This window comes from Pseudomonas sp. MN1F, from assembly GCF_009391885.1.
Lineage (GTDB): Bacteria > Pseudomonadota > Gammaproteobacteria > Pseudomonadales > Pseudomonadaceae > Aquipseudomonas.
Genome location: NZ_VZII01000047.1, coordinates 1 through 113,760 on the forward strand (window position 1 = coordinate 1; position 113,760 = coordinate 113,760).

Annotated in this window: 100 protein-coding genes and 1 pseudogene; 54 read left to right on the forward strand and 47 right to left on the reverse strand. The window is 63.7% G+C overall.

Annotated elements, in window-relative coordinates; genetic code table 11:
- Together F6X59_RS22295 and F6X59_RS22300 are read right to left on the reverse strand one after the other, a co-directional pair.
- Window positions 1-316: pseudogene (locus F6X59_RS22295) on the reverse strand (electron transfer flavoprotein subunit beta/FixA family protein); the annotation flags it as partial.
- 103 nt (window positions 317-419) lie between these two features.
- Window positions 420-1,334 carry a LysR family transcriptional regulator gene (locus tag F6X59_RS22300; protein ID WP_372240487.1) on the reverse strand — a complete coding sequence of 305 codons (915 nt, stop codon included), beginning with the start codon at window positions 1,332-1,334 and terminating at the stop codon, window positions 420-422.
- 268 nt (window positions 1,335-1,602) lie between these two features.
- Here F6X59_RS22300 and speB point away from each other — a divergent pair, with 268 nt between their 5' ends.
- The 11 genes from speB to lipA all read left to right on the forward strand — a co-directional run bounded on the left by speB (window position 1,603) and on the right by lipA (window position 16,773).
- Window positions 1,603-2,574: an agmatinase gene (gene speB, locus F6X59_RS22305; RefSeq protein WP_152958159.1), complete on the forward strand. Its 972-nt coding sequence runs from the start codon at window positions 1,603-1,605 to the stop codon at window positions 2,572-2,574.
- A 15-nt stretch (window positions 2,575-2,589) separates the two neighbouring features.
- Window positions 2,590-4,098, forward strand: a complete 1,509-nt coding sequence (locus tag F6X59_RS22310) for an aldehyde dehydrogenase (protein ID WP_372240488.1) — start codon at window positions 2,590-2,592, stop codon at window positions 4,096-4,098.
- A 98-nt stretch (window positions 4,099-4,196) separates the two neighbouring features.
- Entirely contained in the window at window positions 4,197-4,376 is a 180-nt protein-coding gene (locus tag F6X59_RS22315; RefSeq protein WP_152958160.1) for a hypothetical protein, read from the forward strand.
- Window positions 4,373-5,842 (forward strand): cytosine permease, encoded by a 1,470-nt coding sequence (locus tag F6X59_RS22320; RefSeq protein ID WP_152958161.1) that lies wholly within the window; start codon window positions 4,373-4,375, stop codon window positions 5,840-5,842. Before F6X59_RS22315 ends, F6X59_RS22320 begins: the two co-directional genes overlap by 4 nt.
- Window positions 5,843-5,846: 4 nt before the next feature.
- Window positions 5,847-7,535, forward strand: a complete 1,689-nt coding sequence (gene betA / locus F6X59_RS22325) for a choline dehydrogenase (RefSeq protein WP_152958162.1) — start codon at window positions 5,847-5,849, stop codon at window positions 7,533-7,535.
- A gap of 315 nt (window positions 7,536-7,850) precedes the next feature.
- Window positions 7,851-9,275: a D-serine/D-alanine/glycine transporter gene (gene cycA / locus F6X59_RS22330; RefSeq protein ID WP_152958163.1), complete on the forward strand. Its 1,425-nt coding sequence runs from the start codon at window positions 7,851-7,853 to the stop codon at window positions 9,273-9,275.
- 81 nt (window positions 9,276-9,356) lie between these two features.
- Window positions 9,357-10,889: a sigma-54-dependent transcriptional regulator gene (locus F6X59_RS22335; RefSeq protein WP_152958164.1), complete on the forward strand. Its 1,533-nt coding sequence runs from the start codon at window positions 9,357-9,359 to the stop codon at window positions 10,887-10,889.
- 259 nt (window positions 10,890-11,148) lie between these two features.
- A complete protein-coding gene (gene gcvH, locus F6X59_RS22340) occupies window positions 11,149-11,526 on the forward strand; it encodes a glycine cleavage system protein GcvH (protein WP_152958165.1) in 378 nt (125 codons plus the stop codon).
- 14 nt (window positions 11,527-11,540) lie between these two features.
- Window positions 11,541-14,411, forward strand: coding sequence for an aminomethyl-transferring glycine dehydrogenase (gene gcvP, locus F6X59_RS22345; RefSeq protein ID WP_152958166.1), 2,871 nt, complete (start codon window positions 11,541-11,543; stop codon window positions 14,409-14,411).
- A gap of 62 nt (window positions 14,412-14,473) precedes the next feature.
- On the forward strand, window positions 14,474-15,727 hold the full coding sequence (gene glyA / locus F6X59_RS22350; RefSeq protein WP_152958167.1) for a serine hydroxymethyltransferase: 1,254 nt from the start codon (window positions 14,474-14,476) through the stop codon (window positions 15,725-15,727).
- A gap of 71 nt (window positions 15,728-15,798) precedes the next feature.
- Window positions 15,799-16,773, forward strand: a complete 975-nt coding sequence (gene lipA / locus F6X59_RS22355; protein ID WP_152958168.1) for a lipoyl synthase — start codon at window positions 15,799-15,801, stop codon at window positions 16,771-16,773.
- Window positions 16,774-16,853: 80 nt separating this feature from the next.
- On the opposite strand, the gene F6X59_RS22360 is transcribed toward lipA, so the two are convergent.
- The 4 genes from F6X59_RS22360 to F6X59_RS22375 form a co-directional block, all read right to left on the reverse strand.
- Window positions 16,854-17,987 carry an aminotransferase class V-fold PLP-dependent enzyme gene (locus F6X59_RS22360; RefSeq protein WP_152958169.1) on the reverse strand — a complete coding sequence of 378 codons (1,134 nt, stop codon included), beginning with the start codon at window positions 17,985-17,987 and terminating at the stop codon, window positions 16,854-16,856.
- An 89-nt stretch (window positions 17,988-18,076) separates the two neighbouring features.
- Window positions 18,077-19,042: an FAD:protein FMN transferase gene (locus tag F6X59_RS22365; protein ID WP_152958286.1), complete on the reverse strand. Its 966-nt coding sequence runs from the start codon at window positions 19,040-19,042 to the stop codon at window positions 18,077-18,079.
- Window positions 19,032-21,212, reverse strand: a complete 2,181-nt coding sequence (locus F6X59_RS22370; protein WP_152958170.1) for a PepSY domain-containing protein — start codon at window positions 21,210-21,212, stop codon at window positions 19,032-19,034. The genes F6X59_RS22365 and F6X59_RS22370 overlap by 11 nt, the downstream gene beginning before the upstream one ends.
- Window positions 21,213-21,237: 25 nt before the next feature.
- Complete coding sequence (locus F6X59_RS22375) at window positions 21,238-21,708, reverse strand: DUF2271 domain-containing protein (protein WP_152958171.1); 471 nt, start codon at window positions 21,706-21,708, stop codon at window positions 21,238-21,240.
- Between the two features lie 139 nt (window positions 21,709-21,847).
- Between F6X59_RS22375 and F6X59_RS22380 the strand changes: the two genes are divergently transcribed.
- The 3 genes from F6X59_RS22380 to arsH all read left to right on the forward strand — a co-directional run bounded on the left by F6X59_RS22380 (window position 21,848) and on the right by arsH (window position 23,508).
- Entirely contained in the window at window positions 21,848-22,198 is a 351-nt protein-coding gene (locus F6X59_RS22380) for a metalloregulator ArsR/SmtB family transcription factor (protein ID WP_152958172.1), read from the forward strand.
- A 105-nt stretch (window positions 22,199-22,303) separates the two neighbouring features.
- A complete protein-coding gene (locus F6X59_RS22385; RefSeq protein WP_372240489.1) occupies window positions 22,304-22,774 on the forward strand; it encodes an arsenate reductase ArsC in 471 nt (156 codons plus the stop codon).
- Window positions 22,774-23,508, forward strand: a complete 735-nt coding sequence (gene arsH / locus F6X59_RS22390; RefSeq protein WP_152958173.1) for an arsenical resistance protein ArsH — start codon at window positions 22,774-22,776, stop codon at window positions 23,506-23,508. Before F6X59_RS22385 ends, arsH begins: the two co-directional genes overlap by 1 nt.
- 36 nt (window positions 23,509-23,544) lie before the next feature.
- Here arsH and F6X59_RS22395 read toward each other — a convergent pair whose 3' ends face one another.
- Window positions 23,545-23,928, reverse strand: coding sequence for a MerR family transcriptional regulator (locus tag F6X59_RS22395; protein ID WP_372240490.1), 384 nt, complete (start codon window positions 23,926-23,928; stop codon window positions 23,545-23,547).
- A gap of 72 nt (window positions 23,929-24,000) precedes the next feature.
- Between F6X59_RS22395 and F6X59_RS22400 the strand changes: the two genes are divergently transcribed.
- Window positions 24,001-25,065, forward strand: coding sequence for an SDR family oxidoreductase (locus F6X59_RS22400; protein WP_152958174.1), 1,065 nt, complete (start codon window positions 24,001-24,003; stop codon window positions 25,063-25,065).
- A 26-nt stretch (window positions 25,066-25,091) separates the two neighbouring features.
- A complete protein-coding gene (locus F6X59_RS22405) occupies window positions 25,092-25,991 on the forward strand; it encodes a DMT family transporter (protein ID WP_152958175.1) in 900 nt (299 codons plus the stop codon).
- Between the two features lie 18 nt (window positions 25,992-26,009).
- Here F6X59_RS22405 and F6X59_RS22410 read toward each other — a convergent pair whose 3' ends face one another.
- Both F6X59_RS22410 and F6X59_RS22415 read right to left on the reverse strand, forming a co-directional pair.
- Window positions 26,010-26,942 carry a transporter gene (locus F6X59_RS22410; protein WP_152958176.1) on the reverse strand — a complete coding sequence of 311 codons (933 nt, stop codon included), beginning with the start codon at window positions 26,940-26,942 and terminating at the stop codon, window positions 26,010-26,012.
- Between the two features lie 76 nt (window positions 26,943-27,018).
- Window positions 27,019-27,351 (reverse strand): potassium channel family protein, encoded by a 333-nt coding sequence (locus F6X59_RS22415; protein ID WP_256669395.1) that lies wholly within the window; start codon window positions 27,349-27,351, stop codon window positions 27,019-27,021.
- Window positions 27,352-27,545: 194 nt separating this feature from the next.
- Between F6X59_RS22415 and potE the strand changes: the two genes are divergently transcribed.
- Window positions 27,546-28,877: a putrescine-ornithine antiporter gene (gene potE / locus F6X59_RS22420; protein ID WP_346652127.1), complete on the forward strand. Its 1,332-nt coding sequence runs from the start codon at window positions 27,546-27,548 to the stop codon at window positions 28,875-28,877.
- The gene (locus F6X59_RS22425; RefSeq protein WP_152958177.1) at window positions 28,874-29,788 is read left to right on the forward strand and encodes a transporter substrate-binding domain-containing protein; all 915 of its coding nucleotides are present in this window, start codon (window positions 28,874-28,876) and stop codon (window positions 29,786-29,788) included. Before potE ends, F6X59_RS22425 begins: the two co-directional genes overlap by 4 nt.
- Window positions 29,789-29,804: 16 nt before the next feature.
- On the opposite strand, the gene F6X59_RS22430 is transcribed toward F6X59_RS22425, so the two are convergent.
- The 11 genes from F6X59_RS22430 to F6X59_RS22480 all read right to left on the reverse strand — a co-directional run bounded on the left by F6X59_RS22430 (window position 29,805) and on the right by F6X59_RS22480 (window position 39,516).
- Window positions 29,805-30,290, reverse strand: a complete 486-nt coding sequence (locus F6X59_RS22430) for a DUF2878 family protein (protein WP_152958178.1) — start codon at window positions 30,288-30,290, stop codon at window positions 29,805-29,807.
- Between the two features lie 2 nt (window positions 30,291-30,292).
- Window positions 30,293-31,552, reverse strand: coding sequence for a cyclopropane-fatty-acyl-phospholipid synthase family protein (locus tag F6X59_RS22435; RefSeq protein WP_152958179.1), 1,260 nt, complete (start codon window positions 31,550-31,552; stop codon window positions 30,293-30,295).
- Entirely contained in the window at window positions 31,527-32,339 is an 813-nt protein-coding gene (locus F6X59_RS22440) for a DUF1365 domain-containing protein (RefSeq protein ID WP_372240491.1), read from the reverse strand. Before F6X59_RS22440 ends, F6X59_RS22435 begins: the two co-directional genes overlap by 26 nt.
- A complete protein-coding gene (locus tag F6X59_RS22445) occupies window positions 32,336-33,583 on the reverse strand; it encodes an NAD(P)/FAD-dependent oxidoreductase (protein WP_152958180.1) in 1,248 nt (415 codons plus the stop codon). Before F6X59_RS22445 ends, F6X59_RS22440 begins: the two co-directional genes overlap by 4 nt.
- A gap of 3 nt (window positions 33,584-33,586) precedes the next feature.
- The gene (locus tag F6X59_RS22450; protein WP_152958181.1) at window positions 33,587-34,339 is read right to left on the reverse strand and encodes an SDR family oxidoreductase; all 753 of its coding nucleotides are present in this window, start codon (window positions 34,337-34,339) and stop codon (window positions 33,587-33,589) included.
- Window positions 34,336-34,758, reverse strand: coding sequence for a nuclear transport factor 2 family protein (locus F6X59_RS22455; protein ID WP_152958182.1), 423 nt, complete (start codon window positions 34,756-34,758; stop codon window positions 34,336-34,338). Before F6X59_RS22455 ends, F6X59_RS22450 begins: the two co-directional genes overlap by 4 nt.
- Before the next feature lie 114 nt (window positions 34,759-34,872).
- Window positions 34,873-35,595, reverse strand: coding sequence for a proteasome-type protease (locus tag F6X59_RS22460; protein WP_152958183.1), 723 nt, complete (start codon window positions 35,593-35,595; stop codon window positions 34,873-34,875).
- Window positions 35,596-35,635: 40 nt separating this feature from the next.
- Window positions 35,636-36,415, reverse strand: a complete 780-nt coding sequence (locus F6X59_RS22465) for a transglutaminase family protein (RefSeq protein WP_152958184.1) — start codon at window positions 36,413-36,415, stop codon at window positions 35,636-35,638.
- Window positions 36,412-37,362, reverse strand: coding sequence for an alpha-E domain-containing protein (locus F6X59_RS22470; RefSeq protein WP_152958185.1), 951 nt, complete (start codon window positions 37,360-37,362; stop codon window positions 36,412-36,414). Before F6X59_RS22470 ends, F6X59_RS22465 begins: the two co-directional genes overlap by 4 nt.
- Before the next feature lie 3 nt (window positions 37,363-37,365).
- Complete coding sequence (locus tag F6X59_RS22475) at window positions 37,366-38,775, reverse strand: circularly permuted type 2 ATP-grasp protein (RefSeq protein WP_152958186.1); 1,410 nt, start codon at window positions 38,773-38,775, stop codon at window positions 37,366-37,368.
- Window positions 38,776-39,045: 270 nt separating this feature from the next.
- Entirely contained in the window at window positions 39,046-39,516 is a 471-nt protein-coding gene (locus F6X59_RS22480; RefSeq protein ID WP_103447709.1) for a MarR family winged helix-turn-helix transcriptional regulator, read from the reverse strand.
- 197 nt (window positions 39,517-39,713) lie between these two features.
- Between F6X59_RS22480 and F6X59_RS22485 the strand changes: the two genes are divergently transcribed.
- From F6X59_RS22485 to F6X59_RS22505, 5 genes are all read left to right on the forward strand, one after another.
- Complete coding sequence (locus F6X59_RS22485; RefSeq protein ID WP_152958187.1) at window positions 39,714-40,544, forward strand: p-hydroxycinnamoyl CoA hydratase/lyase; 831 nt, start codon at window positions 39,714-39,716, stop codon at window positions 40,542-40,544.
- 75 nt (window positions 40,545-40,619) lie between these two features.
- Window positions 40,620-42,068 (forward strand): aldehyde dehydrogenase, encoded by a 1,449-nt coding sequence (locus F6X59_RS22490; RefSeq protein WP_152958188.1) that lies wholly within the window; start codon window positions 40,620-40,622, stop codon window positions 42,066-42,068.
- A 90-nt stretch (window positions 42,069-42,158) separates the two neighbouring features.
- Complete coding sequence (locus F6X59_RS22495; RefSeq protein WP_346652133.1) at window positions 42,159-44,042, forward strand: feruloyl-CoA synthase; 1,884 nt, start codon at window positions 42,159-42,161, stop codon at window positions 44,040-44,042.
- Complete coding sequence (locus tag F6X59_RS22500) at window positions 44,039-45,280, forward strand: thiolase family protein (RefSeq protein ID WP_152958190.1); 1,242 nt, start codon at window positions 44,039-44,041, stop codon at window positions 45,278-45,280. The genes F6X59_RS22495 and F6X59_RS22500 overlap by 4 nt, the downstream gene beginning before the upstream one ends.
- 14 nt (window positions 45,281-45,294) lie before the next feature.
- The gene (locus tag F6X59_RS22505; protein ID WP_152958191.1) at window positions 45,295-47,037 is read left to right on the forward strand and encodes an acyl-CoA dehydrogenase family protein; all 1,743 of its coding nucleotides are present in this window, start codon (window positions 45,295-45,297) and stop codon (window positions 47,035-47,037) included.
- On the opposite strand, the gene F6X59_RS22510 is transcribed toward F6X59_RS22505, so the two are convergent.
- Both F6X59_RS22510 and F6X59_RS22515 read right to left on the reverse strand, forming a co-directional pair.
- Window positions 47,018-48,043, reverse strand: a complete 1,026-nt coding sequence (locus F6X59_RS22510) for a formylglycine-generating enzyme family protein (protein ID WP_152958192.1) — start codon at window positions 48,041-48,043, stop codon at window positions 47,018-47,020. The genes F6X59_RS22505 and F6X59_RS22510 overlap by 20 nt on opposite strands.
- Entirely contained in the window at window positions 48,040-49,713 is a 1,674-nt protein-coding gene (locus F6X59_RS22515; protein ID WP_152958193.1) for an arylsulfatase, read from the reverse strand. The genes F6X59_RS22510 and F6X59_RS22515 overlap by 4 nt, the downstream gene beginning before the upstream one ends.
- Before the next feature lie 259 nt (window positions 49,714-49,972).
- Here F6X59_RS22515 and F6X59_RS22520 point away from each other — a divergent pair, with 259 nt between their 5' ends.
- Entirely contained in the window at window positions 49,973-51,364 is a 1,392-nt protein-coding gene (locus tag F6X59_RS22520; protein WP_152958194.1) for an alginate export family protein, read from the forward strand.
- Between the two features lie 33 nt (window positions 51,365-51,397).
- Window positions 51,398-52,627 carry a 3-(3-hydroxy-phenyl)propionate transporter MhpT gene (mhpT, locus tag F6X59_RS22525; RefSeq protein ID WP_152958195.1) on the forward strand — a complete coding sequence of 410 codons (1,230 nt, stop codon included), beginning with the start codon at window positions 51,398-51,400 and terminating at the stop codon, window positions 52,625-52,627.
- A gap of 12 nt (window positions 52,628-52,639) precedes the next feature.
- Here the strand turns inward: mhpT and F6X59_RS22530 are convergent, their stop codons facing one another.
- Complete coding sequence (locus F6X59_RS22530) at window positions 52,640-53,911, reverse strand: diguanylate cyclase domain-containing protein (RefSeq protein WP_152958196.1); 1,272 nt, start codon at window positions 53,909-53,911, stop codon at window positions 52,640-52,642.
- 79 nt (window positions 53,912-53,990) lie between these two features.
- Window positions 53,991-54,227: a hypothetical protein gene (locus F6X59_RS22535; RefSeq protein ID WP_152958197.1), complete on the reverse strand. Its 237-nt coding sequence runs from the start codon at window positions 54,225-54,227 to the stop codon at window positions 53,991-53,993.
- 23 nt (window positions 54,228-54,250) lie between these two features.
- Here F6X59_RS22535 and F6X59_RS22540 point away from each other — a divergent pair, with 23 nt between their 5' ends.
- The 8 genes from F6X59_RS22540 (at window position 54,251) to F6X59_RS22575 (ending at window position 70,692) form a co-directional block, all read left to right on the forward strand.
- Window positions 54,251-55,015, forward strand: coding sequence for an efflux RND transporter periplasmic adaptor subunit (locus F6X59_RS22540; protein ID WP_152958198.1), 765 nt, complete (start codon window positions 54,251-54,253; stop codon window positions 55,013-55,015).
- Window positions 55,012-56,331: an efflux RND transporter periplasmic adaptor subunit gene (locus tag F6X59_RS22545; protein WP_152958199.1), complete on the forward strand. Its 1,320-nt coding sequence runs from the start codon at window positions 55,012-55,014 to the stop codon at window positions 56,329-56,331. Before F6X59_RS22540 ends, F6X59_RS22545 begins: the two co-directional genes overlap by 4 nt.
- Window positions 56,328-58,427, forward strand: a complete 2,100-nt coding sequence (locus F6X59_RS22550) for a biotin/lipoyl-binding protein (protein WP_372240492.1) — start codon at window positions 56,328-56,330, stop codon at window positions 58,425-58,427. The genes F6X59_RS22545 and F6X59_RS22550 overlap by 4 nt, the downstream gene beginning before the upstream one ends.
- Window positions 58,428-58,542: 115 nt before the next feature.
- Window positions 58,543-59,040: a GNAT family N-acetyltransferase gene (locus F6X59_RS22555; protein ID WP_152958292.1), complete on the forward strand. Its 498-nt coding sequence runs from the start codon at window positions 58,543-58,545 to the stop codon at window positions 59,038-59,040.
- Window positions 59,037-59,378, forward strand: coding sequence for a hypothetical protein (locus tag F6X59_RS22560; protein ID WP_152958201.1), 342 nt, complete (start codon window positions 59,037-59,039; stop codon window positions 59,376-59,378). The genes F6X59_RS22555 and F6X59_RS22560 overlap by 4 nt, the downstream gene beginning before the upstream one ends.
- 40 nt (window positions 59,379-59,418) lie before the next feature.
- Window positions 59,419-59,949, forward strand: coding sequence for a phage tail protein (locus F6X59_RS22565; RefSeq protein ID WP_152958202.1), 531 nt, complete (start codon window positions 59,419-59,421; stop codon window positions 59,947-59,949).
- Window positions 59,950-60,043: 94 nt separating this feature from the next.
- Entirely contained in the window at window positions 60,044-69,166 is a 9,123-nt protein-coding gene (locus tag F6X59_RS22570) for a DUF4347 domain-containing protein (RefSeq protein WP_152958203.1), read from the forward strand.
- 50 nt (window positions 69,167-69,216) lie between these two features.
- The gene (locus F6X59_RS22575; RefSeq protein WP_152958204.1) at window positions 69,217-70,692 is read left to right on the forward strand and encodes a TolC family protein; all 1,476 of its coding nucleotides are present in this window, start codon (window positions 69,217-69,219) and stop codon (window positions 70,690-70,692) included.
- Between the two features lie 113 nt (window positions 70,693-70,805).
- Here F6X59_RS22575 and leuS read toward each other — a convergent pair whose 3' ends face one another.
- The 4 genes from leuS to F6X59_RS22595 all read right to left on the reverse strand — a co-directional run bounded on the left by leuS (window position 70,806) and on the right by F6X59_RS22595 (window position 76,400).
- Window positions 70,806-73,400, reverse strand: coding sequence for a leucine--tRNA ligase (leuS, locus tag F6X59_RS22580; RefSeq protein ID WP_152958205.1), 2,595 nt, complete (start codon window positions 73,398-73,400; stop codon window positions 70,806-70,808).
- Between the two features lie 684 nt (window positions 73,401-74,084).
- Window positions 74,085-74,237: a hypothetical protein gene (locus F6X59_RS22585; protein ID WP_152958206.1), complete on the reverse strand. Its 153-nt coding sequence runs from the start codon at window positions 74,235-74,237 to the stop codon at window positions 74,085-74,087.
- Window positions 74,238-74,439: 202 nt separating this feature from the next.
- Window positions 74,440-75,447 carry a zinc-binding alcohol dehydrogenase family protein gene (locus tag F6X59_RS22590; RefSeq protein ID WP_152958207.1) on the reverse strand — a complete coding sequence of 336 codons (1,008 nt, stop codon included), beginning with the start codon at window positions 75,445-75,447 and terminating at the stop codon, window positions 74,440-74,442.
- Window positions 75,448-75,602: 155 nt separating this feature from the next.
- Window positions 75,603-76,400, reverse strand: a complete 798-nt coding sequence (locus tag F6X59_RS22595; RefSeq protein ID WP_152958208.1) for an SDR family oxidoreductase — start codon at window positions 76,398-76,400, stop codon at window positions 75,603-75,605.
- Between the two features lie 106 nt (window positions 76,401-76,506).
- On the opposite strand from F6X59_RS22595, the gene F6X59_RS22600 reads away from it, so the two are divergent.
- Window positions 76,507-77,451, forward strand: coding sequence for a GlxA family transcriptional regulator (locus F6X59_RS22600; RefSeq protein WP_152958209.1), 945 nt, complete (start codon window positions 76,507-76,509; stop codon window positions 77,449-77,451).
- 22 nt (window positions 77,452-77,473) lie between these two features.
- Here the strand turns inward: F6X59_RS22600 and F6X59_RS22605 are convergent, their stop codons facing one another.
- Together F6X59_RS22605 and F6X59_RS22610 are read right to left on the reverse strand one after the other, a co-directional pair.
- Window positions 77,474-78,154 carry a carboxymuconolactone decarboxylase family protein gene (locus tag F6X59_RS22605; protein ID WP_152958210.1) on the reverse strand — a complete coding sequence of 227 codons (681 nt, stop codon included), beginning with the start codon at window positions 78,152-78,154 and terminating at the stop codon, window positions 77,474-77,476.
- 5 nt (window positions 78,155-78,159) lie between these two features.
- Window positions 78,160-78,603 carry a cupin domain-containing protein gene (locus F6X59_RS22610; RefSeq protein WP_152958211.1) on the reverse strand — a complete coding sequence of 148 codons (444 nt, stop codon included), beginning with the start codon at window positions 78,601-78,603 and terminating at the stop codon, window positions 78,160-78,162.
- Between the two features lie 104 nt (window positions 78,604-78,707).
- On the opposite strand from F6X59_RS22610, the gene F6X59_RS22615 reads away from it, so the two are divergent.
- Window positions 78,708-79,616: a LysR family transcriptional regulator gene (locus F6X59_RS22615; RefSeq protein WP_152958212.1), complete on the forward strand. Its 909-nt coding sequence runs from the start codon at window positions 78,708-78,710 to the stop codon at window positions 79,614-79,616.
- Window positions 79,617-79,919: 303 nt separating this feature from the next.
- Complete coding sequence (locus tag F6X59_RS22620) at window positions 79,920-80,216, forward strand: hypothetical protein (RefSeq protein ID WP_152958213.1); 297 nt, start codon at window positions 79,920-79,922, stop codon at window positions 80,214-80,216.
- A gap of 62 nt (window positions 80,217-80,278) precedes the next feature.
- Here the strand turns inward: F6X59_RS22620 and F6X59_RS22625 are convergent, their stop codons facing one another.
- From F6X59_RS22625 to F6X59_RS22655, 7 genes are all read right to left on the reverse strand, one after another.
- The gene (locus tag F6X59_RS22625) at window positions 80,279-80,743 is read right to left on the reverse strand and encodes a hemerythrin domain-containing protein (RefSeq protein WP_152958214.1); all 465 of its coding nucleotides are present in this window, start codon (window positions 80,741-80,743) and stop codon (window positions 80,279-80,281) included.
- Window positions 80,744-80,913: 170 nt separating this feature from the next.
- The gene (locus F6X59_RS22630; RefSeq protein WP_152958215.1) at window positions 80,914-81,771 is read right to left on the reverse strand and encodes a glucose 1-dehydrogenase; all 858 of its coding nucleotides are present in this window, start codon (window positions 81,769-81,771) and stop codon (window positions 80,914-80,916) included.
- 227 nt (window positions 81,772-81,998) lie between these two features.
- Window positions 81,999-82,538 (reverse strand): type 1 glutamine amidotransferase domain-containing protein, encoded by a 540-nt coding sequence (locus F6X59_RS22635; protein ID WP_152958216.1) that lies wholly within the window; start codon window positions 82,536-82,538, stop codon window positions 81,999-82,001.
- Between the two features lie 46 nt (window positions 82,539-82,584).
- Complete coding sequence (locus F6X59_RS22640; RefSeq protein WP_152958217.1) at window positions 82,585-83,913, reverse strand: SDR family oxidoreductase; 1,329 nt, start codon at window positions 83,911-83,913, stop codon at window positions 82,585-82,587.
- Window positions 83,914-83,933: 20 nt separating this feature from the next.
- The gene (locus F6X59_RS22645; RefSeq protein WP_152958218.1) at window positions 83,934-85,136 is read right to left on the reverse strand and encodes a zinc-dependent alcohol dehydrogenase; all 1,203 of its coding nucleotides are present in this window, start codon (window positions 85,134-85,136) and stop codon (window positions 83,934-83,936) included.
- Between the two features lie 195 nt (window positions 85,137-85,331).
- The gene (locus F6X59_RS22650) at window positions 85,332-86,153 is read right to left on the reverse strand and encodes a helix-turn-helix domain-containing protein (RefSeq protein ID WP_152958219.1); all 822 of its coding nucleotides are present in this window, start codon (window positions 86,151-86,153) and stop codon (window positions 85,332-85,334) included.
- Between the two features lie 2 nt (window positions 86,154-86,155).
- Window positions 86,156-86,365, reverse strand: coding sequence for a hypothetical protein (locus tag F6X59_RS22655; protein WP_152958220.1), 210 nt, complete (start codon window positions 86,363-86,365; stop codon window positions 86,156-86,158).
- A 356-nt stretch (window positions 86,366-86,721) separates the two neighbouring features.
- Between F6X59_RS22655 and F6X59_RS22660 the strand changes: the two genes are divergently transcribed.
- Entirely contained in the window at window positions 86,722-87,648 is a 927-nt protein-coding gene (locus tag F6X59_RS22660; RefSeq protein ID WP_152958221.1) for a universal stress protein, read from the forward strand.
- 29 nt (window positions 87,649-87,677) lie between these two features.
- Here the strand turns inward: F6X59_RS22660 and F6X59_RS22665 are convergent, their stop codons facing one another.
- Entirely contained in the window at window positions 87,678-88,226 is a 549-nt protein-coding gene (locus F6X59_RS22665) for a GNAT family N-acetyltransferase (protein ID WP_114942180.1), read from the reverse strand.
- Window positions 88,227-88,410: 184 nt separating this feature from the next.
- On the opposite strand from F6X59_RS22665, the gene F6X59_RS22670 reads away from it, so the two are divergent.
- From F6X59_RS22670 to F6X59_RS22685, 4 genes are all read left to right on the forward strand, one after another.
- Window positions 88,411-89,325, forward strand: a complete 915-nt coding sequence (locus F6X59_RS22670; protein WP_152958222.1) for a universal stress protein — start codon at window positions 88,411-88,413, stop codon at window positions 89,323-89,325.
- 2 nt (window positions 89,326-89,327) lie between these two features.
- Window positions 89,328-90,695, forward strand: coding sequence for an MBL fold metallo-hydrolase RNA specificity domain-containing protein (locus tag F6X59_RS22675; protein WP_152958223.1), 1,368 nt, complete (start codon window positions 89,328-89,330; stop codon window positions 90,693-90,695).
- Between the two features lie 158 nt (window positions 90,696-90,853).
- The gene (locus F6X59_RS22680) at window positions 90,854-91,360 is read left to right on the forward strand and encodes a hypothetical protein (protein WP_152958293.1); all 507 of its coding nucleotides are present in this window, start codon (window positions 90,854-90,856) and stop codon (window positions 91,358-91,360) included.
- A 64-nt stretch (window positions 91,361-91,424) separates the two neighbouring features.
- A complete protein-coding gene (locus tag F6X59_RS22685) occupies window positions 91,425-92,120 on the forward strand; it encodes a phosphoribosyltransferase (protein WP_152958224.1) in 696 nt (231 codons plus the stop codon).
- Here F6X59_RS22685 and F6X59_RS22690 read toward each other — a convergent pair.
- Both F6X59_RS22690 and F6X59_RS22695 read right to left on the reverse strand, forming a co-directional pair.
- On the reverse strand, window positions 92,102-93,469 hold the full coding sequence (locus tag F6X59_RS22690) for an erythromycin esterase family protein (RefSeq protein ID WP_152958225.1): 1,368 nt from the start codon (window positions 93,467-93,469) through the stop codon (window positions 92,102-92,104). The genes F6X59_RS22685 and F6X59_RS22690 overlap by 19 nt on opposite strands.
- Before the next feature lie 60 nt (window positions 93,470-93,529).
- Complete coding sequence (locus F6X59_RS22695; protein ID WP_152958226.1) at window positions 93,530-94,099, reverse strand: GNAT family N-acetyltransferase; 570 nt, start codon at window positions 94,097-94,099, stop codon at window positions 93,530-93,532.
- A 181-nt stretch (window positions 94,100-94,280) separates the two neighbouring features.
- Between F6X59_RS22695 and fnrB the strand changes: the two genes are divergently transcribed.
- Entirely contained in the window at window positions 94,281-95,012 is a 732-nt protein-coding gene (gene fnrB / locus F6X59_RS22700; RefSeq protein ID WP_152958227.1) for a Crp/Fnr family transcriptional regulator FnrB, read from the forward strand.
- On the opposite strand, the gene F6X59_RS22705 is transcribed toward fnrB, so the two are convergent.
- A complete protein-coding gene (locus F6X59_RS22705) occupies window positions 94,981-95,715 on the reverse strand; it encodes a hypothetical protein (protein ID WP_152958228.1) in 735 nt (244 codons plus the stop codon). The two genes, fnrB and F6X59_RS22705, sit on opposite strands and share 32 nt — an antisense overlap.
- Window positions 95,716-95,905: 190 nt before the next feature.
- Here F6X59_RS22705 and F6X59_RS22710 point away from each other — a divergent pair, with 190 nt between their 5' ends.
- Together F6X59_RS22710 and F6X59_RS22715 are read left to right on the forward strand one after the other, a co-directional pair.
- The gene (locus tag F6X59_RS22710; RefSeq protein ID WP_152958229.1) at window positions 95,906-96,466 is read left to right on the forward strand and encodes an Hsp20/alpha crystallin family protein; all 561 of its coding nucleotides are present in this window, start codon (window positions 95,906-95,908) and stop codon (window positions 96,464-96,466) included.
- 57 nt (window positions 96,467-96,523) lie between these two features.
- Window positions 96,524-96,988: a CBS domain-containing protein gene (locus tag F6X59_RS22715; RefSeq protein ID WP_152958230.1), complete on the forward strand. Its 465-nt coding sequence runs from the start codon at window positions 96,524-96,526 to the stop codon at window positions 96,986-96,988.
- A gap of 36 nt (window positions 96,989-97,024) precedes the next feature.
- Here the strand turns inward: F6X59_RS22715 and F6X59_RS22720 are convergent, their stop codons facing one another.
- From F6X59_RS22720 to F6X59_RS22730, 3 genes are read right to left on the reverse strand one after another with little or no spacing between them, the layout of a single operon-like run.
- Entirely contained in the window at window positions 97,025-97,450 is a 426-nt protein-coding gene (locus F6X59_RS22720; RefSeq protein ID WP_152958231.1) for a potassium channel family protein, read from the reverse strand.
- A 28-nt stretch (window positions 97,451-97,478) separates the two neighbouring features.
- Complete coding sequence (gene ftsH / locus F6X59_RS22725; RefSeq protein WP_152958232.1) at window positions 97,479-99,320, reverse strand: ATP-dependent zinc metalloprotease FtsH; 1,842 nt, start codon at window positions 99,318-99,320, stop codon at window positions 97,479-97,481.
- Window positions 99,321-99,346: 26 nt separating this feature from the next.
- On the reverse strand, window positions 99,347-99,994 hold the full coding sequence (locus F6X59_RS22730; protein ID WP_027917283.1) for a BON domain-containing protein: 648 nt from the start codon (window positions 99,992-99,994) through the stop codon (window positions 99,347-99,349).
- A gap of 152 nt (window positions 99,995-100,146) precedes the next feature.
- Here F6X59_RS22730 and F6X59_RS22735 point away from each other — a divergent pair, with 152 nt between their 5' ends.
- The 3 genes from F6X59_RS22735 to F6X59_RS22745 all read left to right on the forward strand — a co-directional run bounded on the left by F6X59_RS22735 (window position 100,147) and on the right by F6X59_RS22745 (window position 103,744).
- On the forward strand, window positions 100,147-100,401 hold the full coding sequence (locus tag F6X59_RS22735; RefSeq protein WP_110634624.1) for an outer membrane lipoprotein OprI: 255 nt from the start codon (window positions 100,147-100,149) through the stop codon (window positions 100,399-100,401).
- Window positions 100,402-100,407: 6 nt separating this feature from the next.
- Window positions 100,408-102,690 (forward strand): heavy metal translocating P-type ATPase, encoded by a 2,283-nt coding sequence (locus F6X59_RS22740; RefSeq protein ID WP_152958233.1) that lies wholly within the window; start codon window positions 100,408-100,410, stop codon window positions 102,688-102,690.
- Window positions 102,691-102,853: 163 nt separating this feature from the next.
- A complete protein-coding gene (locus F6X59_RS22745; protein ID WP_152958234.1) occupies window positions 102,854-103,744 on the forward strand; it encodes a universal stress protein in 891 nt (296 codons plus the stop codon).
- Between the two features lie 14 nt (window positions 103,745-103,758).
- Here F6X59_RS22745 and F6X59_RS22750 read toward each other — a convergent pair whose 3' ends face one another.
- On the reverse strand, window positions 103,759-104,706 hold the full coding sequence (locus F6X59_RS22750) for a ribose-phosphate pyrophosphokinase (protein WP_152958235.1): 948 nt from the start codon (window positions 104,704-104,706) through the stop codon (window positions 103,759-103,761).
- Between the two features lie 155 nt (window positions 104,707-104,861).
- Between F6X59_RS22750 and F6X59_RS22755 the strand changes: the two genes are divergently transcribed.
- A complete protein-coding gene (locus F6X59_RS22755) occupies window positions 104,862-105,353 on the forward strand; it encodes a BCAM0308 family protein (protein WP_152958236.1) in 492 nt (163 codons plus the stop codon).
- A 50-nt stretch (window positions 105,354-105,403) separates the two neighbouring features.
- Here F6X59_RS22755 and F6X59_RS22760 read toward each other — a convergent pair whose 3' ends face one another.
- Window positions 105,404-106,300: a universal stress protein gene (locus tag F6X59_RS22760; protein ID WP_152958237.1), complete on the reverse strand. Its 897-nt coding sequence runs from the start codon at window positions 106,298-106,300 to the stop codon at window positions 105,404-105,406.
- A gap of 162 nt (window positions 106,301-106,462) precedes the next feature.
- On the opposite strand from F6X59_RS22760, the gene F6X59_RS22765 reads away from it, so the two are divergent.
- Window positions 106,463-107,341: a universal stress protein gene (locus F6X59_RS22765; RefSeq protein WP_059394887.1), complete on the forward strand. Its 879-nt coding sequence runs from the start codon at window positions 106,463-106,465 to the stop codon at window positions 107,339-107,341.
- Window position 107,342: 1 nt separating this feature from the next.
- Here F6X59_RS22765 and F6X59_RS22770 read toward each other — a convergent pair whose 3' ends face one another.
- Entirely contained in the window at window positions 107,343-107,915 is a 573-nt protein-coding gene (locus tag F6X59_RS22770) for a bifunctional pyr operon transcriptional regulator/uracil phosphoribosyltransferase (protein ID WP_152958238.1), read from the reverse strand.
- A 263-nt stretch (window positions 107,916-108,178) separates the two neighbouring features.
- Between F6X59_RS22770 and F6X59_RS22775 the strand changes: the two genes are divergently transcribed.
- The 5 genes from F6X59_RS22775 (at window position 108,179) to F6X59_RS22795 (ending at window position 113,688) form a co-directional block, all read left to right on the forward strand.
- Entirely contained in the window at window positions 108,179-108,844 is a 666-nt protein-coding gene (locus tag F6X59_RS22775; RefSeq protein ID WP_256669397.1) for an ABC transporter ATP-binding protein, read from the forward strand.
- A complete protein-coding gene (locus tag F6X59_RS22780) occupies window positions 108,841-109,734 on the forward strand; it encodes a biotin/lipoyl-binding protein (RefSeq protein ID WP_372240494.1) in 894 nt (297 codons plus the stop codon). The genes F6X59_RS22775 and F6X59_RS22780 overlap by 4 nt, the downstream gene beginning before the upstream one ends.
- Window positions 109,731-111,209, forward strand: a complete 1,479-nt coding sequence (locus F6X59_RS22785) for an efflux transporter outer membrane subunit (RefSeq protein WP_152958240.1) — start codon at window positions 109,731-109,733, stop codon at window positions 111,207-111,209. The genes F6X59_RS22780 and F6X59_RS22785 overlap by 4 nt, the downstream gene beginning before the upstream one ends.
- Window positions 111,206-112,348, forward strand: a complete 1,143-nt coding sequence (locus F6X59_RS22790) for an ABC transporter permease (RefSeq protein ID WP_152958241.1) — start codon at window positions 111,206-111,208, stop codon at window positions 112,346-112,348. Before F6X59_RS22785 ends, F6X59_RS22790 begins: the two co-directional genes overlap by 4 nt.
- Before the next feature lie 146 nt (window positions 112,349-112,494).
- On the forward strand, window positions 112,495-113,688 hold the full coding sequence (locus tag F6X59_RS22795) for a cation:proton antiporter (protein WP_152958242.1): 1,194 nt from the start codon (window positions 112,495-112,497) through the stop codon (window positions 113,686-113,688).
- Window positions 113,689-113,760 lie beyond the last annotated feature (72 nt).

Below are 113,760 nucleotides of genomic sequence, written 5' to 3' on the forward strand. Positions count from 1 at the left end.
CGACAACGGCTTTCAGTGCCTTGGCCACGGCCAGGGAATTCAGCTCGTCAGCGGCTTCGACCAGGATGGCGCGGTCGGCACCGAGGGCCAGGGCAGTACGCAACTGCTCCTGAGCGGTGGTCGGGCCGACGGAGACCACCACGATCTCGCTGGCGATACCCTGTTCCTTCATGCGCACGGCTTGCTCCACGGCAATTTCGCAGAAGGGGTTCATGGACATCTTGGCATTTGCCAGGTCGACACCGCTGTTGTCCGCCTTGACGCGAACCTTGACGTTGTAGTCGACCACTCGCTTGACGCTTACCAGTACCCTCATAGGTTCTCCAGTCATTGATGGTGGGGCGGCGGGTAGGGGGTTGGCAACGACGGTAGCGCAGTGTTGGCGGGCGGGGATCGTCCGTTTCGAGTAGCGGGGCGAATCAGGGCGAGCCAGGCTGCGCTGCGCAGGCATCGAGGTCTTCGAGGAACGCCTGCAGGATGGGCGGGCGCGATACGCCACGGCGGGTGACCACATCGAACGGCGAGCACAGGTCCAGCAGGCTGGGGCCCAGGCGGCGCATGTCGCCGGTCTTGAGCCATTGCTCGGCGAAGTGCACCGGCAAGAAGCCGATATAGGCGCCGGAAATGATCAGGATCGCCGCTGCCTCGATGTTCTCCACGGTGGCATCGGCCTTGGTGATGCCCAATTGCTCCAGGTCGTACTGCTGCATGTAGCCGCGCACCACGATCCGGCTCTGGCGCACGTCCTCCATCAGCCGGCCATTGCTCGCGTTGCTGGCGAACAGCGGGTGGCGCCGGCCACAGTAAAGCCCCAGGGCCTCGTCATACAGCGGCTGGTAGGACAACCCCGCGACCCGCAACGGGAAGTGGCCGATGGCCAGGTGCAGCCTGCCGTCGAGCACCCGCTCTTCGAGTTCCGCCGGGGCACCGATGTAGATGTGCAGATGGGCATCGTGCCCTCGCGAAACGAAGCGCTGGGTGGTGCGCGGCAGGGGCGACACGGGGTCGGTCAGGGTGGAGTCGATGATGCCCAGGTTGAGCTTGCCGCTGATGTGCTGCTTGAGCACGTCGGCATCCATGCAGAAGCTCTCCACGGCACTGAGCAGGCGCAGGGTCGCTTCATGGATGGCCACCCCTTGCTCGGTCAGGCGAAAGCCACTGCGCCCGCGCTGGCAGAGCTTGACCCCCAGGCGGGTCTCCAGGTGCGACATCTGTTCGCTGATGGTCGACTGGCCGGCATTGAGCGCAGCCTGTGCCGCAGAAAAGCCGCCGCACCTGACGATCGTGGTGAAAACCCTGAGCAGCTTCAGGTCGACATCGTGCAGTTGGATCACCGTAGCCTCCCGGCCGGGTGTCACATCGCCAGTGCTGATATGAACACCCGTGCATTGTTCTTGTCGCGCAAGCTAACCATGAGTACCTGGCCACTGCAATGCCGGGTATCGCCGGGTTTGAACTGCGGCAGATACTTCGGCCACGGCGATGTATGTATCTGCACTTGCGCATTTTTCCCCGCCGGCACGGTTGCCATAGTGGACCGCAACGGTGGTCGAGCAGTCGCCCCGTCTCCTGAAACAGAACAAGAACTGGAGAAACCAGAACATGGCAAAGCACGGTTACGAGTCCGGCCGCCTGAACCTGCCCTTCGTGGGCCATTGCACGTTCGCCAAGGCCCCGGTGTGCACCGACTGGGCGGCGATCGACGCCGATGTGGCAATCCTCGGCGCACCGAATGACATGGGCACCCAGTGGCGTTCGGGGGCACGCTTCGGACCTCGCGGCATTCGCGAGGCATCGACCCTGTTCTCGTTCGGCCATGCCGGCGCCTACGACTTCGAGGATGACGCCACCTACCTGACTGAAGACCAGGTCCGTATGGTCGACGTCGGCGATGCCGATATCGTGCACACCGACATGGCCAGCAGCAACGCCAACATCGAGCTGGCGGTGCGGCAGATCCTTGCAGCGGGGGCCATGCCGGTGGTGCTGGGCGGTGACCATTCGGTGCATGCCCCGGTGATCAAGGCGTTCGAAGGCCATGGGCCGATCCATATCGTGCACTTCGATGCCCACCTGGACTTCGTCGACGAGCGCCATGGCGTGCGCTATGGGCACGGCAGCCCGCTGCGCCGCGCTTCGGAACTGGAGCACATCGTCGGCATGACCCAGATGGGCATCCGCAACGTGTCATCCTCCAACCGTGATGACTACGATGCCGCCCGTGAGGCCGGCTCGCAGATCCTCTCGGTACGTGACGTGCGCCGCCTGGGCTGCGCGGGTGTGCTGGCGAAAATCCCCGAAGGCCGCAACTACTACATCACCATCGACATCGACGGCTTCGACCCGTCCATCGCCCCGGGCACCGGCACGCCGAGCCATGGCGGCTTCTTGTACTACGAAGTGCTGGAGATCATCCAGGCGCTGGCGCAGCGCAGCCACGGCCGCATTGTCGGCATGGACCTGGTCGAAGTGGCCCCGGCCTACGACCCCACCGGCATGACCTCGATCCTCGCCGCGCAACTGCTGATGAACAGCATCGGCTTCATCTTCCACGCGCGCGCCAAAGCCCGCTGACCCGGAGACTGTCCTGTGGACCACAAGGTAAAAGACTACTTGCAGGCCTTTGGTGTATCCGAGGCGACCCAGCACTTTCTCAGCAAGGCGCAGCGCATGTTCATTGCCGGCGCCTGGCTCGAGGCCAGCGACGGCGGCAGCGCCGAGGTGATCGAGCCGTCCACCGAGGGTGTGCTGACGCGCATCCCCATGGCCACTGCGGATGACCTCGACCGCGCCGTGCGCGCAGCGCGTGCGCAGTTCGATGGCGGTGCCTGGAGCCAGCTCAAGCCACTGGAGCGCGAGCGCCTGATCCATCGCCTGGCCGACCTGATCGAGGCCCACGGCGACGAGCTGGCACAGATCGAAGCCATCGACATGGGCAAGTCGGTCGCCCAGGCGCGGGCGGTGGATATCCAGGGCACGGTCGATACCCTGCGCTATTTTGCCGGCTGGGCCAGCAAGATCCACGGCCGCACGGTCGAGCCATCGCTGCCCGGCAACTACCTGGCGTACACGCGCAAGGAGGCGGTGGGGGTGGTCGGTGCCATCGTGCCGTGGAACTTCCCGCTACAGACCATGGCCTGGAAACTCGGCGCGGCGCTGGCGACCGGTTGCACCGTGGTGGTCAAGCCGGCGGAGCTGACTTCGCTGTCGGCATTGCGCTTTGCCGAGCTGGTGCAGGCCTCGGGCATTCCCGACGGGGTGGTGAACATCGTGACCGGGCGCGGCAGCGTGGTCGGCGAGGCGATGTCCCGCCACCCAGGCATCGACAAGCTGAGTTTTACCGGTTCGACACCGGTCGGCTGCTCGGTGGGCAAGACGGCGATGGACCAGATGAAACGCCTGACCCTGGAACTGGGCGGCAAGTCGCCGGTGATCGTGTTCGCCGATGCGGACATCGAGGCAGCGGCGCAAGCGGTGGCCAACGGGGTGTTCTTCAACTCCGGGCAGGTGTGCGACGCCGGTACCCGGGCGTATGTCGAGCGCAGTGTCTACCCCGCATTCCTCGAAGCGCTGGCCAGGTACACCGCCACCCTGAAGATTGCCCCGGGCCTGGACCCGGACTGCTTCATCAGCCCCATGGTGTCGCGCCAGCAACAGCAGCGGGTGCTGGACTACATCGCCCTGGGCAAGGCCGAAGGCGCGCAGGTGTACTACGGCGGCGAGCCGCTCGGCGGCCCGGGCTTCTTCGTGCAGCCCACGATCTTCGCCAACTGCAACAACGACATGCGCGTGGTTCGCGAGGAAATCTTCGGCCCGGTGCTGGTGACCCAGCCGTTCGACACCCAGGAACAGGCACTGGCCCTGGCTAACGACTCGGAGTTTGGCCTGGCGGCAGCAATCTACTCCAACGACCTGGGCAAGGTCCACGGGCTGATTCCGCGCCTGCGTGCGGGCACGGTGTACGTCAATGCCCACAGCACCCTGGACCCGTCCATGCCGTTCGGTGGCTACAAGCAATCGGGCTATGGCAAGGACATGGGCGCCGAACAACTGGAGTTCCTGCTGGAGACCAAGGCGGTCTGGATCACCTTGCCCTGAGGTAGCAGGGCCGTCCTGCGCCGCCGAAGGTTGGCCGGCGGCGCAGGTTTATCGAATGCATCGAATTTCAATAACAAGAACCTGTCGAGGTGATGCCGATGAACAGCCAAGTGGATAGCGAGCGTGCGCAAGACCTGGAAAGGCGCCTGCGCGCCTATGAAGAACTGGAGCACAGCGCCCGCTGGCCGGGCGCCCTGAGCGCGGCCGACGTGGTGGCGCTGGCCCTGCTGACGCTGGTGATGGTGGCCGGCGCGTACTACCTGGGAGGCCAGCCATGAGTGCTTCGCGCGAGCAAGAATTTCGCCTGAGCGCGGAACGTGGCGACACCCCCTTGCTGCCCAATGAGCGGGTGTGGGGGTTCTGGGGGTTTGCCTACGCCAACTCGGCGCTGGCGGTGGCCACCTGGGTGTTCCTGATCGGCGGCGCCACCGCGCTGTTCGTCGGGCCGCTGCAAGGGATTGCCGCGATCATCATCGGCAACATCATCGGCGTGGTCCTCGCCGCATCGTCCACCTGCCTGCCGTGTGGCAAGTACGGCGTCGAGCAGTTCACTTTCCTGCGCAGCATGTTCGGCCTCAACGGCAGCCGCCTGGTGTACTTCCTCTCGGTGGTGGTGCTGACCATGGGCTGGCTGGCGGTGCTGGGGCTGATGTGCGGGCGGGCGCTGGACAACCTGCAAACCCTGGTGCAGCAGCGCCAGCCCAACGGTGACGACTGGCTGGTGACCGCCGGCGGCTTGCTGGCCATCGTGCTGGCGGCACTGGTGGCCATGCGCGGGCCGGACATGATCCGCCGGCTGAGCGCGGTGATCGCGCCGAGCCTGATCCTGATCATGCTGGCGCTGATGTACTTCATTTCCCGCCGCTACAGCCTCGACCAACTGCTGGCCATGCCGCCTTTGCAGCCACCGTTCGAGAACCCCCACGTCAACTTCATGGTGGCGGTGGAGATCAACATCGCCGCGGGCTTCTCCTGGTGGCCCTACATCGGCAACCTGTCGCGCCTGTGCAGCAACCAGCGCACGGCCTTCTGGCCCAACCTGGTGGGCATCTTCGCGGCGGCGTCGCTGGGCGAGTCGGTCAGCCTGTTCGCCGCCACCACCCTGGGCAGCAGCGACCCTACCACCTGGATGCGCCTGGCAGGCGGCATGGGCTTTGGCGTCATCGCCCTGAGCTTCCTGGCACTGGCCAACCTGACCGGTATGGTCAACATCCTCTACACCGCGGTGATCGGCTTGCGTCAGTTGGCCGGCGAGCGCCTGCGCAGCGTGGGCTGGGGGGTACTGATCGGGCTGTTCTGCATCATCCCGGTGGTGATCGTGGTGTTCCTGCCGGGGATCTACGACGGCTTTTTCATCTTCCTGGTATGGACATCCGCGCTCAACAGCGCCCTGGCCGGCATCGGCATCGCCGATTACTTCTTCCTGCGCAAGCAGCGCCTGAACCTGCGCCAGCTCTACGCCGAACAGAGCGTGTCGGCGTTGCGCTACTGCAAAGGCTTCAACCCCATCGCGCTGTTGGCGCTGGTGGCCGGTTTCGCGATCTACGTGGTGGTGTTCAACCCGCAGACCCTGGCCCATACCGACTTCTTCACCTTCGCCACCGCCTCGCTGCCGTCCTGCCTGCTGGCCGGGCTGGTGCACTACGGCCTGACCCGGCTGCTGGCGGCACGCCTGGGCTGGGGCGGCTACCCAACGCGCAATGAACACAACATCCAGGCTGCCGGCCTTCGTGTACAGGACTAGAACCATGACCAAGCGATACGACTACATCATCATCGGCGCAGGCTCTGCTGGCTGTGTGCTGGCCAACCGCCTGAGCGAAGACGCCGGCACCTCGGTGCTGGTCCTGGAGTTCGGCGGCAGCGACCGCAGTGTGCTGATCCAGATGCCCAGTGCCTTCTCGTTGCCGATGAACACCAAGAAGTACAACTGGCGCTACGAGACCGTCGCCGAGCCGCACCTGGACAACCGCCGCCTGCACTGCCCACGGGGCAAGGTACTGGGGGGCTCGTCCTCGATCAACGGCTTGGTCTACATCCGTGGCCATGCCTGCGACTTCGATGAGTGGGAAAGCCTGGGGGCGAAGAACTGGAGCTACCGCAACTGCCTGCCGTACTTCAAGCGTGCCGAGCAGTACAAGTTCGGCGGCGATGACTACCGCGGCGGCATGGGGCCGCTGGCCACCAACAACGGCAACAACATGCAGAACCCGCTGTACGGCGCCTGGGTCGAGGCCGGTGCCGAAGCCGGCTACATCAAGACCGACGACTGCAACGGCTACATGCAGGAAGGCTTTGGTGCCATGCACATGACGGTCAAGGATGGCGTGCGCTGGTCCACGGCCAACGCCTACCTGCGCCCGGCCATGAGCCGGCCGAACCTGACCGTGATCACCCATGCCATGACCCGGCGCATCCTGCTCGATGGCAAGCGGGCGGTGGGCGTGGAATATGACCATGGCGGCCAGACCCACAAGGTCCTGTGCAACCGCGAGGTGCTGGTAGCGTCTGGCCCGATCGGTTCGCCGCACTTGTTGCAGCGCTCCGGCATCGGCCCCGCGGCCGTGCTGAAGAAGGCCGGCATCGAGGTGCGCCATGCCCTGCCTGGGGTGGGTGAGAACCTGCAGGACCATTCGGAAATCTACATCCAGTATGCGTGCAAGGAGCCAGTGACCCTCAATGGCAAGATGAACCTGCTGGGCAAGGCGATGATCGGCCTGCGCTGGTTGCTGTTCAAGGACGGCCTGGGCGCCAGCAACCACTTCGAAGCGGGCGGCTTCATCCGCTCGTCCAAGGGCCTGCGCTGGCCGGACATCCAGTTCCACTTCCTGCCGGCGGCCATGCGCTATGACGGCGACAAACCGTTCAAGGGCCATGGCTTCATGGTGCTGACCGGGCCCAACAAGCCCAAGAGCCGCGGCCATGTGCGGGCGCTGTCGGCCGACCCGTACCAACATCCGCAAATCCGCTTCAACTACCTCGAAAGCGAGGAGGACCGCGAGGGTTTCCGCCGCTGTGTGCGGCTGACCCGCGAGATCATCGCGCAGCCGGCCATGGACCGCTTCCGCGGCGAGGAACTGGCGCCCGGGCCACAGGTGCAGACCGATGAGCAGATCGACGCGTTCGTGCGCGCCAACATGGAAAGCACCATGCACCCGTGCGGCTCGTGCCGGATGGGCGAGGATGACATGGCCGTGGTCGATTCGACATTGCGTGTGCATGGCCTGCAGGGGCTGCGGGTGATCGACTCCTCGGTGTTCCCGAGCGAACCCAATGGCAACCTCAACGCTCCGACCATCATGCTGGCCGAACGCGCTGCTGACCTGGTGCGCGGGCGCCAGCCGTTGGCACCGAGCGATGTGCCGGTTGGCCTGGTGGGGAGCTGGGAGGAACAGCAACGCAGCCGTGCACCGCTGCGCGAGATGCCTGTGCGCTAGGGATGCCGGGGCGCCAGGCGGCACCCTGCGGACCGAATGCGCTCCATTGGAGCGCTTTCGCTACAGGTGGCGCTGGCGCAAGGCTCACGACGCCTGGCGGTGTTCTACCGGCGGATTGGCGCCGGTTTTGTGGAGCGACTTCTTTACAGCCAAACCGGCAACATTCAATGGGAACCCTGTAATCCGGGCGTTTTCCGCCTGGCACAGAGCTTGCTCTCTACCTTGCACGCGAGCGGATTTGAAAGTTGTTCGTCCGGTCTCGAGGTTTGAACTTGTGACGTTATAAAAACAATTAGACTAGCAAGGTAGAAAACAATGAATAACTTGCCCCACGGTCACCGCCCGCCTGACGGTGACGCACACGAACTCAAGCGCAACCTGTCCAACCGCCATATCCAGTTGATCGCCATTGGCGGTGCCATCGGCACCGGCCTGTTCATGGGTTCTGGCAAGACCATCAGCCTGGCGGGGCCCTCCATCATCTTTGTCTACATGATCATCGGCTTCATGCTGTTCTTTGTCATGCGGGCCATGGGCGAACTGCTGTTGTCCAACTTGCAGTACAAGTCGTTCATCGATTTCTCGGCGGACCTGCTCGGCCCCTGGGCGGGGTTCTTCACCGGCTGGACCTACTGGTTCTGCTGGATTGTCACCGGTATCGCCGACGTGATCGCGATCTCGGCCTATGCGCAGTTCTGGTTCCCCGACATCCCCTTGTGGATGCCGGCGTTGTCCTGTGTTGGCCTGTTGCTCACGTTGAACCTGATGACGGTGAAGATGTTCGGCGAAATGGAGTTCTGGTTCGCCATGATCAAGATCGTCGCCATCTGCGCGCTGGTCTGCACCGGGTTCTACATGGTGGCGGCGGCTTACCAGTCGCCGGCCGGGCATGCTGCCTCGCTGGCCAACCTGTGGAATGACGGCGGCATGTTCCCCCATGGCGCCATGGGCTTCTTTGCCGGCTTCCAGATTGCGGTGTTTGCCTTCGTCGGCATCGAGCTGGTGGGGACTACCGCCGCCGAAACCAAGAATCCGGAACGCAACCTGCCACGGGCGATCAACTCGATTCCCTTGCGCATCATCGTCTTCTACGTGCTTGCCCTGATCGCTATCATGGCCGTCACACCCTGGCGTGAAGTGGTGGCCAACAAGAGCCCCTTCGTCGAGCTGTTCGTGCTGGCCGGCCTGCCGGCTGCGGCCGGCATCATCAACTTCGTGGTGCTGACCTCGGCCATGTCGTCTGCCAACAGCGGCGTGTTCTCGACCAGCCGCATGCTCTACGGCCTGGCGGTGGATGGCGATGCGCCTGGCAAGTTCGCTGCGCTGTCCAGCCGCGCGGTACCTTCCAACGGCCTGATCTTTTCCTGTGTGTGCCTGACGGGCGGGGCGCTGGTCATCTACCTGGTGCCGAACATGCTCGAAGCCTTCACCCTGATCACCACGGTGTCGGCACTGCTGTTCATGTTCGTCTGGTCGATCATCCTGCTGTCGTACCTGGCGTACCGCAAGCAGCGTGACCCGCTGCACCAGGCGTCGAAGTACAAGATGCCGGGCGGCACGTTGATGTGCTGGGTGTGCCTGGTGTTCTTCGCCTTCATCCTGGCCTTGCTGGCGTTGCAGGCCGACACCCGCAGCGCGCTGTACCTGATGCCGGTCTGGTTTGCCGTACTGGGCCTGACCTATCGATCGAACCGGCGCAAAAGGCAGCAGGCCGTGCAGCTGTCATTCGATGCCGATTGACCGCCACCTTCACCGACTACCCAAGGGGGACAGCGCCGTGCGCTGTCCCCCTGTCGTCTTTCTATCCAGCAGGGAATTTTTATGAGAATCCACGTCAACTTTCTCGACCGTGTCGGTATCACTCAGGAAATCCTCTCGCTGCTTGGGGCACGCAACCTTAACCTGGACGCTGTGGAGATGATTCCACCCAACGTCTATATCGACGCCCCGACCCTGTCGCCCAGGGTGCTGGACGAACTCTACGCAGCCCTGTTGGGGGTGGACGGGGTGCTGGACGTGGCGCTGGTCGACTTCCTTCCCGGCCACCGCCGCCGCCTGCAGTTGGAGGCGTTGCTGGCGGCGATGAGCGACCCGGTGCTGGCGGTGGACCCTGGCGGCCATGTGCTGCTGGCGAACCCGACCCTGGTCGCCCTGGTTGGGCGTGAGCCGGCCGGTGAGCCGTTGAACCGCTTGTTTGCCGAACCGGACCTGGCCCAGACCCTGATCGACAAGGGCTTTCGCTTACCGATGTGCGAGGTGGGCTTTCAGGGCCAGGCCCTGCTGCTGGAGGCCACACCGATCAGTGGCGGCGCCGATGGCCTGGTGGGTGGCCTGCTGACCTTGTACCCACCCAGCCGCATCGGCGAGCGCCTGGCCTCGCTGCTGCATGACAACAGCGAAGGCCTGGGGGCGTTGCTGGGCGAGTCGGCGGCGCTGCAGGCGCTCAAGGCCCGCTTGCACAAGGTGGCGAGCCTGGAAGCGCCGGTCTTGATCCAGGGCGAGACCGGCACGGGCAAGGAACTGGTGGCCCGTGCCTGCCACGCGCTGAGTGCCCGGCGCGATGCCTCGTTCCTGGCACTGAACTGCGCGGCGTTACCCGAAAGCCTGGCCGAAAGCGAGCTGTTCGGCTACGCCGCAGGTGCGTTTACCGGCGCCCAGCGGGGCGGCAAGCCGGGCCTGCTGGAACTGGCCGATGGCGGTACGGTGTTTCTCGATGAAGTGGGCGAGATGTCGCCGTACCTGCAGGCCAAGCTGCTGCGTTTTCTCAATGACGGCAGCTTTCGCCGGGTGGGCGGTGGCAGCGAGGTGCAGGTAAATGTGCGGGTGGTCTGCGCCACCCACCGCAACCTGGAAAGCATGGTGCTCGAAGGTGACTTTCGCGAAGACCTTTACTATCGCCTCAACGTGCTCAACCTGCAGGTGCCGCCGCTGCGTGAGCGGGGCAGGGACATCCTGCTGCTGGCCGAGCATTTCCTGCGCCAGGCCTGTGCGCAGATCCAGCGTACCCCGTGCCGCTTGGCGCTGGCCACCCATCCGCTGCTGCTGGGCAATCGCTGGTCCGGCAATGTGCGCCAGTTGCAGAACGTGATCTTCCGCGCGGCAGCCATCAGCGAAGGGGAGGTGATCGACTGTGATGACCTGGAGCTGGCTGGCACCGCCTTGAGCAGCCAGCAAGCCGAGGGGCAGGAGATCGTCAGCCTGGAAGCGGCCGTGCAGGCCTTTGAAAAATCCTTGCTGGAAAAACTCTACGCGAGCTACCCCTCGACCCGGCAACTGGCGGTGCGCTTGCAGACTTCGCACACGGCGATCGGCCAGCGTTTGCGCAAGTACGGCATCGCCAGCCGGGCCTCATAGTCGACCCGGTGCGAATCCGCTCCGCTGGAGTGATTGTGCTCCGGGCTGGCGGGGTGGCGGGTTCATTGGCCCGTGCTGTCAGGGGTGGTTGTCGGGCCTGCGCCACGGAGCGAATCCGCTCCATCTCGCAGGCTCGGAATTGATCGAAATAAAACAGTAAAGTATTGATATATATAGGTTTTAGTGAGTTGGCATCACCCTTGCTCTGTATCTGTCAGTCCTGCATCGGGACTCACCTGATAACAAGAGAGGAAGATCCATGAGCACGCTGCGTTTTACTCCCGAACACGAATGGCTGCGTCTGGAAGCGACTGGCGAGCTGACCGTCGGCATCACCAGCTATGCCCAGCAGGCCCTGGGTGACGTGGTGTTCGTGCAACTGCCGGAGCCGGGCGAGTACGGCGAGGGCAACGAAGTCGCAGTGCTGGAGTCGGTGAAGGCCGCCAGCAACATCACCATGCCGTTGCGCGGCACCGTGGTGGCCGTCAACCAGGCCCTGGCCGACGACCCCGAGCTGGTCAACAGCTCGCCCATGCAGGACGGCTGGTTCTTCCGCATTCAGGCAGCCAACCCGTCGGAGCTCGACGGCCTGATGGACCAGGACGGCTACGACCGCTTCCTGGCCGACAACGCCTGAGCCAGGGGGCCGACATGACCAACGCATCCATCCCGCTGGGCACCGACAACGAGTTCATCGCCCGTCACATCGGCCCGCGCGAGGGCGATATCGAGGCCATGCTGGCGCTGGTCGGCCATGACTCGCTCGATGCCCTGATCGACAGCGTCATCCCCGCCAGCATCAGGGGCAGCAGCGTGCTCGCGCTGGGCAAGGGGCAGGGCGAGGCTGAAGCCCTGGCCGCACTCAAGGCCATTGCGGCGAACAACCAGCTGTTCAGCAACCACATCGGCCAGGGCTACTACCCTTGCCACACGCCAACAGCGATCCTGCGCAACCTGCTGGAGAACCCGGCCTGGTACACCGCCTACACGCCGTATCAGCCGGAAATCTCCCAGGGCCGCCTGGAGGCGCTGCTGAACTTCCAGACCCTGGTCAGTGACCTCACCGGCATGCAGATCGCCAACGCCTCGTTGCTCGACGAAGCCACCGCTGCCGCCGAGGCGATGACCTTCTGCAAGCGCCTTGCGAAGAACAAGGCCCCGGCGTTCTTCGCCTCCAGCCACTGCCACCCGCAGACCCTCGACGTGCTGCGCACCCGTGCCCAGCCACTGGGTATCGAAGTGGTCATCGCTGATGAAGCGGTTTTGCAGGGCCAAGCCCTGGACGGCTATTTCGGCCTGTTGCTGCAATACCCGGCCAGCACCGGTGCCATCACCGACCACCGTGCCCTGGTGCAACGCGCCCATGCGGCGGGTGCGCTGGTGGCCGTGGCCGCCGACCTGCTGGCGCTGACCTTGCTGACCCCACCGGGCGAGTTCGATGCCGACGTGGTACTGGGCAGCGCCCAGCGCTTCGGTGTGCCGCTGGGCTTCGGCGGCCCGCACGCGGCGTACTTCGCCACCCGCGATGCCTTCAAGCGCGACATGCCCGGCCGCCTGGTCGGGGTGTCCATCGACCGCTTCGGCAAGCCGGCCCTGCGCCTGGCCATGCAGACCCGCGAACAACACATCCGCCGCGAAAAGGCCACCAGCAACATCTGCACCGCGCAGGTGCTGCTGGCCAACATCGCCAGCATGTATGCGGTCTACCACGGCCCCACGGGCCTGGAGCAGATCGCCCGGCGCGTGCACCGCCTGACCGCGATCCTGGTGCAAGGGCTGCAGCAGCTCGGGCACCACGTCGAACAGGCGCATTTCTTCGACACCGTCAGCGTGGTCACTGCCGGGCCTGTGGCCGATGTGCTGGCGGCCGCCCAGAGTGCCTGTCTGAACCTGCGGCGGGTCGATGAACTGCGGGTTGGCGTGGCCCTGGATGAAACCTGCGAGCAGGGCAGTGTCGAGGCCCTGTGGCAGGTCTTCGCCGCAGCAGGCCAGGTGCTCCCGGACTTTGCCGCCCTGGCCGCCGAGAGTGGCGACTGCCTGCCCGCGGCGCTGCTGCGCCAGACCCCATTCCTGCAGCACCCGGTGTTCAACCGCTATCACAGTGAAACCGAACTGATGCGTTACCTGCGCCGCCTGGCCGACAAGGACCTGGCCCTGGACCGCAGCATGATCGCGCTTGGCTCATGCACCATGAAGCTCAATGCTGCCAGCGAGATGGTACCGATCACCTGGCCCGAATTCGGCGCCCTGCACCCATTCGCCCCGGCCGAGCAGTCGCAAGGTTACCGTCAGCTGACCGATGAGCTGGAAGCCATGCTCTGTGCGGCCACCGGCTATGACGCCATGTCGCTGCAGCCCAATGCCGGCTCGCAGGGCGAGTATGCCGGCCTGCTGGCGATCCGCGCCTACCACGCCAGCCGTGGCGAGGCAGGGCGCGATGTGTGCCTGATCCCGTCGTCGGCCCATGGCACCAACCCGGCCACCGCGCAGATGGCCGGCATGCGGGTGGTGGTGGTCAACTGCGACGAGCGTGGCAACGTCGATGTCGCCGACCTGCAGCACAAGGCCGAGCAGCACCGGGCGCAGCTGGCCGCGCTGATGATCACCTACCCCTCGACCCACGGCGTGTTCGAAGAGGCCATCACCCGCATCTGCGACATCATTCATGAGCACGGTGGCCAGGTGTACCTGGACGGCGCCAACATGAACGCGATGGTCGGCCTGTGTGCCCCGGGCATGTTCGGTGGCGACGTGTCGCACCTGAACCTGCACAAGACCTTCTGCATCCCCCACGGCGGTGGCGGCCCCGGTGTCGGCCCGATCGGCGTCAAGGCGCACCTGGCGCCGTTCCTGCCCGGTCACGCCCACCTGGCCAACCCCCAGGGCGCGGTCAGCGCGGCGCCTTATGGCAGTGCCAGCATCCTGCCGATCACCTGGATGTACATCCGCATGATGGGCGGGGAAGGGCTCAAGCGTGCCTCGCAACTGGCGATTCTCAATGCCAACTACATCGCCCGGCGCCTGGAGGACCACTACCCGGTGCTGTACACCGGCGAGAACGGCCTGGTCGCCCATGAATGCATCCTCGACCTGCGCCCGCTCAAGGACAGCAGCGGCATCAGCGTCGAGGACGTGGCCAAGCGCCTGATCGACTTCGGCTTCCATGCCCCGACCATGTCGTTCCCGGTGGCCGGCACGCTGATGGTCGAGCCGACCGAAAGCGAGTCCAAGGAAGAACTGGACCGCTTCTGCGCCGCGATGATCTGCATCCGCGAAGAAATCCGCGCCGTGGAAATCGGCACCCTGGACAAGCTCGACAACCCGCTGAAGAACGCGCCGCATACCGCCACCGAGCTGGTGGGCGAATGGCCCCATGGCTATGCCCGGGAGCTGGCGGTGTACCCGCTGGCCGACCTGCGCGACAGCAAGTACTGGCCGCCGGTGGGGCGCGTGGACAACGTCTACGGTGACCGCAACCTGGCCTGTGCCTGCCCGCCGCTGTCGAGCTATCAAGATGCCTGACCCTGCCGGCCCGCAGCGCTTGCGGGCCGTGCTTGCCAACCGAACAACAAGGAATCACACCCATGTTCCATAAAAGCCTGACCCTGTCCGATTTCGACCCTGCACTGTCCGCGGCCATCGGCCGTGAAGTGCAGCGCCAGGAAGACCACATCGAGCTGATCGCTTCGGAAAACTACACCAGCCCCCAGGTGATGCAGGCCCAGGGCACCGAACTGACCAACAAGTACGCCGAAGGCTACCCGGGCAAGCGTTACTACGGTGGCTGCGAGCATGTCGACGTGGTCGAGCAATTGGCCATCGACCGCGCCAAACAACTGTTCGGTGCCGGTTATGCCAACGTCCAGCCACACTCGGGCTCCCAGGCCAACGCGGCGGTCTACCTGGCCTTGCTGCAGGCCGGCGATACGCTCCTGGGCATGAGCCTGGCCCACGGCGGCCACCTGACCCACGGTGCCAAGGTGTCGTCCTCGGGCAAGTTGTACAACGCCGTGCAATATGGCATCGATGGCAACGGCCTGATCGACTACGACGAAGTCGAGCGCCTGGCCGTCGAGCACCAGCCGAAGATGATCGTGGCCGGCTTCTCGGCCTACTCGAAGACCCTCGACTTCCCGCGTTTTCGGCAGATCGCCGACAAGGTCGGGGCCTACCTGTTCGTTGATATGGCCCACGTCGCCGGGCTGGTCGCGGCAGGCCTGTACCCCAACCCGCTGCCGTATGCCGATGTGATCACCACCACCACCCACAAGACCCTGCGCGGGCCGCGTGGTGGCCTGATTCTGGCCAAGGCCGACCCGGAGCTTGAGAAAAAGCTCAACTCGGCGGTATTCCCGGGCGGGCAGGGCGGGCCGCTGATGCACGTGATCGCGGCCAAGGCGGTGTGCTTCAAGGAGGCCCTGGAGCTGGGTTTCAAGGAGTACCAGCGCCAGGTCATCAGCAACGCCCAGGCCATGGCGCAGGTGTTCATGCAGCGCGGTTTCGACGTGGTGTCCGGTGGCACCGACAACCACCTGTTCCTGGTCAGCCTGATCCGCCAGGGCATCACCGGCAAGGACGCCGACGCCGCGCTGGGCCGTGCGCACATCACGGTGAACAAGAACGCGGTGCCCAATGACCCGCAGTCGCCGTTCGTGACCTCGGGCCTGCGTATCGGTACCCCGGCCGTGACTACCCGTGGGTTCAAGGAAGTGGAATGCCGCGCCTTGGCGACCTGGATCTGCGACATCCTCGACCACCTCGGCGATGCCGACGTCGAGGCCCAGGTGGCGCGCCAGGTAGCGGCGTTGTGCAAGCTGTTCCCGGTCTATCCGGCCTGACACCCGGGGGCTGCACAGCAGCCCCCCGGTAATGCTGTCAGTCAATATCAACGCGGGGCCAGGAGCCAGCCATGTCCACCGAACAACTGCAACACTCATCGCCGCGCCCGCAGCCCTTGCAGGCCGGGGTGAAACTGCGCGGCGCCGACAAGGTGGCGCGCATTCCGGTGAAGATCCTGCCGACCGAGCAGGTGCCGCGCAAACCCGACTGGATTCGCGTGGCGATTGCCACCACGCCGGAAGTGGCGCGGGTCAAGGCCCTGCTGCGCAAGCACAGGCTGCACAGCGTGTGCGAAGAGGCGTCCTGCCCGAACCTGGGCGAGTGCTTCTCGGGCGGTACGGCGACCTTCATGATCATGGGCGACATCTGCACCCGCCGTTGCCCGTTCTGCGATGTCGGCCATGGCCGGCCCAAGCCGCTGGATGCCGATGAACCGAAGAACCTGGCCATCGCCATTGCCGACCTTGGCCTGAAGTACGTGGTGATCACCTCGGTGGACCGTGACGACCTGCGCGATGGCGGCGCCCGTCACTTTGCCGATTGCCTGCGCGAGATCCGCAGGCTGTCGCCAGGCATTCAGCTGGAGACCCTGGTTCCGGATTACCGTGGCCGTATGGACGTGGCCCTGGACATCACCGCGCAAGAGCCGCCAGATGTGTTCAATCACAACCTGGAAACCGTACCGCGCCTGTATCGGGCGGCACGGCCAGGTTCGGACTTCGAATGGTCGCTGGACCTGCTGGAGCGCTTCAAGCAACGCCTGCCGACGGTACCGACCAAGTCCGGGCTGATGCTCGGCCTGGGCGAGACCGATGCCGAGGTGGTCGAGGTGATGCAGCGCATGCGTGAGCACCAGGTCGACATGCTGACCTTGGGGCAGTACCTGCAACCGTCACGCAGCCACCTGCCGGTGCAGCGCTTCGTGCACCCCGACACCTTCGCCATGCTTGCCGAGCAAGCGTTGGCGATGGGGTTCAGAAACGTGGCAGCCGGGCCGCTGGTGCGCTCGTCCTACCACGCTGACCGGCAACTGCAAGCGGTGTAAGGCTGTGCCCGGCAGGGCAGGCGCTGGTCACAGGTGAGTGCCTGCCCCTGCCGGTTTCACAGCCCGCCGCCGATGAGGGCTCAGTTCACCAGCACTTCGTCCAGTGCCTGCTCAAGGGTGCTGACGGTTCGCTCGATGTTGTGCAGTTTTTCCAGCCCGAACAGACCGATGCGGAAGGTCTGGAAGTCGGCTGGCTCGTCACATTGCAACGGCACGCCGGCGGCTATCTGCAGGCCGTGCTCGGCGAATTTCTTGCCGTTCTTGATATCGGCATCATCGGTGTAGCTCACCACCACGCCCGGGGCCTGAAAACCGGCTGCGGCCACGCTCCTGATGCCTTTGCCGGCCAGCATGGCGCGTACCCGATCGCCCAGCGCCTGTTGCTCGCCGCGAAGCTTGTCGAAGCCATAGGCTTGCATCTCGTTGATCACGTCGTTGAAGCGCGCCAGTGAATCGCTGGGCATGGTCGCATGGTAGGCATGCCCGCCCTGTTCGTAGGCCTGCATGATCTGCAGCCACTTTTTCAGGTCGCAGGCAAAGCTGCTGCTTTGCGTCTGCTCGATGCGCGCGAGGGCCAAGGCACTGAACATCACCAGGGCGCAGCACGGCGAGGCGCTCCAGCCTTTTTGGGGGGCGCTGATCAGCAGGTCGACGGCGCACTTGTGCATATCGACCCAAAGCGTGCCTGAGGCGATGCAGTCCAGCACGAACAAGCCCCCCACCGCATGCACGGCGTCACCGACGGCCCGCAGGTAATCGTCGGGCAGGATCATCCCGGATGAAGTTTCAACGTGAGGGGCGAAGACAACCTGCGGCTTGTGCGCCTCAATGGCCGCCAGCACTTCCTCCAGAGGGGGAGGCGCGTAAGCCGCCTGGCGCCCCGTGTCGACCGGCCGGGCTTTGAGCACCGTGGTGGCCGCGGCGATGTTGCCCATGTCAAGGATCTGGCTCCAGCGATAACTGAACCAGCCATTGCGTATCACCAGGCATTGCTGGCCGCTGGCGAACTGTCGCGCTACCGCCTCCATGCCGAAGGTACCGCTGCCTGGGACGACTGCAACGGCCTGGGCGTTGTAGACCTGTTTCAGGGTGCTGGAAATGTTCTTCATCACACCTTGAAAGGCCTGCGACATGTGATTGAGCGAGCGGTCGGTGTAGACCACCGAGTACTCGACCAGCCCCTCGGGATCAATAGCGGGATAGATCTTTGACATGGGTGACTCCTTCGGCAGAGATGTCCTTGATATCGACCTTGGCCCAAGCATTGGCAAATGACAAGAATGATCGGGGCGGATTGCTGCTATCAGCGGGTTTCAATGTGCGCCTGCAACTGCCCGCCGACGATGGATATTTCTTTGAATTGTCGACCCTCGCGCAGCACGAACAACGCGTCCATCCCGCGCGCCTGCGCCAGGCGTGGGCCCTCGGTTTCGCCCAGGACCATCAGCGCCGTGGCCCAGGCATCGGCGAGCATGCAGGAGGCCGCCACCACGGTGACGGCGGCGAGCGGGTTGCACAGGGGCGCGCCGGTGGCCGGGTCCATGGTGTGAGCATAGGACTGACCGGCCACCTCGACCCAGTGTCGATAGTCCCCCGAAGTCGCGATCGCGGTATCGCTGAGCTCCATCACGCCCATGACTTCACGCACGCCCCGCGTGGGCTTTTCCAGGGCCACCACCCAGCACTGGCCGTCAGGTTTGACGCCTCGGGCGCGCATCTCGCCATCGATACCGACCAGGTAGCGGGTGATGCCCAGACCGTCCAGGCAACGGGCCAGTTCATCCACGCCAAAACCTTTGGCGATACCACTCAAGTCAAGGTTCAGCGGCCCGCGCTTGCGCACCTGATTGCGCTGGGGCTGCACCACCAATGCGGCGCTGGCCGACAGCCGGGCACGCGGCGCAACCGTGCCGCTAGCCTGCGCCGTGACCGTCTGCTCGCCTGGGCCGAAGCCCCAGGCGTTCACCAGGTCACCGACAGCGATGTCGAAGGCGCCGCCGGATTGCTGGCTGACGCGCAATGCCGCAGTCAGCACCGTGGCCAGTTCCTTGGGCACCGACAGCCATTGCTGCTCGGGGGCGGCATTGAGGCGGTTGAGGTCCGAATCGGGTTTCCAGGTGGACATTTGCTGATCCACCCGGGCCACGGCGCGGGCCAGTTGCTGGCCCACTTGGTCGGTGTCGATCCCGGCCCCGGCATAAAACAGAGCGGTGTAGCGGGTGCCCATGGTTTCGCCGTTCAGGCTGTAACGCTGCAACTCAGTAGACATCTTCACGGTAGCGCCCTTGTGCCTTGAGGGTGAGCACACTGAGGTCGAGAGGCGCCAACACTTCATCAAGGGCCTGCATCACGCCTTTGGCCATTTCGCGACTGCCACATACCAGCACCTGGGCACCTTTCTCAATCAGCCGGCGCAAGGCCAGGGCATCGCTGATCAGCCGGTCTTGCACGTAGCTGCGGTCCTGAACCTGAGAAAAGGCGGCACGCAATGCCGTGAGGCGGCGGTCCGACAGGTATTGGTTGAGCTCGGGTTCGTAGAGAAAGTCCGAGGCCGGGTTGCGCCCGCCCCAATACAGGTGCATTGGGTGTCGGGCCTTGTTGTTGCGGATAAAACCGGCCAGAGGACCGATACCGGTACCGGCGCCGATCAGGATCACCGGGTGTGCGCCCGATGCCGGACGAAACTGCGGGTTGGGCTGGATGAAGGCGTCGATCTGCGCGCCGATGTCCAGGCCGTGAAGAAACTCAGAGCACAGGCCACCGTTGTGTTTGCGCACGCAGATCTCCAGCACGCCGTCCTGGGAACCGCTGGCCAGCGAGTAGAAACGCGGGATTGGGCTGCCCGGGGGCAGAATCCCGAGCAGGTCGCCGGCCAGAAAGCCTGGCAGTTCGCTGCAGGCTTTGAAGCGCAGGACGTGGGTCGGTGCATTCACCTGTTCGCCATAGGTAATCCGCTCTGTCAGCGCCAAGGCATGGGTACGCGGCTGCTGCGGGGTGTGAACCAGCGCCAGTTCCTGCCCCAACACCTCGCTCAACGCCTGGCCCCAGCGGGCAAACGCCTGAGAGGACTGGCGGTTGATGGTTTCCAGCCTGAGCAGTGGCGAGCCACCGGCCTGCAACATTGCATCCTGCACGTGGTGGGCGTACTGACAGAACTGCGTAAACTGGCGGTCGCCCAGGCCCAGCACCGCGAACGGCAAGCCGGGCTTGAGGCCGGTCTTGGCCAGCCGCGCCAGGAACTGCGATGCCGAGGCCGGCGCATCGCCGTCACCGTGGGTTGCGGTGAGGATGAACAGCCGTTGGGCATTGCGGTAGTCGCCCACCCATTCATTCATCGCCGCGCTGTGCACCTTGTGGCCACGCTGGTGCAGGGCGTCGTGCAGGGTCTTGGCAAAACCCCAGGTGCTGTTGTTCTCACTGCCCACCAGAATAACGCTGTCGGCGGCGTGGGCCAGGCTGTTGTGGTGGATGTTCGGGCCAGCCCTGCGGCGGCGCCACCACAACACGATGCCGGTCACGCTCATCAACGGCACGCAGAGGGCGCAGACCCCGAGCAACAGGCCCAGCCACCAAAGGCCCTCGCCAGTGTGCAGTTGGTAGATCACGTCATAGAAGTTGCGCATCGAGCCGTGGGCTTGATAGGACAACACTGCGCCGCTGGCCTGATCCACGTAGCCGTCGCCCTGGGTGGTGCGCAGGGAAAACACATCGCGGGGGTCGCCGGGGCTTGGGTAGACCAGCTCGCGCAGGTCATTGAGGTCGGTGGCCTGCAACGCCTGCAGCGTGGCCACCGGCAAGGCCGGGCCGGCGCTGACGTGGGCCGGGAAGGCGGGTTCACGTTCACTACCGTCGGCGATCAAAGCAAACGTGGTGGCGGACATGTACAGCCCGCTCAAGGCCGTCAGCAGCAGCCCGAGCAAGGCCAGCCGGCCGACTTCAGCATGCCAGCGCTGGCTGAAACTGCCCCGCAGCGGGCGCAGCAGGTTGCGCCAGCCGCCCAGGCGCCGGGCCAGCAGCAGTGCACCGGACACTGACAGCGCCAGCATGATCAGGGCGCCAGCACCCGACACCCCATGGCCCGGCGTGCCAAGCAGCAGCGAGCGGTGCAGGTCCTTGACCCACCGGGAGAACGCCGGTGGCTGGTAAGGACCGAGGCCCTGGCCCGTCAGTGGGTCGACCTGTTCCGCACTGGCCTGGCCGTTCTGCTTGTAATAGACGATCACCGTGCCGGACGCTGAGCGCTGGATCTGCTCCACGCCCGTGAAGTGGCTGGCAACGCGCCCGGCCAGTTGGCCGACGTTGAGTTGTCCGGCCGCAGGGGAGGTGCCATGCAGGCGTTCCAGCGCCGGCTGCACAGACAGGATCGCGCCGCTGATGGCCAATACCATGACCAACAGGGCTGCGATCAGGCCAGGCAGGGAATGGAACCGACGAAGCATATTCAGCCTCCAGAAGTGTCGGGTGCTACAGGTCGTAAGTGAAGGTGTCGACGTAAGCACTGCCGGTCGTGGGCTTGCCTGAGCCTTTGGTCGTCAGCGCTACGCTGACATCGCCACGGGCGTCACGTTGGTCCTCGACGGCGCTGTCGATGCGGATCTGATAGCCGGCATCAATCAGCGTGTCTGCCAGTTCCACGCTGACTTTGAGCGTGCCCCCACTGCCGACACTGGCGCCGCTGACCCCGTCAAACTCGCTTGGGTTCATTCCGCTGCCACGTGCCCAGTCGCCCAGGTGCTTGTAATACTTGGCCTTCTTCCCGGCCACCCAGAGGGTTTTCTGATACTGGCCACTGGCGTCGGTGACGTAGATCGCCAGGTAGGCATCGTTGCCGCTGTAGTCCTTGAGCTGCGTGGTCAAGGTCACTTCCCGGGCCTGGGCCAGCGCCGGCAGGGCGATGGCGCCGACGAGGCAGGTTGCTGCGATGATCTTTTTCATGACGGTGTCTCCTGTCGAGGGCGGCGTCTGCGGCATACCCTAAGGTGCCTTCCTGAAGGCCAGCTGAATTTACAGCTATCAATGGTCGCTTAATATCTGTAAATTCGCATATGCGCAAAAACGAATATACAGGTCGGCTATGCCCATTCAGCCCTGCACCCTCTTCAAATGCCTCGGTGACGAAACCCGGGCCCGGATCATGTTGATGCTCGCCGCTGAGGGCGAGCTGTGCGTTTGCGAACTGATCTGGGCACTGGACGACAGTCAGCCGAAAGTCTCCCGGCATTTGGCTCAACTGCGTACCTGTGGCTTGCTGGAGGATCGCCGGCAAGGCCAATGGATCTATTACCGCCTTCATCCGCAACTCCCCCAATGGGCAGTGGATGTACTCAAGACGACGCTTGAGGCAAACCGCTCTTGGCTTGGCGATGATCAAAGTCGCCTTGCTTCTATGGAAGGTCGCCCGGTACGCCAGGTCTCCTGCTGTTGAGTGTTTTGCAGACCTGACAGATTGCTGGCGATTTCAATCCCATTTTGCTTACGACACTGGCAGCACTTGCCGTGCGCTTGAGCATCAGCGCTTAGGAGTTAACGTGTGAAGATCCTGTTCATGTGTACGGCCAATAGCTGTCGTAGCGTCTTGTCCGAGGGGCTGTTCAACCATGTTGCCCCGGACGGCTTCACGGCCATCAGTTCGGGCAGCTTTCCCAGCGGCAAACTCAATCCGCGTGCGGTGAGCACGCTGCAAGGGCTGGGTGTCGACACGTCTGGCCTGTACAGCAAAGGTTCAGAGGCGTTCGCCGACACACCACCCGATATCGTTATCACCGTGTGCGACAAGGCGGGCGGCGAGCCTTGCCCGGTGTATTTTGGCCCGGCCATCAAGAGCCACTGGGGGCTATCCGACCCGTCAGAGGCAGACGGCACAGACGAGGATGTTCAGGCCGCATTCGATGCAACGGTTGAACACATCAAAAGGCGGTGTGCAGCCTTCTTCACTCTGGATCTCAGAACGCTTCAGGGTGCTGATCTGAAGCAGGCCCTGGATCGTATTGGAGCACTGTGATGAGCGAATTTGATACCGACTCTTCCGAGACTTTTCCTGCCCTTGATCTGTCGCTGATGGATCTCCCCAGCGCCGATAAACTTGGCCTGGCAAATGATGTGGACGTCAAGCCACGCATCCTTTTGCTCTATGGGTCGACCAGAGAGCGGTCGTTCAGTCGTCTGTTGACGCAAGAGGCTGCACGCCTGCTCCAGCACATGGGCGCCGAGACGGTGATCTTCGACCCGTCAGGGCTGCCTTTGCCGGATGATGCACCCGTCGACCACCCCAAAGTGCAAGCGCTACGCGAGCTGGTGCTGTGGTCAGACGGTCAGGTGTGGTGTTCCCCAGAGCGTCACGGCGCGATGTCTGCAGTATTCAAAGCACAGATCGACTGGATTCCTTTGAGCCTGGGTGCCGTGCGGCCCACCCAGGGTAAAACCCTCGCAGTGATGCAGGTGTGCGGCGGCTCTCAGTCGTTCAACGCCGTCAACCAGATGCGTATTCTCGGCCGGTGGATGCGCATGCTGACCATCCCGAATCAGTCGTCGGTGCCGAAAGCGTATCTGGAGTTTGACGAAGCAAATCGAATGAAGCCTTCGCCGTACTACGACCGTTTAGTCGATGTGATGGAGGAGTTGGTGAAATTCACGTTGCTGGTTCGTGGCCGTGAGGGCTATCTGGTAGATCGCTATTCGGAGCGAAAAGAAAGCGCGCAAGCTTTATCGGCCAGGGTGAATCAGCGCGCCATCTAGACGGCGCGCAGAGGGGAAGGGCTTGTAGCCGCTGAGCTAAGCCTGGGCTCCAGGAACAGTCAGCCCGTTGGCAATGGCACTGGCTTCAAGCTTTGCACGCTCCGCGTCGAGAAAAACATAAGTGGCTTGCAGCGCGGTGATCTTCGCTTGAATGTCGGCCATCTTGTTGGCGACCAGGGCCGCGCCTTGCGCGCAATCGATCGTATTACCCCGCTTGGCCTGAAGGATGTCCCTGATCTCGGCGAGTGAAAAACCGCCGCCCTGGGCACTCTGAATGAAGGCCAGATCGGCAACGGTCTGATCGCTATAGCTGCGGTAGTTGTTGGCTTGGCGATGAGCCACGATGAGCCCGAACTGTTCGTAATAGCGCAATGCATGGCGGCCGAGCCCGCTGCGGCGCTCCAACTCTCCAATATTCACCGTAAAACTCCTTGACTGTAGAGTGCCCTCTATACCTTAGCCTGCGCCGATCTTCCAAACAAGGATTCGGATATGAGCGTGGAATGCTTCGTCACAGGCGGCAGTGGCTTTGTGGGGCAACATTTGCTGGCGCGGCTTACTGCGACAGGGCACAAGACCTGGGTGCTTATGCGCAGCCCTGAAAACATCGAGCGCCTCAGAGAGCAGGTAGGCCGGCTGGGCGGTAACCCGGCGTCTATCCATGCGGTTGAGGGCGATATCAGCAGGGAAGGGCTTGGGCTCAGTGAGGCAGACAGGCAATGCGTGTCTTCGGTCGCTGTGGTGTTCCACCTCGCGGCGCAATTCACCTGGGGGCTGACAATGGAGCGCGCGCGCGAAGTCAATGTGCAAGGGGCGCTGAGAGTCGCAAGGCTCGCCGCCAGCCAGCACATCCGATTACTGATGGTGGGCGGCTATATGCTGCAAAACCTGACCCACCTTGCCCATGTCGGAGTTGACGTCGAGTGCCCTGAAAACACCAACTGGCCTTTAGTCTATGAGCGTGTGGGTGGCTACGAAGGCAGCAAGCTCGAGTCGCATTTTGCAGTCATCCGTTACATGCAGGAGGCAGACGCGGATTACACGATTGTTCATCCCGCCACGGTGTGTGGCCACAGCGAGAGTGGGCACATCCTGGAAGGGCAGCCGCTGGCCGAACTCATTCGAAACCTGGCACAAGGCCGGTTCAAAGCTGTCCCCGGTTCCGCCAGGCACTGGTTGCCAGTCGTCAGCGTCGATTACCTGGTAACGATGATAACCTGCGTCGCGTTCGACCCCTCGATGGCCAACCGGCAGGTCCTGGCGCTCAATGAGGGCACACCGAACCTTCAGCGGATGCTTGCGCAACTGGCAACAACGCTGGAAGTAAAGGCCCCTCGACGCCATGTAGCGATAGGCTTGCTCAAGTGGCTATTGACCATTCCTGGGCTGGCGGCCCGATTCGCGATCAGCACCGAGTCGTTGAACTTTATTCAGACGCAGCGCTTTGACATGAATTACAGCAAGCAATTGGAGCGCAAGTATCAATTAACACATCCAGACCTGGCACGAACACTGGAAAAGACGGTGCGCTACGTCAAGGGTTACTTGCCCAACTGAGCCCACCTATGACAAGGAATGTAATGATGCAATCTCATTTCGGCAAAGGCGTCCTCTTTGCACTCTGCGCCGCGGCATTGAATGCAACCATCGGCGTACTCAGCAAGGTGTTAATGAACAGTGGATTCAGCTCCAGCAGTATCGCCTTGATAAAAACCCTACTCGGCTGCCTGCTGCTGTCAGTCTTGCTACTGTTCCTCAAGCGGCCCTTGCACGTGGCTAAGTGGCTCCCGGCAGCGGTGTGCGCCTTTCTCGGCATTTTCATGCTGTTCCACTTTGAAACTTCGGCCTATAGCCATTACGCCGCGGCCGGGGTCGTGGTGATCCTGATGGCTAGCGCATCCATTTCTTCGATATTACTGGGACGGATAGTCCTCAACGACCCCATCACCGCCAACGTGACGGTAGGCGCCGGATTGACGATAGCCGGTATTGCGGTCATTTTCGGGGCCGATATGGAGCAGGGCTTTACCCTGCAAGGTGCAGTGCTCGCGTCGATCGCTGGCTGCAGTTATGGGGCATTCTCGGTAGCCATGAAGCGCATGGGTGTGGCTGGGGGGCTGCATTTCACTCGGCAACTTTTGTTTTTCGGCAGCCTTTACCTGCTGATGCCGGCTGCGAGCGATGGGTTCGTCATGGGCGAGCTGTCGCTGCTGGCGGTCATGGCATTGCTCGCTCTGGCGACACTGCCGACCATCCTCGGTTTCTTCTGCACCACCAAGGCCATCGAGTATTTGAAGCCGTCACAAGTTCAAGCACTGGAACTGACTGAGCCGCTGTTTGCCGCGCTGTTGGCGTTCGTGGTCCTCAATGAGGTGCCGCGAGACACTTTGTACCTGGGGGCCGGTTTGATCCTCTTTGGGCTGTGTTTCTCCAATGAGCTGATCCGCCTAGGCAAGAAAGCGCCACAGCCGTCTGGTGTGTAGCAGTTATGGCGCAGGCCTTCACAGCCCGCCGCCGAAGCGATACTGCCAGACCACGCCGGCCACATCGAATTCGCTGCCGGTGCGGGTGTGGGCACCATTGCTGGCAAACAGCTTCACCGAGTTGTTGCGGTTGACCGGCAGGGTGAGGGTGCAGCCATAGCGGGTGTTTTCCTGGAAGTCGTGGTTGCCCACCCCGTCGACCGAGGTGTTGCCGCCAGCGAAATAGGTGCCGTCCAGCGAGGCCCAGACACCATTTTGAAAGGCGTAGATCAGGTGCACCTGGGTCTGGTAGATCGGCCGCTGGGAAAAGCTGCGGTTGCCGAGGTACTGGTTGTTGTCGGTGAAGAAGGTGCCTGCGCCCGACAACTCCAGGGTCACTGCGCCGATGCGCTTGGAGATGCCGATTTCAGGCTTGAACGACCAGCGATTGTTGCCGAGGTTGACCAGCCGGCTGGAGTCGTATTGGCCAAGCGGCGCGGTGATCGCCAGGCTGGTGCCGATGATCACGTCCTGCTGGTAGCTGGGAAACTCCGCCAGCGACAGGGCCGGGGCGCCATACCAGTTGACTGAAAAACGCAATCTCGGGTCGATCAGGCCGCTCACATTGCGCTCCCTGGGTTCGCCGGCGAACAGTGCAGACCCGCTCAACCTGGCCTCGGGCACGACGACATCGAACTTGGCGGAACGGCCCCAGACATCCAGTGACCTGGCATAGGCAAACACCACCGTTTCGATGTCGAGCTTGGCATCTTCCAGCGGCACCGAGGGGTTGGCGGTCACGTTGCCCCGCAGGTCGCTGTAGCCCAGCAGCAGGAAGTTGATGCCGACTGGCGTATTGGCGTAGGCCCTGGGCTCGAGATCCTCGGCGTTGGCGCCCTGGGCGGCCAGCAGCAGCGGCGCCAGGCTCAACGGAGCCAGCCTGACCACGCAGGGTCTGTGTTTCGACGCCATTCGCTCGCTTCCTGTCAGGCTGCCCGGGTGCTATGTACTGTTGTAGTTGATCCGGCAGCGGACGTCGCCCCGTGTATCAGTGGATACCTTGGTCTTCCAGTACTTTGCGCAACGCATGCACGCCGACCGCGACGATCAGCCCGGTCATGACGATGCCCGCCATTCCGATCAGCATGGCCAGGCAGCGTGCCAGGCCAAGCTTGGGCACCAGGTCGCCATAGCCAATGGTCAAGCCTGTCACGAAGGAAAAGTACAGGCCATCGCCCACCGGCCAGCCTTCCAGCTCGCCGACGACCAGCCCGAGCAGGGCCATGAACACCAGCAGCACCGACACGATCGGCCAGACCACCAGCAGCCCGCGCCAGAACTCACCGATGAAGTCACGTCGCAACGGTTTCATGGCTCGCATGGGACACTCCTTGAAAGAAGCAAACGACGGATTTGTTCACCCTCACACCTGGCTGCATTGCCAATCACCAGCCATCATCATCTAGCAGAATCTAGCTGTACTGGCCGTATTGCGGGTGTGCTGTACCTGGCTGGCCGACGCTTTTGCAGTGCAATCCCCCTTTGGCATCGACGCTTGGCGCGGAGGTCATCATCGTGCGCGATCCTGCAAAAAAAATGGGCCTGGTCGGGCTCACCACGTTGGTCACGGTGAACATGATGGGCTCCGGCATCATCATGCTGCCGGCAAGTATGGCGCAGATCGGCGCCGTCTCGCTGTTGTCCTGGGTGATCACGGCTGTGGGCTCGATGGCCATCGCCTATTGCTTCGCCCAGTGCGGCATCTACTGCACGCGTTCAGGCGGCATGTCGGCCTACAGTGAAGAGGCCCACGGCAAATCCGCGTTCTTCCTCTGTTCCTACCTTTATTTTCTGTCACTGATGATCGGCAACGTTGCCATCGGCATTTCTGCCGTGGGTTACCTCACGCCCTTCATCCCCTGGCTCGGCAGCGGTGCGCTGCCGCTGCTGGTCGGGGCGGTGGCGCTGATCTGGTTCACGACCCTGGCCAATCTGGGGGGCGCCGACATCACCGGGCGCCTGGGGGCGATCAGTGTCTGGGGCGTGATCGTGCCGGTGGCGGGCCTGAGCCTGATCGGCTGGTTCTGGTTCAGCCCTGCAACCTTCCATGAGGCCTGGAACCCCGGGCAGGTGCCGGTCGGCCAGGCGATCACCAACAGCATTCCGCTGACTTTGTGGGCGTTCCTGGGCATGGAGTCGGCTGCGCAGAACTCCGACGCGGTGGAGAACCCCAAGCGCAATGTGCCGCTGGCCTGCCTGTTCGGCACGCTGGGCGCGGCGGTGGTGTACATCCTTTCGACCAGCGTCATCCAGGGCATCGTGCCCAACCCCGACCTGGCCAACGCCAGTGCGCCGTTCGCCCTGGCTTACGCACGGATGTTCGATGACACCGTTGGCAACGTGATCATGGGCCTGGCGGTGATCGCCTGCGTCGGCTCTTTGCTGGGCTGGCAGTTCACCCTGGCAGAGACTGCCAAGGTCACGGCGGGGCAGGGGCTGTTCCCGAAACTGTTCACCCGCACCACGGCCCGGGGCGTGCCCCTGGCCGGGATGCTGACCTGTGCGGTGATGCAGAGCCTGATTGCCCTGTCGACCTTGTCACCCAACGCCAGCGCCCAGTTCGGCAGGCTGGTCAACCTGGCGGCGGTCACCAACATCATTCCCTACATCACCTCGCTGACCGGCTTGCTGGTGATCATGTACAAGGCCCAGGTGGACATCGCCATTTTCCGCCGCAACAGCGCCATCATGCTGGTCGCCGTGTGCTATTGCCTCTATGCGCTTTACGCCTCGGGGCTGGAGGCGGTATTTGGAGCGGCACTGATCATGGCGTTGGGTTACCTGTTGTTCGGCTTCATCGCCAAGCGATTCATCAAGGGGCTGGACATGATCGGAGGCGCGCCATGAGCAGCAGAGCGAAGCTGGCCAGCCTGTGCCTTGCCAGCCTGATTGGCTGGGCGACACCCTATGCCACGGTTGCTGCAGCGCATGTCATGGGCCGGATACGTGACAGCCAGGTGCTGACGCTGGGGTACATGGACGGTTTTGCGCCGTTTTCCTCGGGCAATGAACAGGCCCCGCAAGGTTACGCGGTCGAATTATGCCGGGCAGTTGCCGAACGGCTGCGCCAGACGCCCGGTTTTGCGGGGCTGCAGGTGCGCTGGCGGGCGCTGCCGGAGCAGGAGGTTGCGCGCTCGTTGAGCGAGGGGCAGGTCGATCTGTTCTGCACGCCTGCGGTGGAAACCCTCGCCAGGCGCAAAACCCTGGACTTCTCCATACCGGTGTTCACCTCCGGCCTGGCCGCCATGGTCAGGCGCGATGCACCCGCGACCTTGCTCGGGCCGCTCAACGGCCGTGCCGGTGATAGCGGCCCACGCTGGCGCGCGACGATCAATGCGGGCCTGAGCAAACACAGCTTTGCCGTGCTGCAAGGCACGGTGAGCAGCGATTGGGCCCGGCAACGGATTCGCCAGCTTGGTTTGCAATCCACCTTGCAGGAGGTGCCCACCTATCAGGAAGGGGTGCGCCGAGTGGCAGCGCGCGAGGTTGATGCCTTCCTCGGCGACCGCATGGTCCTGTTGGCCTACCAGGCCGGGCAGGCCGAACGTGAGCAGCTGTGGGTGCCGGACCGCCTGTTCGACATGCACCAGGTAGCGCTGGCGATGGCCCGGGGCGATGAGGATTTTCGGCTGCTGGTGGACAGCGCCTTGAGTCAGGCGCTTGCAGGGCAGCGCGGCGAGGAGCTGTACACGCGTTACCTGGGGCCACAGTCGGCGCAGGACCGTTTGCTGCAGGGCCTGTACCCGCTGCCTGATTAACCGGGCCGGCCTTTGATCATCCCCTCGCCGCGAACCGCAAGGCCAGCGGCAGCGCCAGTGCCCAGACGGGCGCCAGGATCAGCGCGGTATCCAGGCGCCCCAGAGGCAAGTCGATACCGGCCAGCCGGGCGCCAGCCAGATAGGCCAATGGGCCACCGAGCAGGCCCAGCAGCACCGCGAGCCATGCGGGCTGGCCGAGCCCTGCCAGGCTGTGGCGCATGCCACTGGCCAACACCAGCCACAGCAGGGCCAGCCACGCAGGCAGCGGCCACTGGCCGAAGCTGAATACGCCGAGCATGCCCAGTGTGCTGTCCAGCAGGCAGCCAGCCACCGCTACCCACAGCAGTACGCGTAGCTCACCGCCTGGGCTCAGCCACACGTGCAGCAGCAGGCCGAACACTACTATCAGCAACAGCCAAGGCCTGTGCGCCCCCAGTACACACAGCCACCAGCCAGCCTGCAGCCACAGCGCATTGCCGAGCAGCCAGCCACGGCGCACCATGTTCAGGCACCCGGTAGTGGCGCCCGTCGCGCCTGGGGCCCGGCCCACAGCATCTGGGCCACGCCGATGGTCCGCTCCTCGAAGCCGCCCTGGCAATAGCACAGGTAGAACTCCCACAGGCGCTGGAAGGCGTCGTCGTAACCGAGCCTGGCCAACTCGGTGCGCGAATGGCGCAGGTTGTCGCGCCAATGGCGCAGGGTGCGCGCATAGTCCTGGCCGAAATCCTCAAGGTGCACCAGGTTCAGCGCCGTCTGGCGGCTGGCGGTGTCGAGCAGGACGCTCAGCGAGGGCAGGGCGCCGCCAGGGAAGATATAGCGCTGGATGAAGTCCACCGAGCGCCGGGCCTGGGCGTAGCGCTGGTCGCGGATGGTGATGGCCTGCAGCAGCATCAGGCCGTCGTCCTTGAGCAGCGCGGCACATTGGCGAAAGTAGGTGGGCAGGTAGCGGTGGCCGACGGCCTCGATCATCTCGATGGACACCAGCTTGTCGAAGCGCCCGCGCAGGTCGCGGTAGTCCTCGTGCAGCACGGTGACGTGCTGCTCCAGGCCCAGCGCCTTGACCCGCTGCAAGGTGTGCGCGTGCTGCGCGGCGGAAAGGGTGGTGGTGGTGACCCGGCAGCCATGCTGCAAGGCCGCGTAGATGGCCAGGCTGCCCCAGCCGCTGCCGATTTCCAGCAGGTGTTCGCCGGGCTTGAGTTCGAGCTTCTGGCAGATCTGCCGGAGCTTGTTCGACTGCGCCTGTTCCAGGCTTTGCTCGGCGCTGTCGAACTGAGCGGCGGAATACATCATGGTCGGATCGAGCAGCCGTTCGAACAGGGCATTGCCCAGGTCATAGTGGGCCAGGATGTTGCGCCGTGCGCCGCGCCGGCTGTTGCGGTTGAGGTGGTGCAGTAGGCGCAGGGCCGGGCGCGCCAGGCGGGCCAGGCCGCCCTCCATGGCGTCCAGCACGTCGAGGTTGGCGACGAACAGCCGGGTCACTGCGGCCAGGTCCGGGCTGCGCCAGTAGCCGTGGATGTAGCCTTCGCCGGCGCCGATCGAGCCATTGCCGGCCACCAGGCCCCAGGCGGCGTCGTCCACAATCTCCACTTCCGCGTAGAGCGGGCTGGCGACGTCGCCGAAGCTCCATTGCCGGCCTTGGCTGATCAGGCGCAGATGGCCACGGCTCAGCTGATGCAGCTGCGCCAGTACCGCACGCCTGGCCAGCCCGCCGAACAGCGGCGTGATTCCGGCTGATTTGCTAACGCTCAAGGTCGGTTCGGACATGGTCGGGTTCCTCACGGATGGCTTGGCCAAGCGACAGGTCGTGCTGGCTGGCAGAGTGGTCGTAGACGGGGGAGCGTTTGAGCACCAGGCGCAGGGCTTGCCAGTAGATGCCGGTGACGGTGCGCAGGCTCATCCAGGGAAAGGCCAGGATGTGCCGATGCAGGCTGGCGCGGTCCAGCGGCTGGCGCTGCACGGCAAGGTCTGCGGCGAATACCAGGTGCCCGGCGCGCCAGTTTTCCATGTGCACGCGCACGCGTTGTGCATCGACGGCGAAGCGCAGCCGGTAGTCCATGTCCATGGGCATGAACGGCGAAACGTGGAAGGCCTTGGCCACGGTAAAGGGCCGGGCCAGGTCGCCTTGCACCGGCAGCACGTAGTGATAGCGCTCGCGCCAGGGGGTGTTGCGCACCTCCAGCAGCACGGCCGCGACCTGGCCTTGGCGGTCGTGGCAGAAGTAGACACTCACCGGGTTGAACGACAGCCCCCAGCAGCGCGGTTGCGTCAGCAGGTGCACCGCGCCTTCGGGCACCTGCCCGGTGGCCTGGCCAACCAGCAGGCGCGCGGCCTCGATCAACGGCATGCCCTGGCGGGTCAACGCCGGCAGGTAGTCGGTTTCGCGCCAGCACAACGGTGCCAGGCGCGAGCGCCCGAGCCAGCGCGACAGGCCTGGCAGGCGCGGCAACTCGTCGAGGTCCAGATAGAACAGGCCGATGCGATAGCGGAACGCGTGGGGCGCAGGGCTCAGGCGCCGGTGGCTGAGCCAGCCGTGACACAGGCTGCTGTTCACAGCTGCTCTCCAAAGTGCCTGGCGACATTCAGTGCACTGAGCACGCCGTCTTCGTGAAAGCCGTTGGCCCAGTAGGCACCACAGTAGTAACTGTGCAGCGGGCCCTGCAGTTCGCCCTGCCGGGCCTGGGCGGCCACGGCGGCGAGGCTGTACTGGGGATGGGCATACTCGAAGCGGGCGAGGATCTGTGCCGGGTCCACCAGCGCCGTCTGGTTGAGGCTGACGCAGAAGGTGGCCGGCGCCTCGATGCCCTGCAGGATGTTCATGTTGTAGGTGAGCGCAGCGGGGGCCTGCTCGCTGCCAGCCAGGCGGTAGTTCCAGCTGGCCCAGGCCCTGCGCCGGCGGGGCAGCAGGCGGGTGTCGGTGTGCAGCACCACGTCGTTGCTGGCGTAGCGGATGGCGCCGAGGATCGCCTGCTCCTGTTCGCTGGGGCCATCCAGCAGCGCCAGGGCCTGGTCGCTGTGGCAGGCGAAGACCACCTTGTCGAAGCGTTCGCTGCCAGCGGCCCAGGTCACGCTTACGCCCTGATCGTCGCGGCTCACCCGTTGCACCGGGCAGTTCAGGCGAATGTGCTCGGCAAAGGGCTGGCACAGCGGCGCCAGGTAGCTGCGTGAACCGCCCTCGATCACCCGCCATTGCGGGCGCTGGTTGACCGAAAGCAGGCCGTGGTTACGGCAGAAGCGCACGAAGAACTGCAGCGGGAAATGCAGCATGTCGGCCCGCGACATCGACCAGATGGCCGAGCCCATGGGCACGATGTAGTGGTCGATGAAGCGCTGGCCGTAGCGGTTATCACGCAAGTAGTTGCCCAAGGTGGTCTGGCCGTCGATACGCTGCTGGTCCAGGTCGGCCAGGGCCTGGCGGTTGAAACGCAGCACATCGCGCAGCATGCCCCAGAAGCCTGGCGACAACAGGTTGCGCCGCTGGGCGAACAGGCTGCGCAGGTCGTGCCCGTTGTACTCGAAGCCTGTGCGCGGGTCGTGCACCGAAAAGCTCATCTCGGTCACCCGCGAGGCGACGCCCAGGTGCTCCAGCAGGCGGATGAAATGCGGATAGGTCCAGTCATTGAAGACGATGAAACCGGTGTCCACCGCATGGTGCTGGCCGCGCCAATGCACATCGACGGTATGCGTGTGTCCGCCGACCCGGTCTGCCGCTTCGAATACCGTGACGGCGTGCTGGCGTGACAGCAGGTGGGCGCATGTAAGGCCGGCGATGCCGCTACCGATGATGGCGATGCGCATGGCTCAGCCCTGGGGTTGACGCGCCAGGCGCTGGCCCAGCTTCAGGCGCCAGCGTGCCGGCAGTGCGCCGAGCAGGCGCAGCAACAGGGTGAAGGTGGCGGGGAAAGTGATCTCCAGTGGGCGACGGGGCAGTCGTGCGAGAATGTGCCCGGCGGCGCGCTCGGCGCTCCACAGCTGGGGCATGGGGAAGTCGTTGCGGCGGGTCAGGGGGGTATCGACGAAGCCGGGGTTGACCAGGGTGACATCAATGTTCTCGTGAGCCAGGTCCAGGCGCAGGGATTCGACCAGGTAGCGCAGCGCGGCCTTTGACGCGCCATAGGCACCGGCCCGCGGCAGGGCAAACCAGCTGACGGAGCTGCCCACCACCACTAGGTGCGGGTGCTGGCTGCGGCGCAGCAAGGGCAAGGCCGCAGCCAGGCAGTGGCTGGTGCCGAGCAGGTTGGTGCGGATCACCCGCTCGACCAGCGCCGGGTCGAACTGTCCGGGCTCCAGGTATTCGCAGGTGCCGGCATTGAGGATTACCAGGTCCAGCGAGCCCCAGGCTTGCTCGATCTGCGTGGCGATCAAGGCGACCTGCTCAGGCTGGTCGACATCGCCGACAGCCAACAGGACCTGGCCCGGAAAGTGTGCGGCGAAGTTTGCCAGGCTTTCTGCCCGACGCGCCCCTAACGCTACCTGGTGGCCTTGCTCCAGCAAGCGCTGCGCCAGTGCCGCGCCGATGCCGCTGCTGGCACCGGTCAGCCAGCAGCGGCTCATGCCAGCCTGCCCTTGAGCCAGCGCACCGCGCCGCCCAAAACCGGCACATGCTCATACAGCAAGGCGCCGGCGTCGAAGTAGTCCTGGTGAAAGTGCACCCGTGCGCGCCAACGCAAATGGCTGCAGCCCTGCAGGCTGATCGGCTGGCCGCCAGCCAGGCGCGGGTGGCGATAGTGCAAGGTCCAGCGGATGTAGCCGTGGCCCGGCTGTGGCTCGTCCAGGCCCTCGAAGGTGTAACGGACCTCGGTAACGTTGCCATACAGCTGGGCGAAATAGGCGCGCAAGGCCGTCAGCCCACTGATGTGATGGAGCGGGTCGCGAAAGGTGACATCCTCGCTGTACAAGTCGCCCAGCATCTGGAGGTTGTCTGAACCCAGCGCGGCAAAGCGCTCGGTGAAATGTTGCAGGTAGTTGGACATGCACAATACCTGTACAAAATGAAATAACTGTACAAGGTATAGTGCAGGTGCCCGGATAAATCTATACAGAAGAATATTTTTGTACAATTTTATCGCGCACCCTGTGCGCGGCCTTCAGCCATACGGTGGCGCTGGCAGCTCGGCCAGGAGCCGTTTCAGGCCATCGCTCCACTGCCGGCGAATCTGCTGGTAATAGGCGTCGTCGCTGGTGATGCGTTGGCGCGAGTGGGTTTCCAGGCTGCCCTTACGGTACACCAGCAGGTCCAGCGGCAGGCCCACCGACAGGTTGCTGCGTATGGTCGAGTCGAACGAGATCAGGCCGCAGCGTAACGCTTCATCAAGGGGGGTATGAAAGCTCAGGTTGCGGTCGAGAATCGGCCGGCCGTACTTGCTTTCGCCCAGTTGCAGGAACGGCGTGTCTGCGGTGGCCTGGAAGAAGTTGCCCTGCGCGTAGACGTTGTAGATGCCCATGGGCGCGCCGGCAATCTGGCCGCCAACGATGAATGAACTGCTCAGGTCGATGCCGGCGGTCAGCTTGCTGCGGTCGCGGCTGACTACCTCGCGCAGGGTGTCGGCGACCAGCACCGTGGCGTCGTAAAGCGTGGCCACGTTCAGCAGGTGCGGGCCGCTGCCCTGGGTACGTTGCCTGAGCAGGTTCACCACCGACTGCGAGGTGGCCAGGTTGCCGGCGGTCTGCAGCACGATCAGGCGCTCGCCCGGTACGCTGAACACGAACAATTTGGCAAAGGTCGAGATCTGGTCGATGCCGGCATTGGTGCGTGAGTCGCTGATGAAGACGAGGCCGTCCGCCAGGTGCATGGCGACACAGTAGGTCATGCGGTTTCCCTTGTTTTTCTAGAAGCGGGTGCAGCGCCAGTCACTGGCGGTGCACGTGGACGCTGGCCTGCATCGATTCGGCGCCGCCACCCCGGCGCACGCCCCTGACCGGGCAGGCGTCGAGGTAGTCCAGGCCCACGGCGAGCTTCAGGTGACGCTCTGGCCGGGTCAGGCGGTTGGTGATGTCGAAGCTGTACCAGGCGTCATCGACCCAGGCTTCGGCCCAGGCGTGGCTGGCCAGGTGCTGCTCGTCCTCAGTGCACAGGTAACCGGAGACGTAGCGTGCCGGGATACCCAGGCTGCGTGCGCAGGCGAGAAAGGCGTGGGTGTGGTCCTGGCAGACGCCGGCAGCGCCGCTGAACGCCTCGATGGCGGTGGTGCCGACGGAGGTGGCGCCCGGGCGGTACGGCATGTGCTCGGCCAGGCCGTGCATCAACCCGATCAGCGCCGCCCGCTCGCGGTGTTCGCCGCAGTGCTGGCGGGCGAAGGCCTTGAGGGTGTCGTCGGCCTGGGTCAGGTGGCTGCCGCGCAGGAAGGGCAGCGGTGACTGGCTTTCGTGCTCCAGTTCGCGGTCCGGGTCGATCTCCACCTGGCCGCTGGCGGTCAGCACCAGGTGACCATGGGGTTTGTCCAGGGTCAGTACATGCAGGATGTTGCCATAGGGGTCGATCTGGCCTTTCACCTTGCAGGGCAGGTCCAGCTGCCATTGATCGATGCGCTGGCGCTCGCTGCTGCGCGGCGTCAGGCGCAGGAACTGGATGCTGTTGCAGACGTCGCTGGCGTAGCTGTAGGTGGTGTCGTGGCGAATGGACAGTTTCATACGACCTCCAGGTAGGAGTGATGGACCGCCTGGCCCAGTTGGTTGATGCGCCCGATGAAGTCGGTCAGCCACGGGTGCAGGCCCGCTTCGAGGATTTCGTCGATTGCGGTGTAGCGCAGGCGCGCATTGAGTTCGGCGGCCATGCGCTGGGCGGCGCGCCCGGTGCTGCCCGGTAGGCTGGCGAGGATCTGGTCGAGTTCCTCGATGCAGGCATGCAGCGAGCGCGGCACGTCCACCCGCAGCAACAGCAGCTCGGACACCGGCCGGGCGCTGGGCGCGGCGCGATAGAGCTCGTTGAAGGCCTCGTACGAGGTCAGCGCACGCAGCAAGGCGCTCCACTGGTAATAGCCGCGGGCAGAGTCGTCGCTGACCTCTTCAGAGGCCTCGCCAAACATTTCGTAGCGCGCATCGAGCAGGCGCAGGGTGTTGTCCGCCCGCTCCAGAAAGGTCCCCAGGCGAATGAAGCTGTAGGCGTCGTTACGCATGATGGTGCCCGAAGTCGCCCCGCGGAACAGGTGCGAGCGCTCCTTGACCCAGTCGCAGAACTGGCTGATGCCATAGCGCCCCAGGCCGTTGCTGGCGATGTTGCGCATCTCCAGCCAGGCCGCGTTGATGTTTTCCCACATGTCGGCGGTGATGCGGCCACGCACCGCATGGGCATTGGTCCTGGCCGCCTGCAGGCAGCAATAGATGCTGCTGGGGTTGGTCGCGTCGAGGGCGAAGAAGTGCAGCATGCGCTCGCTGTCGAGCTCGTTGGGCCGGCGGCGGTAGTCGTCCAGCATGCCGGCGGCCAGCAGCGACATGGCCAGCTCGGCGTGGCCGTCGCCGCGCCCGGCCTGGGGCATCAGTGACAACGAATAACTGACTTCGAGCATGCGCGCGAGGTTCTCTGCGCGCTCCAGGTAACGGGACATCCAGTACAGGTCGGAAGCGGTTCTCGAAAGCATGGTTCAGTCCTCCACCACCCAGGTGTCCTTGGTACCGCCGCCCTGCGACGAGTTGACCACCAGCGAGCCTTCCTGCAGCGCCACGCGGGTCAGGCCACCAGGCACCAGGCGGGTTTCACTGCCCGACAGCACAAACGGGCGCAGGTCGATGTGGCGCGGGGCGATGCCGCTGTCGACGAAGGTCGGGCAGGTGGACAGGCACAGCGTGGGTTGGGCGATGTAGGCGTGCGGGCGGGCCTTGATGCGGGCGCGGAAGTCCTCGATCTGGGCACGGGTCGACGCCGGGCCGACCAACATGCCGTAGCCACCGGAGCCTTGGGTTTCCTTGACCACCAGCTCGGGCAGGTGGGCCAGGACATGGGACAGGTCCGCAGGCCGGCGGCATTGCCAGGTGGGCACGTTGTTGAGGATCGGCTCTTCGCTCAGGTAGAAGCGGATCATGTCGTCGACGTAGGGGTAGATCGACTTGTCGTCGGCCACGCCGGTGCCCACCGCGTTGGCCAGTACCACGTTGCCGGCGCGGTACACCGAGGTCAGCCCCGGCACGCCCAGCATCGAGTCCGGGTTGAACGTCAGCGGGTCGAGGTAGTCGTCGTCCAGGCGGCGGTAGATCACGTCCACCTGTTGCGGGCCGGCGGTGGTGCGCATGTAGACATGCTCGTCACGGATGAACAGGTCGGCACCCTCGACCAGTTCGATGCCCATTTCCCGCGCCAGGAAGGCATGCTCGAAGTAGGCGCTGTTGAAGCGGCCCGGGGTGAGCAGCACGGCGGTGGGGTTGTCCAGCGGGCTGGCGCTCTTGAGCGTGTCCAGCAGCAGGTTGGGGTAGTGGTCGATGGGGGCGATACGCTGGGCGGCGAACAGTTCGGGGAACAGCCGCATCATCATCTTGCGGTCTTCGAGCATGTAACTGACCCCACTGGGGGTGCGCAGGTTGTCTTCCAGCACGAAGTAGCTGCCATCCCCATCGCGCACCAGATCGACGCCGGCGATATGGGCATACAGCCCACGGTGCAGGTCCAGGCCCTGCATGGCGATCTGGTAGCCTTCGTTGGCCAGCACCTGCTCCGGCGGGATGATGCCGGCCTTGAGGATGCGCTGGTCGTGGTAGATGTCCTGGAGGAACAGGTTCAACGCCTGCACCCGCTGGATACAACCGCGCTCGACCATGCGCCATTCGCTGGCGCGGATGCTGCGCGGGATGATGTCGAAGGGGATCAGGCGCTCGGTATCCTGCTTGTCGCCGTACAGGGTGAAGGTGATGCCGGCGCGATGAAACAGCAGGTCGGCTTCGCGCCGGCGTTGTTCCAGCAGCTCCAGCGGGGTGTTGGCCAACCAGCGGGCAAACTCCTGGTAATGCGGGCGGCAACTGCCGTTCGCTTCGTACATTTCATTGAAAAAGGCCCGGGACATAGCCACTCCTTGCTACCGTTGCTGGCAGTGCGTTTTGCGTGCAAAAGGCCATTGCAATGAAGGTGCCGAAACTACGGCGCAGCGTTCGAGTGAGCGTGAGTGAGCGCTAAGGCATTGAAACAATGTGGTTTTGTTGCGCAATCAAAGGGCGGCGTGGGGCGCAGTGGTGACTGCCTGACACCGGGGCTGCCGCCCGGCGTGCATCAAAAGGGCGCGTCATGCATCGCGCTGCAGGTTTTGCCCCGAGTTGGTGCTTGCGTTGTGATTGGCTTACTCCTGATAGATCTTGGTCAGCAACCGTAGCAACTGCCCCCGTTCCTCATCATCCAGCGCTGACGTGGCGTCGCGGTCGCTATCGCTGGCGATCTGCTTCAGTTCCTTGAGTAGCGCTTCCCCGGCCTTGCTCAGGTAGATGCCGTACGAACGCTTGTCCGGCTTGCAGCGCACCCGCACCGCCAGTGCCCGCTCTTCCAGCTTGTTGAGCATGGGCACCACCTGCGGCGGCTCGATTGCCAGCGCCCGCGCCAGGTCGGCCTGCATCAGCCCCGGGTTCTGCTCGATGATCGCCAATGCCGAGAACTGCGCTGGGCGCAGGTCGTAGGCCGAGAGCCGGCCAATCAGGTTCTGAAACAGCTTCAGTTGCGCACGGCGCAACGCGTAACCGATCAAGTCCTCAAGTACCACTTCCCCGGCAGCGGGGAGCAGGGGGGCGGTGTCGGCAGTTCGGGCAGACCTGGCCATCAGGGGCATGCTCCTCGGTTATTGATAAGAAAGTTACCCAGTTTGCCTGCCCCCGCACGATCAGGCTAGGGGCGCGCCAGTAAAAAAGCTGCTCGATACACACGCAGAGAAAGATAACTTTCATAACGATTAATTGACATAACTAATTTGCTCGATTAGCGTAAGCCCATCACCTCGAACAACAAGAGTGCAGAACCATGAGCAAATACGAAGGCCGCTGGACCACCGTCAAGGTCGAACTGGAATCGGGCATCGCCTGGGTCACCCTCAACCGGCCGGAAAAGCGCAACGCCATGAGCCCGACCCTGAACCGGGAGATGGTCGACGTGCTGGAAACCCTGGAGCAGGACGCCGACGCAGGCGTGCTGGTACTGACGGGTGCTGGCGAATCCTGGACCGCAGGCATGGACCTCAAGGAGTACTTCCGCGAGGTGGACGCCGGCCCGGAAATCCTCCAGGAGAAAATCCGCCGCGAAGCCTCGCAATGGCAATGGAAGCTGCTGCGCCTGTACGCCAAACCGACCATCGCCATGGTCAACGGCTGGTGCTTCGGCGGCGGCTTCAGCCCGCTGGTGGCGTGCGACCTGGCCATTTGCGCCAACGAGGCCACTTTCGGCCTGTCGGAAATCAACTGGGGCATCCCGCCAGGCAACCTGGTCAGCAAGGCCATGGCCGATACCGTTGGCCATCGCCAGTCGCTGTACTACATCATGACCGGCAAGACCTTCGACGGCCGCAAGGCAGCCGAAATGGGCCTGGTCAACGACAGCGTGCCGCTGGCCGAGCTGCGTGAAACCACCCGTGAGCTGGCGCTGAACCTGCTGGAAAAGAACCCGGTGGTCCTGCGCGCCGCGAAGAACGGCTTCAAGCGTTGCCGCGAACTGACCTGGGAGCAGAACGAAGACTACCTCTACGCCAAGCTCGACCAGTCGCGCCTGCTGGATACCAGCGGTGGTCGCGAGCAGGGCATGAAGCAGTTCCTCGACGACAAGAGCATCAAGCCCGGTCTGCAAGCCTACAAGCGCTGAATCCAGCGGCGGGCATTGGCCTCATCGGCCACTGCCCGTGGGTATTTCTCTATAACGACAACAAGAGGAATGAGCATGTTGCAGGTGCCTTTGCTGATTGGCGGGCAGTCACGTCCTGCCCGTGATGGACGAACCTTCGAACGCCGCAACCCGGTGACGGGTGAGGTGGTGTCGCAAGTTGCCGCCGCCACGCTGGCCGATGCCGATGCGGCGGTGGCTGCGGCCCACGCGGCATTCCCGGCCTGGGCGGCATTGGCCCCCGGTGAGCGGCGTAGCCGCTTGCTCGCCGGCGCCGACCTGCTGCAGGCACGGGCTGCCGAATTCATCGCCGCTGCCGGTGAAACCGGGGCCATGGCCAACTGGTACGGCTTCAACGTCAAGCTGGCTGCCAACATGCTGCGCGAAGCCGCCGCCATGACCACGCAGATCACCGGCGAGGTGATTCCCTCGGATGTGCCTGGCAGCTTTGCCATGGCCTTGCGCGCGCCCTGTGGCGTGGTGCTGGGCATCGCCCCGTGGAACGCCCCGGTAATCCTCGCCACCCGCGCCATCGCCATGCCGCTGGCCTGTGGCAACACGGTGGTGCTCAAGGCTTCGGAGCTGAGCCCGGCGGTGCACCGGTTGATCGGCCAGGTGCTGCAGGACGCCGGCCTTGGCGATGGTGTGGTCAATGTCATCAGCAATGCGCCGGAGGACGCCCCGGCCATCGTCGAGCGCTTGATCGCCAACCCCGCCGTGCGTCGCGTCAACTTCACCGGTTCCACCCATGTCGGGCGCATCGTCGGCGAATTGGCCGCCCGCCACCTCAAGCCAGCCCTGCTCGAACTGGGTGGCAAGGCGCCGCTGCTGGTGCTCGATGATGCCGACCTGGACGTCACGGTCGAAGCGGCGGCCTTTGGCGCCTACTTCAACCAAGGGCAGATCTGCATGTCCACCGAACGCCTGGTGGTGGACAGCCGCATCGCCGACGCCTTCGTCGACAAGCTGGCGGTGAAGGTCGCCGGGCTGCGCGCGGGTGACCCGCAAGCCAGCACCTCGGTGCTCGGTTCGCTGGTCAGTGCCGAGGCCGGCGAGCGCATCAAGGCGCTGATCGACGACGCCGTGGCCAAGGGCGCGCGCCTGGTGTGTGGTGGCCAACTCGATGGCAGCATCCTGCAACCGACCTTGCTCGATAACGTCGATGCCAGCATGCGCCTGTACCGCGAGGAGTCCTTCGGGCCGGTGGCGGTGGTGCTGCGTGCCGAGGGCGACGAGGCCCTGCTGGCGTTGGCCAACGACTCGGAGTTCGGCCTGTCGTCGGCGATCTTCAGCCGCGACACCAGTCGCGCCCTGGCCCTGGCACAACGGGTGGAGTCGGGTATCTGCCATATCAACGGCCCGACCGTGCACGACGAAGCGCAGATGCCGTTCGGCGGGGTCAAGTCCAGCGGCTACGGCAGCTTCGGCAGCCGCACCGCGATCGACCAGTTCACCCAGCTGCGTTGGGTCACCCTGCAGCAAGGCCCGCGGCATTACCCGATCTAGCCTTTGCAACCCCAGGCAACGCGCTACAAGACCGCCGCCTGCAACGTCAGGCGGCGGCAGCATGTACAACAAGAACAAGGAGCAACCTGCGTGAATACCGAAGCCCGCTCACGGTCAATCGACCCTGGCCAAGTCCCGCGCTACCGGCAGGTGGCCATCGGGCATCCCCAAGTGCAGGTCAGCCACGTTGATGGCGTGCTGCGCATGCAGCCCGTCGAACCCTTGGCACCGCTACCGGCGCGCCTGCTCGACCGCCTGCTGCACTGGGCCAGCGTGCGCCCCGACAGCACGTTCATCGCGGCGCGGCAGGCGGACGGTGCCTGGCGTACGATCAGCTACGCGCAGATGCTCGCCGATGTGCGCACCATCGCCGCCAACCTGCTGGGCTTTGGCCTCAGCGCCGAGCGGCCATTGGCACTGTTTTCCGGGAATGATATCGAGCACCTGCAGATAGCCCTCGGCGCCATGTATGCCGGCATTCCCTATTGCCCGGTATCGCCAGCCTACGCGCTGCTGTCGCAGGACTTCGCCAAGCTACGCCATGTGTGCGAAGTGCTGACCCCAGGGCTGGTGTTTGCCACCGACGCCCAACCGTTCCAGCGGGCCTTCGATGCCGTGCTGGACGCTTCGGTCGCAGTGATCAGCGTGCGCGGCCAGGCTGCGGGCCGTCGTCACCTGGGCTTCGACACCCTGCTGCAAGCTGGCGACCTGGCTGCGGCCGATGCGGCATTCGCCGCAACCGGGCCGGACACCATCGCCAAGTTCCTCTTCACCTCGGGTTCGACCAAGTTGCCCAAGGCGGTGATCACCACCCAGCGCATGCTCTGCGCCAACCAGCAGATGCTGTTGCAGACCTTCCCGGTATTCGCCGAGGAGCCGCCGGTGCTGGTGGACTGGCTGCCCTGGAATCACACCTTTGGTGGCAGCCACAACCTCGGCATCGTGCTGTACAACGGCGGCAGCTTCTATCTGGACACCGGCAAGCCGACTCCGCAAGGCTTCGCCGAGACCCTGCGCAACCTGCGCGAGATTTCCCCCACGGCTTACCTCACCGTGCCCAAGGGCTGGGAAGAGCTGGTCAAGGCACTGGAGCAGGACGCTACCCTGCGCGAGGTGTTCTTCGCCCGCATCAAGCTGTTCTTCTTCGCCGCTGCGGGCCTGTCGCAAAGTGTCTGGGACCGCCTCGACCGGATTGCCGAGCAGCATTGTGGCGAGCGCATCCGCATGATGGCCGGCCTGGGCATGACCGAAGCCTCACCCTCATGCACCTTCACCACCGGGCCACTGTCGATGGCCGGCTATGTCGGGCTGCCGGCGCCGGGCTGCGAGGTGAAACTGGTGCCGCAGGCCGGCAAGCTGGAGGCGCGTTTCCGTGGCCCGCACATCATGCCGGGTTACTGGCGCTCGCCGCAGCAGACGGCAGAGGCCTTCGATGAGGAGGGCTTCTACTGTTCGGGCGACGCCCTGAAGCTTGCCGTTGCCGAGCAACCTGAGCATGGCCTGATGTTCGATGGCCGCATCGCCGAGGACTTCAAGCTGTCTTCGGGGGTGTTCGTCAGTGTCGGCCCGCTGCGCAACCGTGCGGTGCTGGAGGGCTCGCCCTATGTGCAGGATATCGTGGTGACCGCGCCAGACCGTGAATGCCTGGGGGTGCTGGTATTTGCGCGGTTACCCGAGTGCCGGCAGCTGGCCGGGTTGCCCGTGGCTGCCAGCGATGCCGAGGTACTGGCCAGCGATGCCGTGCGCCACTGGTTCGCCGGCTGGCTGGAGCGCTTGAACCGCGATGCCCAGGGCAACGCCAGCCGCGTCGAGTGGCTAGCGCTGCTCGTAGAGCCGCCGTCGATCGATGCCGGCGAGATCACCGACAAGGGCTCGATCAACCAGCGTGCGGTGCTGCAACGGCGCGCTGCACAGGTCGAGGCGCTGTACCGCGGCGAAGACCCGAGCGCATTGCGCGCCCAGGTGCTGCCATGAGCCGCAGCGGGCTGTGCACGGCGTTCGAGGATGCCGCCATCGTCGCGATGGCGCGCACACCCTGGGTCGACCTGGGCGGTGCGTTGGCCGGTGTTTCGCCCATCGACCTGGGCATCCTGGCCGGGCGGGCGGCGCTGGCGCGGGCCGGCAGCGCCCCGCAAACGGTGGACAGCGTGCTCGCCGGCAGCATGGCCCAGGCCAGTTTCGATGCCTACATGCTGCCGCGTCACATCGGCCTGTACTGTGGCGTACCGCAAGGCGTTCCGGCGCTGGCGGTACAGCGCATCTGCGGCACCGGGCTGGAGTTGCTGCGCCAGGCCGCCGAGCAGTTGCGCAGTGGCGCGCAGCAGGTGTTGTGCGTAGGCGCCGAGTCGATGTCGCGCAACCCGATCGCCGCCTACGAACACCGCGGCGGCTTCCGCCTTGGCGCGCCGGTCGGGTTCAAGGATTTTCTTTGGGAAGCGCTGTACGACCCGGCTGCCGGCGTGGACATGATCGGTACCGCCGAGCTCCTGGCCCGCGAGTATGGCCTGGGCCGTGAAGCGGTGGATGCCTGGGCCCTGCGCAGCCACCAGCGCGCCCTGCAAGCCCAGGCACAAGGCTGGTTCGACGATGAGATCGCCACTGTCACGGCGCAGACGTTCAGCGCAGAAGGCTGCCTGCCACGCGCCATCGGGTTACCACGAGGGGTGACCGCGGTCAGCCGGGACAGCCACCCACGGCCTACCGATGCGGCGTCGCTGGCCCGTTTGCGTGCAGTGCACGAGGGTGGCGTACACACCGCCGGTAACAGTTGCGCTGTGGTCGATGGCGCGGCGGCGGCAGTGGTCACGCGCTTTTCGGGCTGCACCCAGCCACCGCTGGCACGCTTGCTGATGGCCACGGCCGTGGGCGTGCCGCCGCAGACCATGGGTATCGGGCCGGTGCCAGCCATCGCACTGCTGCTCGAACGCAGCGGCCTGCGCCTGGAGCAGATCGACCGCTTCGAAATCAACGAGGCGCAAGCCGCCCAGTTGTTGGCAGTAGCCCAGGCGCTCGAACTCGATATGGAAAAACTCAATGTCCACGGCAGTTCCATCGCCCTTGGCCACCCGCTGGCCGCCACCGGCCTGCGCCTGGTGCACACCCTGGCCCGGCAACTGCGCCACGGCAACCTGCGTTATGGCATCGCCGCGGCCTGCATCGGCGGTGGCCAGGGCATGGCGCTGCTGATCGAAAACCCCCATTTCACTGACTGATCCCGAGGTAAGCCATGGCCTGGAAGGCTCCGCTGCGCGACATGCAGTTCGTCCTGCAACACTGGCTTCGGGTCGATCAGGCCTGGCCGCAGCTACCGGCTTATGCCGACGTCGACCTCGACCTCGCGGTTCAGGTGCTGGAGCAGGCGGCCCGTTTCAGCGAACAGGTGCTGGCGCCTTTGAATGCTCCCGGTGACCGCCAGGGCTGCCGGGTGGCGCAAGGCCAGGTGAGCACGCCGGAGGGCTTCCCGGCCGCCTACCGTGCCTATGTCGAAGGCGGTTGGCCTGCGCTGGCGTGTGCCACCGAGTCTGGCGGCCAGGGGCTGCCCCTGGTGCTGGAGGCGGCCCTGCAGGAAATGCTCTTCGGCAGCAACCACGGTTGGGCCATGTATACCGGCATCGCCCATGGGGCCTACCTGTGCCTGAAAAGCCACGGGTCCGTCGCGTTGCAGGCACGCTATCTGCCGGGCATCGTCAGTGGCCAGACCTTGCCCACCATGTGCCTGACCGAAGCCCAGGCCGGCAGTGACCTCAGCTTGCTGCGCAGCCGTGCCGAGCCACTGGGCGATGGCAGTTACGCGGTAACCGGGAACAAGCTGTTCGTCTCCGGAGGCGAGCACGACCTGACCCGCGACATCCTCCACCTGGTGCTGGCGCGGCTTCCGGATGCGCCGGCCGGCAGCCGTGGGCTGTCATTGCTGCTGGTGCCGAAATGGCACGAGGACGGCCAGCGCAATGCCGTGTACTGCGACGGCCTGGAGCACAAGCTGGGCATTCGTGGCAGCGCCACGTGCGCGTTGCGCTTCGAAGGTGCCCGCGGTTGGCTGGTCGGCCAGGCCCACGGTGGCCTGGCAGCGATGTTCGTGATGATGAACTCGGCCCGGCTGCATGTCGGGCTGCAAGGGCTGGGGCATGCCCAGGCCGCCTGGCAGCAGGCCCGCGACTATGCCCTGGAGCGGCGCCAGATGAACGCGCCGGGCCGCGCCAAGGGTGCCCAGGGGGCCGACCTGATCCACCTGCACCCGGCCATGCGCCGGACCCTGCTGGAGTTGCGCGTGCGCAGCGAGGGCATGCGGGCATTGGCTTACTGGGCGGCGCACTGGCTGGATATCGCTGCGGTCGCTGCCGAACCTGAGCAACGGACCAAGGCGGCGACACTGGCCGCGCTGCTGACGCCCGTGATCAAGGCGGCCTTCACCGAGCAAGGTTTCAGCCTGGCCAGCAAGGCCCTGCAGGTGTTCGGCGGCTATGGCTACACCGAGGAGTTCGCCATCGAGCAGACCCTGCGCGACAGCCGCATCGCGATGATCTACGAAGGTACCAACGAGATCCAGGCCAACGACCTGCTGTTGCGCAAGGTGCTGGGCGATGGCGGCGAAGGGGTTGCGCTGCTGCTGGGGGAGTTGCGCGCCGAGGCCGCCGCGTCGGCTGGCAGGGCTGCCACCGAGCTGGGCGGGGCCTGCGACAAGCTCGAAACGGTGCTGGCCAACCTGCGGTTGATGGCAGCGGACGATTGCGAATACCCGTATCGCGCGGCTGGCGACTTCCTGCAACTTTGTGCCACGGCCTTGCAGGCCTTTGCCTGGGCCCGCACTGCCCGCTGTATCGAGGCACTGCCGGTGGAGGCGCCACTACGCCGCGAGAAGCAGGAAAGCGTCGGTTACTTCTTCGACTACCTGCTACCCGACCTCGACCGGCAGGTGGCGGCCATCGCTGCGGCCGCTGCACCGTTGCCGTTCATTGCTGAATCGTTCTGAAGCCTACGTGTGAGGTTGCCATGAACACCGGTTGTGGCTGACGTGCCGAGGGCCGGTAGCGCATGCAGCGGTCCGCCGAGCACAGGTGCGAGCCGCCCTTGATCACTGCCACCGGCACGCCCGGCTCGGCGGGGTCGAAGCTGTCGCTCAATTGCGGCCCTGGTGGGTCGAGCACGGCGTCGCGCCGGGCGTCGTGGCCCGGCCGGTAGCCGCTGCGGGTCAGTTCCCAGACATTGCCGCCAGCATCGAACAGGCCCAAGCCATTGGCCGGGAAGCAGCCTACCGGCGAGGTGCCGGTAAAGCCGTCGGCCGCCGCGTTGTGGTAGGGGAACTGGCCCTGCCAGGTATTGGCCATGAGCTTGCCCTTGGGCAACTCGCTGGCGCCCCAGCTGAAGTCCGCATCCGCCAGGCCGCCGCGCATGGCGTACTCGAGCTGCGCCTCGCTGGGCAGCTCGCGGCCGGCCCAGCGGGCGTAGGCCTGGGCATCTTCCAGGGCGACCTGCACCACCGGATGGTTGTCCAGCCCGGCCAGGCTGCTCGCCGGCCCTTGCGGGTGCTGCCAGCTGGCACCCGGGATGAACTGCCAGCCGGGGCTGAGCACGTCCGGGCCCTGCTGGAACACCATCGCGCCCGGCACACGCAGGCCTTCGGGCAGGTCGGGATCGTCTTCCACACTGATGCCGCGCTCGGCATGGGTGACGTACCCGGTGGCGTTCACGAAGCGGGCGAACTGGGCATTGGTGACCGGATGCACGTCGATCCAGAAGGCCGACACCCTGGCGCGATGGGGCGGGCCTTCCTCGTCATAGAAGCGGCTTGAACCAAAGCTGAACTCGCCGCCAGGCACGTGCACCATGCCGTCCCGCCACGGGCCCTGGCGCTGCGCGGGCAGGCCGCTGTAGCCTGCGCACAGCAGCAGCGGCGCCGGGGCTTGTGGCCAGGCGCCGTACACGGCGGCGAGCAGGCCGGCGGCGAGCGCTGCGCCAGCGGCAAGTCGGGCGTTCATTGCTGCCTGGCCAGGGCCGGGCTTGCCGGACTGGCCGGGCGGCCATCGGCATCGATCGCGATGTTGCTGCGCTGGGCATAGGCTTTCCAGTCGCGCAGCATCTGCACCACTTGCCCTGGGTGCTCGGCGGCGATGTCGTGGTGTTCGCCGGGGTCTTTGCGCAGGTCGTACAGGTGCCAGCCCGGGGTGCCGTCAGTGGCATCCCACAACAGCTTCAGCGGCCCCTTGCGCAGCGAGGCGCTGCCGTTGATTTCCCAGCCCAGGGCTTCGTCGCTGGCGTGGATCTGGCTGTCCTTGCCTTGCAGGTAGTCCAGCGCCGAGGTGCCTTGCGGCGGCACGATATCGCGGTCGCGGTACTTGATGCCGGGCAGTGGCGCACCGGCCAGTTGCAGCAGCGTCGGCATGATGTCGCGTACGCTGGCCAGTTCCTCGCTGCGGCCGGCCTTGATGGTGGCCGGGTAGTAGACGAAGGCCGGTACGCGGATGCCGCCCTGGTAGGTGGTCATCTTGTAGCGACGGCTGGGCAGGGCGCTGACCTGGGCCCAGGCCGAGCCGATCATCAGGAACGAGTCGCGGCGGCCGTAGTTGTCCAGGCGGTTGTCGAAGTTCGCCTTGATCCAGTCGGGATCGACGCGGGTGGCATTCTCCGGCCCGTTGTCGGACATGAACAGGATCAGCGTGTTATCCAGCTCGCCGGTGTTGCGCAGGTGCTCCACCAGGCGCCCGACCTGGGCATCCAGGGCCGTGACCATGGCGGCGTATACCTCCATGCTGCGTGCCGACTGGCGCTGTTGTTCTTCGCTCAGCGAAGCCCAGCTCGGCACGCCTTCCAGTGTGGCTTCCTGGGGGAAGTCGGCCGGTACCAGGCCGGCCTTGCGCTGGCGCTCCAGGCGCTCACGGGCGATGGCCTCGTAACCCTGGTCGTAACGGCCACGGTATTGCGCCAGGTAACGGTCCGGCGCCTGCAGCGGCCAGTGCGGCGCCGTGTAGGCGGCGAACGCGAAGAACGGCTTGTTGCTGGCCTTGCCCTGGTCGATGACATCGATCAGGCGGTCGGTGAACCAGGTGCTGGAGTAGAAGTCGTCGGGCAGTTCGATGGGCTCGCCATTGTGGCGGAAGGTTGCGCTGTAGTTCGACTGCAGGTCCATGTTGGCCTGCTTGAAGTGAGCGGCGCCGCCTTCGAGCAGCACGTAGGCCTGGTCGAAGCCGCGGTTCTGCGGCTGCTGCGCCGGCTGCATGCCCAAGTGCCATTTGCCGGAGATATAGGTGCGGTAACCGGCGTCATGCAGCAGTTCGGCCAAGGTGGCGACATTGCCACCGAGCACACCTTCGTAGCCGGCGCGCACCTCGGAGCCTGGAGGTAGGCGCTTGCGCGCTTCCGACATCATGCCCAACCCGGCCAGGTGCGGGTCGTTGCCGGACATCAGCATGGCGCGGGTCGGTGAGCAGCTGGGCGCTGCGTGGAAGTCGAGCATCAGGCGGCCGGCGGCCAGCAGTTTGTCCAGGTTTGGCGTCTGGATCTCGCTGCCCAGGGCCGACAGGTCGGAGAAGCCGAGGTCATCGGCGACGACCAGCAGAATGTTTGGTTGTTTAACGGATGGTGCAGCCAGCGCCTGGCTGGCAGCGAGCATGAGCACGCCGAGGGCGGCGAGGGAGGGCAGATGATTCATTGAGGTGCTCTTGTTGTTCTTATGAATGAGTTTTTGGCTAGAGCCTCATGCTAGAGGCCGCGCCATGGAGATTCTAGCGGCCGAGAGGGCGTGCCGCGGTCACTGGGTACAGAAGTGTGCGATCAGCGAACGCTTGATGGTGGTCGCTGCTTGCCGCAGCGATCATCCCTATTGACGGCTTAATAGTTAACAAAAATAATCGTTAATAGAGTTATCCAGTTCCAAAAACAAATATAAGAACAAGCAAAGGGAAATTCTGATGACCAGGCCGTTGAATGGGGCGTGGGTGCCCCTTGTACTGCTTTCGCTCTGCCAGACCGTGCATGCGGCCAACCCGCTTGAAGAGAGCCGGCCAGGGCGGCCCGGCGCCCCTCGCTGGATCGAGGACTACCGCTTTCTCGACGACCCTGGCAAAGCCACCGACCCTTTCGATGGCCTGCGCTACCACCGGCTGTCCGAGTCGGCCTGGCTGCAACTCGGTGCCGAGGCCCGCTACCGGGCCGACGCGCTCGACAAGCCTTTCTTCGGCCTGCGCGGGGTCAAAGACGATTCCTACCTGCTGCAACGGCTGCAGGCCCACGCCGACCTGCACCTGTTCGACGATGCCCTGCGCACCTTCGTCCAGGTGGAAAACACCCGCGCCTTCGGCAAGGACCTGTACTCGCCCAACGATGAGGGCCGCAATGAAGTGCGCCAAGCTTTCGTCGACTTCAACCACGACTTTGCCGGGGGGCGCTATACCACCCGTGTAGGTCGCCAGGAGATGGCCTTTGGCGACCAGGTGTTCGTCACCTACCGCGACGTACCGAACATCCGCCTGAGCTTCGACGGCGTGCGCGCCGGCCTCAACCTCAAGGACGGGCGCAAGCTCGATGCCTTTGCGGTGCGCCCGCTGAAAACCGGCGAGGACAGCTGGGACGACGGTAGCAACAACAGCGTCAAGTTCTATGGCCTCTACGGTACCTTGCCGCTGTCGCCGGCCTGGAACATGGACCTGTTCGCCTTCGGCCTGGAAACCGACGACCGTAGCCTGGCCGGCGAATCCGGTGACGAACAGCGCTACACCTTCGGCACGCGGCTGTTCGGCCGCCAGCAGGCGCTGGACTGGAGCTGGAACCTGGCCGGGCAGACCGGCCACCTGGGCAATGCCTCGATCCGCGCCTGGGCCGTGTCGAGCGACAGCGGTTATACCTTCGCCCATCCCTGGCAACCACGCCTGGGCATGCGCATCGATGCCGCCAGCGGCGACAGCGACCCAGGCGACGGCAAGGTCGGCACCTTCGACCCGCTGTACCCGCGCAACGGCGTCTACGGCGAGGCCAGCCTCACCACCCTGAGCAACATCATCGTGGTCGGGCCCACGTTCGGTTTTTCGCCCTGGCGCACGGTGCGCTTCGAACCCGGCCTCTTCGAAGTCTGGAAGCAGCGCGAAGAGGACGGTGTGTACATGCCCGGCATGAGCCTGTTGGCCAACACCCGCGGTACGGGCCGGCACGTGGGCACCATCTACCGCGCCAACACCCGCTGGCTGGCCACACCCAACCTCACGTTGGACCTCGACCTCAAGTACTACGACGTCGGCGCGGCCATCAAGGACGCTGGCGGCGAGGACTCGTCGTTCATCTCGTTACGTGCCACGTTCCGCCTTTGACTACCCAACCGATAACAACAAGAGGGGCCTCACATGCGTCATACATCCGCAACGTCCAACAAGGCGGTGCTCACGATCGGCTTGTGTTTTCTTGTCGCACTGCTCGAAGGGCTGGACCTGCAGGCGACCGGCATTGCCGCACCGCACATGGCCAAGGAGTTTGCCCTGACCCCGAGCATGCTCGGTTGGGTGTTCAGTGCCGGGTTGCTGGGGTTGTTGCCCGGCGCATTCGTCGGCGGCTGGCTGGCTGACCGGCTTGGCCGCAAGGCGATCCTGATCGTGGCGGTGTTGCTGTTTGGCGGTTTCTCGCTCGGCACCGCCCATGCCGAAAGCTACACCACGCTGCTGATCGCGCGCTTGATGACCGGCCTTGGACTGGGCGCGGCGTTGCCGATCCTTATCGCCCTGGCCAGTGAGGCGGCACCGGCGCACCTGCGCAGCACGGCCGTGAGCCTGACCTATTGCGGCGTGCCACTGGGCGGGGCGCTGGCGTCGGTGATTGGCATGAGCGGGGTAGGCGAGGGCTGGCGCACGGTGTTCTACGTCGGTGGCATCGCGCCGATCGCGATTGCCCTGGTGCTGATGCTCTGGTTGAAAGAGTCTCAGGCGTTCCGTGCCCAGGGTGGTGCGCAGGCCGGCGCCGATGGCACCCTTGCCCAGCTGTTCGGGGCGGGGCAGATGAGCCGTACGCTGCTGCTGTGGGTGGCGTGCTTCTTCACCCTGACGGTGCTGTACATGCTGCTCAACTGGCTGCCGTCGCTGCTGATCGGCCAAGGTTTCAGCCGGCCCCAGGCCGGTGCGGTACAGATCCTGTTCAACCTTGGCGGGGCAGCGGGTTCATTCCTCACCGGGCGCATGATGGACCGCGGCTTTGCCGGGCGGGCGGTGCTGATCGCCTATGCCGGGATGCTGGCGTCGTTGGCGGGGCTGGGTTTGTCGAGCAGTTTTGGCCTGATGTTGCTGGCCGGTTTCACTGCGGGTTACTGCGCCATCGGCGGGCAACTGGTGCTGTATGCACTGGCGCCAACCCTGTATCCAACCCAGGTACGCGCCACGGGTGTAGGGGCTTCGGTGGCGATTGGGCGTTTGGGTTCGATGGCCGGGCCGCTGGCGGCAGGGCAGATCCTGGCGGCGGGGGCGGGGGTCGGCGGCCTGCTGCTGGCGGCGTCGCCTGGCCTGGTGGTCGCTGCAGTCGCGGCGCGTGCCTTGCTCGGGCAGCGTAGAAAGCGGGCAGACGAGGCCACGTCAGAGGGTATTGCGTAGCCCTCATCCGCGTCAGCCGTTGCGGGCGTGCAGCGTCTGCGCCTGGCCCAGGCGGTACTGGTTGTCGCCGCTGCGCTTGGCCTCGTACATCGCCAGATCGGCAACATGGATCAATTGGTCGCGGGTTTGCGCGTGATCGGGGAAGAGGGCGATGCCCAGGCTGACGCCGACCCGCTGCAGCGTGTCGCCCACGCGGATGGGGGCCTCCAGCGGCACCAGCAACCTTTGCGCGATTCCCCGTGCCTCGTCCTCAGGCGCACGCTCGGCCGATAGCCCTTCCAGCACGGTGACAAACTCGTCGCCACCCAGGCGTGCCACGCTATCGGAGTTGCGCAGTGCCTCGTGCAGACGGCTCGCGGTGGCCTGCAGGACCTGATCGCCCGCCGCGTGGCCCAGGCTGTCGTTGATCGCCTTGAACCCGTTGAGGTCGATGAACACCAGTGCGACACGGCTGTGGTTGCGCCGGGCCAACGCCAGGGCACTGCCCAGGCGCTCCTCGAACACCAGGCGGTTGGGCAGGCCGGTCAGCGGGTCATGGTGTGCCAGTTGGTGCAGCCGGTTGGCCCAGGTTTTCTCCTCGGTGATATCACGCACCACGCCCATCATCTTGATAGGCGTGCCCCGTTCGTCCTTGACCACGTTGCCGGTCTCGCGCAGCCAGTGCAGCGTACCGTCCGGCCAGACCACCCGATACTCCTCGTCGTGGTTCTCGCCGGTTTCGATGCAGCGCAGTTCGCCGGCGCGCACACGGGCGCGATCGTCCGGATGAACCGCGTTGCAAAACAGCTGGTAGCTGGGTGTCACTGCGGCGACCGCATGGCCGAACATGCCGTAGATGGCGTCGGACCAGTACAGGCGGTCGGTGTCGATGTCCCAATCCCAGGTGCCGATGCGGGCGAAATACTGGCTGCGCTGGAAGCGTTCGGCCTCGACCAGGATCGGATGGATCAGCAGCCATTGCCCGGCATTGCCCGTGACGTGCTGGCTGATGTGCAGCGCGCGCGGTTGGCCATCGTCGCCGGTGAACTGCACTGAACCGGCTGGCGCGGCCAGCTGCGGCAGGTGTTCTCGCAGGAACTGGCCCAGCAATGGCGTGCTGCAACAGCCGAGCAGTTCGGCCGCGGCCGGGTTGTGCCAGGCTACCCGGCCATCACGATCCAGTTGCAACACGCCCACGTCCAGCGCCGCCAGCAGGGCACGGTGCTGCTGGCGCTGACGGTGCAGCACCCGCAGCAGAGCCAGGCTGGGCAGTAAGGCGAGCAGGGCGGCGAACAGGGTAATCATCGGGCAGCAACTGATCCAAGAGATTGGGCAACGCCAGTATTATGCCTATCGGCTGATGGCAATTCGCCTTTAACCGCGATCAAACCGATATTTGCCGATTGCCGATGATCAACTCGCCGCTTCCGGCCGATGAAAAACGTTGATAGCATTCAGCCATCTGTTTCAATGCCGGTTTTGTGATGTGCTTCACATTTGCCGGCATCCCCAGCCAGATGCCTTTGCCCAGCTGCGGAGCCTCGATAAACAACGGCCCATGGTGATACACGGCGTTCACGTTCTGTGAACAGCAGCCGATACCCAGATGGATAAGATCCACACTTTTTACAGGGATGTAGCGAGATGAAGCAGGCACTGTGGTGGGCGGCGTTGGCCTTGATGACAGGTGCTGCACAGGCGGCGGCCGAAAGCGACCCGTTGCTCGATGGCGCCACCTCCAACGGCGCCAGTGAAGTGCGCGGCGTGCTGCGCGCCCGCCACCAGGCCGTATTGGCCAGCGAGCTGTCCGGTCGGGTCACGCAGATCCCCTTCAGCGAAGGTCAGTCGTTCAGCAAGGGCGATGTGCTGGTGCGCTTTGATTGCAGTGCCTACCAGGCCCAGGCCAATGCCTCTGCCGCTGCCGTGCGGGCGACCCGTGAAGAGCTGCGCAACAAGCAGCAACTGGCAGCGCTGAACTCGGTCGGCAAGTTCGAGGTGTCCCTGGCCGAAGCGCGCCAGGCCCAGGCCCAAGCCGAAGCCCAGGTCTACCAGGTGCAGGTACAGCGCTGCCAGATCAAGGCACCGTACGACGGCCAGGTGGTGCAGCGGCGGGTCCAGCCCCACGAAAGCGTGGCCAGCGGCGCCCCCCTGTTGGAAATCGTCGACAACCGCGCCTTGGAAATCCACCTGTTGGTGCCCTCGAACTGGCTGGGCAAACTCAAGCCGGAACAGACCTTCAGCTTTGTTCCCGATGAAACCGGCAAGCCGATCGATGCGGTGATCAAGCGGCTGGGCGCGCGTATCGACGAAGGCAGCCAGACGTTGCTGCTGATTGCCAATGTTCCGGCAAACACCTCGGGCCTGCTGTCTGGCATGAGCGGCACGGCGCACTTCGCGGAGCGCCAATGAACGCTCCCGTTCCCGGCGCTCTGGAGCAACTGCTGGCCCATTACCTGAAGCTCGAGCGCCAGGCCCGGTCTGCGCCTTCGGTGGAGGAGCTGGCGTTCAGTATGGTCAACGACAGCCAGCCGCTGTTCGGCTACCGCCATGGGGCCCTGTTGATCACTGGCAAAGTCCGCGCGCTGACCGGCGTCAGCTCGGTGGAGCCGAATGCGCCGTTCGTGGTGTTTGTCGAGCGGGTGGCCAAGGCGCTGGCGGCTGGCGAGCGTTTTGCCCTGCCGGGGACCGTGCCTGCGCAGGAGCTGGACCAGGCCTGTCGGGATGACTGGCAGGCGCTGTCTGCAGCGCATGCGTTCTGGCTGCCGTTGAAGGACCGCCAGGGCGAAGTCTTCGGTGGGCTGTGGCTGGCCCGTGACATGCCCTGGAACGAGGCCGAACAAGCGCTGCTGGCGCAACTCGGTGACTGTTACAGCCACGCCTGGCTTGCCCTGCAGCCGGGCAAGCCATGGCGCCTGCGCTGGCCGGCGCGGACCCGCTGGGCCTTGGCGGCAGCCCTGCTGCTGGTGCTGTTGGTGCCGGTGCGCCAGTCGGTGCTGGCCCCGGCCGAAGTGGCGCCGCGCAACGGGCAGGTGGTTGCCGCGCCGCTGGATGGCGTGGTCGCCGAGTTTCTGGTCAAGCCGAATCAGCCGGTCAAGGCCGGCGAAGTGCTGGTGCGTTTCGATGCCACCACCCTCAAGGCCCAGGCCGATGTCGCCGAACGGACCTTGGGCGTGGCCGAGGCGGAGTTCAAGGCCAATACCCAGCGCGCCTTTTCCGATAGCGATTCCAGTGCCCGCCTCGATCTGCTGGCCGCCCGGGTCGAGCAGAAGCGTGCCGAGCGTGACTACGCCCGTGATCTGCTGGCGCGCACCGAAGTGCGTGCCGAGCGCGACGGCATTGCCGTGTTCGCTGATGCCCAGCGCTATATCGGTAAACCGATGCGCACGGGCGAACGGCTGATGGAAATCGCCGACCCGGCCCAGGCCGAGTTGCGCATCGAACTGCCGGTGGCTGATGCCATTGGCCTGGAGAAGGGCGCCGAAGTCGCGCTGTTTCTCGACAGCGATCCGCTGCACCGGCACAACGCCGTGCTCGAGCGCGCCGCTTACCAGGCGCAGAACACCCCGGCCGGGCAGCTGGCCTATCGCCTTGATGCCCGCTTCGAGAACGCGCCGCCGCGCATCGGCCTGCGCGGTACCGCCAAGGTGTTCGGTGATCGCGCCCCGCTGGCCCTGTATCTGCTGCGCCGGCCCCTGGCGGCCTTGCGTCAGGCGGTGGGCCTGTGATGCTGCCGGCGCTGCGCCCCGACTTGCAGCTTTCGGCGGGTGCGCCGGGGCTCGACGGCTCGCCCAACTGGACCCTCGCCGATCCGTTGCGCGGGCGTTATTTCAAGCTCGGTGCGCCGGCCATGCGCTTGTTGCGCCACTGGGCCCTGGGCGATCCGCAACGGGTGCTGAACGCCGCCAATGCCGAGCCGGGCGCACCCTTGAGCGGCGCTGCGGTGGAAGAGTTGCTGCGCTTTCTGCGCGGGCATGACCTGATCAGCGCGGTGGATGAAGAGCAGCGCGCCAGCTACGCCGCCAAGGCGGCAGCCCAGCGCCAGGGCATCTGGGCCCAGGTGCTGCACAAATACCTGTTTTTCCGCATTCCCCTGTGGCGCCCGGACGCTTTCCTCAATCGCACCTGGCCCTGGCTCGAACGCCATGGTCGCAACCTGCTGTGCTACGGCCTGCCGGCTACGCTGCTGCTCGGTCTGTTCCTGGTGATGCGCGATTGGGAGCGCTTTCTGTCGACCTTCCCCCATCTGCTGAGCCTCGGCGGCATGGCGGCCTTCGCCATTGCCCTGGGCTTCGCCAAGCTGTGCCATGAATTCGGCCATGCCTACATGGCCAAGCGTGCCGGTTGCCGGGTGCCGAGCATGGGCGTGGCGTTCATGGTCCTGTTGCCGATGCTGTACACCGATGTCAGCGATGCCTGGCGCGTGCAGGACCGCCGCACCCGCCTGCTGATCGGCGCCGGTGGCGTGCTCGCCGAGCTTATCCTGGCCTGTATCGCCCTGCTGGCGTGGTCGCTGCTGCCGGACGGGGCAGGGCGCACCGCCGCCTTCATGCTGGCCAGTGCCACCTGGATCACCACCCTGGCGATCAACGTCAATCCGCTGATGCGCTTCGATGGTTATTTCCTGCTCAGCGATCTGTGGGGGGTCGATAACTTGCAGGGGCGTGGATTCGCCCTGGGTCGTTGGCACCTGCGGGAAAAGCTCTTCGGTTATGGCGAGCCCATGCCCGAACGCTGGTCGCCGAAGCTGCGCCGGCGCCTGCTGTGCTGGAGCTATGCCTCGTGGATCTGGCGCGCGGCGCTGTTCTTCGGCATTGCCCTGGCGGTTTATCACCTGTTTTTCAAGGTGCTCGGCATCTTCCTGATGATGGTCGAACTGGTCTGGTTCATTGGCCTGCCGATCTGGCGCGAATGGCAACACTGGTGGCAACACCGGGACAAGGCCCAGCCACGCAAGGTGCTGTTGCTCGGCGCTGGCCTGGCCCTTGTGCTGGGCTTGCTGGTGGTGCCATGGCGCAGCGGCGTGGAAGTGCCGGCGATGCTCGAAGCCTCGCGCTTGAGTGCCTTGCATGCGCCGACTGCGGCGCGGATCCGCGAGGTGCAGGTCAAGGATGGTCAGCAGGTCGAGGCCAACCAGGTGCTGATAACCCTCGACTCGCCTGACCTCGAAGCGCGCATGGCCATCGGCCGGCGCGAGATCGAGATTCTCCAGTTGCAGTTGCGGCGTCAGTCCGGGCGCAGCGAAACCGCTGCCGACAGCGGTATTCTCGAGCAGCGCCTGGCCGAGGCCGTGGCCGAATACCGTGGCCTGGCGGCCCAGCGCGAGCGCCTGGTGTTGCGCGCGGCCCATGCCGGGACAGTTCGCGACCTGGCGGACAACCTGACAGCCGGCCGTTGGGTCAGCGCCGACCTGCCGCTGGCGCGGATCGCAGACAAAGGCCTGCGTCTGCGCGGGTACCTGGCCGAAGCCGATCTGTGGCGGGTGGCACCGGGCACTGCCGGGCATTTTGTCGCCGACGATGTGCTACGGGATTCCCTGCCGGTGACCCTGGATACCGTGGATGCCAATGGTGTGGCCTATATCGATCAGGAGGCGCTGATTTCCGATCATCACGGCCCTATTGCCATACGTCGGGATGAAGAGAAGAGGGCGCAACCTTTGCAAGCGCAATATGGTGCGCAATTCGTGCTCGAAAACAGGGCGCCACAACAGGTTTTACACCCGGTGCGCGGCCTTGTGGTGCTCGACGGAAAGCGTGAATCGCTCTGGTCAGCGGCCTGGCGACGTCTGGCCGCTATTGGTATAAGAGAAAGCGGATTTTAGTCGTGCGATTGTCAGGCAGTTGCGGTAAGGTGCTGTCAAATCGCCATGCAAGTAACTGTGACATGTGTCACGATAAAAGTTAGTCCCCAAAGTTATGAACAGGAAGTTCGTCGTGATGCGCAAGGATGCTGTGACCCTCCGTGCCCTGCTACCCGATGACATGGCATTCATCGAGCGCCTCTACGCGGCTACGCGGGCAGAGGAAATGTCCCATAGCGGCTGGCCTGCCGAGCAGATCGCAACGTTCCTCAGGCAGCAGTTCAATGCCCAGCACGCTTATTATCAGGCGCACTATGACGGCGCCGAATTCCTCGTAATCGAGCAGGCGGGCCTACCCATTGGCCGGCTTTACCGGAACTGGGGGCCGACGACGGTAAACTTCATCGATATCGCATTGGAATCGCACTTCCAGGGGCGCGGAATTGGCAGCGCACTTATTGAAGAAATGCTGCAACGTGCCGATGCAGAGGGGCTGCTCATCGAACTGTTCGTTGAAACTTATAACCCTGCCCAGCGGTTGTACAGTCGTCTTGGATTTACCATTATCGATGAATCCGGGGTTTATTTGCGCATGCGCCGTCAGCCCCGGGCGGCTGCCAGGAAAGCCTCATGAGTCAAGACAACCTAAACGCCATTCCCACTCGGGCCGAACTTGCCGAATGCAATCCCGACAGCTTCGTCCTGCAGGTCGCGCCGGAGCAGGGGATCAGGGTGTCGCTGCTCGAGGTGCGCGACGGCGTGCCGATGAACGGGCACCACGAATGCTACTCGCTGATGTTGGCCCTGCCCAAGGGCGTGGTGCTGCCCTCGAATCTTTATCGCCTGTACAGCCCAGCTGGTGAGCAGTGGGTGCTGCTGTTCACGCCAGTGATGCCGAAAGCCGATGGGCGCGCGGTGCTCGAGGCGGTGATCCACCGCGCCCTCGTGGTTCCGGCAGGCGTGGACGCTTGACGCGTTTTCAACCCATGCAATTCAACTAAGGAAGTGTTTGATGAGCGATCCATTCCTGGGCGAAATCAAGATGTTCGGCGGCAACTTCGCACCTCGCGGCTATGCCTTCTGCAGTGGGCAGCAGATGGCTATTTCACAGAACGCGGCGTTGTTCGCCATATTGGGCACCACCTTTGGTGGTAACGGCGTCAGCACCTTCGGCCTGCCGGACTTCCAGGGCCGTTCGCCGGTTCACTGGGGGCAAGGCCCAGGCCTGTCGCTCGTGGACCTGGGCGAGGCCTCCGGAGTGGAAACCGTCACCCTGCTGACCAGCAACATGCCTGCCCACCTGCACTCGCTGCAAGTCTCGAGCGCAGACGCCACCAGCAACAAGCCGATCGCCAATGGCTATCTCGGTGCGGCAGTGGACAAGGACCTTAACCCGGTCAACCTGTACACCGCCACGGCGCCCGCCGCGGTCAACCTCAATACCTCTATCAGCGGCTCAAGCCTTCCTGTGGAAAACCGCAGTCCGTACCTGGCGGTCAGTTTCATCATCGCGCTGATGGGCGAATTCCCCTCCCACAACTAATAAAACAACCGGCGGCGCCTCGACAGGGCGCCGCTTCTTTTTTCGCTCCCTTGCTCTTCATCGGGCAGGGCGGTGGCACAACCGGAGGTGCACCATGAAATTCATCGAACGTTTCTCGCGTCAGCCGGCCAAGCAAGCGCAGCCCGTCGATCCCGGTGCCGCGCCTTTGCTGATGGCTCTTGAGCCGCGAATCATGTTCGATGCGTCCGTGGGTGTGGTTGCCCAGGATGCCGCGCAGGCGACCAGCGAGCCGAGCGCGGACAGCACCTCCAAGGAGTCGGTGGCCAAGGATACCGCCAGCGCGGCGGCGAGCGCCGATACCCGCAGTACCCAGGGTACCCAGAGCAGCCAGGCCTCGCAGCGCCAGGAAGTGGTGTTCGTCGACGGCCAGGTGGGCAATGTCCAGCAACTGCTGGCGGGCCTGTCGAGCAATGCCGAGATCGTCGTGCTCGATCCGACCAAGGACGGCCTGCAGCAGATGGCCGACTACCTTCAGGGACGCCAGGGCATTGATGCCGTACACCTGCTGTCCCATGGCGCCGACGGTACGGTGCAGGTGGGTAATACCTGGCTGGCGTCGAGCAACCTGGCCGAGCACCGTGCTGCCCTGGAAAGCATCGGCGCCGCGCTCAAGGCCGACGGCGACCTGATGATCTACGGCTGCCGCGTCGGCGATAGCAGCACCGGCCAGGCCTTCATCGACCAGCTGGCGGCCATCACCGGCGCCGATGTTGCGGCCTCCGCCGACGATACCGGCGCCGCGCTGCTGGGCGGCAACTGGACCCTGGAACGCAACAGCGGCGCAATCGAGACTACGGCCCTGGCGGTCGACAACTACGAAGGCGTGCTGGTGGCATCCTGGAGCACCGGCAGCTCGCCGTTGGGCGGCACCATCGCCGCCGCAGGGCGGACCGTGGTCGGCGACTTCGATGGTGATGGCGATACCGACATCCTCTACCAGACCGGCGGCAACGGTAGCGCCTGGTCGTACGCGCGCAGCAACGGTGACGGTACCTTCACCCTGCAGACCCAGGCCCAGTCACCCTTTGCCGGTTTGACGCTGCTCGACCACAGCGGCACCAACTACTACGTCGGCGATTTCGATGGCGACGGTGACGTCGACATCCTGACCGGGGTGAACGCCACCACCGGTACTTTCTTGCGTAACGACGCGGGGACCTTCTTTCAGGCCTCCAGTGCCAACTTCCCGGCTCCGTTGGGCGGTACGCGGATGGTAGTGGGCGACTTCGATAATGATGGTGACACCGACATCCTCTACCAGACCGGTGGCAACGGTACAGCCTGGGCCTACGCCCGCAGCGAGGGCGGTGGCAACTTCACCCAGCTGACCCTGGCCAACTCGCCGTTCGCCGGCCTGTCCCTGCCGGACAATGTCGGCAACAACTACTATGTCGCCGACTTCGACGGCGATGGCGACCTTGATATCCTTGCCGCCGCCAGCGGTAGCACCGGCACCTACCTGCGCAACAACGGCAATGGCACCTTCTCCAGCCTGTCCACCGCCACTTTCCCCTCACCGGCGGCCAACGGCCGGATGCTGGTGGGCGATTTCGACGGCGACGGCAATGCCGATATCCTCTACCAGACCGGCGCCAACGGCACCGCCTTCCAGTTCGCCAAGAGCAATGGCGACGGCACTTTCACCATCATGTCCCTGGCCAGCTCGCCGCTCGCCGGCCTGAGCCTGATCGACCATACCGGGACCAACTACCGGGTCGGCGACTTCGACGGTGACGGCGACCTGGATATCTTCTCCGCCGCCGCCGGCACCACCGGTAACCTCTACCTGCAGAACGGCGCCGCGCCCGAACTGGTGAGCACTTCGCCGAGTGATAATGCTACCGGCGTCAGCACCACTGCCAACATCACCCTGACCTTCAGCGAATCGGTGACCAAGGGCAGCACCGGCAATATCTATATCATTCGCACCTCGGACAACACTGTGGTCGAGACCATTGCCATTGGCAGCGGGCAGATCAGTGGCTCCGGCACGACCTGGACCATCGACCCGTCGATCGTCCTGGCCGGCGGTGTGGCCTATGCCGTGCGCGTCGATCCGAAAACCTTCGTCGATTCCACCGGCACGGTGTTCAAGGGCATCAACAACCCGACCACGCTGAACTTCACAACGGTGGTGGCGCAGCCACCGGTACTCAGCAACGTCAATGGCGACGCCGTCACCTACGCCGAAGACGCCGCCTATGTGCTGCTCGACTCGGGCAGCAACGCCACCGTCACCGACGCCGACTCGGCCAACTTCAGCGGCGGCAAGATGACCGTGCAGATCACCACCGGCCTTGCCAGTGGCGAAGACGTGCTGTTCATCCGCGACCAGGGGAACGGGGCCAACCTGATTTTCGTGAGCGGCGCTTCGATCATCTACAACGGCCTGGTGGTCGGTACCTTCACCGGCGGCAGCAACGGCAACCCGCTGGTGATCACCTTCACCAGCAACGCCAACCCGACCACGGTTTCCGCGCTAGTGCAGAACCTGGCCTACCGCAACGCCAACAGCAGCGAGCCGTCGACCACCGCGCGCAGCGTGTCGATCAGCATGGATGACGGTGCCGGCGGCAGCAGCACGACGTCCGTGGTCAGCCTTTCCGTCCAGGCGGTCAACGATGCACCGGTAGTCAACATCACCGCGACCAACCCGACCTACACCGAGAACACCGCGGCGGTCCAGCTGTTCAGCGGCGCGACCATCAACACCGTCGAGTCCGGGCAGTCCGTGCTGCAGATGGTCTTCACCGTCACGGGTGTCGCCAACGGCGCAGCGGAGAAGCTGGTGATCGACGGCACCGACGTGACCCTGGTGCAGGGCACCTCGGTGACGACCTCGATCAATGGCATCAGCGTCAGTGTGTCGGTGAGCGCAGGCACGGCCACCGTCACCCTGGACAAGGCCGGCGGCCTGTCGACGGCGACGGCGCAGACCGTCCTCAACAGCCTGTCCTATCGCAATGACAGCGAGAGCCCGACCACGGTCAACCGGGTCGTGTCCCTGAGCACCGTGAGTGACAACGGCGGGAGCAGCAACGGTGGCCAGGCGACCGCTGCCGTGGGCATTTTCAGCACCGTGACCGTGGTCGGCATCAACGATGCGCCGGTCCTCAGCGGTGGGCCATACAACTTCGCGACCATCAACGAAGACACCACGGCCACTGGCGTGCGGATCTCGACCGTACTGGCCAACCACACCATGGTCGACCCCGATGTCGGCGCCCTGCGCGGTGTCGCGATCATCGCCAAGACCGGCAGCGGCACCTGGCAGTACTCCACCGACAACAGCAACTGGACCGACTTCGGTGCCGTCTCGAGTAGCAGCGCGCTGCTGATCGCCTCCACCACCTATATCCGCTACGTCCCGGACGCCGCCAATGGCGAGACCGCTACCCTGAGCTTTCGTGGCTGGGACCAGACCACCGGCACCGCCTCCGTCAACGGTATCCGCGGCCTGGCCGATACCACCAGCAATGGCGGCACCAGCGCGTTCTCCACCGGTACCGGTACCGTCAACCAGGTGGTGACCTCGGTCAACGATGCGCCGATCATGATCGGCGTAGCGCCAACCCTGCCCGGGCTCACCGACACCTCCACCAGCAGCGCCGGCACCCTGGTCAGCGACCTGCTGGGCGGTGTCACCGACGTCGACACCGGCGCGCTGAAGGGCATGGCCATCACCGGCCTGACCTCGACCTACGGCAAATGGCAGTACAGCACCAACGCTGGTGGTACCTGGAGCGACGTCGGCACTGTCTCCGCTACTTCCGCGCTGATCCTCACCGCGCAGAACCTGGTGCGCTTCGTGCCAGACGGCATCCACGGTGAAACCGCGACCATCACTTACAAGGCCTGGGACCAGACCAACGCCACCCTCGGCCTGCAAGGCACCAAGACCAATACCAGCGCCTCTGGCGGCACCTCGGCCTATTCCAGCCAGGTCGACACCGCCACCGTGGTGGTCTCTGCTGTCAATGATCGCCCGGTAGTGACGGTGACCGGCACTGCGGCTATCTGGACCGAAGGCAATAACGTCGTTTCGGATCGCATCGTGGTGGACTCCGGAGTGACCCTGTCCGACCCCGACGGTCCGAACCCGACCAGCGCCACCGTGCGCCTGCTGACCTACTACAGCGCCCAGGACAGCCTGGCCTTCGTCAACGACGGCCTGAGCATGGGCAATATCGTCGGCACCTGGAACGCCGGCACCGGCATCCTGACCCTGACGTCCGCCGACAACTCGGCAACTGCAGCGCAGTTCCAGGCCGCGATGCGGGCAGTGACCTACGGCAACGCCTCGGACACCCCGAATACCACGAGCCGTACCGTGCAGTTCCAGGTCACCGACGGTGATGGCCTGTCCTCCATCGCGGTCACCCGTGACATCACCCTCGTCGCGGTCAACGACTCGCCGACCATCAGCGCCCCAGCCTCGCAGCAGATCATCGAGGACGTCCCGGCGGCGCTCGGCTCGATCACCTTCAATGATGTCGATTCCACCCTGGGCATCGTCACCTTCACCGTCGCCAGCGGTACCCTCAGCGCCACCGGTGCCGGTGGCGTGACCGTGGGCGGCACCGCGACGGCGCTGACCCTGAGCGGCACCCTGGCCAACATCAACCAGTTCATCGCCAACAACCGCCTGGTCTACACCGCGGCGGCCAACGCCAGCGGCGATGTGACCTTGACCATCAACGTCAATACCACCAGCGTTTCCGATGCCACCACCACCATGACCCTGCAGGTGCAGGCGGTGAACGATGCGCCAGTGGCCAGCGTGCCGCCGTCCATCACCGTGACCGAAGATGTGTCCAGCGTGATCACCGGCATCAGCTTCACCGACGTCGATGCCGGCAGCAACACCGTAACCGCGACCTTCTCGGTACCGAGCGGTACCCTGAGCGCTACCTCGGGCATGGGGGTGTCCGTGGTCGGTTCCGGTAGCGGCCTGCTGACCCTGTCGGGCAGCCTGGCCAATATCAACGTCTTCATTGCTGCCAACAGCCTGACCTTCAAGACCGCCCAGGACGCCACTGCCAGTGTGACCCTCACGGTCAGCATCAACGACCGCGGCGCCAGCGGCAGCGGCGGCGAGCAGACTGACACCAGGACCGTGACTCTCAACGTCACGGCGGTCAACGATGCCCCGGTGAACAACGTGCCGGGTAGCCAGACCGCCTCGCAAAACGTCGTCCTTGGCTTCAACACCGCCAATGGCAATGCCATCTCGATCAGCGACGTGGATGCCGGCAACGGCCTGATGACGGTGACCCTGACCGCCACCAACGGCCTGCTCAGCCTGGGCAGCCTCAGCGGCATCAGCCTGGTGACCGGTACTGGCCTGAACAACATCACCATGACCTTCGAGGGCACCCGCAGCAACATCAACGCGGCGTTGCAGACCCTCACCTTCAGGCCGTCGAACAACTTCCTCGGCGCTGCCAGCGTGACTATCGAGACCAACGACAACGGCAACTCCGGTACCGGTGGAGCCAAGTCCGACGTCGACATCATCTCGATCAACGTCATCCCGGTGAACCCGAAGGTGATAAACGTCTCGGCACAAGGCCTGGACCGTACCGTGAAGGTCGGCGACGAAGTGCTGATCAGCATGACCTGGGACCAGGTGGTCAACGTCGATCTCAGCAGTGGCCGCCCGACCTTGCTGCTGGAAACCGGCCTGGTGGACCGCAACGCGCAGTATGTCAGCGGCAGCGGCAGCAACACCCTGGTCTTCAAGTACACCGTGCAGGCAGGTGATATCAGCGCCGACCTGGACTTCCAGAGCACGGCGGCGCTGCAGATGAACGGCGCGGTGATCAGCAACAACACCAGCGACCTGGCAGTCCTGACCCTGCCGACCATAGGTGGCGCCGATTCTCTCGGCGGGCGCAGCAATATCGTGGTCGACGGCGTAGTGCCGGTAGTGGGCAGTGTCTCCGCACCCGTGGATGGCACCTACATCATCGGCCAGGACCTGGACTTCACCGTCAACTTCAGCGAAGCGATGACGGTCGATACCAGCACCGGCGTCCCACGTATCGCCGTGACCCTGGATACCGGCGGCACCGTCTGGGCCGAGTACGTCTCCGGCAGCGGCAGCAGCGCCCTGGTGTTCCGCATGGTAGTCACCAGCGGCCAGCTGGACAGCAACGGCATCACCCTGGGCAGCAGCATCGACACCAATGGTGGGGCGATCACCGACCTGGCCGGCAACGCCACCGTGACCACCCTGAACGGCGTGGCCAGCACGGCAGGCGTCAATGTCGACGGCATCGCGCCGAGCGTGGCCAGCGTGACGCCGCCGGCGGATGGCAGCTACAAGCCCGGTGATGTACTGACCTTTACCGTCAATGCCAGCGAAGCCGTGCAGATCGGCAGCCTGGCGCCGCGCCTGACGCTGGATGTGGGCGGGGTGACCCGTTACGCCAGCTACGTGTCCGGTAGCGGTACCGACAGGCTGGTGTTCCAGTACGTGGTGCTGAGCGGTGACAACGACGCAAATGGCATCGCTGTCAGCAGCCTGGATCTGCGCGGCGATCAGCTGACCGACCTGGCCGGCAACGCGATCGATCCGGCCTTGGGCAACGGCAACCTGCCGGGCGTGCTGGTCGACACCACTGCACCGATCGCCAGCAATATCGTGCGCGTCGGCGCCAGCCCGAGCAACAGCAGCTCGGCCAGTTTCACCGTGACCTTCAGCGAGGATGTGAGCGGGGTTGATGTCAGTGACTTCACCCTGGCCCTGGGCGGCTCGGCGGCCGGCAGCATCGCCAGCGTTACCCGCGTCGACGGCCGCACCTACACCGTGCTGGTCGACAACCTGGCGGGTATCGGCAGCGTACAGCTCAACCTCAATGCCAGCGGTACCGGCATCGCCGATGCCGCCGGCAACGCCTTGGTCGGCGGCCTGAGCGGCGCCAGCTACAGCATCGACCGCGTCGCGCCGAGCGTGACCCATGTCGATGTGCCGAATGGCGGCACCTATGTGGCGGGGCAGAACCTCGACTTCACCGTGCACATGGACGAAGCCGTGCTGCTCGATACCAGCAACGGTTCGCCACGCCTTGAAGTGACCCTGGACAACGGGCAGACCGCCTATGCGACCTACCTGTCCGGCGCTGGCAGCAGCGCCCTGGTGTTCCGCTTGACCGTGGCGACCGGCCAGCTGGATACCACTGGCATTGCCATCGGCAGCGCGATCCAGCTCAATGGCGCAACCCTGCGCGATGCCATTGGTAACGATGCGCACACCGCACTCAACGGCCTGCCGAACACCGGCGCTATCCTGGTCGATGCGGTGGCGCCAACGGTCAGCAGCCTCGATTTGCCAGCCAGCGGTGCCTACAAGGCTGGTGATGTGCTGCGCTTTACCGTCAATGCCAGCGAGGTCGTCAACGTCAACGGTACGCCACGCCTGGCCCTCAACATCGGCGGCGTGACCCGTTACGCGGACTACGTTTCCGGCAGCGGCAGCTCGGCGCTGGTGTTCGAGTACACCATCGTCTCGCCAAACACCGCCAACAGCGGCATCGGCCTGCCGGGCAGCATCGACCTGAATGGCGCGACCCTGCGTGATCCGGCCGGCAACGCCATGAACCTGAACCTCAACGCCCCTGGCTCCGCCAGTGGGGTGATCGTCGATACCCAGGCGCCGGAAATCGCCAACATCGCCCGCGTCGAAGTCACACCGACCCATGCCGGCAGCGTGCACTACACCGTCACCTTCAACGAGAACGTCAGCGGTGTGGACAGCGCCGATTTCAGCCTTGCCTTCACCGGCAGCGCCAACGGGCGCATCGCCTCGATCACCCGCATCGACGGGCGTACCTACGAGGTGCTGGTGGACAACCTGGCCGGCGCCGGCAACGTGCGCCTGGACCTGAACGGCAGCAACACCGGTATCGTCGATGTCGCCGGCAACCCGGTCAGCGGCGGCCTGGCCGGCAGCGTGTACAGCATCGACCGCGTCGCGCCATCGGTGACCAGCGTCGGTGTGCCGGCCAGCGGCACCTACACCGCCGGGCAAACCCTGGACTTCACCGTCAACACCGATGAAGCGGTACTGGTCGACAGCAGCACCGGTAATCCACGCCTGGCCGTTACCCTGGACAACGGCCGGGTGGTCTACGCCGACTACCTGGCCGGCTCCGGCAGCACGGCGCTGACCTTCCGCCTGACCGTGACCAATGGCATGGCTGGCAACAGCACCTTCGCCGTGGCGTCGAGTATCGACAGCAATGGCGGCACCCTGCGTGATGCCATCGGCAACGACGCCAATACCGGCCTGCACAATGTCGGCAATACCCGTGGCATCCTGGTCGATGCCCGTGCACCGCAGCCAAGCAGCATCGTCGTGGAAGGGCCGGTGCTGCCGACCGACCGCAGCCTGAGCTTCACCCTGACCTTCGACGAGGCGGTCAGTGGTGTCGATGCCAACGACTTCAGCGTGCTGGGCACTGCCAGTGCCAGCGGTGTGGTGCAGTCGGTGCAGCGTATCGACGCGCAGACCTACCGCATCGTGGTCGGCGACCTGCGCGGGCAGGGCACCTTGTCCCTGAGCCTCAACGCGCTGAACAGTGGCATCCAGGATGGCGCCGGCAACCTGCTGGTGCAGTCCTTGGCCAGCGCCGCCCAGGCCCAGCAGACCCAGGATGTCGGTGATCTGGAATACCGCATCAACCCGCCGGACACCTCGCTTGTCATACAACCTTCGGTGATCCAGCCGCAGGTGCCGGGCATCGTCATCAACCAGAGCCTCTCGCCGCTGGTTCCCGGCCCCCTGTTTGACGTGCGTACCGTGGGCGCCGACCTGAAACCGCTGGGCACCATCTTCCTCGGCCAGGCCGGCAGTGCGCCGAGCTTTATCGCCCAGGTGTTCGGCAGCAGCGACAGCGGCCTCGGTGGCGGCGACGGCCAGGGCTTCCTGGGCTTCGGCGGGGGCAACGGCGGCGTCTTCGGCGCCAGCACCTTCGCCACCCTTTTCGGTCGCGAGGTACCCGGCGTCACCGAGCTGAACGTGTTCAGCGCCGGCCAGTGGAAACAGAGCGAGCTTAACCAGGGGCTGCGCGGGGTGTTCGGCGTACCGACCTTCGGCCAGCAACTGCAGCAAATCAACGAAGCCGACCAGCGCCAGGTGCGTGAGTTGGCCAAGGCCCTGGCAAAACCGGCAGAGATCGGCCAGCGGGCATGAAAGGCAGCACAACTTTTGATAATCGAGCCGTACCAGGGGGCGGCCCAAGGATGAACAAGAAACACACACTGTTTGCCGCCAGTCTGTTGGCATTGGCCATTGGCGGCTGCGCCGTGAAGACCGACCCGATCGAGCGCAGTGCCAGCGAAGCGCGTGCCCGTGCTGACCTGGCGCAGATCTACAAGGACCAGGAACCCCTCAACGGACCTCTGACCCTGCACCAGGCCATGGCCCGTGCGGTCAAGTACAACCTCGAAGCTCGCCTGAAGGTGATGGAAGAAGCCCTGGGCCAGCGTCAGCTGGACCTCGCCCAGTTCGACATGCTGCCGCGCATGGCCCTGTCGGCGGGCTATGCCGGCCGTAACAACGTCAGTGCGTCGAGCAGCCAGAGCATCCGCACCGGTACCCAGTCCCTCGAACCTTCGACCTCGCAGGACCGTGACCGCGACGTGGCCGACCTGACCATGGTCTGGAACGTGCTGGACTTCGGTGTCAGCTACCTGGGCGCCAAGCAGCAGTCCGACCAGCGCTACATCCTCCAGGAACGCAAGCGCAAGGTGATCCACACCATCACCCAGGACGTGCGTTCGGCCTATTGGCGCGCCGTGGCGGCGGAGCGCCTGCTGAGCCAGATCGATAACCTGATGGGGCGCATCGAGCAGGCCCGTATCAACAGCCAACTGATGAGCGCCCAGCGAATCGGTGACCCGGTCCAGGCCCTGAGCTACCAGCGCGCCCTGATCGAGGCAACGCGCCAACTGCAGGAGCAGCGCCGCGCGCTGACCCTGGCCAAGACCGAACTGGCGGCGCTGATCAACCAGCCGATGGACAAGCCCTACACCCTGGCGCTGGATGACAACTATGCGGTGCCGCAGCTGAACGCCGACTTCGCCAAGCTGGAGCAGCAGGCCCTGGCCAGCCGCCCGGAACTGCGCGAGCAGGACTACCAGTCGCGCATCAGCGCCACCGAAACCCGCAAGGCCATGCTGCGCATGCTGCCAGGCCTGGAGTTCTCGGCCGGTGGTCACTACGACAGCAACACCTTCCTGACCAATCAGAGCTGGGCCGACTACGGCCTGAAGGTTACCTGGAACCTGTTCAACGTGATGTCCGCGCCGACGGCGATCAAGGTCGCCAAGGCCGGGGAAAACGTCGCCGATGCACGCCGCCAGGCGATGTCCGTGGCGGTCATGGCGCAACTGTACGTGGCGCGGGCCAACTTCGAGGAAGCCAGCCATCAGTTCAAGACCAGCGAAGAGATGGCCAACCTCGACGGGCAGATCGCCGAGCAACTGCGCAACCGCTTCAAGACCAACAATATCGGTGAGCTGGAGCTGATCCAGGGCGAGCTGAACAATCTGCAGACCCAGCTCAAGCGCGACCTGTCCTACGCTGAAATGCGCAATGCCTACTCTCAAGTGTTCGTCAGCACGGGGGCGGATCCGCTGCCCAATGCGCTGGCGGATGACAAGGTGCAGACCATCGCCAATGCCTTGCAGGCTAGCGAGGACAACTGGAACCGTTGAGTTTGCTGTGGAGCTGATGACTTCATTGTCCACAACGCAGGATGATCACTGAACGAGAAAGCCGCCATTGTCAATTAATGCCGGCTTTCTGTTTTTCAGGGGCAGCCCCAAGGTCAGACGATGAAGTTCACCAATCGGTTAGGTACCACGATCATTCTCCCAGCACCTTCCAGATGCTTGCTCAATACCGCATCGCAGAGTGCCTGGGCACGGATCGTGTCATGATCGGCATCGGCCTGGACGAGAATTTCCCCACGCAGCTTGCCATTGACCTGCACCATCATCCTCACTTCATCCTGTTTCAGCGCTTCGTTGTCCGGGGTCGGCCAGGCACTGTCATAAATCGTGCCAGGGAACGTCAGCTCTTCCCAGAGTACCTGGGTAATGTGCGGCGTCACCGGATGCAGCACCTGAAGGAGAATGGACATGGTTTCCTGGCAGACCTGGCGGCCAGCGCTACGGGCGCCTTCGAGTACCTTGAGCATCTTCATCGCGCCCGAGACGACCGTGTTGTACTGCAGGCGCTCATAATCGTTATTGATCTGCTGCAGCAAGCCATGGGTCTCGAAACGCACACGGCTGGCTTGTGCGGCATCCGTCTCCAGGTCGTCACCTTCCTTCCAGCGAGCTTGCTCATCAACGGCATAGTTCCAGAGACGGCGCAGGAAGCGATAAGCCCCTTCGACACCGCTGTCGCTCCAGTTCGTGCTCTGGTCCGGAGGCCCTGCGAAGATGGTGAACAGGCGGGCGGTGTCCGCGCCGAATCGGTTGATAATGTCCTTGGGCTCGACCACGTTGTTCTTCGACTTGGACATCTTCTCCACGCCGCCCAGGCTCACGGGCAAGCCATCCTCAATCGCTGTGGCGCTGACCGGGCGGCCTTTCTCATCGTAATGAACCGCTACCTCGGAGGGGTAGAACCAGCGTCGGCTGCCGTCTCCGGCCTTGCGGTAGTAACTTTCCCGCAGCAGCATGCCCTGGGTGAAGAGGTTCTTGAACGGTTCACTGAAGTCCACGAACCCTTCATCGCGCATCGCCCTGGTCCAGAACCTGGCATAGAGCAAGTGCAGCACCGCATGCTCTATGCCGCCGATGTACTGGTCGATGGGCATCCAGTAGCGATTGCCAGGCCCGACCATCGAGGTGTGGCATTGCGGGTCGCAATAGCGAATGAAGTACCAGCTTGAATCGACGAAGGTATCCATGGTGTCCGCTTCCCGAAGCGCGGGTGCGGCACAACGCGGGCATGCGACGTGGCGGAACGCATCATGCTGCTGCAGCGGATTGCCACTGCCATCGGGAATGCAGTCGGTCGGCAATACCACCGGCAGGTCCTCATAAGGCACCGGCACGTCGCCACAGCGTTTGCAATGGATGATTGGAATCGGTGTTCCCCAGTAGCGCTGGCGGGAGATGCCCCAGTCACGCAAGCGCCAGGTCGTGGCTTGTTCGCCGCATCCGCGCTCGGCCAGGGCATCGGCGATCGCCACGGACGCCTGGTCCACCGTGAGGCCATCGTAGGTGCCAGAATTGATCAGGCGACCTTCCCGACTGGCGTAGCGATCCGACCATGCGGCAGGGTCGTAGGCGGCCTCTTCGAAAGCAATGACGGGGTGCACGTGCAGGCCGTATTGGCGGGCAAAGTCGAAGTCACGCTCATCGTGAGCCGGCACCCCCATCAAGGCGCCTTCGCCGTACTCACCGAGCACATAATTGGTGATCCAGACGGCGATCGGTTCACCGGTCAATGGGTGCTCGACTTGCAGGCCGCTCGGGATGCCGAGCTTGGCCTGTGCGCCGGCGGCAGGGCTGGCCTGTGCCGACTGCCGGCACGCCTGCACCTGTGGTTCGAGCCCAGGCTCGAGTTCGATGGCTCGCTTGGCCAGGGGGTGATCAGGGGAAACTGCGCAGAACGTCACGCCCATCAGCGTATCGACGCGCGTGGTGAATACCCACAGCTTGCCCGTGTCGATCAACTGCCCGCTGGCGTCTTCAATCGCGTGGGGGAAGCCCAGGCGTACGCCACTGGCTTTGCCAATCCAGTTGCGCTGCATACTGCGAACCATGTCTGGCCAGCCTTCCAGGGTATCGAGGGCCGACAGCAGCTCTTCGCCATACTGGGTGATGCGCAGGTAGTAGCCGGGAATCTCACGCTTTTCCACCAGCGCACCGGATCGCCAACCCCGTCCATCCACAACTTGCTCATTTGCCAGCACGGTCTGGTCGATAGGGTCCCAGTTGACGATTTGGGTTTTCTTGTAGGCCACGCCCTTTTCCAGCAGCTTCAGGAAGAACCACTGGTTCCACTTGTAGTATTGCGGATCGCAGGTGGCGATTTCCCGTGACCAGTCGAACGCGAGGCCGAGGGGTTGCATCTGCGCTTTCATGTCGGCGATGTTCATCCGAGTCCATTCGGCTGGAGACACGCCCGACTGCATGGCGGCGTTTTCCGCCGGCAGGCCGAATGCGTCCCACCCCATCGGCATCAGGACGTTATAGCCCTTCATTCGCAAGTGGCGGGCTAACATGTCATTGATCGTGTAGTTGCGCACATGGCCCATGTGCAACTTCCCGGACGGGTAGGGCAACATGGAACAGGCATAGAATTTCGGCCGACTTTCGTCTTCGACAGCCTTGAAGACCTCATCGCGAAGCCACTTGGCCTGAACCGTGCTTTCAACCCAGGCTGGATCATACTGCTGTCGCATAGGCGCTCCTTGAAGTTACTAGCGCCGAGTGGCAATCAACCTCTCGGCTTATGCGTTATTGTTGGATATGGCTTGGCCTACTGAATTACACCTGCTGCCGGAGCAGGCGTTTAGGATGATTTGTAAGAATTTATTGTGAAGAAACTGACCTGCATTTTCAAAATGCCGGTCGCTGTCTAGAGAGTTGAGTGGTTGGTCAGTAAGATCAAATATGGCCAAGGCCTAACTTTGTTGTCAAGCGCTTCTTTCCAGAAATTGCGGAGGGCTTTGAATAGTAATGCGGAGGGTGATTATTGTTGAATTATCTAATCCAAGGCGCATGGGCTGCGGTCTCGGCGCTTTGGTGCGTGGCTGCGGGGTGCGGTAAGTCTCAGTATTTGTTGGCTCTGTGAAAATGCCATTGACGTATATAATGGCGGCGGTTGAATTGTAGGAAAATTCGCTGAAATGCGTAGGAATAAATCGTCAGAGTTTGATTGTGTGCTGCGCTTCTGAATACTTGCATGATGTCCAAAATAAGGGACTGGTAGTCCGAGAATCCATGAAGGTAGCTACCGTCTAATTGGTGTGTATCGCGCGGACATGCTGTTGGTTGGCGGAAGCGCTTATGGCATTGGTAATGACTTTGCACCCTGAATAATGTTGTTGGACATTCTCAGCTTCTTGGTGGTTGTCCCCGAAGGATCAGGTATCCTCCTCGCGCAGGCCATAATCTATAAATACCGGTAGAGCTGAGGCGATCGCCCAATTCAGCTGAGGCAGGATTTTGAACATCCAGGGCAGGTTTGTCGGGTAATTGACGGTGGCAACGATGCGATCGCCAGCGCCCAGGGTCATGAGCCGCACGTGGTGGACATACCAAGCGTACGCGATTTGCCAGATCGCAACGGATGCTCGGCTCTGGCGCGCACCTGGGCTTGGGCCTTTCATTTTTGCGCTTTGCTTTGTCAGCGCGCTACGCTTACCCAGTTACTTGTAGGCGCAGCGACGCGCGGCTACCTACCGGATGACCGCGCGTCCATCATGTCTGAAACCCCGATCAGAAATTTTCCAGAACGATCTTCCCCCGCGCTTTACCGCTTTCAATGACCGAATGGGCGCGCTTGAGGTTTTCGGCGTTGATCGCACCGAAGTGCTCACCAAGGGTGGTCTTCAGAACACCCGCATCGATCAGCTGCGAAACACGCTCGAGCAGCTGGTGTTGCTTGATCATGTCCTCGGTCTTGTACAGCGAACGCGTGAACATGAGTTCCCAGTGCAACGAAAGCGACTTGCGCTTGAGCGGCATGACATCGAGCTGCGCGGGGTCGTCGATCAGTGCGAGCTTGCCTTGTGGACGAAGCACTTCAACCAGCTGGGTAAGGTAGCTATCGGTGTGCGTCAGGCTGATCACATAGTCGACCGGATTGAGCTTGAGCGCTTCCAGCTGAAGAGGGATCGACTGGGTGTGGTCGATGACGTGATGGGCGCCCAGTTCCTTCACCCAGCCTTGGGTTTCAGGCCGTGAGGCGGTGCCGATGACGGTCAGTTGCGTGAGCTTGCTGGCAAGCTGAACCAGGATTGAACCGACACCACCGCCAGCGCCGATAACCAGAAGACGTTGACCCTTGCCGGCATGCTCTTCAATGCCCAGGCGGTCGAACAGCAACTCCCAGGCGGTGATGGCGGTAAGCGGCAAGGCCGCAGCGCTTGCGTTATCCAGGCTGCGGGGCTTGTGCCCAACGATGCGCTCATCGACTACATGAAGCTCACTGTAGCTGCCGGGGCGATCAATCGCGCCAGCGTAGAACACCTCATCGCCCGGTTGGAACAACGTCACCTCAGCGCCTGTTTCGCGGACGACACCGACAGCATCCCAGCCGAGAACCTGCGGCTGCTCACCTCCACGGCTTGCGCGGATTTTCGTATCGACAGGGTTTACAGCAATAGCCTTGACCTCCACCAGAAGGTCCCGGGCACCCGGTTTGGGCGCGGGCAGTTCCGCGTCATAGAGCGATTGCGGGTCATCGATAGGCAAACCGGGCTGGGTATAAACGACGGCTTTCATTGGCGCTACCTCCAGTGAATTCAAAAGTGGGTGCAGGCTATTTGTTTCGGTTCATTCAAGATACAGCCTGAATGGAGTAAGACTTTATCTGCTGCGATGAAAATTGGGTGAAGCAGCCATGACCGGGCTGGCTAGCTCCACCCAGCGAACGGGGATCACCTGGCGTTGTAGCGGGGAGCAAGCTGGTTGCTGGACAGCTGACCGAACAGGGCCTTGCGGCTGGCTTCATAGCGTTCGAACGACTGCAGGTCGTGCATCGAGGGGATGGAGATCGCTACATCGTCGTCGAAGTCCTGCAAGGCACCGTCCACCAGGTCCTGGGCCGACATGACGATGGCGGGGTCCAGGTTCTCGAGCGGCAAGCCGCCGATCTGCCAGAGATCGGTGGCAGTGGCCCCTGGCAGCACCGCCTGGATCTTGATGCCTGTATCCGCAAGCTCCTTGTGCAGGGACTGGGTAAAGGCGGTGACATAGGCCTTGCTGCCGCCGTACACGCCATTGAGCAGCTCCGGCGCCAGGCTGACGATGGACGAGATGTTGATGACGGCGCCTTGCTTGCGAGCCACAAACCCTGGAACGGCCGCATAAGTGAGGCGGGTGAGGGCGGTGACGTTGAGGGCGATCATTTCGGCCATGCGCTCGACGTCGCTTTCCAGCAGCGTGGTGTGAGTGCCAATGCCCGCGTTGTTTACCAGCAGGCTGATGCTGGCGTCCTCACGTAGCTTGCGTTCTACTTTGGCCAGGTCTTCTGCGTTGGCCAGATCGGCCGGGAACACCTCCACGTTCTGTTGGGTTTGCGTGGTGAGCCGGCTGGCCAGCGTGTTGAGGCGTTCGCGATTTCGCGCGACCAGCACCAAGTCGTAACCTCGACGTGCCAAACGTTCCGCGTAGATGGAACCGATGCCGGTGGAGGCGCCGGTGATGAGAGCCGTGCCTTTGAATGGCTGGGTCATGATCATGCTCCGTGGTTGGGGTGTGAAGCCATGATGCAGAACGTCGCTTTCGTCTTAAACGACGCATATGATACGTTTTTAGGACATTGAACAAGGAGCTCCAACCATGCACCGGGTCGGCTACCTCATCACCGAAGGTTTCCAGATCATGTCGCTGGCGACGCAGGCCATATTCGAGTTCGCGAACATCGTCGCCGGCGAAGCGGTCTACAAGATCCAGAACTTCTCCATCGAGGGTGGCACAGTGCGCTCTTCTCTGGGGATGTACATGGACACGCTGCCGTTGGGCGCTCCTGGTCTGGCCGACACCTGGATGGTCACGGGGACTTTGACCCCGCTGACGCCGCCAAGTGAGAAGGTGCTGGCCAGCGTCCGAGGCTTTGTCGACGGCGCTCGACGTACCGCAGGCCTGTGTACCGGCTGTTTCATCCTGGCCCAGGCGGGGGTCCTGGATAACCGGCGAGCCACGACGCACTGGGCCTATGCGAAAAAGCTGCGTGAACTGCATCCGGCCATTGAAGTGGAAGATGATCGGATCTTCATTGTCGATGGGCAGATCTGGACCTCCGCGGGCATGACCGCAGCCCTGGATATGGCGCTTGGCATGGTGGAAAAAGATCTGGGTACCGAGATGGCCAGGTCAGTGGCGCGAAAGCTGGTGATGCACCAACGTCGTTCCGGCGGGCAATCGCAACATTCCGAGCTGTTGGCCCTTTCGCCGAAGTCGGACCGGATTCAGAGCGCCCTGGATTACGCGCGCAAGCACCTGAGTCGTCCGTTGAGTGTCGAGGAGCTGGCTGAAGCTGTGCATTTGAGCCCCCGGCAATTCACTCGCGTATTCACTGCCGAGACCGGACAGTCACCTGCCAAGGCCGTGGAAAGCTTGCGGCTTGAAGCTGCCAGGCTGATGGTCGAGCAGAGCCGGCACAGCCTGGACGTGGTGGCGAAGGAAGCGGGGTTCAGGGATCGGCGGCATATGCGCGAGGTCTTCATTCGCGGCTATGGCGTACCCCCGCAAGCGGTGCGAAGGGACGCCAGGCTGGTGGAGTGATGACAAGGGGTTGATCCGCTGGCTAGCCAGAGGCTTTTGCCGTACTTGCCAAATGCTTCTGCAAAGCGCTCGCCGCTCGCTGGCCCGTCTGATCGTCGACGCCCGCCTTCAGAGTCTGGCACAGCTGGTCAAGCTGCCCTCGCGTGATCCCGGTGTTCATGCTAATGCGCATGTGTGCCTGGAGCTGCGGCTCCACACCCACCAGCGCGCACAGCATGCCCACGGTAGCCAGTTCTCGCGTTTGCCAATCCAGGTTGTCTCGCTCGAAGATGTCGCCAAACAAGTGAGCACGCAGGTACTGATTGGCAATCGGGGCGAAGTCGAACAAGGGGCCTTCAACCGGTGATCCCGAAAGTTTCGTCTGATTGGCTGTACCAGCAGCCAGCAAGGCATCGCCTTGAGGGATCGGACGACTGGGCTCGTGGCCTGGAGCGTCAGTGATTCCGCGCTGCTTGCGTGATTCGAGTACCCGCATCAGCTCAGACAGCGCATTGAGAGAGCGAGGGAAGCCGGCGTAGGCGTAGAGCTGCACGAGCACTTCGCGCAGTTCGCTGATGGTCAGACCTGTTTCAAGGGCCTGGTCCAGAGCAGTGTACAAGCGCGGCATGTCGCCAGCGGCGGCGAGCGCGGCCAGGATGACAACTGCTTGCTGTTGTTCGCTGAGGGAAGTCGAACTCGATTGAAGCAAAGTGGTTGAGGTCATTTTTCTCAGTCTCTTTTGGTGGGTATGCCAAGGAACACATCGTCAGTGACGGGCTCCAGCCAGTCCACGGCCTTGCCCTCCAGCAACTCATTGATCGCAACGTGCTGCATGGCCGTGGTGTCGGTCGCGCCGTGCCAGTGACGTCGGCCACAGTTGCACCAGATCAGATCGCCCGCGCGGATCTCGGTCTTTGGCCCATCCTCGCATTGCGTCCAACCCACGCCATCGGTGACCAGCAAGGCCTGGCCCAGAGGATGGGTGTGCCAGTGGGTTCGGGCACCCGGCTCGAAGTTGACCACCGCAATGCCAATCCGGGCTGGGGCCGGGGCCATGAATACACGGTCGATTCGCACGCGTCCCGTGAACCAGTCAGCGAGCCCCTGGATCGCTTTGGCTGAACCCGCGCGGTGAACCTGCATATCGGCGTCGTGAAGATTGTTGTCAGTCATGGTGTTGGCAGCCCCTCAAAATACGTGTTGAGAGAACTGTACCGACCGCGTTTTAATTCGAGTATCGGCAAAATACAGAAAGCGGTTTGAAGCTGGGCTTAATAATGAAAGCAGACAACTTGAGCGATCTGGTGGTTTTCGTGGCGGTGGCCAGGGAGCGTAATTTCACCCGGGCGGCGGCCTGCCTGGGGGTATCCCCATCGGCTGTCAGCCAGACAATTCGCGGACTGGAGGAGCGCCTAGGGGTGCGACTACTGACGCGTACCACCCGCAGCGTCACCCGCACTGAAGCGGGGGAGCGCCTGCTGCAAGAGATCGCGCCCCTGCTGGATCAGATCGAAGGGCACCTGGGTGCGCTGACGGAATTCGGGCAACGCCCGTCAGGCACGGTGCGCATCACCGCTGACGAATTCGCCGCCCGTCATGTGCTTTGGCCAAAGCTGCAGCCGGTCATCGAGTCCTACCCTGACATCACGATCGAGTTGATGACCGACTACGGCCTGACAGACATCGTTGCCGAGCGATTCGATGCGGGCGTGCGACTGGGCGGCATCATCGATGCCGACATGGTGGCGGTACCCATCGGCCCACCCATGCGCATGGTCACCGTCGCGTCACCCGCCTACCTGAAGCGATACGGCATCCCCCAGCGGCCTGAAGCATTGATGAGCCACCGCTGCATCAATTTGCGCTTGCCTACGCACGGAGGCCTATACCCCTGGGAGTTCACCCACGATGGCAACGAGTTCCGTGTCCGCGTGCAAGGGCCACTGATCATGAACAGCTCACTGCAGATACTCGATGCCTGCCTGGCCGGGGCTGGGCTGGCCCAGGTGACCGATGTCCATGCGCAGGCGTACCTGCGTAGCGGGGCGCTTGTGGAGGTGTTGGGGCAGTGGTCGGAGCGTTTCCCTGGCTATCATCTTTATTACCCGACGCGGCGGCAGCAAACCGCTGCTTTCAAGGTGGTTCTGGACGCACTGCGCGGCGACCTCGATTTACCCGTTAATTGAGGCGCTCAATCAATGCTGGCGCCACGGCGCAAATCGGCGATGTCGCGTTTGGCCGGGGTGCCGAACTGGCGCCATACTCGCGGCTGAATTGAGACGGGCTTTCATATTGCGCCGAAACCGCGCAGGTGGGCGCGTCGCAGGGTGGGCCTAACTCGAAAGCGATGCGCCGATCCTGCAGGCGCTTGTAGTTATGGAGGGTGCTGCACCGGAACCCTTGGCCGGCTGTCCGACACTGTCATTTGATTTGGATTGTTGGCGCATGGAAGGTGATCTACCGCTGACAACCTTGCAGAGGGCAGGCCGATGAAAAGACGAGGCGAAACCTATCGACAGTGGTGCGACCCGATCTTGCACCACCAAACCCATGAGGAGGCGCTCGACAACGGGGCCTGCCTTGAGGTGCAGTCTCGCTTGTCACGCACGGGCGCCACCCAGTTGTTCATCGGCGTCTATCGCGCAGACGGATCGGTATTGTATGAACGGTTCTATCGCCAACGCCCCGGTGAAACCATGAGCCGGGCGATGGTATGGGGTGTCGAGCATGCCCGGCGTGTCGCAAGTAATGACGAGTCGGCGGGTGTCGAAATGGCAGGCCCTTGAGCGCTGAGCTGCCTACCCGGTAAGCCTGGGCCAGCGCGCCCGGGCAGGCGCGCTGGGGAGGGTCAGGCGGCGCGTTGTTCGCCCTTGAGCAGTTTCTTCTGGGCTTGCATGGCTTGACCCATGTCTTCCAGTGCCTGTTTGCCCAGCAGTTTGCGAGCGGTGGGGAACAACTCGCTTTCCTCCTCCTCGATATGGTGCTCCAGCAACTCTTTCATCACCTTGACCCGGCCGGCGAATTCCACGGTACCGGCCTCGGTCGCCAGCAGGTCGGGGAGCACCAGCGAGTCGACCGTACGGTGTTCCTCCTTGGCCTCGTAGTACATCTTTGCTTCTTCCTTGCCGCCGGCCTGCTTGATCGCCGGGTACAGGATCTGTTCTTCCAAAGCCGTATGGATGCTTACCTCCTGCTTGATGCGTTCAAGCAATTCGGCCCGCTTCTTCACGGCACGCTCGGTGGTCGAGGACAGTTCCTCAAGCAGTTTCTTCACCAGTTGATGGTCCTGGATCAGCAGTTCGATTGCGTTCATGGGACACCTCTTCAGGGGCTGGGAAAAATCACGGTTGCCTTCGATGGAGTGGGCCACAAGCGGCGAGGTTCAATGCAGTTGATCAGCGCACGGGCCGGGAAGTGTCCGGCCAGTGACATTCTCCGGAGGGTAGAGCGGCAGGCTCGCCGCGAGACGAGCCCTTTGTTGCGCTAGAGGATGGGTTTGCCACCCGTGACGGCATAGCGTGACCCGCTGATGTAGCTGGCTTCATCCGAGGCAAGCAGCACGTAAATCGGCGCGACTTCGACCGGCTGGCCGGGGCGTCCCATGGGGTAGCTGGAGCCGAAGTTCTTGACGGCTTCATCAGGCATGGTCGCCGGGATCAACGGTGTCCAAATGGGGCCAGGCGCCACACAGTTCACCCGTATTCCCTGCTTGCCGAGTAGCTGGGCCAGGCCGGCCGTGAAGTTGGCGATGGCGCCTTTGGTAGTGGCGTAGGCCAGCAGCTGGGGCGAAGGATCGTCTGAATTCACCGAGCTGGTATTGATGATCGAACTGCCCTTGGGCATTGATGGCAAAGCCCGTTGGCAGATGCGGAAGATGGCGGTGATGTTGACGTTGAAGGTCATCAACCATTCATCGTCGTCGATTTCATCAAGGGTTTCGTGAGCCATCTGGAACGCAGCGTTGTTGACCAGGATATCGATGCGACCGAACTGCTCGACGGTCTTGTCGACGATGTCATAGCAATGCTGCTTGTGCGCCAGGTCGCCGGGAAGCAGCAGGCATTTGCGACCCGCCGCCTCCACCCAGCGGGCAGTTTCTTGAGCATCTTCATGCTCGTCGAGGTAGGCGATGGCAACATCTGCGCCTTCGCGCGCATAGGCGATGGCCACAGCGCGGCCTATACCGCTGTCGGCGCCGGTGATCAACGCGATCTTGCCTGCAAGCCGATCAAGCCCTGCATAGGTCTGTTCGCCGCTGTCCGGATACGGGTCCATCTTGCTCTGCGAACCGGGAACCGGTTGCGGCTGTGAGGGGAAGGGAGGGGTGGGATATTCGCTCATGGTAATAGCTCCTGCATTGACGAACGGACATACCCGTTTGAAAGAGCGAAAAGCAAAGTGTTGGACGTAATTGGGGCTCGCAGCGACGGACGGAGTACTTTACGAATGGCACTGAATTTCAGTGAGGGCGCAGTTCTACCTGAGGGATGCTTCAGCTGGCTTGACTCAGCGGGGCAAGGCCCCTTTATCGACGCACACAACGCACGACAAAGGGGCAGGTGCAGCGCTTAGCTGGCCAACGCCTTGATCAATTGCTCATTGAAGGCCGGGATGTCGTCCGGTTGGCGGCTGCTGATCAGATTGCCATCCACCACAACCTCTTCATCCACCCAGTTACCGCCAGCGTTGCGAATATCGTCCTGCAACGTCTTGTAGCTGGTCATCCGCTTGCCCTGTGCCAGGCCCGTCGACACCAGCAGCCAGGCACCGTGGCAGATCACCGCCAGCGGCTTGCTTGCCGAGTTGTGGCTTTTCACCAGCTTCTGCGCCCCGCCAATCATCCGAATCGTGTCGGAGTTCTGTACGCCGCCAGGCAGCACAATGGCGTCGTATAGATCGAGCTGGGCACTGTCGAACGTTGCATCCACCTCAAACGCGTCGGCGGGTTTGTCGTGATTCCAGCCGCGTACAGTTCCTTCTTTGTCACTCAGGATATCGACCACAGCGCCGTTTTTTTCCAAGGCTTCACGGGGCCCGGTCAGCTCTACTTGTTCAAAGCCATCGGTGACCAGAAAGGCCACTCGCTTGCCATTCAATTGCATGCTCATCGTTAATTCTCCGTTCTCTATAGTCCTGGGGTTGGCTGGGAAACGTTCATCGGCGCCGACGTTGTGAATGGGTGATGACGAAGCCGGCAAGAAAGCCGATAACCGCGGCACTCAACAACAGGGGTGCTTTACTTTTCGGGGTTCGCCAACCGCCCTCGATACTTCGTCGGCCACTTGGCGGTGCGAACAGATTGCCGGAAGACCACTCTGCGCTAGGGCTGCGGTTCAACCCCCACCGTGTAAGCCATCCCGAGAGCGTAGGCAGACCGGGCAGCAGATAGCTGGCTAAATGCGCCAGACGAGCGCTTGCGCCCACGGTGGTGTTAGCGCGAGGTGAGATCGCGCAGGCCACCATGGCCTGGGCCACGAGCTCAGGGTCGTAGACAGGCCCAGGCGGTTTGAGTGCATGGCCGGTGTAGTTGCCGCCATCACGAAAGCCTGGGGTGTCCATGACGGCGGGGTAGATGTCGCAGACGTGTATGTTGGGGAACTCAGTGAGTTCGCCCCTCAGTGCTTCAGTGAGCCCACGCAAGCCGAACTTGCTTGCTGAATAAGCTGCGGCATAGGGTTGTGCAATCCAGCTTCCCAGGGACAAGGTGTTGATCAGCGTGCCGCTGCCCTGTTTCTTGAAGTAGGGCAGCGCCACGTAGGCCCCTCGAAGGTAGCCCACCAAGTCGGTCTGGATGACCTGCTCATGGGCTTCGAGCGGTGTCTCCTCGAAACTGCCCAGCGCACCTACGCCGGCGTTGTTCACCCAGATGTCTATTCGGCCATGGCCGAACTCGGCAGCACGGGCTGCCAAGGCTTGTACCTGATCGCTCTGGGTCATGTCGGTGGTCACGGCTACAGCATCTGTGCCGCAGTCTGTGCATTCATCCAGCGTTTCGAATAGCGCTTGCTCATCCCGTGCCGCCAGCACCAGACGCGCGCCTTTGCAGGCAAATGCATGGGCTGCGGCGCGGCCTATGCCGCTGGACGCTCCGGTGATCACAACCACTTTGCCGCGCAGCGGGCCTGTGATCGGCGAGCCAGTCAACGGCGGTGGTTCATCGGCGGGTGAAAGGGGTGCGTTTATCGGCGCCGTGAAAGTCTCACTGACTTCAATGGGTGAGAGCTGGAGGGAGGTGCCGTCCACAAGATTCAAGGTCAAGTTGCTGATGGTGCCGGCCACCCGATCAGGGAACACGGGCTCTCCTTCAGCATCGAGGCTGTCGTAAATGAACTGGTCACCTTCCAGCCATCCTACAGCCGTCAAAAGTTCCGGGCCCAGGTAATACTTGCCATCCTGAAAGAAGCCAGGGAATTGATGGGCGCGTTCAAGATTTTCAACGCTATACCGTTCACCCGGCTTCATACCTGTCGATTGATCAATCATGGTGCAAGCTCCCGTGAGGTTTATACGTAGTCAGGGCCCAACGTTCCTGATGCCGCCCCTGGAACAAGGATCACCTTCCGGCAGTTGTCCTCTTTCTGATCGAACAGCTTGTAGCCCATGGCTGCCTCCTCTAATGCAAGGCGGTGGGTGACTATCAGTTCGGGCTGCAGGCGTCCTGCTTCGATATGCTCGAGTAGCTCGGGAAGGTATTTTTGAACATGGGTTTGGCCCATCTTGAAGGTCAGGCCTTTGTCGAAGGCATCACCGAACATGAAACCGTGGATGAACCCCGCATAGACCCCGGGTACGCTGACTACACCGCCACGTCGCACAGCCGCAATGCTCTGACGCAGGGCCTTGCCGCTGCTGCCTTCCAGCTTCAAGGCCGTCATCACGGTCTCAGTAGTGCTGCCTTTAGCTTCAAATCCGACCGCATCGATGACCGCATCCACGCCACGCATGCCTGGGGTCTGGCGAATGATGCTGTCGGCAGGATCGTCATCCTTTGCGAAATTGATCGGGATGACGCCGTAAGCATCCTGGGCATAGGCCAGCCGGTAGTCGTTGTCATCGACCATGAAGAGGGTGGAGGCGCCCAGCATCCGTGCACAGGCCGCACTCAACAGCCCCACGGGTCCCGCGCCGTAGATCGCCACCGATGCCCCCTGGCCGATTTCTGCGTTGATGACTGCTTGCCAGGCAGTAGGCAAGATGTCGGACAGGAACAGCACTTTGTCATCGGCGAGGGTCGTCGGCACTTTGAATGGCCCGACGTTGCCTTTGGGCACCCTGACATAATCGGCTTGGCCTCCAGGGATGCCGCCATACAGATGGCTGTAACCGAACAAAGCTGCGCCGGGTGGAATGCCCTTTTTGTTGATGATCGCTCCACGCCCGGTGTTGGTGGTTTCACAGGCAGCAAACAGATCGTGCTGGCAGAAGAAGCAACTGCCACAGGCAATTACAAACGGGACCACGACGCGGTCGCCAACCTGCAGGTTTGTCACGTCTTTGCCGACGTCTTCCACGATGCCCATGAACTCGTGGCCGAAGATATCGCCGTGCTCTGTTTCCGGTATCTTGCCTCGATAGAGGTGGAGGTCGGACCCGCAGATGGCGGTGGCGGTCACCTTCAGGATGATGTCGTCCGCGTCGAGGATGGTGGGGTCCGGGACGGTATCGACCCGGACATCGTTAGCGCCGTGGTAAGTCAGTGCTCTCATGCTGCTCGCTCCTGCATCACAAAAAATCGTGGGGGTATGCAGGGGAAGCCTCGTGGGCGGGCAAAGTTCAGACCAAGTTGTTCAGTGGTGATCGTGGATACTGAAAGGGCCAGCAAGCGCTAGTCGACGATACCCAATACCAAGGCGAACTGGCTGATGCTGGCGAGGTTGGGCAGTATGGCCCATGGCCTGTATTCACGGTGTCGAGCAGGGGGCCTTCGGGTTGTCCTTGTGTACGCCCTCATCGCCGCCCTGTTCGAGCGCCATCAGCGCAGGCATGTCGAGTATTTCCACCAGCCTGCCCTGCAGGCCGACGATACGCAGTGCGCGCAGGCGAGCGACGGAACGGCACACGGTTTCCAGGCGCAGGCCCAGGTACGAGGCCATGTCCTCGCGGGACATGCGCAGCACGAAGCCATGGGCAGAGTAACCGCGGCTGACAAAGCGTTTGGACAGCCCCACCAGGAAGCTGGCCAGGCGTTGCTCGGCGGTGAGGTTGCAGAGCATCAGCACGCGCTCGTGCTCACGTACGATCTCCCGGCTCATCAAGCGATTCAGGCTTTGCTGCAGCACGGGAAAGTCGCGCGCCAGGGTTTGCAGGCGGTGGTAGGGCACCGGGCAGACTTCGCTGTCTTCCAGGGCAATGGCGTCGCAGACATGGCGCTCGGTGGCAATGGCATCGAGGCCGAGCACGTCACCCGGCATCCAGAAATTGATCACCACGCCTTGGCCTTCGACGCTGTTGAGGCTGGTCTTGAAGCTGCCGCAGCGCACTGCATAGAGCATGGTCAGTGGGTCATTGGCATTGAACAGTGCGGCGCCCTTGCGAATGCGCATGCGTGGCCCTATCAGGGCGCCCAGGCAGCTGTTGTCGTGAAGGGGCAGGCCGGTGGGCAGGCACAGGCCGCTGACGCGGCACTCCTTGCACATGGACGCCAGCGGTCTCAGGTGAATCGGATTGGCCGCGTGCGATATATCGGCATGATCAAGCAGCGTGACCTTCAGTTGCCCGGACATCGTCAGGCCTCCTTCGCGCATCGACGTTCGGCCGACCCGCTACGGGGTGGGCAATTGGCCAACCTGTCGAACGAGTGGGGGGCGTTGAGGCGGGCAAGCAAGCGCTCGACGAATTGTTCGGCCTCAGCGGACGAGGTGAAGCTTACCCGGCAGTCATCCAGGCGTACCCACCAGCGGTTGTGTTCGGTGTTCTTCTCGACGTAGACGTTCATCGGAGCCTCCAAAGCCTGCATCAGCAAGACAACTGCGTGACAGTGCAAAACGAAGGCGTCCCTGCCGACAGCGGACCGAGGGCGCAGATGAGTTTGTCCTCGCGCACGATACGGTTCTTCTCAACGAAAACTGCTGCTTTCATGAGCGCCATGGCATGTCTCCCGAGGCACTGCGTGATTGTTCTTGATCTAGGGTCAGCGTGCGCCGGATTTGCCATCAATCATTGATCCGCATCAAGTTTGCACAGGGGCCGAATCGCCGTTCGTCTGCACGCTGCGTGAGTTGACAAACATCAAGCCGCGCGTGCGCCGGTGGCAGATGATCGAAACACGCTTCCCAACTGCAGAGGTGCGCCATGGACAACCCGCAAAGACTGTTGATGATCGCGTCGCCCCTGATGCGCCGAACCCCGGTCTATGACCGCGCTGCGGCGTTGGCCAAGGCCAAGGGCATGGCGTTGCACATCGTCGCTTTCGATTACCTGGAGGGGCTGGCCACGGCGGGCCTGGTCAATGACCAGGCACTGGCGGTGATGCGCGACGGCTACGTGCGGCAACACCGTGAATGGCTGGAAAGCCAGGCGCTACCCATGCGGCGCAATGGCGTCACGGTGACCACCGAAGTGGTCTGGGCGCTGCACCCTCTGAACGAGATTCTGGTGCATTTGCGCGAGCAGCCCGTCGCCATGCTGATCAAGGAGTTCGAGCACGAGCCCTGGTGGATGCGCGCCATGTTCACGTCGCTGGACATCCAGCTGTTGCGCGACACGCGCATACCGTTGCACCTGGTGCACAACGCCAGCCACGCCTTGCCCCGCAAGATACTCGCGGCCGTGGACCTGTCCAGGCCCGAGGATCAGTATGAAGGCTTCAATGACCAGATCATCAGCGAAGCGCTGAAACTGGCCTTGCAGTGCAACGCCCAGATCGAATTGCTCTACGTCTACGACCTGGGGTCGATGTACCGCGACGCCGGGGGCAGCCGTGAGCATTCGTACCTGTTCGACTCCAACCTCGCCCAGACCCTTCATGAAGCCCAGAGCGAGGCCTTCCAGACGCTGGCCGAGCGCAATGGCATCGCCAGCGAGCACCGCCACATGCACATGGGCGATCCGGCCAAGGTCTTGGGACTGTTCATGGACAGCCATGACATCGACGTGCTGGTGATGGGCAGTTATCACCACCATGATATCGGCTGGTTCATCGGCAGTACCGCGGAGCGTGTCTTGCACCGGTTGTCCAACAGTGTGCTGGTGATCTCGCTCGAGCATTCCCAGGGGTAAATGCACAAGGCCCGCGAGGGCCTTGTCATTCAGGCGCTCAAGTCCAGTTCATGGACAATTTCGCTGACGTCGCCGCCCAGGTAGCGTGAGCTGAAGCCTAGCGCCTTGGTCAGCCGGTGCATGGCGTAGTTGTTTGCCAGGTCCCGGGAGACCATGCACTGGTAGCCATTGCGCCGAGCCGCCTCGATCAGGTGCTGCAACAGGCGCTTGCCCAGGCCTTTGCGCTGCCAGTCCTCACTGACCGCCAGCGCGCATTCGCAGCTCAGGCTGCCCGCTATGCCGGCATAGCGGCTGACACCGACCTGTTGCAACTTGCCGTCCACATGGGCCAGTGCGACATAGGCCATGCGCTGATGCTGATCGACCGGCATCCACCGCGGGTCGAGGCTGGGCATTGCGCCGCTGAGCCCGGCGATGAAGCGAAAGCGCCTGGCCTCGTAGGCGATCGTGCTCAGGAAGCGCTTGTCCCGTTCGTGGTCTTCTTCGCGCAGCGGGCGGATCAGCACGGCTGAACCGTCGTCAAGCGTTTCGACCCAGTGCTCACAGGCTTGCGCCTGTTCAGTTTGCTGCCCGTTCATGTTGCCTCCCGGTGACTTGATCAGTGCCTGGTGCAGCCGTTGTAACGTGGCCAAGCGGTTCGGTTCTGACAATGGTCAAGTTCAGCGCGGATGGCAGTTTTCTGATCTGCATCAAGCGCCATCGAGGCGGTGCGCGGAATATCGCCTGCATCACACCCCAGTGGCGCAAGCCCGGAGGTTCATCATGGGTCAATACCGACAACTGCTGGTGCTGCTCAGCGAGGTCGATGTGCATTCCGCCGCGCTGCGCAGGGCCTTGGCCCTGGCGCACGTCAGTGGTGCCAGCGTGCATGTGCTGGGGCTGTTCGAACCGAGCGAGGAGCACCTGCTGCGTGAGGAACGGCTCAATGAAGCCGACCTCAAGCGCCAGTACGAACACTATCGGGCCACGCTGAGCGCCTTGGTCGAACGGCATCGCGGCAGTGGCATCACGCTGACGGTCGACACCCTGAATGCAGACGACATCCGCAGCACGGCGCTCGACTACATCAGTGAACTGCAGCCCGACATGGTCATCAAGGACAGCGAAACCGCCTCGGCCGTGGCGCGGCTGTTCAGTACGCCGCTGGACTGCGCCTTGATGCGGGGGTTCAAGGGCATCACGCAGTTTGTGCCGAAGTCGTCCGTCACGCTGCCCCGGCGCGTTCTGGTTGCCGTGGATACCGCGTTCAGCGAAACACCCGCTGTGCAAGAGCACTTCAACCGTGGGCTCATCCGCGCCGCCCAGGCACTGGCCCTGCAGTGTGATGCGCCGTTGCACCTGTTGTCGGCCTACAACCTGGCCGGGGTGTTCGCCGCGGACATGAATGTGACCCAGGCCTGGATCGACGAGATGCGCGAAGCGCTTCAGGAGCCATTCGACGCCTTGGCCGACGCCGAGGGCGTCGCGCCCGAGCGTCGGCACTTCATGGAAGGCGGCCCGGTACAGGTGATCCGCGAACAGGTGGCCGCACTGGATATCGATGCGCTGGTGATGGGCGTCGTGCAGCCCAAAGGGCTGGACAAGCTGCTGGGCGATACCACCGAACGAATTGTCAGCCACCCACCCTGCAGCGTCCTCGCAGTGCACCCTGACGTGGCCGAAACCTGGGAGCCATAGCCATGCAACTGACCTTTCTTGGCGGTACAGGCACCGTGACCGGCAGCAAATTCCTGTTGACCCGCGACAGCACGCGGGTGCTGGTTGACTGCGGGCTGTTCCAGGGCTTCAAACAACTGCGCCTGCGCAACTGGGAGCCGCTGCCACCGGCCCTGCGCGCCCTCGATGCCGTGGTGCTGACCCACGCCCACCTTGACCATAGCGGTTATCTCCCGGTGCTGGCGCGGGAGGGCTACAGCGGGCCGATCTATGCCACCCCGGCGACCTGTGCCCTGGCAGAGATATTGCTGTTGGACAGTGCGCGCTTGCAGGAAGAGCAGGCCGAGCATGCCAACCGCCACGGCTACTCCAAGCACACGCCAGCGCGCCCGCTCTATACCGAGCAGGATGCGAAACGGGCCCTGGCCCTGTTGCAGCCTGTGGAACTGCATCACCCGTTGCCGATTGCCGATGGCATGGAGCTGTTGATGCGCACCGCCGGGCATATCCTCGGCGCGGCAACGGTGCAGATCAGTGCCGAAGGCCAGACCGTGCTGTTCTCAGGTGACCTGGGCCGCCCTCAGGACCCGATCATGCGTGCGCCTGAACTGGTCAGGACGGCGGACGTGCTGTTGATCGAGTCGACTTACGGTGATCGCCAGCACCCTGACGAATCGACCGCGCAGTACCTGGCCAAGGTCATCAATGAAACGCTGCTGCGCCATGGCATCACCCTGGTGCCATCGTTTGCCGTCGGCCGCGCCCAGCTGCTGATGTATTACCTGTACACGCTCAAGCGCGACCGGCTGATCCCGGATATCCCGGTCTACCTGAACAGCCCGATGGCCACCGACGCCACCGCCCTCTACCAGCAGTACCGCAGCGAACATCGGCTGTCGGCCGCCGAGTGCGCCGCCATGTGCCAAGGCACGCATATCGTGCGAACGGTCGATGAGTCCAGGCACCTGGACCAGCTGCGCGAACCGGCGGTGATCATTGCCGCCAGTGGCATGGCCACCGGTGGCCGGGTGCTGCATCACCTCAAGGCGCTGGCCCCCAACCCACGCAACAGCATCCTGTTCTCGGGCTTTCAGGCTGGCGGCACGCGGGGTGCCGATATCGTCGCCGGTGCCCGCAGCGTGCGCTTGCACGGCGAAGACGTGCCGATAAGGGCGCAAGTGCATGCCATGGAGAACCTTTCCGCGCATGCCGATGCCGACGAGATCATGGAGTGGTTGCGTGGGTTTAGCCGGCCGCCTCGCCAGACCTACGTCATTCATGGCGAGCCGCACGCCGCCGACACCTTGCGACGGCGCATCAGCCTCGAACTTGGCTGGCAGGTTTGCGTGCCGGAGTATCAGGAAACCGTCGCCATCGACCCTGTGCGCTAGCCGGGTGCGGGAGGTGAATCATGAGTACGCAAGCAAGGGCCAAACTGCGGGCCTGGTTGCACAGGCCCAGGGGCAGCCTGGGTTGGATCGTGACTATCGTCGCTTTACTCGTCGCCGCGTCCGTCTATCGCGCCTTGAGCGCGAGCTGGCGCATGCCCATGCGCGATCCGGCGGTGCTCCTGAGCCTGCTGGCGTTGAGTGTGGCGCTGGGGTGGGCGGTGCAGCGGGGCGTCAAACGCACGGTCGGCAAGGCCATTTTCAATGGCCAGCAGACGGGTTGGCAGGCCAGGCTGGCGTTGCTCCGTTCAATCACCCAGGAATCGAACAGGTTGATGAGTGTGTTGCTGCTCCTGGTCCTGCTCGGTGCTGGCACTGTGTGGCTGGCGGGGCGCTCCGTGGCGCAGATCGTGGAAAATTGCACGGCCAACCTGCAGGCCCAGGTCGACGTACCCGAGGATGACAAGCTCGCTGCGCTGGTCGGCAAACCCGTGTGCACGTGCCTGGCTCAGACCTTTCTGCAGCGCAATGGGGTGTTGCGCCTGGCCCTGTTCGAAACGCCCATGCAGGAAGTGAGCGGCCTGAAGGCGCTGACCCCCGCTGATGAGCAGCGTTGCCTCGCGCAGTTCGACCTGGTGCCCGAGGAGGGGCGTGCAGTCACGCCTTGAAGCCATCAACGGCCCCCATCGGCAGCTGAAATGTCAGGCGCCCATTACGGCGCGGGAGGTGTTCATGTCCCATGATCTTGCCTTGCCAACCTTGTTTGCCGACCGTACCCAGGCTGGCCGATGCCTGGTCGAGCCACTGGCCCGCTACGCGGGCAGGCCCGACGTGATCGTGCTCGCACTGCCGCGTGGTGGTGTTCCGGTGGCCTACGAAGTCGCGACCGCCCTCAACGTCCGCCTGGACCTGCTGGTGGTGCGCAAGCTCGGCATGCCGTTTCACCCCGAGTTCGCCATGGGGGCGATCGCCAGCGGCGGAGTAACCTTCCTCAATGACGACATGCTGCGGGCCTATCCGGTAGACCCCGCGTTGTTCGACGCCGTGGTTGCCAGGGAAACCGAGGAGCTGGCCCGGCGCGAGCGGGCCTACCGGGGAGGGCGGCCAGCCCTGCAACTCAAGGGTCAGGTGGTGATTCTCATCGATGATGGCCTGGCGACCGGGGCCTCGATGAGGGCAGCTGTCCAGGCGGCACGCGCCCAGTCACCGGCGCGGATCGTGGTCGCTGTCCCGGTCGCACCGCCAGAAACGCTTGAAGCGCTGTACGGTGAAGTGGATGAGCTGGTGTGCCCGCTGGTCCCCGAGCAGATGGTTTCGGTGGGTTACTGGTATCAGGATTTCCCGCAGACGTCGGACGAGCAGGTGCTGGCACTGCTGCACGCTGCAGAGCTCGCCGAGCCTCGGCCCCCTCAAACACCAAATGGATAGGTTTCGTCCTCAGGCTCAAGATGCTGTTGTTTCGGCAAGGGCAGGGCAGTCACTGGCTGGGTCTGCTCGAACCACAGCAGCGCATCGAACTGCTCGGCCAGCACCGCTTCGAAGTAGTGGCTCAGCCGTTCGCTCTCGGGGCGATAGATGACACCGATGGCGCGTTCGAGTAGCGCCGTGGACAACACATGGCGCAGCTCCTTGCGCTGTGGGTCGCGCCAGTCGCTCAGGCAGGCCGGCACGCCTGCGAGGCGGAACTGGTGCTCCCAGCTGTCGCTGCGCGACGGGCGGATGTCCTTGATCTGCATGTCGCCGTCCCAGTCATCGGCGGCGGCCACTTGGCCGCGGTCTGTGGCCATGCCGATCAGCACCGCGTCATGCCCGAAAGCGCTGCGGCAAAGCTGGCCGATGTTGAACTGGCCTTTCCAGCCCATTTCCGTGGCACCGGCATTGCCGATATGGGAGTTGTGTGCCCAGACCACCGCTTTGGCATGGGGCCCACGGTGCTCCAGCAGCGCGCGCAAGGTATCGAACATGTGCCGGTCGCGCAGGTTCCAGGAAGCCGTCGATCCTCGGTAGATGGCGCGGTAGTACTGTTCCGCGGCGATGATGACGCGGGCGTTCTGCGTTGCGTTGAAGAAGGCTTCGTCATTGCGGACAAGCCCTGACAGTTGCTCGGCGAGCATCACATTCAACTGCTGGATCACCGGTTGCTCGCAAGGCATGACGCCACCGCGCTCGACAAAGTGCCCATACAGTGCGGGGTCGTCCTGCCAAGGCGTCAGGCAACCATAGCGGCGGCGAGCCTCATGGGCCAGGTGCGGATCGACCCGGTCCAGATACGCCAGCACTTCATGGATGGAGTTGCGCAGGCTATAGACATCCAGGCCACGGAATTCCACGCGATGGTCGGTGGGCAGCAGGCGGTTGTGGCCGTGCAGCCAATGGGCGAAGGCTTTGACTTCGCTGTTGCGCCACATCCAGGTCGGAAAACGGCTGAAAATATGGCGTTTCCACGCTGAATGCGCCAAGCCGCGAACGTACTGATCGATATGCCCGGCATCCGGCCAGTCGGCCTCGACGGCGACGATGTTGAAACCATGCTGTTCGATCAGGCGCCGAGTGATCGCCGCTCGCGCGCGATAGAACTCGCTGCTGCCGTGGCTCGCCTCGCCCAGCAGGATGACCCGCGCGTCAGCGTAGCGGTCGAACAGGGCTGCGAATGCCGGTGTATCCAGGTCTGGCAAGGGTTCGGCGTATTGATGAAGCACCGGGGCAATATCGGCAGTGTCGACCTGATACTGCTTGCCGTAGAGTTTTTCCATCAATTTCTTCGAAGGGCCGTTCATGGGGATGCTTCCGTAGTCGGGCCGCCGCGCCTTGACCCGTCAGGGTGCGGCGGCCCAGGGTCAGATCAGGGAGAGCCGGTGAATGACTTGGCTGGGGTCATCCGGGTCAGCGGCGGTGGTGAACCCCGCCGCCTTGGCCAGATCGCGCATCGCCTGGTTGGCTGCTGCGTCGATTGAATACATCTGCCGCAAGCCCTTGGCCCGGGCATGGTCGGTCAGGTGCTTGAGCAGCAGGCGCCCCAGGCCATGGTGCTGCCAGCTGTCCATGACGGTAACGGCGCATTCGCACTCATCCTTGCCGCTGGCGGTGGCGTAGCGGGAAATGCCCACTTCCTGCAATTCGCCATCAACGTGGGCGAGGGCGACGTAGGCCGCCTGGCCATCCTGGTCGACCTTCATCAGCTGGTCGAGCATGGCCTCACCGGGCTCCCTGAGCTGGCACAGGAAGCGGAAATGCCGCGACTCGGGTGACAGCCGCTCAATGAAGGCTTTTTCGCGTTCTCGGTCCTGGGCCTGCAAGGGCCTGATCAACACGTGAACGCCGTTATCAAGGGCTTCGATCCAGTGTTCACCCGAAGGCTTGGGAAACGAAGGCGTTATATGTACTCGGGAAGTCTCGGTAGGCGCCATGGCAATGTCCTCTGTGTCGAATGAACAAGGAAGTCCAGTTTCGGCACCGGGCCCTGCGCTGACTTGACCGTTGTCAATTGCTTCACGCGTGCGTCCGACCCTTGGTCGGTCTTGCGGCCAACTTTTAGTGGAGCCGCTAACTTGAATAGATGCCCACCTGCAAAAAAGCGGAGGCATCGTCATGTCAGGCTCTGCGGAAATGGGGGCAAGGCCCCATGTGAAGTGCCTTGCGTGCTCGTTGAGCCGGCTTTGCCTGCCCGCCAGCCTCAGTGCTGACGAAGTGGACAAACTGGAACGAATCGTCCGCCGTAACCGCCCGTTGAAGCGGGGTGAGTACCTGTTCAAGGCCAATGAGCCCATGGAGCACGTATTTGCCCTGCGCTCCGGGGCGATCAAGAATTTTCTGCTCGATACCGAGGGCACCGAACGGGTGAGCGGCTTCATCCTGCCGGGGGAAATGCTGGGGCTGGACGCTATTGGTGCCAGTCATTACCGAAGCTATGCCATGGCCTTGGAAATCTCGCTGGTGTGCTCCATCAGGCTGGACCAGCTGGTGGACCTGTCCGGCCAGATTCCGGGGCTGCGCTACCAGTTGCTGCACATGCTCAGCCTGGGGATCCAGGGCAAGGACGAGCACCTGCGCTGCTGCCACGGGCGAGCCGACCAGCGGCTGGCGATCTTCCTGCTGGGCATGTCGACGCGTTACCAGGCGCGAGGATTGCGGGCGGATGTGTTCAACCTGCCGATGTCTCGTGGTGATATCGCCAACTACCTGGACCTCACGCTGGAAACGGTCAGCCGACTGTTCAGCCGCTTCGTCCATTCAGGTTTCCTGCAATGCGCTGGGCGTGAGGTCAGGCTCGTCGACATGCAAGGCCTGGTCAACCTGACCCGCCTGGAGGAGCCCACTTGAGTGCGGCAAGCACCCGGTCATAACGTTGCACAGGCCAGCTTTCGGGGTTGTGCCCAACCCAGATCGGGCGTGGCAGATGATCCGTGCGTATCCAGATGCGCTGCGCGGCCACGCCTGTTTGCCAGCATAGCCGGGCGACTTGGCGCGCCACCTGTGGCGGTGCGCAACAGTACACCGTGTCCGGGTGGAAGGTGGTCAGCAAGCGCCTGGTTTGCCACCCGCCGCCGCTGTCACGCGGCAGTGGCGACAGTGCCGTCAGCCAGGTTTGACAATCGTCAGGCAGCACTTCAGCCGCAATACCGTCATGTGACAGCTGCAATTGTACCCAGGGCAGCCAGCAGCGAATCTCATCCAGCGCGCCCAGCAAGGGCAGCAGGCCATCGGCGCGACTGATGGCCAGCAACCTTGAACTTTGCAGGGGCAGCGGCCAGGCGCTGCCAAGCGGCCCGGAATAGTCGAACAGGTCCCCCGCCCGACCCAAGGGCTGCGTACTGTGGGTGCTGACGATGAATTGCCCGGTCACGCCAGGCAGGCTCACGTAGCTGCATGGCCAGCACTCGTCACGACGGCTGAGCACGCAGTATTGGCCAGCCATAGCCTCGCTGCATGGCTGGCTGCCAAGGGCCAGGCGCAGGAATTGCTGGATGCCCGGGCCCGGCAACGTTTGCAGCAAGCGGACGCTGGCACCACCCTCCCGGTTCATGGCTGCCTCGCACGGTAATTATGTCTTGCTGATATCAGCCTAGGCCGTGGCCAGTGCGGCATTTTGACCAGGATCAAACCGGCGGGCGGAAGGAGCGCCACGCTGTTGATAAAGGTCAAACGGGGGGCTGCCCCGCGGCACATGCTCGTGACGTCTCCCTGGGAGGCATTACTCATTCTAGGAGGTCGCCATGTCAGAAGTTGCCAAGAAAGTGCCGGTCACCCCAGTTGCCACCCAGCCCGCCAAAGGGTCGCCGCCCAGCGTCGAATCCTCGGAGCTTTGGCGGCCCTTCCAGCAATTGCGCCGTCAGATCGACAGCCTGTTCGAAGACTTTGGCCGGCGGCCGATGCGTATGCCGTTCAGCCACACGCCGTTCGATGTTGAACCTTTCTGGCGGCGTGACCTGTTCACCCACGGCATGCCTGCCATGGACATCAGCGAACTGGCCGAGGAGTACCGCATCAGCGCCGAGTTGCCCGGCGTTGACGACAAGGACATCGAGATCAAGCTCGCCAACGGCAACCTGGTGATCCGCGGCGAGAAACACGAAGAAGTGGACGAAAAGCGCAAGGAATATCACCTCTCCGAGCGCCATTACGGCAGCTTCGAGCGGGTCTTCCAGCTGCCCCGTGAAGTCGACGCCGAGAAGATCAACGCCCAGTTCAACAAGGGCGTGCTGCTGGTGCACCTGCCCAAACGCGCCGAAGCCATCCATCCGGAAAAGGTCATACCGATCAAAAACAGCAATTGATCGAATCGATCCCCCATTCAGGAGCATGGATGCTCCGCCTTCTAGAGGTAGAGCACGATGTCCATTGGCAAATACTGCAACCGTGATGTGGTCACCGCGCCACCGTCTATCTCCATCAACGCCGCCGCACGCATGATGAGCCAGTACCATGTCGGCGACCTGATACTGGCCGAACCTGTCGACCGCGACCGTTGCCGGCCCATCGGCCTGATCACCGACCGCGACCTGGCGTTGCGGATCCTTGCACGCAACACACCGGATCAGGAAGACCTGCAGGCAGTCGATGTGCTGCCCCGGCCTCTGATCACCGCCAACCAGAACGAGGACCTGTTCGATGTCATCCTGAACATGCGACGCGCCAACATCCGACGCATTCCGGTGGTCGATGACTTCGGCCTGCTGGTCGGGATTGTCACGGCGGACGATCTGGTAGGGCTGCTGGCGGACCACCTGCATGAGTTGTCGTTGCTGATCCGTCAGCAGAGTCGGCGCGAGGAGGACCTTCGCGGCGAAGCTCTCTGATCTGATGCTGCGCATAGGCACCTGGCCGCTCGGCCACTATTTGGCCTTCCAGTACTTCTGCATTTCGAGGAACAGGAACGAGGCGGTCCAGGTGATCAGCACCAGGCCCGTCAAGGCCTGCAGGCCGGTGAGGTATTTCAGATGGCCGGTTGGCGCGATGTCGCCGAAGCCTATCGTGGTATAGGTGGTGAAGGAAAAATACACGCAGTCCAGCAAACTCCCGTCAAAATTGCCGCTGAGCGTGCCCCAGCCTGGGGCATGCGCCATCAGGTAATAGGCCAGGGCGAAGCACCACACCTCCAGGGCGTGCGCCAGCAGTGCGCCGAATACACCCGCCACGATGCGAAAACGGCTCCAGACCTTGAGCTGTGGTAGCCAGTCATTCAGGCGCAGCAGGCATTCGTAGTGAATGATCACCACCAGGATCACCACCAGCATGTTGATCAGTGTCACAGAGAGCATGGCGGGTATCCTGGCCAGGATTGACGGTTCATTTGCTGACATCGACCAACACATAGGTGGCGGGCTCATTGGCCTGCGGTTGCAACGCCGGGAATTCTTCGGGGGTGATGGTCTCCTTGGCCAGCAACAGACGCGCGCCTGCGTCCAGGTCGTTGCGGCGCTGCTCCAGCAAAGCCCGCGCCCGGCCATAGGCTTCTTCTAGCAAGCCGCGGACAGCGAGGTCGATCTCGCGCGCGGTTTGCTCCGAGTAGTCCTTGCGCTCCTGGCGCAACACCGAATCGCCCAGATAGCCGGCTTGCTGGCGCTCCAGCACCGCCTGGCCCAGCGCCGGGCTCATGCCGAAGCGGGTGACCAGCTGGCGGGCGATGTCGGTGGCGCGCCCGAGGTCGTCGGCGGCACCCGTGGAGACCTGGCCGAATGCAAGGTGTTCGGCGGCGCGCCCGGCCATCAGCACGACCAGGCGGTCGCGCAGCATCTGGGTGCTGATCAGGTAGCGGTCATCGGTTGGCCGTTGCAGGGTGTAGCCCAGTGAACCCGCGGCGCGGGGAATGATCGACACCTTGTGTACCGGGTCCATCGCCGGCAGGCTGCTGGCGGCCAGGGCATGGCCCATTTCGTGGTAGGCCACCACCTGGCGCTCGTCGCTGCGCAACACGCTGCCTTTGCGCTCGACGCCTGCCACCAGGCGCTCGACCGCCGCGGTGAAATCCTGCAACTCGACCCACTGGCTGGAGCGCCGGGTGGCAACGATGGCCGCCTCGTTGACCAGGTTGGCCAGGTCGGCGCCGGTCAGGCCCGGGGTGATCTCGGCAATCCGCTCGCAGTCCAGGTCGTTCTTGTAGATGATCTTGTGCAGGTGGACTTTCAGGATCGCCAGGCGGCCCTTGCGGTCGGGCCGGTCGATAAGGATCTGCCGGTCGAAGCGCCCGGCACGCAGCAGCGCCGGGTCCAGCACTTCCGGGCGATTGGTCGCTGCCAGCAGCACCACGCCTTCACGCGGGTCGAAGCCGTCGAGCTCGGCGAGCAACTGATTGAGGGTTTGTTCTTTCTCGTCATTGCCGCCAAAGCTGCCGATGCCGCGCATCTTGCCCAGGGCATCCAGTTCGTCGATGAAAATGATGCAAGGTGCGGCTTGGCGGGCCTGGTTGAAGAGGTCGCGCACCCGCGCGGCACCCACGCCGACGAACATCTCCACGAATTCCGAGCCGGAGATCGAGAAGAACGGCACCGCCGCTTCCCCTGCGATGGCCTTGGCGACCAGGGTCTTGCCGGTGCCGGGTGGGCCTACCAGCAACGTGCCCTTGGGCACATGGGCGCCAAGGCGCGCATACCACGCCTTGTTTTTCAGGAAGGACACGATCTCGGTCAGCTCGCCCTTGACGTCGTCGATACCGGCCACGTCGGCGAAGGTCACCTGGGTGTCATGTTCGACATAGACCCGCGCGCGCGACTTGCCCACCCCCATCAACCCGCCCAGCCCTTGTTTCTGCCCCAGGCCATGAAACAGGAAGTACCACAGCACCAACATCATCAGCAGCGGCATCAACGCGCCCACCACGGTCGCTAGCGTGCTGTCCTCGACGACGCCAGAGAAGGCCACCCCAGAGCGCCCCAGCTGCTCGCTCAGTGCCGGGTCGACGCGCACGGTGGAGAACACCGAGTGGCCATCGATCGGTTCCTGCAGCCTGCCGAGGATGCGGTCGTGCTCGATATGCAGGTCGCTGACCTTCTGCTGATCGAGCAATTGCAGGAACTGGCTGTAAGGGATGGCTTGCACGGCTGGCTGGTTGAACAGGCCGAACTGCACGGCAGCCAGCACCGCCAGGCCGACTGCCAGGAAGTAGAGCTTCCAGGGCTGATCCTTGTTCATGGCCATCTCTCCTCGGCGCGGCGGCGCTAGGCGATCAACAGATAATCTTCGACCTTGCTCACGCCCGGCACCGACCAGGCCGCACGCTCGACCACTTCTCGCTCGCGCAACAAATGCACCTTGCCTTCCAGCTTGACCACGCCACCGTTGACCGTGACGCGGATGCCTTCGGCCTGGATTTCGGCGCTGCGCTTGAGTGCGTCTTCGATGTGGCGCTTGATATCGACCGCGTCGGCGCGGGCCTTGAGGGTGATGCGGTTGTGCACGCCCACCACGCCCGACAGGCGCCAGACCGCCTGTTCGATCACCTCCTTCTGGTATTGCCAATCGAGTTGGCCTTCCAGGGTTACCGTCCCTTTTTGCACGGTGACCTTGATGCCCTCCACGTTGGCGTCCGAGCTCCAGGCGATGATGTTCAGGGCACGGCTGGCAATCGTGTCGTCAGCGGTCCCTTCGAGTTTGTTCAGGCGTACCTCGATTTCCTCGGCCAGGCCGCGCACGCCTTTCATGGCCTTGACCGTGCGCTCGGCACTGACTTTCTGGGCGTAGCTGTTGACGTGCCCGGAGAGGGTCACCACACCGTCCTGCACCGTCACGCCGATGCTGGCGGCATTGATATCAGGTTTGAATTCCAGCTCTTCGAGCACAAGGTCTCGCAGGTCAAGGTCGTTCATGATCGGCTCCGATAGCGGACAGGGGAGGGGCTGAAGTGCCCTGAGTCCTTGTTTCTACCCTTGTGCCGGCCAACGCGATTGACAAATGTCAGGCTGCGGCGCACGCCGCCATCGATACTCAGCGTGTCCTGGGCATGCATGAGGGTACGGATATGCGACGTTATGTGCTTTGCGGGTGGGCAAGCCTGCTGCTGATTACTGTTTCAGGCTGCACGGCGTGGCGCGCCGAGGAATACGATGCGCGCCTGGAGTCGGCGGAGAACAATGCCGCCACCGCGAGGTTGCGCGCCGATCAGGTGTGTTACCGCATCGATCTGGTCGAGCAGACTGCCAACGAGGCACTACGGCGGGCAACCCAGGCTCAGGACGAGGTGCAGCAACTGCGCCAACAGGCCAGACGCAAGTAGCCCGCCATGCCACGTCGATGGCTCGACCCGGCACTGTTGGGGATCTGCCTGCTGGCCTTGCTGACTGGCGGCCTGGCCTACGTGGCGCAGCGGCCTGCCTGGGCCGCGCTGGCCTGGGCCACTGGCGGCCTGGTCATGGCCGGGGTCCTGGCGGTGGAAATGCTCAGGCGCCTGGCCCGGGGGGAGGCGGGTATCGACCTGATTGCCTTGTTGTCGATCGGCGCCGCGCTGGCCCTGGAGAACATGCTGGTGGCTGCGGTGGTGGCGCTGATGCTGGCCACTGGCCGCGCACTTGAAGCGTTCAGCGTGCGTCATGCCGAGCGCGAACTGCGCGCGCTGATCGACCGCGCGCCGCAACGTGCCTGGATCCAGGAACAGGACGGGCTGCGTGAGGTTGCGGTGGACCAGGTCAGGCCAGGTCAGGCCGTGCTGGTGCGCCTGGGTGAAATCGTGCCAGTGGACGGGCGCCTGCAGAGTCCACTGGCCACGCTGGACGAGGCGGCACTGACCGGGGAGTCGTTACCCGTCACTCGCCATTGCGGCGAGTCGGTGGCCAGCGGGGTGTGCAACGTCGGCGCGCCGTTGCTGCTGGTGGCCACGCAGACCGCGGCGCAAAGCACCTATGCCGGCATCGTGCGCCTGGCCGAGACGGCACGCCAGTCACGGGCGCCCTTCGTGCGCCTGGCTGACCGCTACGCGCTGGCCTTCATCCCGCTGACGTTGCTGATCGCCGCGCTTGCCTGGTGGGCCAGTGGCGACCCGCAGCGCGTGCTGGCGGTGCTGGTGGTCGCCACGCCCTGCCCGCTGATATTGGCGGTGCCGATTGCCGTGCTGTCGGGCATCTCGCGAGCGGCGCGGCGTAGCATTCTGGTGCGCGATGGCGCGGTCCTGGAGGCGCTTGCCGGGGTCCGCCAGGTCTTTCTCGACAAGACCGGAACCTTGACCAGCGGTCACGCTCGCTTGCAATCGATCGAACTCAACGGGGAGGGCGCGCCGCTGCAGGTCTTGCAGTGGGCCGCGTCATTGGCCCAGGCATCCACCCATCCGATCGCTCGGGCTATTGTCGACGCTGCCCTCGCGCGGGGCCTTGCCCTGACGGCGCCGGAACAGGTGCAGGAGGCTCCAGGCCAAGGGTTGGCCGGCCAGGTGCAAGGCAAAGGCCTGCGCTTGGGGCTGCTGGCTTACGTGCAGCAGGGCAGGGATGCGGGCCATTGGGCACAGGCGTGCTTGCGGCAGTTGGACTATCTGGCCAGCAGTGGCAGTTTCGTCGCCGTGGATGGCGAACTGAAAGCAATGCTGCGGCTGGCCGACGATGTGCGACGGGAAACACCCCAGACCCTGCGCCGGCTTCGAGCACGTGGGATCGACAAGATTGTCATGCTGACTGGCGACCGCCCCCAGACGGCGCAAATGATCGCATTGACGGCGGGTATCGATGCGCTTCGCTCTGGCCTTTCACCACAGGACAAGGTCCGCCTGGTTCAGGAAGGTCGCCAAAAAGGCCCCACGCTGATGGTCGGGGATGGCATCAATGATGCGCCGGCACTGGCTGCTGCCGATGTCGGGGTTGCCATGGGTGCGTCCGGCGTGACGGCCTCGGCGCAGTCAGCCGGCGTGGTCTTGCTGGTCGACAGGCTGGATCGCTTGATCGAAGCGCTCGACATCGCCCGACACGCCGTGCGCATTGCCCGCCAAGGCGTGTGGGTGGGCATGAGCCTCTCGCTGCTGGCCATGCTGTGCGCTGCGGCCGGCTACCTGCCTGCGGTGATGGGGGCAGTACTGCAGGAAGGCATCGACCTGTTGATCATCCTCAATGCCCTGCGCGCCCTCGGCCCGGTTGCCGGCGATGGCCGCAACGGGCTGCCGGCCGCCAGCCTGCAGCGCATGCAGGACGAGCATCGGCAGCTGGACGGGTTGTTGAGCGAACTGAGCCAGATGGCGCGGGATTTTGCCAGCCGCCCTGCACAGCAGGCGCGGGCCGACCTCGGGCGCCTGGTCGCCGCCCTGCATGGCTTGCTGGAGCGCCATGAGCGGGACGACGAGCAGCGGCTATACCCTTTGTTGAGCCGCTACATGGGGGGCGAGGATCCGCTCTCGCCGCTCAGCCATACCCACCGGGAAATGTTCAGGCTGATCCATTTGCTGACGCGCATGAGCGAGGATTTCACCCAGGCCGCCGCCCACCCGAGCGCAGACGAAATCCAGCACCAGCTCATACGCCTGGATACCCTGGCGAAACTGCATTTCGACCAGGAAGAAGCCTTGTATCGGTACCTTGACCGACAGTGAGCTCCGTAACAGGGATCGCACGCTTGATTTAGATCAAGCGCCAAGGGCGGCGTTAGCCGGATGCTGGCAGCAGCGGTCAATCGCGTCCGGCGAAAAGCCCCGACCTTGTCGATGCAACCCGAGCGACCTGAGTGATCAGGCCGGCCCACCGTTGGAGGCAATCATGAGCCACTATCAACGCCTGTTGCTGATCATGCGCCCGATGCTGCACCAGGCGGTCGCCCTGGAGCAGGCCGTTGCACTGGCCCGATCCGCATCGGCCAGCCTGCACATCGTCGCCTTGCTCGAATCACTGGACAAACTCTGGCTGCTGGAGTCCGGTAAGCACCAAACGGAGCGGGAGGCTTACCGGCTTGCTCAGCAGCGACAGCTGGAAACCCAGGCGAACGCGCTGCGCGCCTCTGGCGTGCAGGTGACGACCGAGGTGGCCTGGAGCAATGACCTGCAGGATGACATCCTGCAGCACGTCATGGAGATGCAACCGGACCTGCTGCTCAAGCAGGTCGAACATGAGCCCGCGCTCAAGCGCGCGTTCTTCACGCCGCTGGACTGGCAACTGTTGCGCCACTGCCCGGTCCCGGTCTACTTGCTCGGTGCCAGCCGGCCGGCGTTACCGCGCCAGGTCGTGGCGGCGGTGGACGTGGCCGACACCTCGGCTGAGGGGCAGGCCCGAAGTGACAGCATCGTCCAGCAGGCCAGTGCCTTGGCCTTGCAGACAGGGGCGCAACTGGACCTGCTGCACGCCTGCGATCTGTCGATGGCCTACATGGGCGACATGGGCTATGCCGCCTGGGCCATCGGTGACATTGCCGCGCCTTTGCGCCAAGCGCTGGAGGACGATTTCAAGAAACTGGCCGAGCGCTTCGGCGCGCCACCGGAACGCCGCCACTTCGTGCTGGGCCGCCCGGTCGCGGTGCTCAGCGAATACGTCGAGTCACAGCCGGTGGACGTGCTGGTCATGGGCCGGCCCATCGCACGGGGACTGGACCGTCTGTTCGGCAGCACCACCGAGCATGTGTTGTACCAGGTGCCTTGCAATATCCTGGTGGTGTAGGGCTGTGCGGCTGGCTACGCCATGGGCATGAGGCGCTCAGCGACCAGGGCGCTGCTGTCGACGATGTCCAGCTGGGCCCGGCAAGCGGCGGGCAGGCGAAAGGGCGTGATGCTGTCGGCGACCAGGATGCGGTCGAACATCGCGCTTTCGAACAGCGTTCCTGCGGCGGTGAACAGACCGTGGGTGGCAGCAGCCAGAATGCGGGATGCGCCAGCTCGATGGCAGGCGTGTGCGGCCCGCAACAGTGTCTGGCCGGTACTGATCATGTCGTCAAACAGCACGACCGTGCTGCCAGCCACATTCCCCACCAGGCACTCGCCGCTGAGCTGCGTGTGTTGCCGGTGCTTTTCCACCATGGCCATGGCCACCGGGCGCGCGAGCAAATGGGCCAGTGCCTGGCGAAACTGTTCGGCGCGCTTGATACCGCCCATGTCCGGCGACACCACCGTGATGACCTGCTCAGCAAGCAGCGGCGCCAGGCGCTCGGCAAACAGCTGCGCGCAGGTGAGGTTCCAGGCCGGGATCCGGTAGGCGTTGTCGAACGCGCTGGGATTATGCACATCCAGCGCCACCACCCGGTCGATGCCGCAGCTTTCCATCAGGCGCGCCACGTGAAGGGTAATGGTCGAATCCTGAAATTCCACCTTGCGGTCCTTGCGTCCGTAGCACAGATAGGGCGTCACGGCTGTCACCTGGCTGGCGCCAGCATCCTTGAGCGCACCACAGAAGAACAGTAGCCGGCACAGTTTGTCGTGAGCGCTGTGCTGCGTGTCACCATAAAGTGAGTGGAAAACGACGGCGTTTCGCCCCTCGACCGGGTCCATGGGCCAGCACTTGTGTTCGCCGTCCTCATAGTCTCGCTCTTCATGTGCCGACAGCGTGACGCCCAGGCGTCGGGCAACGGCATCGCCATAGCCCTCGCTCCCTTGCAATGCAAACATCAATGGCGCTGTGGTGTTCATGCGCAGTACTCCCCGGGTCGTTATCGGCAACATAAGCGGCGTGGCACCGCTGGGTTTGACGATTATCAAGTACAGCGTGGCCCATGGGCGGACACTGTGCAGGTCAGCGCATGCCAATGGCTGCGATCTTCACAATCCGTACAGCGAGCACGCCGATGGACAAGTATCAGAAAAGCCACAAGGACAAATTGTTCAAAACCCGTCCCTTCGACCCCTACGCCATACCCCTTCGCCCGAGTGGCAACGCGCTTTGCCCGCAATGTGGCGCCGTCTATCACGAGGGTGAATGGCACCCGCACGGGGCCAACGGCCTCGGGCCGCTGGAGTCGACCGTATGCCCAGCCTGCCGACGCATCGAAGACCATGCCGCAGCGGGCCAGGTGCGCGTGTCGGGCCGTTTCCTCACGGCCCATGAGCAGGAGATTCGCCAGCTCATGCTCCATGCCGAACAGCAAGAGCGCCAGACCCACGTGCTCGAGCGGCTGATCGCCATCGACTGCAAGGATGACGAACTGGTGGCAACCACCACTGGCACGCACCTGGCCAACCGTATCGGACATGACCTGGAAGCCGCTTATGACGGCACCTGCAGCTATCGCTACAGCAACAGTGAGCGATACCTGAGCGTCGATTGGCATCGCGATTGAGGTGGGCCGCCGGTTTGCCCAAGCACGGAGCCTGGCAACCCGGCGGTCAATCAACCGTGGATCGCCAGAAGGCTCGAATGCACTTTGTACAGGGTCTGCTCGGTGGTACTGCCGATGACCTTGGTCAACCCTTCATGGTAAAGCGTGCCCATGACGACCACATCGAAGCCATGCTGATTGGCGTATTCGCTGACGACACTGCGGGCAGCCCCGCGTATCAGGTGCAAATGGTCCGGCTTGATGCCGTAGTGGTCCGCGAAGCGGGTCAGGCGTTCCCGTGCCCTGCCTGTCACTTCTTCGACCACCTCATCGGTCCATGCCACCGGTGCCGCGGCGTAGGCCATGAAGCTAGGGCTCGGTTCATAGGCCTGGAGCACATGCAGTTGTGCCTTGCAGCGCTGCGCCAGCACCTGTGCAGCCTGCAGGACATGGTCGTTGCACCTGTGTACCGCAGCGTCGTGCTCGACCAGGTCCACGGCGGCCAGCACCCGCGCAGGCAGCGCCGACTCAGCCTGAGCCACCAGGTGCAACGGTATCGGGCAGCGGCGCAGCAACTGCCAGTCCAGTGGCGTGAGCAGGGCACGGCTGACGGCGGTCTCGTGGCGGATATCCTTGATCAGCATTTCCACATGGTGCAGCTGTGCCAGGCGGATCAGGTCCTTCAGTGGCTCATCGTCATCCAGTGTTTCGGGGTAGGCGGTAATGCCCTGTTCGCCAAGCGCTTGCGCCTGCTCGTGCAGCCATGCCTTGCGGTGCTCGGCGTCTTGCTTGCGGGCACTGCTGCGCAGCATTTGGTCAAGGGTGATCAGGCGTGACGGTAGTTGGCTCAGCACCACCAGGTGCAAGGTGGCGCCTGTGGCCTTGGCCAGCGCTTGGGCGCGCGCCATGGCTGGCGAGGGGTGCAGGTCCGGGTGGCAGATCAGTAGCAGTCGCGTCAAAGCGTTCATGATGGCCTCCGCAGCGATGGCCCTCGCCGGGAAGGCATACGGGCTCAGGCGTAGGGTGCCGCGATGGCGCCAGGGGGCCTTGATTTTTATCAAGAACGAACCAGCCTGGGCTCCGATAATGGCATGCATACGCATACCTGCAGCCGCGCCGGGAGGTGCCCGATGAACCCGTATCGCCGGATCCTGCTGATCATGACCGAGGCCCAGGCCAATGCCGCGCTGTCCCGGGCCATGGCCCTGGCGGCGGCGTCTGGTGCCGCCCTGCAGGTGCTGGGTGTCCATGAACCCGGCGAACTGCGTCTGCGCCACGAGTTGCAGGCAACCCCGCTGCCTTCCGTTTCCTTCGTGCACTTCAGCACAGAGCTCAAGGCGCTGCTCGACGAACAGCCGGCAAGGGGGGCACGCCCAGGTTTCGAGGCCGTGGAAACCGCCGATCCCCGCGACCTGGTGCCAGCCTGCATCGCCCGCTACGCGCCTGATCTGGTGATCAAGGCCTGCCCGGGCTGTTCCCTGATCGATCAGCTGGCCCGGACCTCGCTTGACCAGGTGCTGTTGCATGCGAGCGAGGTGCCGTTGATGTTCGTGCCAGCGAATGCCCCGGCCATGCCAGGTAACGTGCTGGTTGCGGTGGATGTCTCGCAACCCTCGCCGCTCAATGACGCGCTGGTCGTTGCCGGTCAGCAACTGGCGATGCAATGCCAGGGCCAGTTGCACCTGCTTTCGGCGTACGACCTGCCAATCGCCATGCTGGCCAACCCTGACCTCGCCGGCCCGTGGGCGGACGAAGTGCGTGAATCACTGCAGTTGCCGTTCGATGCGTTGGCCGATGCCCATGGCATCGCCCACAGTCATCGGTTTTTCAGCGAAGGTGCGCCACTGCGCGTCATCAAGTCCCATATCGCTGCGCTGGGGGCCGACGTGGTGGTGGTCGGCGCCGTGCAGGCCAGGCGTTGGGCCAAGCTGATCGGCGATACCACCGAGCGGCTTGTCAGCCATGCACCGTGCAGCATCCTGACCATCAAGCCCGCACCCGGCAGTTGAATCAGGCGCAATCGCTGGTTCGGCCATGGCGTACCACCTCCACGCAGAATTGACCTTCGTAGGGTGGAACCTGGCATTCGACGATATCCTGCGCCGCCACCTGCAGGTGAATGCCGACGATATCGGCATGCACCGGTTGGCGGCAGACGTGGCGGTCGACAAGTACCGCGCTGATGATGTGGCGCGCACCCAGTCCGGCGAGGTAGGCACAGGTGCGTAGCAGAGAGTGCCCTTCGTAGAGCACGTCATCGACCACCAGCAAGGTGGTGCCGGCAAGGTCCAGCTTGGCGAGCTCAGGGTTCTCGGTGAGTTGCGTATGGGCATGCAGGAGGCTGAGGTCGTCCGCGTAGCGCTTGACCTTGATCGGGTAGAGCGGCAATGGCGCAGCACCGGTCAGTGCTTGCAGGTGCAGTTGCAGGCGCTGCGCCAACGGCTCACCTCGCCGCTGAATGCCTATCAGCGCTACGTCGGACGCAGGCAGGCGTGCCAAGGCCTGACGGGCCATCGAGCGCAGCACGCTGTCCAGATCCTGTTCGTCATATAGACGGACTCTTGATGGCGCGGGGCGGTTCATGGTGTTGCTCCTTTGCTGGATAACGCACATCAGGAGCCTACTTGGGCGCCTTGGGGGGGCGCTTGATAAAAGCCAAGTGATAGCCAGCCGAGTAACGGCGTGGTGCGCAAGTTCCCTTGAACGTCGGTTCTGATCCAGGTCAAACAGGCGGCCCAAGGGCGGATTACGGTCAGGGTACGGGAGCCCGCAATGCTTGATGGGAGAGCATGATGGCCGAGAGCACGCTTGATACTGTTGCGGGTCCCGCCATTGCCGCAAAGGGCTTGAGCAAGTGGTTTGGTGATGACGCTGCTCGCATCAAAGCCGTCGACGACGTGACATTGAGCGTGCGGTTCGGCGAAATGGTCTACATCGTGGGGCCTTCAGGCAGCGGCAAGACCACGCTGTTGAGCATGCTCTCGGGCATTTTGCGCCCCGACACTGGCAGCGTCGTCATCAATGGCCAGGACATCTGGGCCCTGGATGCCAACCAATTGGCCGAATTGCGGCTGCAGCAGTTCGGTTTCGTGTTCCAGGACTATCACCTGTTCAGCAAACTCACCTGTGCCGAGAACGTGGCGATTCCGCTGATCCTCAGGTATCAGCCTTGGCGCACGGCACTTGCCGCAGCCCGGCAAGTGCTGGGCATTGTCGGGCTTGCCGAACGTGCTGAGCTGACGCCAGCAAAACTGTCTGGCGGCGAACAACAACGGGTGGCCATTGCACGGGCGATGGTTGGCCAGCCTGGCCTGCTCATTCTGGACGAGCCAACGGCATCGCTTGACGGTGACACCGGCAAACTCATCATCGCCTTTGTCAGGGAGCATGTGCTTAGCCCACGCTGCTGCGTACTGATCGTCACCCATGACACCCGCATCGAACGCTATGCCGATCGAATCGTGCATATGGAGGATGGCCGGGTCATGGAAAGTGACCGGGTGCGGCCGTGAAAAGGCCCTGGCTGTTGGCATTGGCTCCGCTGGGTGTAGTGGCCGGGTTGATCGCAGCGTTTCTGTTTGCACGCACGCCTCGCCCATTGCCGCCGGCGTTCCCTCCCGCCAGCAGCAGTTTCCAGGCGGCCATCTATGCCAATGGCATCATCGAGAGTGAGCAGGCCGGGGGGAGCGATATCGTCATTTTCCCCCAGGTAGCGGCCCCGGTAACCCGCATCCTGGTGCATGAAGGGCAGGCGGTAAGCCGTGACTCGCCGTTGGTGACCCTGGATGACGCTGTGCCTCGGGCAAACCTTGAGCTGGCGCAGGCAAACCTGGCCATTGCCCGCGACCAGTATGCCAAACGCCTGGCCGCCTATGGCATTGATGCCAGGTCGATCAGCAAGGACGCCCTGGACACCGCAAAGAACCAGGCCGCCCAGGCCCAGGCCGCGTTCAAGGCCGCTGCCGCCGAATTGGCCCGCTATGTGATCAAGGCGCCCAGCGACGGCATTGTGGTCACCATCAACAGTGCCGTAGGCAGCTATGTATCGCCGCAGGGGGCCTACAGCATCCACACTCAAGGCTTCAACCCCTTGCTGGTGATGACCAGCGCGCAGGATCGCCTGGTGGTGCGTTGTTACGTCGATGAGATACTGATCGGCAAATTGCCGCCTGTTGACCTGATCCAGGCCGAGATGACCGTGCGCGGGACGCACATCAGGGTACCGCTGGAGTTCGTGCGGGTTCAGCCCTATGTCACGCCCAAGATCGAGCTGTCCAATCAACGGCAGGAACGGGTGGATCTTCGGGTGCTGCCTGTGCTTTTTCGCTTTGACAGCAAGGCACTGCCCCCGGTCTATCCAGGACAGCTGGTGGACGTTTTCATCAGCCGGAAAACACCATGAGCCGTTTGCGACGCAGGCTACAGGCCGCATGCGCTGGGTCGCCGTGTGCGCTGCTGCTGATCGCCAGTTGCACAGTCGGGCCCGACTTCAAGCCGCCTGAGGCCCCTGATCGACAGCTGTATTGGCAGGGCACCCTTGCCAACCCGATCGAAGCGCAGGGGCAGAGCCAGGGTTTCGTGCCTGGTGGCGACCTGCAATGGGACTGGTGGACACTGTTCCGCTCGCCCGCCCTGGATGCTGTGGTTAGGCTAGCCATTTCCCGCAATCCCAGCCTGCGGGCGGCTGAAGCCAGCCTGCGGCAGAGTCAGGACCTGCTGAAGGCCGGTCAGGGTGTCTACTACCCGCAAGTGAGCGGTCGTTTTGCCGGATCTCGTCAGCAGGGCAACGCCGGGCAGCCGGGACTTGCCACGGCGGATTCGATATTCAATGTTGTGACCCTCAGTGGCACGGTCAGCTATGCGCTCGATGTGTTCGGCGGTGAACGGCGGGCAGTGGAGGGCCTGCAAGCACAGGTCGATGTGCAGGCCGATCGCCTGCGCGCTGCGTTTCTTGCCCTGACAGCGAACGTGGTCAACACCGCCATAGCCCGTGCGGCTTATGCGGCGCAAATGCAGGCCTCCGAGCAACTGATAGCCTTGCAGCAACAGCAACTGGAGGTGACCCAGGTGCAGGTTCGCAGCGGCACACTCGCCGATTCGGCGCAATCCAGCCTCAGAAGCCTGATCGCGACCAACCAGGCGCAGCTGGCTGAGCTGAAGCAACGGTATACCCAATCGGGTCATCTGCTGGCGCTATTGGGGGGCTCGGCACCGAACCAGATGCTGCTGCCTGATATCAGCTTGGGCAGCTTGTCGCTACCGCACGACTTACCGGTCAGTTTGCCCTCGGCCCTGGTGCGTCAACGTCCCGACATACGGGTGGCCGAAGCGCAGTTGCATCAGGCCAGCGCCGACATCGGGGTGGCCACTGCCGCGATGTTTCCCAGTGTCACGCTGTCGGCGCAGTACGGTACGGCCGGCACTGCCATGAGCTCGCTGTTTTCGAAACGCTTCTGGTCGATTGGCCCCTCCATCGATATTCCGCTGTTCGAAGGTGGGCGACTGTGGTTTGGCCGTGAGGCAGCCCGGGAGGCCTATCGGCAGGCCGCTGCTTCCTACCGGCAAGTCGTGCTGTCAGCATTTGCGCAGGTCGCGGATGTGCTCGACGCCTTGCAACTGGACGCTGTGGCTCTGCAAAAACGCAGCGAGTCAGCCGCGGCGGCTGAAGCGGCGCTGCAAGCGGTGCAGGCCAGCTACCGGGCAGGGCTGGTGCCCTACGTCGATGTGCTGGTCGCCGATGTGCAATTGCAACAGGCCAACATGTTGTTGCTCGATGCTTCAGCTCAGCGGCGCCAAGACACGGTCGCGTTGTACGTCGCGCTCGGTGGTGGTTGGTGGCATGCGCCTCAAGTCGGCAGCGGGGGAGAGGCGCCATGAAATATGCAGGGATCCTGCGCATCGGCTACAAGCTGTTGGTCAACGACCGGGCCAAGTTTTCCGCGCTGCTGGTCGGCTTGACGTTCTCGGTATTCCTGATGATGCAGATGACGGCCATGTTTGCCGGCATTCTGACCAGGGCCTATTCGACGGTCACCAACATCGGTGCGCCGATATGGGTGATGGATCCGGCGGTCAACACGCCGACTGCGGTCATTGCGTTGCCGGACTATCTGCTGGATGCGGTGCGCAGCATGGAGCAGGTGGAGTATGCCGTGCCGGTGTTCATCGGCAATGCCCAGGCCCGGTTGGCCGATGGCACCTACCAGATCGTCAGTGTGGTGGGGCTGGACGATACCAGCCTCTATGGGCGCCCGGAGCTGGAGCAGGGCGCCATCGAGGCGCTCTACGGCGAAAACGCCTTCATCGTCGTTCATGACTCGGAGTTCAGCAAGCTCGGCAGCCCCACGCTAGGCACCGAGTTCGAACTCAATGATCATCGCGGCACCGTGGTCGGCATCGCCAAGGTGTTGTCCAGCGGGCTGATCGGCGTCCCGACCCTCTACACCACCTACCGGCGAGCCATCGAATACATACCGACTGCGCGATTCACGATTTCCTACATTCTGGTCAAGCCGAGAACTGCGCCTGGGGCCATGCAAATTCGCCAGGAGGTCGCCCAGTTGGGCTATCTCGCGCTGACCAAGGCCCAGTTCAACCAGCGGATCGCGGATTACTACATCTACCAGACGGGCGTGGGTACCAATATCCTGCTGATGACACTGATCAGCTTCCTGGTGGGTTTATCCATCTCAGGACAGACGTTCTACAGTTTCATCCTCGAGAACCTGGACAAGTTCGCGGCACTCAAGGCCATGGGGGCGAAAGCCCAGGATCTGGTACTGATGATTCTGTTCATGGCGATCTCGTGCGCATTGACCGGGTATGGATTGGGCGTTGGGCTGATGACGGGTGTGATTGTGCTGGTGCGATCGTACCTGCCCAATTACGCCGCCATTGTGACCTTCTGGAACCTGGGCCTGACGTTTGGCCTGGTTTCATTGATTGCCGGCACCTCCAGTTACCTGGGTATTTGCAAGGTATTGCGCGTGGAGCCGTTCGAGATTTTTCGTTCTTGACGCGTGGGACATGGCCGTTGCCGGCATCGGCGGCGCTTTATTACCTGCATAGTTGACTTAGGATAACTTCTGCCACCTTTCAGATCGTCGCGTTGCACGTGCAGTGATAGCGTTCGTACATACGCTTTTGATCCGGAGGCGTGGCCATGTATCAGAACCTGGCTGTTCTGGCCGCCTTGCTGGTGCTGTACGCCAGCCTGGCCGGCGCGCTTGAATCCAAACCGGTTAATGGGCCGCTGTTGTTCCTGCTGGCGGGCCTGGCGGCAGGTCCCTCCGGGCTTGGGCTGTTGAACCTTTCGCTGGACCGCAACGATCTTCGCTTGCTGGCCGAGCTTACCCTCGCAATCGTGCTGTTCAACGATGCCGCCAAGGCCGACCTGGCCCAATTGCGTCAATCCCGTAGCCTGCCGCTGCGCCTGCTGACCCTGGGGCTGCCGCTGACGTTGATTGCAGGCTGGCTTGCCGCTTGGCTGCTGTTCCCGCAGATGCCCTGGCTGGAGATGGCGCTGTTGTCGACGATACTGGCGCCGACCGATGCCGCCCTTGGCAAGGCGGTTGTGAGCAACCCCGAGGTGCCGGCCAATGTGCGCGAGAGCCTGAATGTCGAAAGCGGGTTGAATGACGGCATCTGCGTGCCGGTACTGCTCTTGCTGTTGGCATTGTTGATGGAGGCTCACTCGACGATGCCTTTTGCCTTGGCGGGCTATTTCTTCCTGGAGGAGTTGGGTATCGGTGTTCTCACGGGGGCGGCGCTTGCGCTGTTGGTGGGCGGGCTGTTACGTCTGTCGCAACGCCATTGCCTGCAGATCGAGGCCTGGCAGCAATTGGTGATGCCCGCGCTGGCATTACTGAGCTTCGCCTGCGCCCAGGCACTGGGGGGTAGCGGCTTCATCGCCGCATTTTGCGCAGGGTTGCTGACAGGTTACCTGTTCAACCGGGAAACGCGGCCGTTGCTGGCCACCGCTGAGTCATGCGGTGAAGCGCTGTCGCTGCTGACCTGGGTGGTGTTCGGTGCCTACGTGGCGCCCAAGGCTTCGCAGATCATGGCGCCCTCCGTCTGGTTTTACGCACTCTCAAGCCTGTCGCTGGTGCGCATGCTGCCCGTCTGGATCAGCCTGGCGGGGAGCACACTCAGCGCCGAGAGCCGCTTGTTCATAGGCTGGTTCGGGCCCCGGGGTCTGGCTTCCATCGTTTTCGCGGTGTTGATACTGGATACGCCGTTGCAAGAGGGGGCTACGATCATCGCCTGTACCATCGCGTGCGTCATGCTCAGCGTGGTATTGCACGGCGTGAGTGCCTTGCCGGGGGCGCGGCGGCTGGGGCAGCGCGTTCGAGAATGAGGGTGTGACAAGCGAGCGACCGGCAAGCACAGCGCTAAGATAGAGTCGGTTCATTTCTGCAGTTCGATAGGG

What these genes read in the sequence shown, in the direction of transcription:
- F6X59_RS22755 (WP_152958236.1), top strand. Translation starts at nt 104,862, where the DNA reads ATGGACAAGTATCAGAAAAGCCACAAGGACAAATTGTTCAAAACCCGT.
- F6X59_RS22585 (WP_152958206.1), bottom strand. Translation starts at nt 74,237, where the DNA reads ATGACCCTGGGCGCTGGCGATCGCATCGTTGCCACCGTCAATTACCCG.
- F6X59_RS22460 (WP_152958183.1), bottom strand. Translation starts at nt 35,595, where the DNA reads ATGACCTACTGTGTCGCCATGCACCTGGCGGACGGCCTCGTCTTCATC.
- F6X59_RS22705 (WP_152958228.1), bottom strand. Translation starts at nt 95,715, where the DNA reads ATGAACCGGGAGGGTGGTGCCAGCGTCCGCTTGCTGCAAACGTTGCCG.
- F6X59_RS22650 (WP_152958219.1), bottom strand. Translation starts at nt 86,153, where the DNA reads ATGTCCGGGCAACTGAAGGTCACGCTGCTTGATCATGCCGATATATCG.
- F6X59_RS22520 (WP_152958194.1), top strand. Translation starts at nt 49,973, where the DNA reads ATGACCAGGCCGTTGAATGGGGCGTGGGTGCCCCTTGTACTGCTTTCG.
- F6X59_RS22320 (WP_152958161.1), top strand. Translation starts at nt 4,373, where the DNA reads ATGAGTGCTTCGCGCGAGCAAGAATTTCGCCTGAGCGCGGAACGTGGC.
- glyA (WP_152958167.1), top strand. Translation starts at nt 14,474, where the DNA reads ATGTTCCATAAAAGCCTGACCCTGTCCGATTTCGACCCTGCACTGTCC.
- F6X59_RS22315 (WP_152958160.1), top strand. Translation starts at nt 4,197, where the DNA reads ATGAACAGCCAAGTGGATAGCGAGCGTGCGCAAGACCTGGAAAGGCGC.
- F6X59_RS22715 (WP_152958230.1), top strand. Translation starts at nt 96,524, where the DNA reads ATGTCCATTGGCAAATACTGCAACCGTGATGTGGTCACCGCGCCACCG.
- F6X59_RS22415 (WP_256669395.1), bottom strand. Translation starts at nt 27,351, where the DNA reads ATGCGAGCCATGAAACCGTTGCGACGTGACTTCATCGGTGAGTTCTGG.
- F6X59_RS22365 (WP_152958286.1), bottom strand. Translation starts at nt 19,042, where the DNA reads ATGTCTACTGAGTTGCAGCGTTACAGCCTGAACGGCGAAACCATGGGC.
- F6X59_RS22630 (WP_152958215.1), bottom strand. Translation starts at nt 81,771, where the DNA reads ATGAGCGAATATCCCACCCCTCCCTTCCCCTCACAGCCGCAACCGGTT.
- F6X59_RS22425 (WP_152958177.1), top strand. Translation starts at nt 28,874, where the DNA reads ATGAGCAGCAGAGCGAAGCTGGCCAGCCTGTGCCTTGCCAGCCTGATT.
- F6X59_RS22625 (WP_152958214.1), bottom strand. Translation starts at nt 80,743, where the DNA reads ATGAACGCAATCGAACTGCTGATCCAGGACCATCAACTGGTGAAGAAA.
- F6X59_RS22655 (WP_152958220.1), bottom strand. Translation starts at nt 86,365, where the DNA reads ATGAACGTCTACGTCGAGAAGAACACCGAACACAACCGCTGGTGGGTA.
- F6X59_RS22505 (WP_152958191.1), top strand. Translation starts at nt 45,295, where the DNA reads ATGGCCTGGAAGGCTCCGCTGCGCGACATGCAGTTCGTCCTGCAACAC.
- fnrB (WP_152958227.1), top strand. Translation starts at nt 94,281, where the DNA reads ATGTCAGGCTCTGCGGAAATGGGGGCAAGGCCCCATGTGAAGTGCCTT.
- F6X59_RS22475 (WP_152958186.1), bottom strand. Translation starts at nt 38,775, where the DNA reads ATGTCCCGGGCCTTTTTCAATGAAATGTACGAAGCGAACGGCAGTTGC.
- F6X59_RS22695 (WP_152958226.1), bottom strand. Translation starts at nt 94,099, where the DNA reads ATGGCGCCTACCGAGACTTCCCGAGTACATATAACGCCTTCGTTTCCC.
- F6X59_RS22685 (WP_152958224.1), top strand. Translation starts at nt 91,425, where the DNA reads ATGTCCCATGATCTTGCCTTGCCAACCTTGTTTGCCGACCGTACCCAG.
- F6X59_RS22605 (WP_152958210.1), bottom strand. Translation starts at nt 78,154, where the DNA reads ATGACCTCAACCACTTTGCTTCAATCGAGTTCGACTTCCCTCAGCGAA.
- leuS (WP_152958205.1), bottom strand. Translation starts at nt 73,400, where the DNA reads ATGCGACAGCAGTATGATCCAGCCTGGGTTGAAAGCACGGTTCAGGCC.
- F6X59_RS22530 (WP_152958196.1), bottom strand. Translation starts at nt 53,911, where the DNA reads ATGATTACCCTGTTCGCCGCCCTGCTCGCCTTACTGCCCAGCCTGGCT.
- F6X59_RS22635 (WP_152958216.1), bottom strand. Translation starts at nt 82,538, where the DNA reads ATGAGCATGCAATTGAATGGCAAGCGAGTGGCCTTTCTGGTCACCGAT.
- F6X59_RS22485 (WP_152958187.1), top strand. Translation starts at nt 39,714, where the DNA reads ATGAGCAAATACGAAGGCCGCTGGACCACCGTCAAGGTCGAACTGGAA.
- F6X59_RS22760 (WP_152958237.1), bottom strand. Translation starts at nt 106,300, where the DNA reads ATGAACGCTTTGACGCGACTGCTACTGATCTGCCACCCGGACCTGCAC.
- F6X59_RS22670 (WP_152958222.1), top strand. Translation starts at nt 88,411, where the DNA reads ATGGGTCAATACCGACAACTGCTGGTGCTGCTCAGCGAGGTCGATGTG.
- gcvH (WP_152958165.1), top strand. Translation starts at nt 11,149, where the DNA reads ATGAGCACGCTGCGTTTTACTCCCGAACACGAATGGCTGCGTCTGGAA.
- F6X59_RS22735 (WP_110634624.1), top strand. Translation starts at nt 100,147, where the DNA reads ATGCGACGTTATGTGCTTTGCGGGTGGGCAAGCCTGCTGCTGATTACT.
- F6X59_RS22730 (WP_027917283.1), bottom strand. Translation starts at nt 99,994, where the DNA reads ATGAACGACCTTGACCTGCGAGACCTTGTGCTCGAAGAGCTGGAATTC.
- F6X59_RS22335 (WP_152958164.1), top strand. Translation starts at nt 9,357, where the DNA reads ATGAGAATCCACGTCAACTTTCTCGACCGTGTCGGTATCACTCAGGAA.
- F6X59_RS22455 (WP_152958182.1), bottom strand. Translation starts at nt 34,758, where the DNA reads ATGTCCAACTACCTGCAACATTTCACCGAGCGCTTTGCCGCGCTGGGT.
- F6X59_RS22790 (WP_152958241.1), top strand. Translation starts at nt 111,206, where the DNA reads ATGAAATATGCAGGGATCCTGCGCATCGGCTACAAGCTGTTGGTCAAC.
- F6X59_RS22370 (WP_152958170.1), bottom strand. Translation starts at nt 21,212, where the DNA reads ATGCTTCGTCGGTTCCATTCCCTGCCTGGCCTGATCGCAGCCCTGTTG.
- F6X59_RS22765 (WP_059394887.1), top strand. Translation starts at nt 106,463, where the DNA reads ATGAACCCGTATCGCCGGATCCTGCTGATCATGACCGAGGCCCAGGCC.
- F6X59_RS22710 (WP_152958229.1), top strand. Translation starts at nt 95,906, where the DNA reads ATGTCAGAAGTTGCCAAGAAAGTGCCGGTCACCCCAGTTGCCACCCAG.
- F6X59_RS22565 (WP_152958202.1), top strand. Translation starts at nt 59,419, where the DNA reads ATGAGCGATCCATTCCTGGGCGAAATCAAGATGTTCGGCGGCAACTTC.
- F6X59_RS22575 (WP_152958204.1), top strand. Translation starts at nt 69,217, where the DNA reads ATGAACAAGAAACACACACTGTTTGCCGCCAGTCTGTTGGCATTGGCC.
- F6X59_RS22795 (WP_152958242.1), top strand. Translation starts at nt 112,495, where the DNA reads ATGTATCAGAACCTGGCTGTTCTGGCCGCCTTGCTGGTGCTGTACGCC.
- gcvP (WP_152958166.1), top strand. Translation starts at nt 11,541, where the DNA reads ATGACCAACGCATCCATCCCGCTGGGCACCGACAACGAGTTCATCGCC.
- betA (WP_152958162.1), top strand. Translation starts at nt 5,847, where the DNA reads ATGACCAAGCGATACGACTACATCATCATCGGCGCAGGCTCTGCTGGC.
- F6X59_RS22770 (WP_152958238.1), bottom strand. Translation starts at nt 107,915, where the DNA reads ATGAACCGCCCCGCGCCATCAAGAGTCCGTCTATATGACGAACAGGAT.
- mhpT (WP_152958195.1), top strand. Translation starts at nt 51,398, where the DNA reads ATGCGTCATACATCCGCAACGTCCAACAAGGCGGTGCTCACGATCGGC.
- F6X59_RS22360 (WP_152958169.1), bottom strand. Translation starts at nt 17,987, where the DNA reads ATGTCAAAGATCTATCCCGCTATTGATCCCGAGGGGCTGGTCGAGTAC.
- F6X59_RS22660 (WP_152958221.1), top strand. Translation starts at nt 86,722, where the DNA reads ATGGACAACCCGCAAAGACTGTTGATGATCGCGTCGCCCCTGATGCGC.
- F6X59_RS22515 (WP_152958193.1), bottom strand. Translation starts at nt 49,713, where the DNA reads ATGAATCATCTGCCCTCCCTCGCCGCCCTCGGCGTGCTCATGCTCGCT.
- F6X59_RS22750 (WP_152958235.1), bottom strand. Translation starts at nt 104,706, where the DNA reads ATGAACACCACAGCGCCATTGATGTTTGCATTGCAAGGGAGCGAGGGC.
- F6X59_RS22600 (WP_152958209.1), top strand. Translation starts at nt 76,507, where the DNA reads ATGCACCGGGTCGGCTACCTCATCACCGAAGGTTTCCAGATCATGTCG.
- F6X59_RS22560 (WP_152958201.1), top strand. Translation starts at nt 59,037, where the DNA reads ATGAGTCAAGACAACCTAAACGCCATTCCCACTCGGGCCGAACTTGCC.
- F6X59_RS22665 (WP_114942180.1), bottom strand. Translation starts at nt 88,226, where the DNA reads ATGAACGGGCAGCAAACTGAACAGGCGCAAGCCTGTGAGCACTGGGTC.
- F6X59_RS22445 (WP_152958180.1), bottom strand. Translation starts at nt 33,583, where the DNA reads ATGCGCATCGCCATCATCGGTAGCGGCATCGCCGGCCTTACATGCGCC.
- F6X59_RS22680 (WP_152958293.1), top strand. Translation starts at nt 90,854, where the DNA reads ATGCGCGATCCGGCGGTGCTCCTGAGCCTGCTGGCGTTGAGTGTGGCG.
- F6X59_RS22785 (WP_152958240.1), top strand. Translation starts at nt 109,731, where the DNA reads ATGAGCCGTTTGCGACGCAGGCTACAGGCCGCATGCGCTGGGTCGCCG.
- F6X59_RS22615 (WP_152958212.1), top strand. Translation starts at nt 78,708, where the DNA reads ATGAAAGCAGACAACTTGAGCGATCTGGTGGTTTTCGTGGCGGTGGCC.
- F6X59_RS22380 (WP_152958172.1), top strand. Translation starts at nt 21,848, where the DNA reads ATGCCCATTCAGCCCTGCACCCTCTTCAAATGCCTCGGTGACGAAACC.
- F6X59_RS22595 (WP_152958208.1), bottom strand. Translation starts at nt 76,400, where the DNA reads ATGACCCAGCCATTCAAAGGCACGGCTCTCATCACCGGCGCCTCCACC.
- F6X59_RS22690 (WP_152958225.1), bottom strand. Translation starts at nt 93,469, where the DNA reads ATGAACGGCCCTTCGAAGAAATTGATGGAAAAACTCTACGGCAAGCAG.
- F6X59_RS22720 (WP_152958231.1), bottom strand. Translation starts at nt 97,450, where the DNA reads ATGCTCTCTGTGACACTGATCAACATGCTGGTGGTGATCCTGGTGGTG.
- F6X59_RS22640 (WP_152958217.1), bottom strand. Translation starts at nt 83,913, where the DNA reads ATGATTGATCAATCGACAGGTATGAAGCCGGGTGAACGGTATAGCGTT.
- F6X59_RS22465 (WP_152958184.1), bottom strand. Translation starts at nt 36,415, where the DNA reads ATGAAACTGTCCATTCGCCACGACACCACCTACAGCTACGCCAGCGAC.
- F6X59_RS22375 (WP_152958171.1), bottom strand. Translation starts at nt 21,708, where the DNA reads ATGAAAAAGATCATCGCAGCAACCTGCCTCGTCGGCGCCATCGCCCTG.
- F6X59_RS22400 (WP_152958174.1), top strand. Translation starts at nt 24,001, where the DNA reads ATGAGCGTGGAATGCTTCGTCACAGGCGGCAGTGGCTTTGTGGGGCAA.
- F6X59_RS22470 (WP_152958185.1), bottom strand. Translation starts at nt 37,362, where the DNA reads ATGCTTTCGAGAACCGCTTCCGACCTGTACTGGATGTCCCGTTACCTG.
- F6X59_RS22405 (WP_152958175.1), top strand. Translation starts at nt 25,092, where the DNA reads ATGCAATCTCATTTCGGCAAAGGCGTCCTCTTTGCACTCTGCGCCGCG.
- F6X59_RS22545 (WP_152958199.1), top strand. Translation starts at nt 55,012, where the DNA reads ATGAACGCTCCCGTTCCCGGCGCTCTGGAGCAACTGCTGGCCCATTAC.
- F6X59_RS22500 (WP_152958190.1), top strand. Translation starts at nt 44,039, where the DNA reads ATGAGCCGCAGCGGGCTGTGCACGGCGTTCGAGGATGCCGCCATCGTC.
- F6X59_RS22490 (WP_152958188.1), top strand. Translation starts at nt 40,620, where the DNA reads ATGTTGCAGGTGCCTTTGCTGATTGGCGGGCAGTCACGTCCTGCCCGT.
- F6X59_RS22590 (WP_152958207.1), bottom strand. Translation starts at nt 75,447, where the DNA reads ATGAAAGCCGTCGTTTATACCCAGCCCGGTTTGCCTATCGATGACCCG.
- arsH (WP_152958173.1), top strand. Translation starts at nt 22,774, where the DNA reads ATGAGCGAATTTGATACCGACTCTTCCGAGACTTTTCCTGCCCTTGAT.
- F6X59_RS22610 (WP_152958211.1), bottom strand. Translation starts at nt 78,603, where the DNA reads ATGACTGACAACAATCTTCACGACGCCGATATGCAGGTTCACCGCGCG.
- F6X59_RS22620 (WP_152958213.1), top strand. Translation starts at nt 79,920, where the DNA reads ATGAAAAGACGAGGCGAAACCTATCGACAGTGGTGCGACCCGATCTTG.
- F6X59_RS22480 (WP_103447709.1), bottom strand. Translation starts at nt 39,516, where the DNA reads ATGGCCAGGTCTGCCCGAACTGCCGACACCGCCCCCCTGCTCCCCGCT.
- F6X59_RS22740 (WP_152958233.1), top strand. Translation starts at nt 100,408, where the DNA reads ATGCCACGTCGATGGCTCGACCCGGCACTGTTGGGGATCTGCCTGCTG.
- F6X59_RS22540 (WP_152958198.1), top strand. Translation starts at nt 54,251, where the DNA reads ATGAAGCAGGCACTGTGGTGGGCGGCGTTGGCCTTGATGACAGGTGCT.
- F6X59_RS22430 (WP_152958178.1), bottom strand. Translation starts at nt 30,290, where the DNA reads ATGGTGCGCCGTGGCTGGCTGCTCGGCAATGCGCTGTGGCTGCAGGCT.
- cycA (WP_152958163.1), top strand. Translation starts at nt 7,851, where the DNA reads ATGAATAACTTGCCCCACGGTCACCGCCCGCCTGACGGTGACGCACAC.
- F6X59_RS22510 (WP_152958192.1), bottom strand. Translation starts at nt 48,043, where the DNA reads ATGAACGCCCGACTTGCCGCTGGCGCAGCGCTCGCCGCCGGCCTGCTC.
- ftsH (WP_152958232.1), bottom strand. Translation starts at nt 99,320, where the DNA reads ATGAACAAGGATCAGCCCTGGAAGCTCTACTTCCTGGCAGTCGGCCTG.
- F6X59_RS22450 (WP_152958181.1), bottom strand. Translation starts at nt 34,339, where the DNA reads ATGAGCCGCTGCTGGCTGACCGGTGCCAGCAGCGGCATCGGCGCGGCA.
- F6X59_RS22435 (WP_152958179.1), bottom strand. Translation starts at nt 31,552, where the DNA reads ATGTCCGAACCGACCTTGAGCGTTAGCAAATCAGCCGGAATCACGCCG.
- F6X59_RS22555 (WP_152958292.1), top strand. Translation starts at nt 58,543, where the DNA reads ATGCGCAAGGATGCTGTGACCCTCCGTGCCCTGCTACCCGATGACATG.
- F6X59_RS22675 (WP_152958223.1), top strand. Translation starts at nt 89,328, where the DNA reads ATGCAACTGACCTTTCTTGGCGGTACAGGCACCGTGACCGGCAGCAAA.
- speB (WP_152958159.1), top strand. Translation starts at nt 1,603, where the DNA reads ATGGCAAAGCACGGTTACGAGTCCGGCCGCCTGAACCTGCCCTTCGTG.
- F6X59_RS22410 (WP_152958176.1), bottom strand. Translation starts at nt 26,942, where the DNA reads ATGGCGTCGAAACACAGACCCTGCGTGGTCAGGCTGGCTCCGTTGAGC.
- lipA (WP_152958168.1), top strand. Translation starts at nt 15,799, where the DNA reads ATGTCCACCGAACAACTGCAACACTCATCGCCGCGCCCGCAGCCCTTG.
- F6X59_RS22570 (WP_152958203.1), top strand. Translation starts at nt 60,044, where the DNA reads ATGAAATTCATCGAACGTTTCTCGCGTCAGCCGGCCAAGCAAGCGCAG.
- F6X59_RS22745 (WP_152958234.1), top strand. Translation starts at nt 102,854, where the DNA reads ATGAGCCACTATCAACGCCTGTTGCTGATCATGCGCCCGATGCTGCAC.
- F6X59_RS22645 (WP_152958218.1), bottom strand. Translation starts at nt 85,136, where the DNA reads ATGAGAGCACTGACTTACCACGGCGCTAACGATGTCCGGGTCGATACC.